Annotated in this window: 115 protein-coding genes, 3 tRNA genes and 1 pseudogene (2 of these 119 only partly in view); 55 read left to right on the top strand and 64 right to left on the bottom strand. The window is 70.1% G+C overall.

Annotation, left to right across the window (positions count from 1 at the left end; all coding sequences use genetic code 11):
* Nucleotides 1-1,549: the 5' portion of a hypothetical protein gene (locus IEX91_RS05375; protein WP_188877573.1), read on the bottom strand. 617 nt of this gene lie to the left of the window's left edge; the window shows 1,549 of its 2,166 coding nt (coding positions 1-1,549); its start codon is at nucleotides 1,547-1,549; the stop codon falls past the left edge of the window.
* Nucleotides 1,550-1,674: 125 nt separating this feature from the next.
* Between IEX91_RS05375 and IEX91_RS05370 the strand changes: the two genes are divergently transcribed.
* The gene (locus tag IEX91_RS05370) at nucleotides 1,675-2,460 is read left to right on the top strand and encodes an SDR family oxidoreductase (RefSeq protein WP_188877572.1); all 786 of its coding nucleotides are present in this window, start codon (nucleotides 1,675-1,677) and stop codon (nucleotides 2,458-2,460) included.
* A 1-nt stretch (nucleotide 2,461) separates the two neighbouring features.
* On the opposite strand, the gene IEX91_RS05365 is transcribed toward IEX91_RS05370, so the two are convergent.
* The gene (locus tag IEX91_RS05365) at nucleotides 2,462-2,728 is read right to left on the bottom strand and encodes a DUF7091 family protein (protein ID WP_188877571.1); all 267 of its coding nucleotides are present in this window, start codon (nucleotides 2,726-2,728) and stop codon (nucleotides 2,462-2,464) included.
* Between the two features lie 166 nt (nucleotides 2,729-2,894).
* Between IEX91_RS05365 and IEX91_RS05360 the strand changes: the two genes are divergently transcribed.
* The 3 genes from IEX91_RS05360 to IEX91_RS05350 are packed head-to-tail and all read left to right on the top strand — an operon-like array spanning nucleotide 2,895 to nucleotide 4,901.
* Nucleotides 2,895-3,824, top strand: a complete 930-nt coding sequence (locus IEX91_RS05360) for a replication factor A (RefSeq protein ID WP_188877570.1) — start codon at nucleotides 2,895-2,897, stop codon at nucleotides 3,822-3,824.
* A 1-nt stretch (nucleotide 3,825) separates the two neighbouring features.
* On the top strand, nucleotides 3,826-4,452 hold the full coding sequence (locus IEX91_RS05355; protein ID WP_188877569.1) for an RPA family protein: 627 nt from the start codon (nucleotides 3,826-3,828) through the stop codon (nucleotides 4,450-4,452).
* Between the two features lie 47 nt (nucleotides 4,453-4,499).
* Nucleotides 4,500-4,901, top strand: a complete 402-nt coding sequence (locus IEX91_RS05350) for a CopG family transcriptional regulator (protein WP_188877568.1) — start codon at nucleotides 4,500-4,502, stop codon at nucleotides 4,899-4,901.
* Here the strand turns inward: IEX91_RS05350 and IEX91_RS05345 are convergent.
* Complete coding sequence (locus tag IEX91_RS05345) at nucleotides 4,898-5,326, bottom strand: GtrA family protein (RefSeq protein WP_188877567.1); 429 nt, start codon at nucleotides 5,324-5,326, stop codon at nucleotides 4,898-4,900. The two genes, IEX91_RS05350 and IEX91_RS05345, sit on opposite strands and share 4 nt — an antisense overlap.
* A 102-nt stretch (nucleotides 5,327-5,428) precedes the next feature.
* Between IEX91_RS05345 and IEX91_RS05340 the strand changes: the two genes are divergently transcribed.
* On the top strand, nucleotides 5,429-7,708 hold the full coding sequence (locus tag IEX91_RS05340) for a DUF2298 domain-containing protein (RefSeq protein ID WP_188877566.1): 2,280 nt from the start codon (nucleotides 5,429-5,431) through the stop codon (nucleotides 7,706-7,708).
* Nucleotides 7,709-7,850: 142 nt separating this feature from the next.
* Here IEX91_RS05340 and IEX91_RS05335 read toward each other — a convergent pair whose 3' ends face one another.
* A complete protein-coding gene (locus IEX91_RS05335) occupies nucleotides 7,851-8,846 on the bottom strand; it encodes a radical SAM protein (RefSeq protein ID WP_188877565.1) in 996 nt (331 codons plus the stop codon).
* Between the two features lie 125 nt (nucleotides 8,847-8,971).
* On the opposite strand from IEX91_RS05335, the gene IEX91_RS05330 reads away from it, so the two are divergent.
* Nucleotides 8,972-10,054 (top strand): DUF373 family protein, encoded by a 1,083-nt coding sequence (locus IEX91_RS05330; protein ID WP_188877564.1) that lies wholly within the window; start codon nucleotides 8,972-8,974, stop codon nucleotides 10,052-10,054.
* A gap of 4 nt (nucleotides 10,055-10,058) precedes the next feature.
* Here IEX91_RS05330 and IEX91_RS05325 read toward each other — a convergent pair whose 3' ends face one another.
* Both IEX91_RS05325 and IEX91_RS05320 read right to left on the bottom strand, forming a co-directional pair.
* Entirely contained in the window at nucleotides 10,059-10,901 is an 843-nt protein-coding gene (locus tag IEX91_RS05325) for a polyprenyl synthetase family protein (protein ID WP_188877563.1), read from the bottom strand.
* A gap of 63 nt (nucleotides 10,902-10,964) precedes the next feature.
* Nucleotides 10,965-11,423 carry a DUF5814 domain-containing protein gene (locus tag IEX91_RS05320; RefSeq protein ID WP_188877562.1) on the bottom strand — a complete coding sequence of 153 codons (459 nt, stop codon included), beginning with the start codon at nucleotides 11,421-11,423 and terminating at the stop codon, nucleotides 10,965-10,967.
* A 98-nt stretch (nucleotides 11,424-11,521) separates the two neighbouring features.
* Between IEX91_RS05320 and IEX91_RS05315 the strand changes: the two genes are divergently transcribed.
* Nucleotides 11,522-11,594, top strand: a tRNA-His gene (locus IEX91_RS05315).
* Nucleotides 11,595-11,710: 116 nt separating this feature from the next.
* Here IEX91_RS05315 and IEX91_RS05310 read toward each other — a convergent pair.
* Nucleotides 11,711-12,889 (bottom strand): CBS domain-containing protein, encoded by a 1,179-nt coding sequence (locus tag IEX91_RS05310; RefSeq protein WP_188877561.1) that lies wholly within the window; start codon nucleotides 12,887-12,889, stop codon nucleotides 11,711-11,713.
* Nucleotides 12,890-13,023: 134 nt separating this feature from the next.
* Here IEX91_RS05310 and IEX91_RS05305 point away from each other — a divergent pair, with 134 nt between their 5' ends.
* Nucleotides 13,024-15,084 (top strand): DEAD/DEAH box helicase, encoded by a 2,061-nt coding sequence (locus IEX91_RS05305; RefSeq protein ID WP_188877560.1) that lies wholly within the window; start codon nucleotides 13,024-13,026, stop codon nucleotides 15,082-15,084.
* A gap of 203 nt (nucleotides 15,085-15,287) precedes the next feature.
* Nucleotides 15,288-15,360: transfer RNA gene (locus tag IEX91_RS05300), tRNA-Pro, on the top strand.
* Nucleotides 15,361-15,422: 62 nt separating this feature from the next.
* On the opposite strand, the gene IEX91_RS05295 is transcribed toward IEX91_RS05300, so the two are convergent.
* Complete coding sequence (locus IEX91_RS05295) at nucleotides 15,423-15,629, bottom strand: hypothetical protein (RefSeq protein ID WP_188877558.1); 207 nt, start codon at nucleotides 15,627-15,629, stop codon at nucleotides 15,423-15,425.
* 85 nt (nucleotides 15,630-15,714) lie between these two features.
* Between IEX91_RS05295 and IEX91_RS05290 the strand changes: the two genes are divergently transcribed.
* The 7 genes from IEX91_RS05290 to IEX91_RS05260 all read left to right on the top strand — a co-directional run bounded on the left by IEX91_RS05290 (nucleotide 15,715) and on the right by IEX91_RS05260 (nucleotide 23,124).
* Complete coding sequence (locus tag IEX91_RS05290; RefSeq protein ID WP_188877557.1) at nucleotides 15,715-16,539, top strand: group I intron-associated PD-(D/E)XK endonuclease; 825 nt, start codon at nucleotides 15,715-15,717, stop codon at nucleotides 16,537-16,539.
* A 248-nt stretch (nucleotides 16,540-16,787) separates the two neighbouring features.
* Entirely contained in the window at nucleotides 16,788-20,468 is a 3,681-nt protein-coding gene (locus IEX91_RS05285) for an LAGLIDADG family homing endonuclease (RefSeq protein WP_188877555.1), read from the top strand.
* On the top strand, nucleotides 20,468-20,743 hold the full coding sequence (locus tag IEX91_RS05280) for a DUF7854 family protein (protein WP_188877554.1): 276 nt from the start codon (nucleotides 20,468-20,470) through the stop codon (nucleotides 20,741-20,743). Before IEX91_RS05285 ends, IEX91_RS05280 begins: the two co-directional genes overlap by 1 nt.
* A 45-nt stretch (nucleotides 20,744-20,788) precedes the next feature.
* Nucleotides 20,789-21,133 carry a DUF7855 family protein gene (locus IEX91_RS05275; RefSeq protein WP_188877553.1) on the top strand — a complete coding sequence of 115 codons (345 nt, stop codon included), beginning with the start codon at nucleotides 20,789-20,791 and terminating at the stop codon, nucleotides 21,131-21,133.
* A gap of 26 nt (nucleotides 21,134-21,159) precedes the next feature.
* Nucleotides 21,160-21,924: a DUF7856 family protein gene (locus IEX91_RS05270; protein ID WP_188877552.1), complete on the top strand. Its 765-nt coding sequence runs from the start codon at nucleotides 21,160-21,162 to the stop codon at nucleotides 21,922-21,924.
* 26 nt (nucleotides 21,925-21,950) lie between these two features.
* Nucleotides 21,951-22,388, top strand: coding sequence for a DUF7857 domain-containing protein (locus IEX91_RS05265; RefSeq protein WP_188877551.1), 438 nt, complete (start codon nucleotides 21,951-21,953; stop codon nucleotides 22,386-22,388).
* Nucleotides 22,389-22,467: 79 nt separating this feature from the next.
* Nucleotides 22,468-23,124: a MinD/ParA family ATP-binding protein gene (locus IEX91_RS05260; RefSeq protein WP_188877549.1), complete on the top strand. Its 657-nt coding sequence runs from the start codon at nucleotides 22,468-22,470 to the stop codon at nucleotides 23,122-23,124.
* A 43-nt stretch (nucleotides 23,125-23,167) separates the two neighbouring features.
* Here IEX91_RS05260 and IEX91_RS05255 read toward each other — a convergent pair whose 3' ends face one another.
* Nucleotides 23,168-24,028, bottom strand: coding sequence for a transcription initiation factor IIB (locus tag IEX91_RS05255; RefSeq protein WP_188877547.1), 861 nt, complete (start codon nucleotides 24,026-24,028; stop codon nucleotides 23,168-23,170).
* 174 nt (nucleotides 24,029-24,202) lie between these two features.
* Between IEX91_RS05255 and IEX91_RS05250 the strand changes: the two genes are divergently transcribed.
* Entirely contained in the window at nucleotides 24,203-24,721 is a 519-nt protein-coding gene (locus IEX91_RS05250; protein WP_188877546.1) for a DUF7858 family protein, read from the top strand.
* Between the two features lies 1 nt (nucleotide 24,722).
* Here IEX91_RS05250 and IEX91_RS05245 read toward each other — a convergent pair whose 3' ends face one another.
* From IEX91_RS05245 to IEX91_RS05230, 4 genes are all read right to left on the bottom strand, one after another.
* The gene (locus tag IEX91_RS05245) at nucleotides 24,723-25,256 is read right to left on the bottom strand and encodes a hypothetical protein (protein WP_188877544.1); all 534 of its coding nucleotides are present in this window, start codon (nucleotides 25,254-25,256) and stop codon (nucleotides 24,723-24,725) included.
* A gap of 41 nt (nucleotides 25,257-25,297) precedes the next feature.
* On the bottom strand, nucleotides 25,298-26,137 hold the full coding sequence (locus tag IEX91_RS05240; protein ID WP_188877542.1) for an aldo/keto reductase: 840 nt from the start codon (nucleotides 26,135-26,137) through the stop codon (nucleotides 25,298-25,300).
* Nucleotides 26,138-26,214: 77 nt separating this feature from the next.
* Nucleotides 26,215-26,634 carry an HIT family protein gene (locus IEX91_RS05235; RefSeq protein WP_188877540.1) on the bottom strand — a complete coding sequence of 140 codons (420 nt, stop codon included), beginning with the start codon at nucleotides 26,632-26,634 and terminating at the stop codon, nucleotides 26,215-26,217.
* A 30-nt stretch (nucleotides 26,635-26,664) separates the two neighbouring features.
* Complete coding sequence (locus IEX91_RS05230; protein ID WP_188877539.1) at nucleotides 26,665-26,892, bottom strand: DUF7860 family protein; 228 nt, start codon at nucleotides 26,890-26,892, stop codon at nucleotides 26,665-26,667.
* Nucleotides 26,893-26,995: 103 nt separating this feature from the next.
* Here IEX91_RS05230 and ileS point away from each other — a divergent pair, with 103 nt between their 5' ends.
* Nucleotides 26,996-30,172, top strand: a complete 3,177-nt coding sequence (gene ileS, locus IEX91_RS05225; protein ID WP_188877538.1) for an isoleucine--tRNA ligase — start codon at nucleotides 26,996-26,998, stop codon at nucleotides 30,170-30,172.
* Here ileS and IEX91_RS05220 read toward each other — a convergent pair.
* The 4 genes from IEX91_RS05220 to IEX91_RS05205 are packed head-to-tail and all read right to left on the bottom strand — an operon-like array spanning nucleotide 30,169 to nucleotide 32,720.
* On the bottom strand, nucleotides 30,169-30,720 hold the full coding sequence (locus IEX91_RS05220; RefSeq protein WP_188877537.1) for a hypothetical protein: 552 nt from the start codon (nucleotides 30,718-30,720) through the stop codon (nucleotides 30,169-30,171). The genes ileS and IEX91_RS05220 overlap by 4 nt on opposite strands.
* A gap of 56 nt (nucleotides 30,721-30,776) precedes the next feature.
* Entirely contained in the window at nucleotides 30,777-30,962 is a 186-nt protein-coding gene (locus IEX91_RS05215) for a hypothetical protein (protein ID WP_188877536.1), read from the bottom strand.
* Between the two features lie 39 nt (nucleotides 30,963-31,001).
* Nucleotides 31,002-31,850, bottom strand: coding sequence for a ribose-phosphate diphosphokinase (locus tag IEX91_RS05210; RefSeq protein WP_188877534.1), 849 nt, complete (start codon nucleotides 31,848-31,850; stop codon nucleotides 31,002-31,004).
* Nucleotides 31,851-31,895: 45 nt separating this feature from the next.
* The gene (locus IEX91_RS05205) at nucleotides 31,896-32,720 is read right to left on the bottom strand and encodes an HVO_0234 family beta-propeller protein (RefSeq protein WP_188877533.1); all 825 of its coding nucleotides are present in this window, start codon (nucleotides 32,718-32,720) and stop codon (nucleotides 31,896-31,898) included.
* A 172-nt stretch (nucleotides 32,721-32,892) separates the two neighbouring features.
* Between IEX91_RS05205 and IEX91_RS05200 the strand changes: the two genes are divergently transcribed.
* Together IEX91_RS05200 and glmM are read left to right on the top strand one after the other, a co-directional pair.
* Nucleotides 32,893-33,294 (top strand): hypothetical protein, encoded by a 402-nt coding sequence (locus tag IEX91_RS05200; RefSeq protein ID WP_188877532.1) that lies wholly within the window; start codon nucleotides 32,893-32,895, stop codon nucleotides 33,292-33,294.
* A 36-nt stretch (nucleotides 33,295-33,330) separates the two neighbouring features.
* Complete coding sequence (gene glmM / locus IEX91_RS05195; protein WP_188877531.1) at nucleotides 33,331-34,704, top strand: phosphoglucosamine mutase; 1,374 nt, start codon at nucleotides 33,331-33,333, stop codon at nucleotides 34,702-34,704.
* 13 nt (nucleotides 34,705-34,717) lie between these two features.
* Here the strand turns inward: glmM and IEX91_RS05190 are convergent, their stop codons facing one another.
* The 3 genes from IEX91_RS05190 to hisA are packed head-to-tail and all read right to left on the bottom strand — an operon-like array spanning nucleotide 34,718 to nucleotide 37,029.
* Complete coding sequence (locus tag IEX91_RS05190) at nucleotides 34,718-35,854, bottom strand: DUF7118 family protein (RefSeq protein ID WP_188877530.1); 1,137 nt, start codon at nucleotides 35,852-35,854, stop codon at nucleotides 34,718-34,720.
* 2 nt (nucleotides 35,855-35,856) lie between these two features.
* The gene (gene hisI, locus IEX91_RS05185) at nucleotides 35,857-36,240 is read right to left on the bottom strand and encodes a phosphoribosyl-AMP cyclohydrolase (RefSeq protein ID WP_188877529.1); all 384 of its coding nucleotides are present in this window, start codon (nucleotides 36,238-36,240) and stop codon (nucleotides 35,857-35,859) included.
* A 60-nt stretch (nucleotides 36,241-36,300) separates the two neighbouring features.
* A complete protein-coding gene (hisA, locus tag IEX91_RS05180) occupies nucleotides 36,301-37,029 on the bottom strand; it encodes a 1-(5-phosphoribosyl)-5-[(5-phosphoribosylamino)methylideneamino]imidazole-4-carboxamide isomerase (protein WP_188877528.1) in 729 nt (242 codons plus the stop codon).
* 147 nt (nucleotides 37,030-37,176) lie between these two features.
* On the opposite strand from hisA, the gene IEX91_RS05175 reads away from it, so the two are divergent.
* From IEX91_RS05175 to hisB, 4 genes are all read left to right on the top strand, one after another.
* Entirely contained in the window at nucleotides 37,177-38,355 is a 1,179-nt protein-coding gene (locus tag IEX91_RS05175) for an inorganic phosphate transporter (protein WP_188877527.1), read from the top strand.
* 80 nt (nucleotides 38,356-38,435) lie between these two features.
* Entirely contained in the window at nucleotides 38,436-38,825 is a 390-nt protein-coding gene (gene fer, locus IEX91_RS05170; RefSeq protein ID WP_188877526.1) for a ferredoxin Fer, read from the top strand.
* A gap of 131 nt (nucleotides 38,826-38,956) precedes the next feature.
* On the top strand, nucleotides 38,957-39,964 hold the full coding sequence (locus IEX91_RS05165; RefSeq protein WP_188877525.1) for an A24 family peptidase: 1,008 nt from the start codon (nucleotides 38,957-38,959) through the stop codon (nucleotides 39,962-39,964).
* A 42-nt stretch (nucleotides 39,965-40,006) separates the two neighbouring features.
* On the top strand, nucleotides 40,007-40,594 hold the full coding sequence (gene hisB / locus IEX91_RS05160) for an imidazoleglycerol-phosphate dehydratase HisB (protein WP_188877524.1): 588 nt from the start codon (nucleotides 40,007-40,009) through the stop codon (nucleotides 40,592-40,594).
* 1 nt (nucleotide 40,595) lies between these two features.
* Here hisB and IEX91_RS16590 read toward each other — a convergent pair whose 3' ends face one another.
* Complete coding sequence (locus IEX91_RS16590; RefSeq protein WP_188877523.1) at nucleotides 40,596-41,231, bottom strand: hypothetical protein; 636 nt, start codon at nucleotides 41,229-41,231, stop codon at nucleotides 40,596-40,598.
* Between the two features lie 105 nt (nucleotides 41,232-41,336).
* Between IEX91_RS16590 and IEX91_RS05150 the strand changes: the two genes are divergently transcribed.
* Both IEX91_RS05150 and IEX91_RS05145 read left to right on the top strand, forming a co-directional pair.
* The gene (locus IEX91_RS05150) at nucleotides 41,337-42,362 is read left to right on the top strand and encodes a zinc-binding dehydrogenase (protein WP_229772797.1); all 1,026 of its coding nucleotides are present in this window, start codon (nucleotides 41,337-41,339) and stop codon (nucleotides 42,360-42,362) included.
* Nucleotides 42,363-42,387: 25 nt separating this feature from the next.
* Entirely contained in the window at nucleotides 42,388-42,960 is a 573-nt protein-coding gene (locus IEX91_RS05145) for a cysteine hydrolase family protein (RefSeq protein WP_188877521.1), read from the top strand.
* Here IEX91_RS05145 and IEX91_RS05140 read toward each other — a convergent pair.
* A complete protein-coding gene (locus IEX91_RS05140) occupies nucleotides 42,957-43,421 on the bottom strand; it encodes a phosphate-starvation-inducible PsiE family protein (protein WP_188877520.1) in 465 nt (154 codons plus the stop codon). The two genes, IEX91_RS05145 and IEX91_RS05140, sit on opposite strands and share 4 nt — an antisense overlap.
* Before the next feature lie 107 nt (nucleotides 43,422-43,528).
* On the opposite strand from IEX91_RS05140, the gene IEX91_RS05135 reads away from it, so the two are divergent.
* Both IEX91_RS05135 and IEX91_RS05130 read left to right on the top strand, forming a co-directional pair.
* On the top strand, nucleotides 43,529-44,863 hold the full coding sequence (locus IEX91_RS05135; protein WP_188877519.1) for a dihydroorotase: 1,335 nt from the start codon (nucleotides 43,529-43,531) through the stop codon (nucleotides 44,861-44,863).
* A 108-nt stretch (nucleotides 44,864-44,971) separates the two neighbouring features.
* Nucleotides 44,972-45,790 carry a YihY/virulence factor BrkB family protein gene (locus IEX91_RS05130; protein WP_188877518.1) on the top strand — a complete coding sequence of 273 codons (819 nt, stop codon included), beginning with the start codon at nucleotides 44,972-44,974 and terminating at the stop codon, nucleotides 45,788-45,790.
* Between the two features lie 3 nt (nucleotides 45,791-45,793).
* Here IEX91_RS05130 and IEX91_RS05125 read toward each other — a convergent pair whose 3' ends face one another.
* On the bottom strand, nucleotides 45,794-46,429 hold the full coding sequence (locus tag IEX91_RS05125; protein WP_188877516.1) for a DUF5806 family protein: 636 nt from the start codon (nucleotides 46,427-46,429) through the stop codon (nucleotides 45,794-45,796).
* A 100-nt stretch (nucleotides 46,430-46,529) separates the two neighbouring features.
* Between IEX91_RS05125 and IEX91_RS05120 the strand changes: the two genes are divergently transcribed.
* Complete coding sequence (locus IEX91_RS05120; RefSeq protein WP_188877515.1) at nucleotides 46,530-46,940, top strand: 30S ribosomal protein S6e; 411 nt, start codon at nucleotides 46,530-46,532, stop codon at nucleotides 46,938-46,940.
* A 52-nt stretch (nucleotides 46,941-46,992) separates the two neighbouring features.
* Nucleotides 46,993-47,424 (top strand): DUF5807 family protein, encoded by a 432-nt coding sequence (locus tag IEX91_RS05115; RefSeq protein WP_188877514.1) that lies wholly within the window; start codon nucleotides 46,993-46,995, stop codon nucleotides 47,422-47,424.
* A 59-nt stretch (nucleotides 47,425-47,483) separates the two neighbouring features.
* Here the strand turns inward: IEX91_RS05115 and IEX91_RS05110 are convergent, their stop codons facing one another.
* Both IEX91_RS05110 and IEX91_RS05105 read right to left on the bottom strand, forming a co-directional pair.
* Complete coding sequence (locus IEX91_RS05110) at nucleotides 47,484-48,584, bottom strand: DHH family phosphoesterase (protein WP_188877513.1); 1,101 nt, start codon at nucleotides 48,582-48,584, stop codon at nucleotides 47,484-47,486.
* Nucleotides 48,585-48,621: 37 nt separating this feature from the next.
* On the bottom strand, nucleotides 48,622-49,068 hold the full coding sequence (locus tag IEX91_RS05105) for a universal stress protein (protein ID WP_188877511.1): 447 nt from the start codon (nucleotides 49,066-49,068) through the stop codon (nucleotides 48,622-48,624).
* A gap of 76 nt (nucleotides 49,069-49,144) precedes the next feature.
* On the opposite strand from IEX91_RS05105, the gene IEX91_RS05100 reads away from it, so the two are divergent.
* Nucleotides 49,145-49,597 carry a universal stress protein gene (locus IEX91_RS05100; protein WP_188877510.1) on the top strand — a complete coding sequence of 151 codons (453 nt, stop codon included), beginning with the start codon at nucleotides 49,145-49,147 and terminating at the stop codon, nucleotides 49,595-49,597.
* Here IEX91_RS05100 and IEX91_RS05095 read toward each other — a convergent pair.
* A complete protein-coding gene (locus IEX91_RS05095; protein WP_188877509.1) occupies nucleotides 49,576-50,133 on the bottom strand; it encodes a GNAT family N-acetyltransferase in 558 nt (185 codons plus the stop codon). The two genes, IEX91_RS05100 and IEX91_RS05095, sit on opposite strands and share 22 nt — an antisense overlap.
* Entirely contained in the window at nucleotides 50,130-50,498 is a 369-nt protein-coding gene (locus IEX91_RS05090) for a universal stress protein (RefSeq protein WP_188877507.1), read from the bottom strand. Before IEX91_RS05090 ends, IEX91_RS05095 begins: the two co-directional genes overlap by 4 nt.
* Before the next feature lie 91 nt (nucleotides 50,499-50,589).
* On the opposite strand from IEX91_RS05090, the gene IEX91_RS05085 reads away from it, so the two are divergent.
* Both IEX91_RS05085 and IEX91_RS05080 read left to right on the top strand, forming a co-directional pair.
* Nucleotides 50,590-51,474: an NAD(P)-dependent oxidoreductase gene (locus IEX91_RS05085; RefSeq protein ID WP_188877505.1), complete on the top strand. Its 885-nt coding sequence runs from the start codon at nucleotides 50,590-50,592 to the stop codon at nucleotides 51,472-51,474.
* Nucleotides 51,475-51,680: 206 nt separating this feature from the next.
* On the top strand, nucleotides 51,681-51,959 hold the full coding sequence (locus IEX91_RS05080; RefSeq protein ID WP_229772796.1) for a hypothetical protein: 279 nt from the start codon (nucleotides 51,681-51,683) through the stop codon (nucleotides 51,957-51,959).
* Between the two features lie 27 nt (nucleotides 51,960-51,986).
* Here IEX91_RS05080 and IEX91_RS05075 read toward each other — a convergent pair whose 3' ends face one another.
* The 4 genes from IEX91_RS05075 to IEX91_RS05060 all read right to left on the bottom strand — a co-directional run bounded on the left by IEX91_RS05075 (nucleotide 51,987) and on the right by IEX91_RS05060 (nucleotide 58,390).
* Nucleotides 51,987-52,562, bottom strand: coding sequence for an acetate uptake transporter (locus IEX91_RS05075; protein ID WP_188877504.1), 576 nt, complete (start codon nucleotides 52,560-52,562; stop codon nucleotides 51,987-51,989).
* A gap of 2 nt (nucleotides 52,563-52,564) precedes the next feature.
* Nucleotides 52,565-54,556, bottom strand: a complete 1,992-nt coding sequence (gene acs / locus IEX91_RS05070; protein ID WP_188877503.1) for an acetate--CoA ligase — start codon at nucleotides 54,554-54,556, stop codon at nucleotides 52,565-52,567.
* Nucleotides 54,557-54,627: 71 nt separating this feature from the next.
* Nucleotides 54,628-56,340 (bottom strand): bacterio-opsin activator domain-containing protein, encoded by a 1,713-nt coding sequence (locus tag IEX91_RS05065; protein WP_188877502.1) that lies wholly within the window; start codon nucleotides 56,338-56,340, stop codon nucleotides 54,628-54,630.
* A gap of 115 nt (nucleotides 56,341-56,455) precedes the next feature.
* Nucleotides 56,456-58,390: an acetate--CoA ligase gene (locus IEX91_RS05060; RefSeq protein WP_188877501.1), complete on the bottom strand. Its 1,935-nt coding sequence runs from the start codon at nucleotides 58,388-58,390 to the stop codon at nucleotides 56,456-56,458.
* A gap of 125 nt (nucleotides 58,391-58,515) precedes the next feature.
* Here IEX91_RS05060 and IEX91_RS05055 point away from each other — a divergent pair, with 125 nt between their 5' ends.
* The 5 genes from IEX91_RS05055 (at nucleotide 58,516) to IEX91_RS05035 (ending at nucleotide 61,613) form a co-directional block, all read left to right on the top strand.
* Nucleotides 58,516-59,787 (top strand): MBL fold metallo-hydrolase, encoded by a 1,272-nt coding sequence (locus IEX91_RS05055; RefSeq protein WP_188877500.1) that lies wholly within the window; start codon nucleotides 58,516-58,518, stop codon nucleotides 59,785-59,787.
* 401 nt (nucleotides 59,788-60,188) lie between these two features.
* On the top strand, nucleotides 60,189-60,848 hold the full coding sequence (locus tag IEX91_RS05050) for a DUF7119 family protein (RefSeq protein WP_188877499.1): 660 nt from the start codon (nucleotides 60,189-60,191) through the stop codon (nucleotides 60,846-60,848).
* 45 nt (nucleotides 60,849-60,893) lie between these two features.
* Nucleotides 60,894-60,967 (top strand) — tRNA-Lys (locus IEX91_RS05045).
* A 185-nt stretch (nucleotides 60,968-61,152) separates the two neighbouring features.
* The gene (locus IEX91_RS05040) at nucleotides 61,153-61,365 is read left to right on the top strand and encodes a hypothetical protein (RefSeq protein ID WP_188877498.1); all 213 of its coding nucleotides are present in this window, start codon (nucleotides 61,153-61,155) and stop codon (nucleotides 61,363-61,365) included.
* A complete protein-coding gene (locus IEX91_RS05035; protein ID WP_188877497.1) occupies nucleotides 61,362-61,613 on the top strand; it encodes a glutaredoxin family protein in 252 nt (83 codons plus the stop codon). The genes IEX91_RS05040 and IEX91_RS05035 overlap by 4 nt, the downstream gene beginning before the upstream one ends.
* Here IEX91_RS05035 and IEX91_RS05030 read toward each other — a convergent pair whose 3' ends face one another.
* Genes IEX91_RS05030 through IEX91_RS05015 form a run of 4 tightly spaced genes read right to left on the bottom strand, consistent with a single transcriptional unit; the run spans nucleotide 61,614 to nucleotide 64,479 of the window.
* A complete protein-coding gene (locus IEX91_RS05030; RefSeq protein ID WP_188877496.1) occupies nucleotides 61,614-61,805 on the bottom strand; it encodes a hypothetical protein in 192 nt (63 codons plus the stop codon). It abuts the gene before it with no gap.
* Between the two features lie 17 nt (nucleotides 61,806-61,822).
* Nucleotides 61,823-63,220: a cytochrome b gene (locus IEX91_RS05025; protein ID WP_188877495.1), complete on the bottom strand. Its 1,398-nt coding sequence runs from the start codon at nucleotides 63,218-63,220 to the stop codon at nucleotides 61,823-61,825.
* Nucleotides 63,221-63,223: 3 nt separating this feature from the next.
* On the bottom strand, nucleotides 63,224-63,895 hold the full coding sequence (locus tag IEX91_RS05020; RefSeq protein WP_188877494.1) for a QcrA and Rieske domain-containing protein: 672 nt from the start codon (nucleotides 63,893-63,895) through the stop codon (nucleotides 63,224-63,226).
* A gap of 2 nt (nucleotides 63,896-63,897) precedes the next feature.
* A complete protein-coding gene (locus tag IEX91_RS05015) occupies nucleotides 63,898-64,479 on the bottom strand; it encodes a hypothetical protein (protein ID WP_188877492.1) in 582 nt (193 codons plus the stop codon).
* Nucleotides 64,480-64,650: 171 nt separating this feature from the next.
* Between IEX91_RS05015 and IEX91_RS05010 the strand changes: the two genes are divergently transcribed.
* A complete protein-coding gene (locus IEX91_RS05010; RefSeq protein ID WP_188877490.1) occupies nucleotides 64,651-65,340 on the top strand; it encodes a plastocyanin/azurin family copper-binding protein in 690 nt (229 codons plus the stop codon).
* Nucleotide 65,341: 1 nt separating this feature from the next.
* Here the strand turns inward: IEX91_RS05010 and IEX91_RS05005 are convergent, their stop codons facing one another.
* The 4 genes from IEX91_RS05005 to IEX91_RS04990 all read right to left on the bottom strand — a co-directional run bounded on the left by IEX91_RS05005 (nucleotide 65,342) and on the right by IEX91_RS04990 (nucleotide 71,184).
* Nucleotides 65,342-66,925 (bottom strand): tryptophan--tRNA ligase, encoded by a 1,584-nt coding sequence (locus tag IEX91_RS05005; protein WP_188877488.1) that lies wholly within the window; start codon nucleotides 66,923-66,925, stop codon nucleotides 65,342-65,344.
* Between the two features lie 3 nt (nucleotides 66,926-66,928).
* On the bottom strand, nucleotides 66,929-67,960 hold the full coding sequence (gene endA, locus IEX91_RS05000; RefSeq protein ID WP_188877486.1) for a tRNA-intron lyase: 1,032 nt from the start codon (nucleotides 67,958-67,960) through the stop codon (nucleotides 66,929-66,931).
* Nucleotides 67,961-68,062: 102 nt separating this feature from the next.
* Nucleotides 68,063-68,791 (bottom strand): endonuclease NucS domain-containing protein, encoded by a 729-nt coding sequence (locus IEX91_RS04995; RefSeq protein ID WP_188877484.1) that lies wholly within the window; start codon nucleotides 68,789-68,791, stop codon nucleotides 68,063-68,065.
* A gap of 35 nt (nucleotides 68,792-68,826) precedes the next feature.
* The gene (locus IEX91_RS04990) at nucleotides 68,827-71,184 is read right to left on the bottom strand and encodes a DEAD/DEAH box helicase (protein ID WP_188877483.1); all 2,358 of its coding nucleotides are present in this window, start codon (nucleotides 71,182-71,184) and stop codon (nucleotides 68,827-68,829) included.
* Nucleotides 71,185-71,287: 103 nt separating this feature from the next.
* On the opposite strand from IEX91_RS04990, the gene pheA reads away from it, so the two are divergent.
* Both pheA and IEX91_RS04980 read left to right on the top strand, forming a co-directional pair.
* The gene (gene pheA, locus IEX91_RS04985) at nucleotides 71,288-72,097 is read left to right on the top strand and encodes a prephenate dehydratase (RefSeq protein WP_188877481.1); all 810 of its coding nucleotides are present in this window, start codon (nucleotides 71,288-71,290) and stop codon (nucleotides 72,095-72,097) included.
* Between the two features lie 280 nt (nucleotides 72,098-72,377).
* Nucleotides 72,378-72,827 carry a peroxiredoxin gene (locus IEX91_RS04980; protein WP_188877480.1) on the top strand — a complete coding sequence of 150 codons (450 nt, stop codon included), beginning with the start codon at nucleotides 72,378-72,380 and terminating at the stop codon, nucleotides 72,825-72,827.
* On the opposite strand, the gene IEX91_RS04975 is transcribed toward IEX91_RS04980, so the two are convergent.
* The gene (locus tag IEX91_RS04975) at nucleotides 72,810-73,286 is read right to left on the bottom strand and encodes a hypothetical protein (protein ID WP_188877478.1); all 477 of its coding nucleotides are present in this window, start codon (nucleotides 73,284-73,286) and stop codon (nucleotides 72,810-72,812) included. The genes IEX91_RS04980 and IEX91_RS04975 overlap by 18 nt on opposite strands.
* 82 nt (nucleotides 73,287-73,368) lie before the next feature.
* Here IEX91_RS04975 and leuS point away from each other — a divergent pair, with 82 nt between their 5' ends.
* Together leuS and IEX91_RS04965 are read left to right on the top strand one after the other, a co-directional pair.
* On the top strand, nucleotides 73,369-76,215 hold the full coding sequence (gene leuS / locus IEX91_RS04970; RefSeq protein WP_188877477.1) for a leucine--tRNA ligase: 2,847 nt from the start codon (nucleotides 73,369-73,371) through the stop codon (nucleotides 76,213-76,215).
* Between the two features lie 60 nt (nucleotides 76,216-76,275).
* Nucleotides 76,276-76,506 (top strand): DUF7535 family protein, encoded by a 231-nt coding sequence (locus IEX91_RS04965; protein WP_188877476.1) that lies wholly within the window; start codon nucleotides 76,276-76,278, stop codon nucleotides 76,504-76,506.
* Here IEX91_RS04965 and IEX91_RS04960 read toward each other — a convergent pair whose 3' ends face one another.
* Complete coding sequence (locus IEX91_RS04960) at nucleotides 76,507-77,493, bottom strand: ornithine cyclodeaminase family protein (RefSeq protein WP_188877475.1); 987 nt, start codon at nucleotides 77,491-77,493, stop codon at nucleotides 76,507-76,509.
* A 94-nt stretch (nucleotides 77,494-77,587) separates the two neighbouring features.
* On the opposite strand from IEX91_RS04960, the gene IEX91_RS04955 reads away from it, so the two are divergent.
* Nucleotides 77,588-77,788 (top strand): hypothetical protein, encoded by a 201-nt coding sequence (locus tag IEX91_RS04955; RefSeq protein WP_188877474.1) that lies wholly within the window; start codon nucleotides 77,588-77,590, stop codon nucleotides 77,786-77,788.
* A 1-nt stretch (nucleotide 77,789) separates the two neighbouring features.
* On the opposite strand, the gene IEX91_RS04950 is transcribed toward IEX91_RS04955, so the two are convergent.
* From IEX91_RS04950 to IEX91_RS04900, 11 genes and pseudogenes are all read right to left on the bottom strand, one after another.
* Nucleotides 77,790-77,984 (bottom strand): hypothetical protein, encoded by a 195-nt coding sequence (locus IEX91_RS04950; RefSeq protein WP_188877473.1) that lies wholly within the window; start codon nucleotides 77,982-77,984, stop codon nucleotides 77,790-77,792.
* 341 nt (nucleotides 77,985-78,325) lie between these two features.
* Nucleotides 78,326-78,439 (bottom strand): annotated as a pseudogene (locus IEX91_RS16710) (hypothetical protein); the annotation flags it as partial.
* A gap of 304 nt (nucleotides 78,440-78,743) precedes the next feature.
* Nucleotides 78,744-80,426 (bottom strand): thermosome subunit alpha, encoded by a 1,683-nt coding sequence (gene thsA, locus IEX91_RS04940; RefSeq protein ID WP_188877469.1) that lies wholly within the window; start codon nucleotides 80,424-80,426, stop codon nucleotides 78,744-78,746.
* A gap of 221 nt (nucleotides 80,427-80,647) precedes the next feature.
* Nucleotides 80,648-81,202 carry a KH domain-containing protein gene (locus IEX91_RS04935; RefSeq protein WP_188877468.1) on the bottom strand — a complete coding sequence of 185 codons (555 nt, stop codon included), beginning with the start codon at nucleotides 81,200-81,202 and terminating at the stop codon, nucleotides 80,648-80,650.
* A 711-nt stretch (nucleotides 81,203-81,913) separates the two neighbouring features.
* On the bottom strand, nucleotides 81,914-82,780 hold the full coding sequence (gene rio1 / locus IEX91_RS04930; protein ID WP_188877466.1) for a serine/threonine-protein kinase Rio1: 867 nt from the start codon (nucleotides 82,778-82,780) through the stop codon (nucleotides 81,914-81,916).
* Between the two features lies 1 nt (nucleotide 82,781).
* The gene (eif1A, locus tag IEX91_RS04925) at nucleotides 82,782-83,063 is read right to left on the bottom strand and encodes a translation initiation factor eIF-1A (RefSeq protein ID WP_188877465.1); all 282 of its coding nucleotides are present in this window, start codon (nucleotides 83,061-83,063) and stop codon (nucleotides 82,782-82,784) included.
* A gap of 91 nt (nucleotides 83,064-83,154) precedes the next feature.
* Nucleotides 83,155-84,135: a tyrosine--tRNA ligase gene (locus tag IEX91_RS04920; protein ID WP_188877463.1), complete on the bottom strand. Its 981-nt coding sequence runs from the start codon at nucleotides 84,133-84,135 to the stop codon at nucleotides 83,155-83,157.
* Nucleotides 84,136-84,184: 49 nt separating this feature from the next.
* Nucleotides 84,185-84,922, bottom strand: coding sequence for a hypothetical protein (locus IEX91_RS04915; protein WP_188877462.1), 738 nt, complete (start codon nucleotides 84,920-84,922; stop codon nucleotides 84,185-84,187).
* Nucleotides 84,923-85,170: 248 nt separating this feature from the next.
* Entirely contained in the window at nucleotides 85,171-87,135 is a 1,965-nt protein-coding gene (locus IEX91_RS04910) for a DUF460 domain-containing protein (RefSeq protein WP_188877461.1), read from the bottom strand.
* Between the two features lie 28 nt (nucleotides 87,136-87,163).
* Nucleotides 87,164-88,597, bottom strand: coding sequence for an MmgE/PrpD family protein (locus IEX91_RS04905; RefSeq protein ID WP_188877460.1), 1,434 nt, complete (start codon nucleotides 88,595-88,597; stop codon nucleotides 87,164-87,166).
* 60 nt (nucleotides 88,598-88,657) lie between these two features.
* Nucleotides 88,658-89,671, bottom strand: a complete 1,014-nt coding sequence (locus IEX91_RS04900; protein WP_188877459.1) for a hypothetical protein — start codon at nucleotides 89,669-89,671, stop codon at nucleotides 88,658-88,660.
* Between IEX91_RS04900 and IEX91_RS04895 the strand changes: the two genes are divergently transcribed.
* Nucleotides 89,663-90,115 (top strand): hypothetical protein, encoded by a 453-nt coding sequence (locus IEX91_RS04895; protein ID WP_188877458.1) that lies wholly within the window; start codon nucleotides 89,663-89,665, stop codon nucleotides 90,113-90,115. The two genes, IEX91_RS04900 and IEX91_RS04895, sit on opposite strands and share 9 nt — an antisense overlap.
* A complete protein-coding gene (locus IEX91_RS04890; RefSeq protein WP_188877456.1) occupies nucleotides 90,112-90,270 on the top strand; it encodes a hypothetical protein in 159 nt (52 codons plus the stop codon). Before IEX91_RS04895 ends, IEX91_RS04890 begins: the two co-directional genes overlap by 4 nt.
* A 60-nt stretch (nucleotides 90,271-90,330) precedes the next feature.
* Here IEX91_RS04890 and rnz read toward each other — a convergent pair whose 3' ends face one another.
* A complete protein-coding gene (rnz, locus tag IEX91_RS04885) occupies nucleotides 90,331-91,251 on the bottom strand; it encodes a ribonuclease Z (RefSeq protein ID WP_188877455.1) in 921 nt (306 codons plus the stop codon).
* 112 nt (nucleotides 91,252-91,363) lie between these two features.
* On the opposite strand from rnz, the gene IEX91_RS04880 reads away from it, so the two are divergent.
* The 3 genes from IEX91_RS04880 (at nucleotide 91,364) to IEX91_RS04870 (ending at nucleotide 93,793) form a co-directional block, all read left to right on the top strand.
* A complete protein-coding gene (locus tag IEX91_RS04880) occupies nucleotides 91,364-92,212 on the top strand; it encodes a DUF4382 domain-containing protein (RefSeq protein WP_188877454.1) in 849 nt (282 codons plus the stop codon).
* A 50-nt stretch (nucleotides 92,213-92,262) separates the two neighbouring features.
* Nucleotides 92,263-93,273, top strand: coding sequence for an AAA family ATPase (locus tag IEX91_RS04875; RefSeq protein WP_188877452.1), 1,011 nt, complete (start codon nucleotides 92,263-92,265; stop codon nucleotides 93,271-93,273).
* Nucleotides 93,274-93,334: 61 nt separating this feature from the next.
* The gene (locus IEX91_RS04870) at nucleotides 93,335-93,793 is read left to right on the top strand and encodes a hypothetical protein (protein WP_188877451.1); all 459 of its coding nucleotides are present in this window, start codon (nucleotides 93,335-93,337) and stop codon (nucleotides 93,791-93,793) included.
* Here IEX91_RS04870 and IEX91_RS04865 read toward each other — a convergent pair.
* Nucleotides 93,790-94,758: a THUMP domain-containing protein gene (locus IEX91_RS04865; protein WP_211086585.1), complete on the bottom strand. Its 969-nt coding sequence runs from the start codon at nucleotides 94,756-94,758 to the stop codon at nucleotides 93,790-93,792. The genes IEX91_RS04870 and IEX91_RS04865 overlap by 4 nt on opposite strands.
* A 114-nt stretch (nucleotides 94,759-94,872) precedes the next feature.
* Here IEX91_RS04865 and IEX91_RS04860 point away from each other — a divergent pair, with 114 nt between their 5' ends.
* Nucleotides 94,873-95,433, top strand: a complete 561-nt coding sequence (locus IEX91_RS04860) for a TATA-box-binding protein (protein ID WP_021779984.1) — start codon at nucleotides 94,873-94,875, stop codon at nucleotides 95,431-95,433.
* Nucleotides 95,434-95,787: 354 nt separating this feature from the next.
* On the opposite strand, the gene IEX91_RS04855 is transcribed toward IEX91_RS04860, so the two are convergent.
* Both IEX91_RS04855 and hisG read right to left on the bottom strand, forming a co-directional pair.
* Nucleotides 95,788-96,219: a hypothetical protein gene (locus tag IEX91_RS04855; RefSeq protein WP_188877448.1), complete on the bottom strand. Its 432-nt coding sequence runs from the start codon at nucleotides 96,217-96,219 to the stop codon at nucleotides 95,788-95,790.
* A 428-nt stretch (nucleotides 96,220-96,647) separates the two neighbouring features.
* Complete coding sequence (hisG, locus tag IEX91_RS04850) at nucleotides 96,648-97,496, bottom strand: ATP phosphoribosyltransferase (protein ID WP_188877447.1); 849 nt, start codon at nucleotides 97,494-97,496, stop codon at nucleotides 96,648-96,650.
* A 114-nt stretch (nucleotides 97,497-97,610) separates the two neighbouring features.
* Between hisG and IEX91_RS04845 the strand changes: the two genes are divergently transcribed.
* Together IEX91_RS04845 and IEX91_RS04840 are read left to right on the top strand one after the other, a co-directional pair.
* Entirely contained in the window at nucleotides 97,611-98,900 is a 1,290-nt protein-coding gene (locus IEX91_RS04845; RefSeq protein ID WP_188877446.1) for an amidohydrolase, read from the top strand.
* 111 nt (nucleotides 98,901-99,011) lie between these two features.
* On the top strand, nucleotides 99,012-100,295 hold the full coding sequence (locus IEX91_RS04840) for an adenosylhomocysteinase (RefSeq protein ID WP_188877445.1): 1,284 nt from the start codon (nucleotides 99,012-99,014) through the stop codon (nucleotides 100,293-100,295).
* A 127-nt stretch (nucleotides 100,296-100,422) separates the two neighbouring features.
* Here IEX91_RS04840 and IEX91_RS04835 read toward each other — a convergent pair whose 3' ends face one another.
* Together IEX91_RS04835 and IEX91_RS04830 are read right to left on the bottom strand one after the other, a co-directional pair.
* Nucleotides 100,423-100,929: a universal stress protein gene (locus IEX91_RS04835; RefSeq protein ID WP_188877443.1), complete on the bottom strand. Its 507-nt coding sequence runs from the start codon at nucleotides 100,927-100,929 to the stop codon at nucleotides 100,423-100,425.
* Nucleotides 100,930-100,997: 68 nt separating this feature from the next.
* Complete coding sequence (locus tag IEX91_RS04830) at nucleotides 100,998-101,828, bottom strand: formate/nitrite transporter family protein (RefSeq protein ID WP_229772795.1); 831 nt, start codon at nucleotides 101,826-101,828, stop codon at nucleotides 100,998-101,000.
* Nucleotides 101,829-101,916: 88 nt separating this feature from the next.
* Between IEX91_RS04830 and hjc the strand changes: the two genes are divergently transcribed.
* Entirely contained in the window at nucleotides 101,917-102,402 is a 486-nt protein-coding gene (hjc, locus tag IEX91_RS04825) for a Holliday junction resolvase Hjc (RefSeq protein WP_229772794.1), read from the top strand.
* A gap of 32 nt (nucleotides 102,403-102,434) precedes the next feature.
* Here the strand turns inward: hjc and IEX91_RS04820 are convergent, their stop codons facing one another.
* Nucleotides 102,435-103,067: an SWIM zinc finger family protein gene (locus tag IEX91_RS04820; protein WP_188877442.1), complete on the bottom strand. Its 633-nt coding sequence runs from the start codon at nucleotides 103,065-103,067 to the stop codon at nucleotides 102,435-102,437.
* 119 nt (nucleotides 103,068-103,186) lie between these two features.
* Here IEX91_RS04820 and IEX91_RS04815 point away from each other — a divergent pair, with 119 nt between their 5' ends.
* Entirely contained in the window at nucleotides 103,187-103,390 is a 204-nt protein-coding gene (locus IEX91_RS04815; RefSeq protein WP_188877441.1) for a DUF7472 family protein, read from the top strand.
* Between the two features lie 31 nt (nucleotides 103,391-103,421).
* Here IEX91_RS04815 and priL read toward each other — a convergent pair whose 3' ends face one another.
* Complete coding sequence (priL, locus tag IEX91_RS04810) at nucleotides 103,422-104,474, bottom strand: DNA primase regulatory subunit PriL (RefSeq protein WP_188877440.1); 1,053 nt, start codon at nucleotides 104,472-104,474, stop codon at nucleotides 103,422-103,424.
* An 88-nt stretch (nucleotides 104,475-104,562) separates the two neighbouring features.
* Between priL and IEX91_RS04805 the strand changes: the two genes are divergently transcribed.
* A complete protein-coding gene (locus tag IEX91_RS04805) occupies nucleotides 104,563-105,144 on the top strand; it encodes a protein sorting system archaetidylserine decarboxylase (protein ID WP_188877439.1) in 582 nt (193 codons plus the stop codon).
* A 10-nt stretch (nucleotides 105,145-105,154) separates the two neighbouring features.
* Here IEX91_RS04805 and IEX91_RS04800 read toward each other — a convergent pair whose 3' ends face one another.
* The 4 genes from IEX91_RS04800 to IEX91_RS04785 form a co-directional block, all read right to left on the bottom strand.
* On the bottom strand, nucleotides 105,155-105,784 hold the full coding sequence (locus IEX91_RS04800; RefSeq protein ID WP_188877438.1) for a uracil-DNA glycosylase: 630 nt from the start codon (nucleotides 105,782-105,784) through the stop codon (nucleotides 105,155-105,157).
* A gap of 41 nt (nucleotides 105,785-105,825) precedes the next feature.
* Nucleotides 105,826-106,074 carry a hypothetical protein gene (locus tag IEX91_RS04795; RefSeq protein ID WP_188877437.1) on the bottom strand — a complete coding sequence of 83 codons (249 nt, stop codon included), beginning with the start codon at nucleotides 106,072-106,074 and terminating at the stop codon, nucleotides 105,826-105,828.
* Between the two features lie 73 nt (nucleotides 106,075-106,147).
* Nucleotides 106,148-106,891 carry a DNA polymerase sliding clamp gene (locus IEX91_RS04790; protein ID WP_188877436.1) on the bottom strand — a complete coding sequence of 248 codons (744 nt, stop codon included), beginning with the start codon at nucleotides 106,889-106,891 and terminating at the stop codon, nucleotides 106,148-106,150.
* Nucleotides 106,892-107,005: 114 nt separating this feature from the next.
* Nucleotides 107,006-107,850, bottom strand: the 3' portion of a protein-coding gene (locus tag IEX91_RS04785; protein ID WP_188877435.1) for an NAD(P)/FAD-dependent oxidoreductase. Its footprint extends 196 nt past the window's final position; 845 of the gene's 1,041 nt are visible here — the last part of the coding sequence; its start codon lies off the right edge, out of view; its stop codon occupies nucleotides 107,006-107,008.

The following is a 107,850-nucleotide window of genomic DNA, read 5'->3' as shown; positions in this document are numbered from 1 at the left end:
TGAAGTGGAGGAAGTCGGTGTCCGTTTCGAGGGCCACCCGCGTCTCGGCGACGGAGAGGTCGAAGCACGTCTCGATGTCGAAGTCGATCATGTCCCGGAAGCCGTAGAGGTCGGCGGCTTCCTCGCGCATCTCGGGATCGTTGCAGACGACGGTGACGTCGATGACGGTGTCCTCCTCGACTCGCCGGTCGAGCTGGCGACGGTACGACTCGATCGTGGGTTTCGAGGCGCCGCGGGGGTAGTCGTCGCCGACCCACGCGTGCCCGACGGTCTCGGCGTCGACGGGCGAAACGACGCGACCGCCCGCGTCCGCCGGTCGATCGGCCGTCTCGTCGCCCCCCACGTCATCGGCGCGCGTCGAACGGACGAACGCGTCGGTGTCGGCGGAGCGGAAGAACTCGGAGACGGCCGTCGGGTCGGGCGTGTCGGCCGCGGCGGCGTCGGGGACTGGCGAGCGGACGAACGGGAGGTCGTTGACGAGGTAGGAGAGAAGCGGGGCGCGCTCGACCGACGGTTCGACGTCGACCGTGAGGTGCCACGCGAAGACGTCCTCGGTGACGTCGAGGGGGACGTCGAGGTACGCGGCGGTCCGGTCCGCGAGCGGGCGGTCGTATAGCGTGGCGGGATCGAGGTCGACCCGATCGAGGACGGTCGCGCGCTCCGCGAGGTCGATGGGGTAAATCCCCTCGGTCCGGACGACGCAGTCGAGCACGAAGCAGTGGCGCAGGACGGCGTTCGCGGAGCGCGAGAGGTCGTCGTACGGGAAGTCGAACGCCCGATCGCCCGCGACGAGTCGCGGCGTCGAGCCCGGGACGACCGTCGCGCCGAGATAGTAGGCGAGCGACGAGACGGCGTAGACGGCGTCGTAGCGCGCCGGGACTTCGATCCGGACGTCGGTCTCGGGCGGTTCGAGGTGGTCGGGGGCCTCGAAGCGCTCGCCGCGTTCGATCGTGGGTGGGTGACCCCGCATCGTCGGGAAGGACCGCTCGGGGCTCGTCGTCTTCAGCGCGGAGCCGAACGTCGAGACGGCGCGCATCAGAGAGCGGGGCGTGTCGTCGATCGTCACCGTCCCCGCGGGGTGCTCGTGGAGCGAGCGGACGCCGATGCGGACGGGCGTCGGCGCGCCGAAGTCGACGACCGTCTCGTCGCCGCGGGCGTCGACGGTGACCGGGGAGTCCACGACGCGGACGTACAGTTTGAGGCGGACGGCGGAGACGTCGAGCTCGTACGTCCCGGCGTCCGCCTCGGCGCGCCCGCCGGGCGTCACGTCGAACGCGACCTCGTCGCCGCGATACGCGAAGACCTCGGGGAGGGTCGGGAAGACGAGCTCGCTCGTCGTGACGTCGACGGCGCGGGTCAACGGGACGCGGAACGGCTCCGTCTCCGCGGGCTCGATCGAGTCGGCGTCGAGACCGATCTCGTACGTCACGGACTCGATGCGATCGTCGATCCGGAGTCCGCGGTCGGTCGCCTCGAAGCCGACGGTCACGCTCGCCCCCGCGTTCGCCGGTCGGGGCGAGTCGGGGCGGTCGCTCCCGAGCGCGCCCACGAATAGCCCCCTGACGTAACGCTCACGGGATCGGTGACGGCCCACACGGAGTCAAACGTTTCGGAGAAACGGGCCGTCGAGACTCGTGAGAACCGTTTTTGTGTCGGGACGCCGATCGGACGGACATGGGATTCGATCACGACGGCGAGACGGCGCTCGTGACCGCGAGCACGAGCGGCCTCGGCAAGGCGTCCGCGACCGCGCTGGCGGCGGACGGTGCGAACGTCGTACTCTGCGGGCGCGACGAGGATCGACTCGAATCGGCAATCGCGGACGTCCGCGAGGAGGCGGTCGGCGACGTCGAGGGCGTCAGCGCCGACATCACGGACCCCGACGACATCGAGGCGCTCGTCGACGCGACCGTCGGGTCCTTCGACGGCCTCGATCACCTCGTCTGTTCGGCCGGTGGACCGCCGTCCAGACCGTTCCTCGACACCGGCGAGAGCGACTGGTACGACGCCTACGACCTGCTCGTGATGAGCGTCGTCCGCGCCGTGAACGCCGCGCATCCGCACCTCGCCGCGAGCGACGCCGGCACCGTGACGGCGATCACGTCCACCACGGTCGAGCGGCCGATCGAGGGACTCGTCCTCTCGAACGCCGTTCGACGCGGCGTCATCGGGCTCGTCGAGACGCTCGCGGTGGAGCTCGCGCCGGACGTGCGCGCGAACGCCGTCCTCCCCGGGACGTTCGAGACGCCGCGGATCGGCTCGCTCGTCGAAGAGGGCGTCGAGCGCGGCGACTACGCGGACTACGAAGAGGGGATCGAAGCGTGGGGGTCGGGGATCCCCCAAGAACGGGTCGGCGACCCCCGCGAGCTCGGCGACGTGATCGCGTTCCTCACGAGCGATCGCGCGAGCTACGTCAACGGCGTCTCGCTGCCGGTCGACGGCGGCGTGCTGTTAGAGTGAGCTACCACGTTTCGATCTGACCGTCGCGGAGGTCTTCGACACATCCCTCACAGGCCGGGTGGTCGGCGTCGAAGCACGCCGGGCGTCCCTCCTCGTCGAGCGTGACGGCGCGCTTCTCCGCGTGGCGCCGACAGACGATGCGGACGCGCCCGGCGTCGTCGCGCGGCGGCTCGCGTCGCCCGTCACGGTAGGCAGCGACGGTCTCCGCGTACCGGCGACCGGCAGTCCGCGCGAGTCGACCGACGAACCCCTCGTCGTCCTCGCTCATGGACCGTCGTAGCGCGTGGAAGAGTATAGGCCTGTGGCCGAGATACAAGGTGAGGAACGCGATCGGAGACGAGCACTTTCACCACGGTACGCGAGGGTTTATACGGCGGTAGGGCGTATCTCGGGGCGTCTCCCACCGAAACACACGCGGAGACGGAAACCCGACTATGAGCGACATACAGCAGACCGCAGAGCAGCTACACGATCAGTTCTCGGAGCACCTCGACGTCGATGTCAAAGAGATCAAGGAGCGCCTCGAACGCTACGTCGACGAGTACAAGATCCCGCTCGACGAGGCACGGCGTTCCGTCGAGAGTCACTACCTCGACGAGGCTGGGATCGAACGCGACGAGCTCGGTCGCGGCGGCAACCCGACCGTACAGGCCGCGGACGTCGACGCGCCCGACGAGTGGGTCGACATCACCGCGAAGGTCGTCGACCTCTGGGACCCCCGGAGCGACAGCGTCGCGCAGGTCGGCCTGCTCGGCGACGAGTCCGGCACGATCAAGTTCACGAAGTGGGCTGCCTCGGATCTCGACGAGCTCGACGAGGGCAAGGTCTACCACCTCGGGAACGTCGTCACGGACGAGTATCAGGGCCGCTACTCGGTGAAGCTCAACCGCACCACGACGATCACCGAAGTGGACGAGGACATCGAGGTCGGCGACGACGAGACGACCGTCGAGGGCGCGCTCGTGGACATCCAGTCCGGGAGCGGCCTCATCAAGCGCTGCCCCGAGGAGGACTGCACGCGCGTCCTCCAGAACGGCCGCTGTTCGGAACACGGCGAGGTCGAGGGCGAGTTCGACCTCCGCATCAAGGGCGTCCTCGACGACGGGACGGAGGTCCACGAGATCATCCTGAACGAGGAGGCGACCACGGAGCTCACCGGCGTCACGCTCGAAGAGGCGAAACAACAGGCGATGGACGCGCTCGACACGACCGTCGTCGCCGACGAGATGCGCGAGACGCTGCTCGGGAAGTACTACCGCGTGAGCGGCCCGACGCTCGGGCGCTACGTCCTCGCCAACGACATCGATGAGCTGAACGACCCGGTCGACGGTGAATCGGTGCTGATCAAAGCGAGGTCGATGTAAGATGTCCGAATCCGCCCCCACGCGCGAAGTCGCCCGCCGCGTCTTCGCCGACGAGTTCAACGACGCCACGTTCACGTTCAAGGAATCCGACGACGAGCGCGCGCCGCTCTACAGCCTCCTCCCCACGGGTGCGAAGGCGAACCGCGTCTTCCTCGTCGGCACGCTCACCGAGACGGAGGACGTCGGCGAGGACTCCGAGTACTGGCGCGGTCGCGTCGTCGATCCCACCGGGACGTTCTTCGTCTACGCCGGCCAGTACCAGCCGGACGCCGCGAACGCTCTGCGCGAACTCGACACGCCCGCGTACGTCGCCATCGTCGGGAAGCCCCGCGCCTACGAGACCGAAGACGGCACGGTCAACGTCTCCGTCCGCCCCGAGTCCATCACCGAAGTCGATACCGCGACGCGCGACCGCTGGGTCGTCGAAACGGCCGCGCGTACCGTAGAGCGCATCGAGGCCTTCGACGAGGAGGGCAACGAGTACGCTCGGCGCGCCGAGGAGGAGTACGACCTCCCGCTCCGGCGCTACACGCAGGCCGCCATCGACGCCCTCGAATCGCTCGACGAGGCCGACGGCGACGACGGGAGCGCGGACGCGCGCGACGAGGGCGTCGCCGAGTCCGTCTGAGGATCGTCTGACGAAGAACTAAGGCCCGTTCGGGGCTACCTAGGGGTATGGGCAACAAGAACAAGACCGTCTCGTTCCGCGTGAACGAGGACACCTTCGACGCGCTCCGCGACATCGCCGAGGAGCGCGATCTCTCGTTGTCCGCGGTGTTCCGGGACTACGTCGACGCGCTCGTCGCCAACGACGGGCGCGTCGAAGTCGTCCCGACGGACGACGTCGGCGAGGACGTCGACGGGGAGTTCCCGCCGACGGTCGAGGTGCCGAAGAGCTTCGTCCGCGAGCACGAGCGCCTCGAGCTCGAGGCCGAGCACCTCCGCGAGCAGTTGGAGGAGCACAAGGCGTACATCAACGCCCTCCGCGACGAACTCGACGACGCGGAGGACGTCGAGGACGTCATCCACCTCGACGACCTGGAGAGCGACGGCGAGGAGTCCTTCCGCCTCAACTAACTGGCGAGGACGCGCCACGTGAGCACGTTCTCGAAGCAGTAGTTCACGACGAAGCCGACGCCGAGGCCGACGACGTTCGCGGCGAGGTACCAGACGCCGGCGCGGGTGAGCGCGAAGAGGACGGCGATGCCGGTGGCGAGGCCGACGGCGCGGACGGCGTTAGACGTGAGGAGTCGCCTCGCGAGCGCGCGGACGCCACGCGCGCCCCACGAGTCGAACGTCCAGCGCTCGTTCACGGCGAACATCAGGATGATGCTGGTTTCCGCGGCGACGAGTTTCGCGGAGAGCAGCGCGAACGCGAGGACGTCGTGGAGGACGACGAGCGCAGCGTTATCGAGGAGCGCGCCGAGCGCGCCGACGGCGAGGAACTGACCGGCGCGCGCGGGCTGGAAGAGGGCGGCGACGACACGTCTGATGGAGGCCATGCGGACGTCTACACCGTGACAGCTACGGGATACTTCACGCTTTGTATTCGGTCCCGATACAGAGCACAACACACATACCGGACAGAACGACACCGATAGGGCGTGAGCGCCCTCCACGCCCTCGGCTGGCTCGCCGCCCTCCTCGTCGTCGCGGCGGCCGGCCTCCCCCTCGCCGCCCGCGTCCTCCCCGACGATCACGCCGCCGGCCTCGCGCCGGCCATCGGACTCGCCGCCGTCACGCTCCCCGCGTACTGGCTCGGCCACCTCGAGTGGGGGCGCGCGACCGCCGCCGTCGCGGCGCTCGTCACGCTCGGCCTCGGCCTCCTCGTCGCGCGCCGCGACGGCCTCCCGCCGATACCCCTCGGACCGGTCCTCGCGTTCGCCCTCGCGTTCTGCGGCCTCCTCGCCTACCGGTCGGTGTTCCCGGGCGTCTATCCCGCGGGCGGCGAGAAGTTCCTCGACTACGGGCTCCTGAAATCGCTGTCGCGAGCGAGCGCCCTCCCGCCACAGGACGTCTGGTTCGCCGGCCGCCCCGTGCGCTACTACTACGGCGGCCTCCTCGCCGTCGCGAGCGTCACGGAGCTATCGGGCGTTCCCGTCCGCTACGCTTACAACCTCGGACTCGCGACGTTCTACGCCACGCTCGCGAGCGCGGCGTACGCCGTCGCCGCCGCCGTCGCGGACGCGAACGGCAACAGCCCCGTGGCGGGCGGCGCGTTCGGCGCGTGCCTCGTCGCCGTCGCCGGCCACCTCGTGACCCCCGTCCGCGTCGTCGTCGGCCTGCTCCCCGAGGACGTCGCGCTCCCCGCGTTCGACGTCGCCTTCGCCGGCGTCCACATGGAGGCGGCGGACGCCTACGCGCACTACCACAGCCTCGGCGAGTGGACGCCGTGGCTCGGTCGCTACGTCGCCCCCGGCACCCTCCACGTCACGCCCGCGTGGGAGTACACGAACGCCGACCTCCACGCGCACATGCTCGCCACGCCCTTCCTCCTCGTCGCCGCCGCGCTCGCGTTCGCGCTCTCGCGGACCGACGAAACGCGGCGCGCGCTCGCGCTCCTCTGCGGGCTGGGCTGCGTCGCCGGCCTCCTCGCGCTCGTCTCCACGTGGAGCTACCCGAGCGCCGTCGGCCTCACCGGCCTCGCGCTCGCGTTCGCCGACCGGCATCCGGGGAGACTGCTCGGGCGCCACGGCGCGCGCCTGCGCTCCGACGACGCGCTCCGCGACGAGGTCAGCCGTCTCGTCGTCGCCGTCGCGGGCGCGCTCGCCGTCGCGCTCGGCGGCGCCGCGCTCGCGAGCCCGTTCCTCCTCTTCCACACGCCCGTCAACGGCGGCGTCGGCGTCCTCCCGCCGCGCACGCCCGTCGTCCCCTTCCTGCTCGCGTCCGGCGTCCCGCTCGCCGCGTTCGGCCTCCGCGTCGCGCGCGACGCGACCGTCGCACGGCGGACGCTCGCCCTCGCCGCCGGCCTCCTCGTCGCCGGCATCGCGCTCGCCACGCTCGCGTCGCTCGGCACCGCCGCCCTCCTCCTCGCGTGTATCGCCGCCGGCTGGTACCTCCGCCGGCGCCGCGACGCCGGCTTCGACCTCCTGCTCCTCGTCGCCGGCGCCGGCCTCCTCCTCGCCGTCGAGTTCGCCTACGCGAAGGTCTGGCCGCACGACCCGAACGCGCCGCGCTGGAACACCGTCTACAAGGTCTCGATGCAGGCGTGGGTGCTCTGGGGCGTCGGCACCGGCGCCGCGCTCGCGGGCGTGCTCCCCGACGTCCGCCCGCGCCTCCGCGCGCTCGCTCGCCCCCGTGAAATCGACGTCTCACCCGGACGCGTCGCACGCGTCGCCGCGGTCGCGCTCGTCCTCGGCGCCGGCCTCGCCTTCCCCGCGCTCGCCGTCAGCGACCGCGTCGGCCACGTCGCCGCCCACGGCGCCGACCCGACGCTCGACGCCACCGAGTACGTCGAGGAGCGCCATCCCGGAGAAGCCGCCGCCATCGACTGGCTCGACGCGCGCGAGGGCGCCTCGCACCTCGTCGAAGCACCGGGGACGCCGATGTACCAGTTCCGCAGCGAAGCCAGCAGCCTCACCGGCCTCCCGAGCGTCGTCGGCTGGCACCACGAGCAGGGCTATCGCGGCCCCGACGCGTGGGAGACGCGCACGCGCGACGTCGACGCGATATACGCCGCAGACTGGGAGAGCGCCGCCCTCCTCCTCGACGAGTACGACGTGACCTACGTCTACGTCGGCCCGAACGAGCGCGAGCGCTACGACGTCCGATCGTTCGACCGCCCCGGCGTCGAGGTGACCTTCGAGAACGACGCCGTCACGATATACGAGGTCGACCCCGACGCCGCCTGCGAGGCGGTCCGGACGGACTGCCCGCGCGGCTGAACGGCGTGCGCCGCGCGCCGTGATGAAGTGGCGTTCGCTCAGCGACCGACGTGCGTACCGGTCCCCGACGCGGAACACCGGTGGTGCCCGCTCGTCGAAGCGACCTGCACGGAGAAGAGGGGCCGCACGGCGCGAAAAGCGCCTACGCGAGGGGCGTTCGCTCGACGACTTGGCCGTCGTACGTCGGGTACTGCTCGACGATTTCGCCCTCGGTGATGTCGCCCTCCTCGACCATCTCCTCGAGGAGCCACCACGCGACCTCGACGTGCTCGGACTTGACGGTGTAGAACTCCTCGGGGACGCCGAGGGCGTCGAGTTCCTCCGGCGAGGTCCACGTCTTCCCGTAGACGAGCGTGCCGTCCTCAGTCACCTCGTCGAACTCCCGGCGGACGTTCTTCGCCATGCGCTTCAGACGCGAGCGGTGTTGGGCGGCGTCCTTGAAGACGCTCGTACAGAAGTAGACCTGCTCGTGGCTCGCCATCTCCTCGAGGATCGCGTCCTTCGAGCCCTCGACGGCGGACATGTGGCCGTCCTGCAGTTCGTAGCCGGCCTCCTGCATCCGCTCGTAGTTGCCGTCGCTCATCTCGAACTCGTTGACGTTGCAGAAGTCCGCGGCGCCCTCGTCGAGGAAGTCGAGGAACTCCGGTTCGGCGCGGATGCCGGGGATCTCGAACGCGGGGGTAAGTCCCTCCTCGCGGGCGACGTAGAGGATCTCCTCCCACTCGGTCCCGTGGAGATCGCCCCACTGCTCGTAGGGCGGGTGGAAGCGGATCTCGTCGAGGCCCGCCTCGCTGAGGCGACGCATGTTCTCGCGCCCGCCCGTGATGCCCGTGTAGAGGTGGGTGTGGTGGTCCTCGCCGAACTCGTCTTTGAGGAGGCGGAGATAGCGACACGTCCGCTCCAGGGCCTCCTGGGGTTCGCCGCCGGTGATCGAGGTACCGAGGGCGTCCATCTTCTTCGCCTCGGCGATGACGTCCTCGTCGCTCTCGACCGGCCGCTCGTTCGCGTAGACCTGCGTGACGTTCTTCCGGTTCTCGCCCAGCGGGCAGTAGAAACAGTCGCGCTGGTCGCAATACCCGTAGACGAAGAGGACCATCTTGCCCCCTTGCGCGCACTGCTCACAGCCCTTCGAAATCATTGCGTATCACCGACGTACCCCCTGAGGACTCAAAAACCGCACGGGTCGCCCCGCGGGGTGTGCGCTCGGCGCACGGGCGACGTCTCCCGAACCTCCTTAACGGTCGACGGCGTACGGCCGCGTGAATGCTGTTGGTCCTCTGCGTCGACCTGGACGACGATCTCGGTCGGAAGACGGAGACGTCGACGCCGGTCGTCGGCCGCGACGCCGTCGAGGACGCCGCGGTCGCGCTCGCCACCGTCGATCCCGAGGACAGCGACGTGAACGTCCTCTTCGAGGGCGTCCACCTCTACGACGACCTCTCGACCGACGAGCGCGTCGAAGTCGCGGCCGTCACGGGCGTCGAGGGGAGCGACGTGCAGGCGAACCGCGCGGTCGGCACGGAGGTCGACGAGGTGCTCGCCGGCCTCCAGACGAGCGAGGAGGTCCGGACCGTCATCGTCACCGACGGCGCACAGGACGAGTCCGTCCTCCCGGTGATCCGCTCGCGGGCCCGGATCGACGGCGTCCGTCGCGTCGTCGTCCGGCAGGCGCAGGACCTCGAATCGATGTACTACACGATCAAGCAGGTGCTGAACGATCCGGAGACCCGCGGGACGATCCTCGTCCCGCTGGGCGTCCTCCTCCTCATCTATCCGCTGGCGGTGCTCGCCTCGTTCCTCGGGCTCCCGGGAGCCGTGCTCGGGCTGTCGTCCGGCGCGCTCGGGCTCTACGCGCTCTTCCGGGGGCTCGGCCTCGCCGACGCGGTCGACGAGCTCGTCGAGCGCGCCCGCGATAGCCTCTACACGGGTCGCGTCACCCTGATCACGTACGTCGTCGCCGCCGCGCTCCTCGTCATCGGCGGCGTCGAAGGCGTCGATCGGCTCAACGACTATCGGGCCGCGACCGGCGGCCCGCTCCCGGTGACCTCCGTCATCGCCGCGCTCGTCAACGGCGCGGCGACGTGGTTCGCGGCCGCGGGCCTCACGTCGAGCGTCGGCCAGATCACGGACGAATACCTCCACGACGGGTTCAAGTGGCAGTACCTGAACGCGCCGTTCTACGTGCTCGCCATCGCCGCGGTCCTCTACGCGCTCAGCGGGTTCTTCCTCCGGACGGTGTCGCTCCCGACGCTCGCCGCGGTCCTCACCGTCGGGACGCTCATGAGCGTGCTCAGCACGCTCGCGTTCGCCGTCATCGAGGATCGAGGGGTGCGGACGGCGAAGTGAGCGATCAGCGTTCGCGCTCGACGACGAACGTCGCGAGGCGTTCCAAGTAGGCGCGGGCGCTCCCGTCCTCGATCGCCGCGTCGTCGAGCGCCGCGAGGGCCGCCTCCGACTCCGCGTCCGCGAGCGCGTTCACGTCCTCGACGGAGCGCTCGGTCACGCGCAACACCGACGGGCGGTTCAGCTCCTCGTCCGTGCCGGCTGGCTTCCCGAGGTCGCCGGTCTCCGCGGTCACGTCGAGGACGTCGTCGCGGAGTTGGAACGCGACGCCGACGCGCTCCGCGTACTCGCCGAGCGCGTCGATCGTGTCGTCGTCGGCGTCCGCCGCGATCGCGCCGAGCTCCGCGGCGGCGCGGAAGAGCGCCCCCGTCTTCCGGCGTGCGAGCTCCATGTACTCCGCTTCGGTCTCCGGGCGATCCACGAGTTCGGTCGCCTCGCCCTGCCCGAGTTCGACGAGCGAGTCCGCCGCCGTCTCCAGCGCACTGGGGTCGTCGCTGAAGAGGGCGAACGCCTCGCCGAGCAGACCGTCGGACGCGACGATCGCCGGCCCGTGGCCGTACGCCGCCCACGCCGAGGGCTCACCCCGACGGAGCTCCGAGCGGTCGATGATGTCGTCCACGACGAGCGAGGCGTTGTGAACGAGTTCGACGCCGACGGCGTAGTCGAGCGCGTCCGCGGCCTCGCCGCCCGCCGCCTCACAACACAACATGGCGAGCGCCGGCCGGACGCGTTTCCCGCCGGCGAGCGCCACCGCTTCGACCTCCTCGCGGAGCTCCGGTGGCTCGACTGCCTCCAGCACCTCGCGCAGGCGGTCCTCGACCGCGCGACGGTGCGCCTCGACGTCCTCCATTGACACGGCTTCGGGGCCGCAGCGCCAAAAGCATCCGTCTTTCGCCCCGGTGGCAACGCGCCGTCAGCGGCCCTCGATCTCCGCGCGCGCGTTCGCCGCGTGACGTGCCTCCTCGGGCCGGTCGTCGACGTTGGCGAGGTCCTCGGTCGCCTCCAGCGTGCGGACGGCGTCGTCCAAGAAGCCGTAGATGTCGCCGGGGTAGGCGTACACCATGTAGTCGTCCGTCATCACGTCGACCATCGCCTCGGGATCGAGGCCCTGCGCGCGCAGGTCGAGGAGGTACGCGATGAACTTCCGCTCGGGGTGCCCGCAGTAGGGGTTGGCCTGACAGTCGCAATCGAGGAAGTCCTTCGAGAACTCGATGACGCGATCGGCCGTCGCCTCGTTCAGCCCGTCGAGGTTGCCGCCGCCGAAGAGCACGTCGAGTGTCGCACCGCTGAACGCGCCCTTCGGGAAGTTCGCGTCCAGTTGGCTGACGAGCTGGCGGTGGTTCTTGACGTAGATCTTGTCCGTGACGGCCACTGTCCGCACTCAGGGGCGCGGCGACGAAAAGCGTGTCGCGTTCCGTCGGCGGTTTCGTAACGCCTATTAACGGCAGGGCGCTACGGACGGGTGCAGTGTCCGGGTTGGGGTAGTGGACTATCCTTCAGCCTTGTGGAGGCTGAGACGCGGGTTCAATTCTCGCACCTGGACCTCCTTCTTCGCGTGACGAGCCGTCGAGCGCCGCGTGTGCTCGACGTCAGCCCCGATTCGACTCTCGTATCGCGACGTCAATCTCCTGAGCGCTCGCCACCGAGCGCCCGGGCCGCTCAGGGCGTCCGGCCGGGATCGTCGCCGTTCACCGTCGGGGCCGGCGTCTGGGCCCCGCGGCCGGCGCTCTGAATGATGTTGAACGCGGTGACGAGGTCGGTGCGGCTGACGAGGCCGAGCAGGGCGCCGTCGTCGTCGACGACGATCAGCCGGCCGATGCCGCTGTTCTGGATGCGCTCTAAGGCGTCCATCGCTTCGGCGTCGGGGGTGGTCGTCTCGACGTCGCGCGTCATCACGTCGCCGACCGTGAAGGCGTCGCGCTCGACGGGATCGACCTCGCGGGCGTCGCCGAGGGTGACGACGCCGACGACGCGGCCGTCCTGCATGACGGGGTAGCCGGTGTGGCGCTCCTCGAACATCCGCTCGGTGAGTTCGGCCACGGTGTCGTCGGGATGGACGCTCTTGACGTCCGCGGCGTCGGTCATCACGTCGCGGACGGTGACGCCCTCGAACGCGGCGTTCATGACGGTGCGCTGGCTCTCCGATGAGGCGCCGATGTAGATGAAGAAGGCGATGGCGACGAGGAGGAGGTTGCCGAAGAGTCCGAGGATCCCGAGGACGACGGCGACGGCCTTCCCGACTTCGGCGGCGAGCTGCGTGGCGCGGGCGAAGGGGCGTCTACGCGCGAGGAGGGCGCGCAGGACGCGCCCGCCGTCCATCGGGAACCCGGGCAGGAGGTTGAAGACGGCGAGGACGACGTTCGCCAGGGCGAGGTAGCCGACGACGAAGGCGAGCGGCGGCGTCCCGCGGACGGCGACGAGCGCGACGTACGAGACGGCGCCGAGGGCGACGCTAACGACCGGGCCGGCGAGCGCGATGAAGAGCTCCTGCTTCCAGTCCTCGGGCTGCTCTTCGAGGTTGGCGACGCCGCCCAGCAGCCAGAGGGTGATCGACTCGATGGGGTAGCCGTAGTGCATCGAGACGACGCTGTGGCCGAGTTCGTGGATGAGGACGCAGGCGAAGAGGCCGACGGCGGCGGCGACGCCGAGGAGCCACGGGGTCGCGCCCTGCGAGAGCGTACCGACCGGGAGGCCGAGCGCCCACACGGAGTTGAGGGTGCTCACCCACTGCTCGGTCTGCCAGCCGATGAGGGCGGCGAACGCGGGGAGGACGAGGAGGAACGTGACGTCGAGCTTGATCGGAATGCCGAACACGCTGCCGACCGTGTAACTCCGCATGGGTCCGGCTTCGGGCGTGGACGGCATAAACGTCTGTGGCCGTTCCGGGGTACGCAGGGCCGCCCGGTCGGGGTCTGACGGGGACGCGCCACGGGAGCGAACCCCTCAAATAGCCCGCGACCGTACGCTCGGGCGTGTCGAAGCAGGTCCAGCGGGTGGATACGCTCTTCCTCCACGAGGTCGGCGACGACTACGCGGTCGTCGCGCGCCGCGACGGCGAGCGGTTGTTCCACGCGCGCCTCCAAACGAAGGAGACGGACGCCGGCCCGCGGCCCGGGAAGTTCCGAGTGAAGACGGCGAACGGGGAGGATCCCCGATCGCCCGACGAGTTCGTCGAGATCGCTCGGCTGGCCGACCGCATCCGCGTCTCCGAACAGACCTCCCGCGGGGGCCGCCGCGAGGTCCGCGACCTCCTCGATGGCTATCAGCTCGCCGAGAAGGCGAAGGTCGTCCGCACCTGCCGGTACTGTGCGGGCAACGGCCGCTACTCCCCGATCACGGACGAGAGGTCGGTCGAGGCCGACGGCGAGCGTATCTGTCAGGACTGTGCGATCCGCGAGCTCGAACGCGAACTCGCGTTCAAGGGCGACCTGACGGGCGCCGCTGAGGACCGCCTCGAAGAGCTCCTCCTCGACGTCGGCGACCTCGACCGGATCGTCGGTCTACTCGAGGGCCAACTCGACCCGGACCTCACGAAGTTCGACGAGGTCTCGGCGAACACGGACGACGTCGACCCGTATCCGGTCTCGGACCTCGACCTCCACCCGGGCGTGCAGGTCCTCCTCGAAGACCGCTTCGAGACCCTGCTCCCGGTCCAGAGTCTCAGCGTCCAGAACGGGCTCACTGACGGCGAGGACCAGTTGGTGGTGTCCGCGACGGCGACCGGGAAGACTCTCATCGGCGAGATCGCAGGCCTCCATCGCGCGCTCAGCGGCAACGGGAAACTCCTCTTCTTAGTCCCGCTCGTCGCGCTCGCCAACCAGAAACACGAGGACTTCGAGGACGAGTACGGCGACCTCGTCGACGTCTCGATCAGAGTGGGGTCCTCGCGCATCCGCGACGACGGCCAGGCGTTCGACCCGAACGCCGACGTCATCGTCGGGACCTACGAGGGCATCGACCACGCCCTCCGTACCGGCCGCGACCTCGGTGACGTCGGCACCGTCGTCATCGACGAGGTCCACACCCTCCAAGAGGAGGGGCGGGGACACCGCCTCGACGGCCTCATCACCCGGCTCAAGCACTACTGCGAGCAGCGCGCACAGGCACGCGAGTCGTACGCGGGCGCGCAGTGGATCTACCTCTCCGCGACCGTCGGCAACCCCGGCGGACTGGCGAAGAAGCTCCGCGCGAACCTCGTCGAGTTCGAGGAGCGCCCCGTCCCCATCGAGCGCCACGTCACCTTCGCGGACGGCCAGGAGAAACCGCGCATCACGAACAAACTCGTCCGCCGCGAGTACGACAAGGAGTCCTCGAAGGGGTATCGGGGGCAGACGATCGTCTTCACGAACTCGCGGCGGCGGTGCCACGAGGTCGCGCGAAAACTCGACTACCCCGCCGCCGCCTACCACGCCGGCCTCGACTACGGCAAACGCAAGCAGGTCGAGCGCCAGTTCGGCGATCAGGACCTCGCCGCCGTCGTGACGACCGCCGCGCTCGCCGCCGGCGTCGACTTCCCCGCGAGTCAGGTCGTCTTCGACACGCTCGCCATGGGAATCGAGTGGCTAACCGTGCAAGAGTTCGAGCAGATGCTCGGGCGCGCCGGCCGACCCGACTACCACGACCGCGGGAAGGTGTACATGCTCGTCGAACCCGACGCCGTCTATCACAACTCCATGGAAATGAGCGAGGACGAGGTCGCGTTCAAACTCCTCAAGGGCGAGATGGAGGACGTCGTCACCGCGTACGACCAGAACGCGGCGATCGAAGAGGTGCTAGCGAACATCGTCGTCGGGGGGAGCGCCGCCAAGCGCCTCAGCGAACGCATGGTCGGCGACGTCCCCACGAAACACGCGGTCGGGAAGCTCCTCGAATACGGCTTCATCGACGGCCTCGAACCGACGGACCTCGGGCGGACCGTCACGACTCACTTCCTCGACCCCGACGAGGCGTTCAAGATGCTCGACGGCGTCCGCAAGGGGCTCGACCCCTACCGGATCGCCGCCGAGATCGAACTACTAGGCGAGGAGGACTAAGCGTCAGGGGCGGCGGAGCGCACTCACCGCGAGCGCGGGGCGCTCGCGGGAGTTTTTGGCCGAGCTTTTGCGACGGAGCGGTGCGCGGAGCGCACCCGAGGGAGTAAAAGGTCGCGGATGACCGCCGAGATCGAACTACTGGGCGAGGAGGAGTAGGCTCACAACGTAACACTTACCGCCGCCGCTCAGTTACTCTAAGGCGCGGGACCGTGGGGTAGCTTGGTATCCTTCAGCGTTTGGGACGCTGTCACCCGTGTTCAAATCACGGCGGTCCCACTTTTCGACGGCGTGAAAATGGGAGCCAGCGAGACGGCCGTCTCGTGGTGGTCCCACTCTCGTTATTCGTCGTCACAGACCACGTCGCGGAGTTCTTCGAGCAGATCAGGACGGTGTTTGGCGAGGAGCGCGACGTCCTCGGGGAGTTCGTTCTGGATCCGGCGACGGACGCGTGAGACGGCCACGTATCGTTTCTGGTCCTCGACGTCGGCTTCGCCGGTAAGACGCTCACGTTCCGTGTCGGTGATCAGTGCACGGGATTTCGCCATACTCCCCGAAGGGTGATCGCGGTCTTGAACGACCGTGGTTTCGAATATGCGAAAGTGTAATACTGATACCGCGGGACGGTATAATATGGAACCACACCGAAAAGGCGACCTCACCGAAGCCATAGTCATCGCGGAGTTGAAGCGCCGCGAGATATCCGTCTCGACGCCGTTCGGAGACAACGAGCGTTACGACCTGCTCGCCGAAGACGAGAGCGGAGACGTGTGGAAACTCCAGGTGAAGACGGGAGGATTCCGCGACGGGAAGGTTCTCTTCAACGGGAAGTCCCAGCACACGAACGCGAGCGGACATACGTACGAAGTCTACGACGGCGACGTCGACTACTTCGCCGTCCACTGCGACGACGTCGACGGACTCTACCTCGTTCCCGAGTCGGAGGTCGGGTCCCAGATGAGTCTCCGCATCGCGGACGCGAAGCAGGACCACCGGACGATCAACTGGGCGGCCGACTACGACTTCGACGAGCGGTGGCCACCTGAACCGACGCCGAGCGGGTGGCGCGACGCGCTGATCGCGGACCTCCGAGAGCGCGGCGTGGACGTCATGGACGCCCGAGGGACGAACGCACCGTACGACGTCGTCCTCCGCGACGACGCGGACACGCTCTACCGGACGAGTCTGCGGCCGGGAAGCGTCAGCGGCGAGCGCGTATGCTTCGATACGGGGAAGACGCGGGCACCCGGTCCGGAGACGATAGATCTGGTGCTCGTGAGGTGTCGGGACACGGACGAGACGTACATGATCGAGCGGGACGCGTACGACGAGTCGATCAGCCTGCGCGTCGAACCAACCCGGAACGACGACCGACGGACGAATCGCGCCGAGGAGCACGCCTTCGGCCGATGCTGGCCACCGGCACGACTCGATGGTCGCCCAGAGAGAACAGCATAGCCGATATCGCCGGCGGTGGTCGATTGCGCCGTAATTTCTGTACTGGACCGCACGCCGGAGGCGCGCGGGGGTTTTTCACCTCTGCGAGACCGAAGGTCTCGCTGATCCCGCGTTCGCCGCTGGCTCGCGGACCGTGTTTTTGCGACGAGTGGTCAGCTTCGCTGACCCGAGTCGGAAAAAGATGGACGTCCAGTTTCACTGTCCTTTGCGAACCTTCTTACGGCGTCACGCGCTACCTACGTGAGCGAATGGCTCAGGCTACGGATCAGGAACTCGTCGACCGCTTCGAGGCGTTCTTCCGACGGTACTACTCGGACGAGGTCGGCGACCTCGCACGGAACTACCCGCGCGATCGGAAGAGCCTGCGCATCGACTGGGGGGACCTCTATCAGTTCGACGCGGACCTCGCGGACGACTACCTCCGCTACCCCGATCGGTATCAGGAGGCCGCCGAGGAGGCGCTGCGACGCTACGACCTCCCGATCGACGTCTCTCTCGGACAGGCGCACGTCCGCGTGCGCGGGCTCGCCGAGGCGACGGAGATCCGTGCGCTGCGCTCCGAGCACCTCAACACCTTCGTCGCCGTGCAGGGCATCGTCCGGAAGGCGACGGAGGTCCGCCCGAAGATCGAGCAGGCGGTGTTCGTCTGCCAGCGCTGTAACTACGAGACGCAGATCCCCCAATCGGACTCCGGTTTCCAAGAGCCCTACCAGTGCGAGTCCTGCGAGCGCCAGGGCCCGTTCAAACTCGACCCGGAGAAGTCGGAGTTCATCGACGCACAGAAGCTCCGGATCCAGGAGAACCCCGAGGGGCTCGCGGGCGGCGAGACGCCGGAGAACATCGACGTCCACATCGAGGACGACCTCACGGGACAGGTGACGCCGGGCGATCACGTCACCGCGACGGGATCGCTGCGCCTCGATCAGAGCGAGGGGTCGAACGAGAGTCCGGTCTTCGACGTCTACATGGAGGGCAACTACGTCGAGATCGAGGACGAGCAGTTCGAGGACATGGAGATCACGAACGAGGACAAGGAGGCCATCGTCGAGATCTCCCAGCGTCCGGACATCTACGAGGACATGGTCGATTCGGTCGCGCCCTCCATCTACGGCCACCGCCAGGCGAAGCTGGCGATGCTCCTCCAGCTCTTCAGCGGCGTCACCAAACACCTCCCGGACGGCTCGCGGATCCGGGGCGACCTCCACATGCTCCTGATCGGGGACCCGGGTACGGGGAAATGTCTCGACGGCGACACCGGCGTCACGCTCGCCGACGGGACGGAGCGGCCGATACGGGATCTCGTCGAGGAGAACCTCGACGACCCGACCCCGGTCGACGACGGCGTCTGGGACGCCGTGGACATCCCGCTGCCGTCGATGGAGGCCGACGGATCGCTCGTCGAACGGCGGGCGACGAAGGTGTGGAAGCGCGAGGCTCCCGAGGAGATGTGTCGCGTCCGCACGTCGAGCGGGCGCGAGCTCGACGTGACGCCGTCACACCCGCTTTTCGTACAGTCGAACGGGCGCATCGAAGCCAAGCGGGCCGACGACCTCAGGGAGGGCGAGTTCGTCGCGACACCGCGGACGCTCGACACGGATGGAGACGACGCGCTCGACGTCGAGTACCGTATGTCGAGAGCGCCGAACGCGGTCCACCTCGACCTCCCGAACGAGTGGACGCCGTCGCTCGCGCGACTCGTCGCCTACGTCGTCGCCGAGGGGCACGTCGTCCTCCGTGACGATCACACGGCGGACGTCCGTGTGACGAACAACGACGCCGAGATCGTAGACGATGTCACGGGCGCGTTCGACGCGCTCGGCCTCAACTACAGCGTCGACGAACCACGGGAGGGGAAGTCCGCGAGGACAGTGCGCTGTAATTCGGGCGAGTTCGCGAGCTTCCTCAAGAACCTCGAACCCGCTACCCTCGAACGCTCGGCCGGGCAACGCGTCCCCGACGCGATTAAGAGTGCGACGCTAGAGACGAAACGCGCGTTCCTCCGCGCGTACGTCGACGCGGAGGGTCACGTCTCGACGACACAGCGGGAGATCACGGTCGCCTCGATGAGCTGTGACCTCCTCGAAGGCGTCCGAACACTCCTGCTCGCGTTCGACGTCACCGGCAGCGTCGAGGAACGACACGACGGGAGCTATCGGCTGCGGATCGGCGGGGACAGCTTCCGTCGCTACGTCGACGCCATCGGATTCGTCACTGACCGGAAGACAACGGCCTCGCATGCGTTCGATGACCGATCGTCGAACACGAACGTCGACGTCGTCCCCGAAGTGGGCGACGAACTCCGGCGGATCCGGAAGGCGCTCCAACTCTCACAGGCCGAGTGCGGGCTCACGCGCACGACGTACCAGCACTACGAGCGCGGTGACCGGAACCCGAGCAGGGGGAACCTCCAATCGGTCGTCGACGCATTCGAGGCCCGTCTTGCGTGGCTCCGCGAGACGAAGCGGCGACTCGAAGCCGGAGAGTGGAACGACGTCACGGCGATCAGGCGGGAGTTGAACGTCTCGCAGGCTGCGCTCGCTGACAGGATGGGCGTCGAACAGACCGCCGTGAGCTACTACGAGCAAAACGATGTCGTCCCGGACGGCGGGAAAGTGTCTGCGGCGCAGAGCGGGCTCGTCGAACGAGTGGAGGACTCGCTCGGTGTAGCAGACGACGTCGAACGCCTCCGATCGCTCGCCGAGAACGATGTCTCGTGGGACCGGATCGACTACATCGAGCGCGTCGAACCCGCCGAGGAGTGGGTGTACGACCTCGAAGTCGAAGGGACGCACACGTACATCTCGAATGGCGTCGTCTCTCACAACTCCCAGCTCCTGTCATATGTACAGAACATAGCGCCGCGCTCCGTCTACACCTCCGGGAAGGGATCGTCGAGCGCGGGCCTCACCGCGGCCGCCGTGCGCGACGACTTCGGTGACGGTCAGCAGTGGACGCTGGAGGCGGGCGCGCTCGTCCTCGCGGATCGGGGGATCGCGGCGGTCGACGAGCTCGACAAGATGGCTCCCGACGACCGCTCGGCCATGCACGAGGCACTGGAGCAGCAATCGATCAGTATCAGCAAGGCGGGGATAAACGCCACGCTGAAGTCGCGGTGTTCGCTGCTCGGCGCGGCGAACCCGAAATACGGGCGCTTCGACCAGTACGAGCCGATCGGCGAGCAGATCGACTTGGAGCCGGCGCTCATCTCGCGCTTCGACCTGATCTTCACGGTGGCCGACCAGCCGGACCCGGAGGAGGACGCGCGGCTCGCGGAGCACATCCTGCAGACGAACTACGCGGGCGAGCTCCACACGCAGCGCGAACATCTCGCCTCGGCGAACTACACGGAGGACGAGGTCGCGGCACAGACGGACGAGGTCGCCCCGGAGATCGACGCTGAGCTCCTGCGGAAGTACATCGCGTACGCCCGCCGGAACGTCTACCCGGCGATGAGCGACGAAGCGCGCGCGGCGATCGAGCAGTTCTACGTCGATCTGCGCGCGGAGGGCGCGGACGAGGACGCGCCGGTGCCGGTGACGGCTCGCAAGCTCGAAGCGCTCGTGCGCCTCGCGGAGGCCTCGGCGCGCGTTCGGCTCTCGGATACGGTCGAGGAGAAGGACGCGGAGCGGGTCATCGCCATCGTGCGCTCGTGTCTGGAAGCCATCGGGGTCGACCCCGAGACCGGGGAGTTCGACGCGGACGTCGTCGAGACGGGGACGTCGAAGAGCCAGCGCGACCGTATCAAGAACCTGCGGGCGCTCATCGAGGACATCGAGGACGACTTCGAGGAGGGCGCGCCGACCGAGGAGGTCATGGCGCGCGCCGAGGAGGTCGGGATGGAGCGCTCGAAGGCCGAACACGAGATCGAGAAGCTGAAGAAACAGGGAGAGGTCTACGAGCCCTCGACTGGCCACTTGCGGACGACCTGATGGACCGCATCAGCGCGCTCCGGAACGTCGAGGAGACCCTCGGGGACCTGGAGCGCGGCGAGACGGATCTCGCGAGCGCGGAGGAGCGAGTGTGTTCGATCCTGCGGACGTACGCGACGGACTACGACGGCGACCTCGTGGCGTGGCGGGCGTCGGGCGACCCGGGCGCCGAGGGCCTCGTCGTGCTCGCGGCGAGCGAGCGCGAAGCGCGCGAGCGGGTCGCGGCGCTCGTCGACGACACGACCGGGCGGGTCTCCGTGTCGCGGCTCGCGTAGTGTCCGACCGGCGACGTTTTATCCGCCGGTCGCTCTTCTACCGAGGTGTTACTGATCGTCGCGTACTCGCGGGCCGCGAGACAGGCCCTGCGGAACAGTTGTTCGACGCACGCGGAGGCCGTGATCCGTCGCTTCGGTCGGGCGGTCCTCTTGTGCGAGACGGAGTACGGCGCGTTCGTCGCGTGTCGCCTCCGAGAGCGCTTCGGGACGGCGGTGGAAGTGGCGCGGACGGAACCGCTGAACGAGTACCGCGACGTCCCCGAGCACGTCCGCGACGCCGCGGCGGCGTACGAGGCGCGCGAGTCGCCGAGCACGCCGTACGCGAAGTTCGCGGCGGGACGCGGTCTCCCGGAGCCGGACGCGATGCGCGAGACGCCGCTCGCGGACTGATGCGGGCGCGCGTCGACGGGCGAACGATGCGATCCGACGCCCTGGACTTCCGTGACGCCGACGTGTCCGCGGCCGACGTGGTACGCGCGATCCGCGATGCCGACGGATGGCTCGACTGTCCGACGCCGACGGCGGTGCACGACACCGTCGGGTTACTCGACCGACCGCGGACGGTCGGGCCGGCGATGCTGGCCGCAGCGGCGCGCTCGCGCGGACACGACGCTCCGGTGACGGCGAGGCTCCGCACGCTCCGGGGGGCGCTGGCCGACCCGATCGCGGAGGTCCGGGGGCTCCGCGCAGCGCGCGAGCGACTCGCGACGCTCGGCGCGGACGTCGTGGCGCGCCGGGAACGCGTCGAGCGCCTCGGCGGACAGGTCGCGGCGCTCAGAAATGCGGGGATGGTGGACGCCGACGTGATGGACGCACACGGGACGGCTATCGCGGCGCTCACCGACGCGGAGACGGAGGTGATCGCGGCCACCGAGACGTACGAGCGGCTCCGTCGGGAGGCGCGCATCGTCCGCGACGAGCGGGAGCGGCGGCTCCGGCTCGCGGACGAGGAGCGGCGGCTGAAGCGGGAGCGCGATGCGGCGCTGGTGGCGGAGATCCGGTCGTCGTACGAGCGAGCGCGGCGCGCCGTTCCCGGGGGATCGTGGCGCGACGCCCTCGCCCTCGCGCGGGTGTCGCGGGTGCGGGCGCCGCTGGTACTCGCGGGCGGGCCGTTCGAGCGCGCAACGCGGGCGGCGGCGTGTCTCGACGCACCCGTGGTGCTCGTCGCGGCACGCGTTTAAGCCCGAACGCGGGACCACGATGGCACGTGTCCATCGGCATCGACAGCGACGCGAGGGAGCACGGCGGCGTGACGCTCGTCACGGCGGTCGTGCGGAACGACGATGACGCGGACCGACGGGTCCGGGTCACGAACGAACTGGACGGCGTCGTCCGTCCCCCGGCGCGGGACGGCGTCGCCGTTGAGGGGTGGGACGCGGACGGCTTCGAGGGCGTCGTTCCGGGCGGGGGGGGACGCTCGCGCTCGGATACGCGTGCGGGGGCGCTCCCGCTGACCGGCCGTGTCGCGTCGCGTGGACGGATCGTGCCGGGACGGGCGGGAGGAGGGCGGCGACGGTCGCCGACGCGCTACGCGACCTCGGCGATCCCCGCCCGTCCGCAGAGAGCGGACCGCACGGGGCGTCGGAGACGGAGCCGGTCCCACCGGCGGTGGCGGCGTGGCTCGGCGACGTGGCGAGTCGAGTGAGCGAGGGGACGGCGAGCGAGGCGGATCGGCGCGCGCTGGAGGTCGTGGACGACCGCCTGCGATCGCTCGCGAGGGGCCCGTGATACTCGCCGTCGTCGGCGGCAAGGGCGGCGTCGGGACGTCGACGGTCGCGCTCGAACTCGGTCTGCGACTGGACGCGGTCGTGGTCGACGCCGACCTCTCGATGGCGGACCTCCCGACGGCGCGCGGGCCGGATCTCCACGACGTGCTCGCGGGGCGCGCGTCGCCGGTCGAGGCCGTCCGCGAGGGCGGCGCGGTGTCGATCCTCCCGTGCGGACGCACGCTCGCCGGGGCGCGGGCGTGCGACGTGGGCCGACTCGGCGAGGCGCTGGGCGCGGTGGCGCGCCAATACGGCGACGTCGTCGTGGACTGCGCGGCCGGGATGCGCGCAGACGTGGGCGTGCCGCTCGCGGTCGCGGACGCCTGCGTCGTCGTCACCGCACCGGCGCGACCGGCGTTCGCCGACGCGATCCGGGTGCGCGAGCTCGCCCGGTCGTTCGACGCGGGGTTGGCGGCGATCGCGTACAACCGCGCCGACGGCGTGCCGGACGCGGTGGAGCGGACGCTCGGGGCGCCCGGCGTGGCGATCCCGAAAGACGAAACGGTACGGCGGGCGCGCCGAAGCGGCTATCCGGCGGGTGCGCTGTTCCCGGACGCGCCGGCGAGTGCGGGATTCGAGGCGCTCGCGGACGCGGTGCGGGCGTGCGGGCTGTAGGGGAGCGGGCGACGCGGACGCGAGAAGAGCCGAGTTCGGAGGGTCAGTCGAGGGCGTAGTAGGCGTTTCGGAGCGTCGCGGGCGTGACGCCGGCGGCGTCGGCGGCTCGGCGTTGGGTGAGCGGGTGATCCGCCTCGCGGGCGGCGGCGTAGAGGCAGGCGGCGGCGACGCCGCTGGGTTTGCGGCCGCCGGTCGATCCGGTCTCGGCGGCGCCGGCGGCGAGCGTGGTCGCGCGGCGCTCGACGGCGCGGGGCACGTCGAGCTCAGTGGCGAAACGCGGGATGTACTCGCGGGCGTCGATCGGACCGGTCCGGAGGCCGAGGTCGCGGTTCATCGCGGCGTACGCGGCGTGGAGTTCGTTCTCGTCGGCGCGGGCGACCGCGACGGTCTCGTCGACGGTTCGCGCGACGCCGTTCGTCCGGCAGACGGCGTAGACGGCGGCCGCGGCGAACCCTTCGAGTGAGCGTCCGCGGAGGAGCCCCTCGGTCTGTGCGCTGTCGAAGAGCGCGCAGGCCTGATCGCGGACGCTGTACGTGAGCGAGAGCGAGCTCACGAGCCGACGGATCTCGGTGAACGCGTAGATCTGGTTGCGTTCCGCCTTGCTTGCGACGTTCGCGCGGCTGTGTTGACGGCGGAGGCGCGCGAACTGACGGCGCTTACGGCCGGTGAGCCGCGAGGAGTACCCGATCTCGGTGCTGAGGCCGCGGTCGTGGCGCGAGCGGGTGAGGGGCGCGCCGACGCGCTCGCGGTTTCGGTCGTCGTCCGCGAACGAGCGCCACTCGGGACCGCGATCGAGGCGGTCGGTGTCGACGACGAGCCCGCAGTCGGTGCAGACCATCTCATGGCTGTCGCGTTCGAGGCTACCGGCACACTCGGGGCAGGTCGTCGCCGTCGATTGGCTCATACACACGACTTGGTGCCGAACCGGTACTTAAGCGAGGGGCGGATCGTGACCGCGAGAGAGTCGAGCGCGGCGGGAACGTACCGGTCACCGGTACGTTCGGAACCGTGCGGGTTCGCCCGCGGGCGCCGCACCGAACGGCACCTTCATGTAGGTGAGCCGACGGATAGGAGAGTGATGGGGCTCTCGGACATCGCGGCCGGGTTGACGGTCACGACGCCGCAGCGCGAGCGCGGGGTGGCGACCGTCGACGCGACGGAGGCACCGCTCGCGGAACGGTTGACGCCGTACGCGGACGACCTCCCGTGCCGCGTAGCGGTCGCGGCGGCGCTCCTCGACGCCTACGGGGCGGGGACGAGCGTGGGGGCCGCGGCGGCCACCGCGGGGGTCGCGCCGACGACCGGTGCGAAGGTGTTACACGTCCTCGGCGTCGGCGGCGTGAACCCCGTCTCGCCGCTCGCGCGCGAGATCGTCGCGGATTGGCTGGACGGCGAGCTGACGCGGAGCGAAGCGGTGGCGCTCTCCGGGGCGAGCGACGCCGAGTTCGCTCTCGGGGCGTACTGCGCGACGCACCCGCCGCTCGAAGAGGCCGCGGCGGTCGTCGCGGCGGCGCGCGAACCCGACTCGCGGACGCTCGATCGACGGAGCCGGGACGCGCTCGCCGGCGCGTGCGGGACGCCCGACGACCTCCGATAGCTCAGTCGAGCCGACGACGAAGGCCCGCGAGGAAGCCCGGGCGTCCTCGGGGACGAGGTCGTCGAGGGCGAACGCCCGTTCGACGAGCGACGCGACCGCGCGCGTGTAGTCGTCCGAGTCGGCTGGCGTGACGGCGGGGGCGCGCTCTCGGGACCGAGGTCGGCGTCGGCGACGGCGACGTCTGCATCGGCGAGCGCGTCCTCGTCGCTGGAGTTGGCAACGACGGTCGCCTCCGTGTCGACGCCGACGTCCGTGAGGCGATCGCGCTCGCGCGCGGGGGCGTCCCGGGCGCGTCGAGCGGGGAGGCGGCGTCGTCGACGCCGAGTTCGGGGTCGGTGACGAGCGCCGTCACGTCGGGATCGAGGCGGTCGTCGACGTACGTCGAGAGCCCCTGCGTCGCGTAGTTCGCATCGAGCACGAGCGCGTCGCGGCCGGCCGCGGCGAGAAGCGCGGCGGCCTCGACGGAGAGGCGAGTCGCGCCGACGCCGCCGGCCGTCCCGACGACGGCGAGGGTGTTCGATTCGGGATTCGACATACGTCCACGGGCGGGCGGCCCGAACGAAAGTGCGGTGGCGTCTAGCTGTTGATGCCGTAGACGTCACCGGACCAGTCGCGGGCGGGCGTGTCGTACACCGGGTGGTTCCGGTCGCGCGCGTCGAGGCGCGCGCGGTCGGACTCGTCGAGGTCCCAGTCGAAGAGCTCGCGGTTCGCGCGGACGTGCTCGGGCGAGGAGGATTTCGGGAGGACGGCGACGCCGTTCTCCACGGCCCACTTGAGAACGATCTGGGCGGGCGATTTGTCGTACGACGCGGCGAGTTCCCGGACGACTTCGTCCGCGAAGACCTCGGTGCGCGCGAGCGGCGCGGCGGCCTCGACGACGGTGTCCGTCTCGCGGCAGTACTGGAGGAGGTCGTCGCGCTGGAACCACGGGTGGTACTCGATCTGGTTGACGACGATGGGAACGTCGCTGACGTGCTGTGCGCAGGAGAGTTGATAGGCGCTGAAGTTCGAGACGCCGACGTTCTCCACGAGACCGCGCCGTTTCAGGGTGGCCATCGCGTCCATCGTCTCGCGGATGGACACCGCGGGGTTCGGCCAGTGGACGAGGTAGAGATCGAGGGAGTCGACGCCGAGGCGATCGAGGGAGGCCTCGCAGGACTCGATGAGCGCGTCGTAGCTGAGGTGTTTGGGGAGGACCTTCGAGGTGAGCCAGTACTCCTCGCGGTCGTAGTCGGCGAGGACCTCGCCGATGGCGGCCTCGTTGTGATACCCCTCGGCGGTGTCGACGTGCGCGTAGCCGGCGTCGAGGCCCGCGCGGGCGGCGTCTTTCACCGTCTCGCCGCCGATGTCCCACGTTCCGACGCCGACCGCCGGGAGTTCGTCGCCGCTCGCTAGCGTCACCGTTGGTGCGTCCATACGGTGAGGGGCGTCCGGGTCGATGTTAGTCGTTCCGCCGGCGGCGATTCGGACGCGTGCCCGCGACGGGCGACGGCTCAGTCCGCGATCCGCGCGGCGATCTCGTCGAGTTCGTCGTCGTCGAGGTGGGGGCGTTCGCCCGCGACGGCGTGGATGGGGCCGCCGCCGTCGCCCTCGAAGCGCGGGACGACGTGGGCGTGGACGTGCGGGACCTCCTGGCCGGCGGCCTCGCCGTCGTTGATTCCGACGGTCAGCGCGTCGGCGTCGACGGCGGCCTCCACGTCGGGAGCGAGGGCGTGAACGAGGTCGAAGACGGCGCTCGACTCGGCGGCGTCGAGGTCGGCGAGGCGCTGGCGGTGGCTCGCCGGTACGACGAGGGTGTGGCCGGGCGCGAGCGGGTTGGCGTCGAGGAACGCGACGGCGTCGTCGGTCTCGGCGACGATGCGGCCGGGGATGTCGCCCGCGACGATCGAGCAGAAGATGCAGTCGTCACTCACGTGCGTGTGGTGCGCGCGCGGCGGCCTTAGTTATTCGGTGAGCGGGAGGACGACGCCGAAGACGAGCGGGCAGAGGATGATGCCGAGCGCACCCAGCCCTTCGGCGTCGACGGCGACGGTCATCGCCCAGCCGGGGAGCGTCCCGAAGAGCGCCGTCCCGGCGTCGGCGAGGAGGAACCCCCCGACGACGAGGGCGAGAGAGCAGAGCGTCGTGCGTTTCGTCAGCGTCGGGTAGTCGACGTTCCCGTAGCGTCCCATACGCCCCGAAGGCGAGAGCGCGTCGAAAGCGTTTCGCTCGCGTCGGCGCGCCCGCGGGCGCGGGACCGATTCTCCTTTCACCGAGGAGAGTGAGGCATGGGGCATGGACCGATTCGCCGAGCCCCCGGAGCAGTACGACCCCGAGGCGGTTCGGGACCGGGTGTTCGACTACTGGGACGAGGTGGACGCCTACGAGCGGACGAAGGCCCACCGCGAGGACGGTGAGGACTTCTTCTTCGTCGACGGCCCCCCCTACACGAGCGGTGCGGCCCACATGGGGACGACGTGGAACAAGTCCCTGAAGGACGCCTACATCCGCTACTACCGGATGAACGGCTACGACGTGACCGACCGGCCGGGCTACGACATGCACGGCCTCCCCATCGAGACGAAGGTCGAGGAGCGCCTCGACTTCGACTCGAAACAGGACATCGAGGCGTTCGGCGTCGAGGCCTTCATCGAGGAGTGCAAGCAGTTCGCAAACGAACAGCTCGAGGGCCTCCAATCCGACTTCCAATCCTTCGGCGTCTGGATGGACTGGGAGAACCCCTACAAGACGGTCGATCCGACGTACATGGAGGCGGCCTGGTGGGCGTTCAACCGCGCCGCCGATCGCGGCCTCGTCGAGCAGGGCAAACGCTCGATCAGCCAGTGTCCGCGCTGCGAGACCGCGATCGCCAACAACGAGGTGGAGTACGAGGACGTCGAGGACCCGACCGTCCACGTGAAGTTCCCACTCGCGGAGCGCGAGGGGAGTCTCGTCATCTACACGACGACGCCGTGGACGATTCCGGCGAACGAGTTCGTCGCGGTCGGCGAGGACATCACCTACCAGCGGGTGGCGGCGACGAAGGACGGCGAGACGGAGACGCTCTACCTCGCGGAGGCCTGCGTCGAGGAGGTCCTGAAGGAGGGGCGCTACGACGACTACGAGGTCGTCGACTCCTTCCCCGGCGCGCACATGCTCGGCTGGGAGTACGACCACCCGCTCGCCGAGGAGGTACCGGACCGGCCGGACGAACGGGGCGTCGGCGAGGTCTACCACGCGGATTACGTCGAAGCCGAGGACACGGGGCTCGTCCACTCCGCGCCCGGCCACGGTGACGTGGACTTCGAGCGCGGCGAGGAGCTCGGTCTCCCGGTCTTCTGCCCCGTCGGCGGCGACGGCGTCTACACCGACGAAGCGGGCACGTACGCGGGCGAGTTCGTGAAGGACGCCGACGAGGCCATCACGCAGGACCTCGCGCGCAAGGGGTTGCTCCTCGCCTCCGGCACCGTCACCCACTCCTACGGCCACTGTTGGCGCTGTGACACCCCGATCCTCCAGCTTGCCACCGACCAGTGGTTCATCACGATCACCGACGTGAAAGACGAGCTGCTCGAGAACATGGAGGACTCGGAGTGGCACCCGCAGTGGGCGCGGGACAACCGCTTCCGCGACTTCATCGAGAGCGCGCCGGACTGGAACGTCTCGCGCCAGCGCTACTGGGGCATCCCCGTCCCCATCTGGGTCGCTGAGGGGACGAAGGGCGAACGGCCCGACGACCGGATCGTCATCGGGACGCGCGACGAGCTCGTCGAGCGCGCCGATCAAGACCTCGACGCCGGGATGGACATCCACAAGCCCGCCGTCGACGACGTCACGATCACGGAAGAGGGCGTGACGTACGAGCGCGTCCCCGACGTCTTCGACGTGTGGCTCGACAGTTCGGTCGCCTCGTGGGGGACGCTCGACTACCCCGAAGAGGAGGGCGACTTCGAGGAGCTCTGGCCGGCGGACCTCATCATGGAGGCCCACGACCAGACCCGCGGGTGGTTCTGGAGTCAGCTGGGCATGGGCACCGCGGCGATGGGCGACGTCCCCTACGACGAGGTGTTGATGCACGGCTTCGCCAACGACGAGGACGGCCGGAAGATGAGCAAGTCGGTCGGGAACGTCGTCCAGCCCCACGAGGCCATCGAGAAGCACGGCGCGGACGCGATGCGGATGTTCCTCCTCGGGCAGGACCCGCAGGGCGAGGACATGCGCTTCTCGTGGGACGAGATGCAGAACATGCAACGGGACCTGAACGTCCTCTGGAACGTCTTTCGCTTCCCGCTGCCCTACATGCGCGCGGACGGCTTCGACCCGACGGCGCAGACGGTCGACGAGCTCGACCTCGCCGTCGAGGACGACTGGCTCCTCTCGACGCTCCAGAAGCTCAAACACGACACCGAGGAGTACTGGGAGAACCGCGAGCAGCACCGCGCCCTGCAGGCGCTGCGCGAGTTCGTCGTCGAGGACCTCTCGCGCTACTACATCCAGCTCATCCGCGAACGCGTCTGGACCGAGCAGGCGGGTGAGAACAAGACCGCCGCCTACGCGACGCTCCACAAGGTCCTCCGGGAGGTCGTCGCGCTCCTCGCGCCGTACGCGCCGTTCGTCACCGAGGAGATGTACGGCTACCTCACCGGGGAGTCGGGCCACCCGACCGTCCACATGTGCGACTGGCCCGCGATCGAGGAGCGCTTCCGACAGCCCGCCCTGGAGGACGCGATCGACACCGCGCGCTCCATCGAGGAGGCCGGCAATCACGCGCGCCAACAGGCCGGCCGGAAGCTCCGCTGGCCGGTCGCGCGCGTCGTCGTCTCCCCCGACAGCGAGCGCGTCGCCGGGCAGGTCGATGACTACCGCGGCCTCCTCGCGGATCGCCTGAACGCCCGCCGCATCGAGGTGCTCGACCCCGACGAGACGTTCGGCGACGTCGAGTACTCCGCGGAGGCGGACATGAGCGTCCTCGGACCCGCGTTCGGCGGGGACGCCGGCGAGGTCATGGAGGCGCTGAACGCCGCGCGCGTCGCCGACGACGACCTCGACCTGCTGGAGGACGCCGTCCGCGACGCCCTCGACCGAGAGGTGCAACTCACCCCCGAGATGGTCGAGTTCCGCGAGGAGACGCCGGACGACGTCGCCGCCGCGGGCTTCGAGGGCGGCACGGTCTACGTCGACACCGAACTCGACGACGACTTGGAGGCCGAGGGGTACGCCCGCGAGGTCGTGCGCCGCGCCCAAGAGCTCCGCAAGGACCTCGACCTCGACATGGAGGCGGAGGTCCGCCTCGATGTCCTCGTCTTCGACGACCGCGTCGCGCCGCTCGTCAGCGAGCGCGAGGATCTCATCGCCGAGGAGGTCCGCGCCCGCGAGTTCGCGGAGGTCGACCCCGACGACGCGAACACGGCCGTCGAGGAGTACGACGACGTCGAAGGAGTCCGGATGCGCCTCGGCGTGCAGAAGGTCTAACTGGCGCCCCAATCCGACGCGTTCGCCCCGTCGGCGCGCACCGCGCCGTCGATACGGTGGAGCGTCGGCATAGTGCCCTCGTTCTCGACGGTCGTGACGACGCGACCGTCCACCTCGACGTCGACGGAACTGTAGTTCGTCGGGAGCGTGCCCGCACCGGTGAGCGTCGTTCCGACCGCACAATCCCTGTCCGTGACCGGCTGTTTTCGCTCCGAGCCGGTCGTCTCAACGGCGACGGTGTAGTCACCGGCAGCCCCACCGGTCACGTTCGCGGCGACCGATGCGCCCTGCTTGTGGCGGACCGTCACGTTGAACGCGTAATTGTAGTGGTCGCCGTCCGCGACGCTGTAGAGCCAGCCGTCGTGTGAACCGTTGGCCAAGCAGTGCGCGCCGCTCGAACCGAGCACGAGCCCCGTCGGCGGCGACGGCTCGGCGGCGTCATCGGGCGCGGCGTTCGGAGCGGATAGCGATGGGAGAGTAAGGCCGATGCCGACGCCAACGACGAGCGCGACGACGGCGACAGTGGCGAGCGTTCGCGAGTCGGACATGAGGGCGTCGTCAGCTATCGATCCGGTACGGATAACGGTTCGGACGCGGCACCCCCTCAGTCCCCGCGAACGCGCGCGGACTGGTCGGTGAGGCCGCCGAGGAGCATGAGGAGGCCGGCGACGAGGCCGAAGTAGGCGAGCGGCACGAGCGTCGGCGCGGTACCGAGGAGTACCGCGCCCGTCACCATGAGGGCGGTGCCGGCGACGAGGAGTTTGAACTCGAAGGCGGTCGCGTCGTCCATGCCGACGTGTCCGCACGCCGAGTCGAAAAGCCTGTGGCGCTACTCCCGGCCGAGCGCCGTCGCGACTGCGGGCGCGGCCGAGGCCTCGCTGACGGCGCGCTCGATGGTGTCGGTGGCGACGACGGCGTCGACGCCGGCCTTCGAGAGTTTCGTGCGCGCGTTCGCGGCGAGCAGCGGGTGAACGCACGCGACGAACACGCGACGCGGATCGTCGAGCAGGCCGATCGCCTCGCTCATCGTGGAGCCGGTGGCGACGATGTCGTCGACGACGACGACGTCGCGGCCGGACACGTCGGTCTCGCTCGGCGTGATCTCGACGTCCGTCCCCGAGTGGCGCACCTTCTCGAAGAAGTCGGCGTCCCCCGGCCCGTAGGCGTCCCGGACCGATTCGGCGAGCGGCAACGCGGAGGCGTCGGGCGCGAGGAAGACCGGATCGTGGAGGTCCTCGGGGAGCGGGTCGGCCAGGTGCGGGGTGGCGTCGACGTTCGTCGTCGGCACGTCGAAGAACTCTCCGACGGCGGGTTCATGGACGTTCACGGTGTAGACGGCGTCGGTGCCCGTTGAGATCGCGCGCGCCATCGCGCGGGCGGAGACCGGTTCGCCGGGTTCGAACGCCTCGTCCTGTCTCGCGTAGCCCATGTAGGGGACGACGGTGACGACGCGGTCGGCGCCGGCCTCGCGGACGGCGTCCTGCAACTGGAGGAGTTCGACGAACGAGCCGTCGTCGACGGTGGAGGCGACGACGACGGCGCGGCCCTCGACGGGCGGAACGCGGACGATCCGCTCGCCGTCCGGGAACGACTCGTACTCGACGCGCGCGAGCTCTTCGCCGAGCTCGGCGGCCAGCGCGGCGGCGAGGCCCTGCGAGGCGGAGCCACTGACGATCATGGCTGTACGGTGTAGTAGCGCGGGGTTAGGCGTTTCCGTCCGGGGTCAGCGCTCGTCCGCGACGGCGGCGACGGCGGCCACGCCGGGGAGTCCGATCGTCCGGGTGCGCCAGCCGTGGCCGGCGTCGACGGCGACCGTCCCCGTGGAGTCGGCCGCGTAGAGCGCGCCCGCGCCGTAGTCGACGTCCGCGAGATCGGTGAGGGGACACGCGCGTTCGCGCCAGCCGTCGCCGTCGTGCTCGTACAGGGTGTCGTCGACGATCGCGGCGGCGTGATCGGCGCGGGCGGCGACGGCCGTCGCGCGGCCGTCGCGCTCGGCGAGCCAGCCGTTACCGAGCCGATAGGCGCCGTCGTCGGTGGCGGCCCACGGACCGGCGCCGGAGACGTCGTTCACGTCGTCCAACCCGGCGTGTACCACGTCGTCGTCGGTGACTCGATAGACGCCGTCGACGGTGGCGAGGAGCGAGCCGTCGGCGCGCCGGGCCTCGGGGGCGATCCCGCGGTCGTCCCACACGTCGCCGTCGCGGGCGGCGACGCGGCCCTCGGGCCCGGTAGCGAGGAGCGTGTCGTCGTCGTAGCCCACGGCGACGGCGTCGCCGAAGCCGGTCTCGGTGAACGTGGGATCGCCGCCGACGGCGTTCCGGCCGGCGTCGGTGGTCCGGACGTCTTCGCGGTCGGCGACGGCCGCTGTCCCGTCCGAGACGGCGACGTCGCGCACTTCAGTGGTGGTGAGGAGGGCGAACTCGCCGATCTGGTCGCCGGAGATCGCGACGGCGGCGAGGCCGCGATCGGTACCGACGAGCAGGGTCTCGGTGCCGGTCTGCTCGGCGTAGACGCGTTTCTCGTCGATGCTGATGTCGTGGTCGCTCATGCGTGAAGAAGTGAGTGCGGGGGCGGAAAGGGTTGCGCACGGAGCGCGGTTCCGAGCGACGCGAGGAGCCGCGGGACCGCGAACGCGAGCGGGGAGGAACGACCCGTGAGACGCGCGCCGTCGTCCTGTGCGGACCGCACGGTACTTCACGTCGCCGCTCCGAGTGGCGAGTATGCGACGACGTCGGTACCTCGCGGCGGCGGCGACCGGTCTCGCGGGCGCGCTCGCTGGCTGTAACGGCCTCGGTCTCGGGGTTCTCGGGCCGTCCGGCGAGTGGAAGCTCCGCGCGATGCCGGCGGATCCGGAGGCGAGCGACTACACGTGCACCTTGGAGGAGTCGTTCGTCACCGCGCACCCGAACTTGGAGACGGCGCTCTCGCGGGCGGCGGACGGCGAGCGCGGGTCGTGGTCCGATCCGGTGTATCTCGACGCGGAGACCGGCAACGAACTCGGCGCGGACATGGCCGACTACTGTAAGGGGGGCTTCCGGGGCGTCTACTTCTACGACGGCGACGCGTTCTTTGTGAGCCTGATCGACCGCAAGCCGGGCAACGGGAAGGGCCACGACCACTAGGGAAACGGCTTTGGGACGGCCGCCGTCAGGTGAGGTATGCAGGTGTTCGGGTCGAGCGGGACGCGCGGCGTCGCCAACGAGGAGCTGACGCCGGCGTTCGCGCTCCGGGTCGCGAGGGCGGTTGGGACCGTCCGCGAGGAGTCGCGCTTCGCCGTCGGGCGCGACACCCGGTTGACGGGACGGATGTTGGAGAACGCGGTGGCGTCGGGGCTCGCGGCCGTCGGCGCGGACGTCGATCGCCTCGGCGTCGTCCCGACGCCCGGGGTGCAAGCGTACGCGGCCGACGAGGGCGTCCCGGCGGTAATGGTGACGGCGTCGCACAACCCGGCCGCGTACAACGGGCTGAAGCTCGTCGGTCCGGACGGCGTCGAACTCCCCGTGGAGGCCCTCGAACGGATCGAAGAGGCGCTCCTCGGCGAGGCGTTCGAGGCCGTCGCGTGGGACCGCACCGGTACGGACCGGGCGGTCGACGGCGCGAATCGGCGGTACGTCGAGCTGGTACTCGAATCCGTCGAGCGCGAGCGGATCGCGGACGCGGAGCTGACGGTCGCGCTCGATCCCGGCCACGGCGCGGGCGCGCTGACGAGCCCCGACGTCTACCGCGAGCTCGGCTGTCGCGTCGTCACGGTGAACGCCCAGCCGGACGGCCACTTCCCGGGGCGCGATCCCGAGCCCGTCCCGGAGAACCTCGACGCGCTCGGACGGCTCGTGCGCGCGAGCGACGCGGACGTCGGCATCGCCCACGACGGGGACGGCGATCGTGCGGTCTTCTACGACGAGCGCGGCGAGCCGATCGACGGGAGCGCGTCGTTCGCGGCGCTCGCCGCCGCCGAGGTGGAAGCGGGCGACACCGTCGTCTCCGCGGTGAACGTCAGCCAGCGTCTCGTCGACGTCTGTGAGGCCGCGAACGCGGAGCTCGACCTGACGCCGATCGGCTCGACGCGCATCATGACGCGGATCGGCCAGCTCGAAGCCGAGGGCGAGCGCGTACCGATCGCGGGCGAGGGGAACGGCGGCGTGATCTTCCCGGGGTACCGGATCAGCCGCGACGGGGCGTACATCGGCGCGCGCTTCCTCGAACTGCTCGCGGACGGGGCAGCGGCGAGCGACGTCGTCGCGCCCTACGACGACTACGCGAACGTCCGCGTGAACGCCGAGTACGACGGCGAGGCGGAACGGGAGGCGCTGCTCGCGGCCGCGGAGGCGTACGCCGACGCGGCGACCGCCGACGACGGCGCCGGACTCACGACCATCGACGGACACCGCCTCGACTACGGCGACGCGTGGGTGCTCGCGCGCCCGTCGGGGACGGAGCCGGTCGTGCGCGTCTACGCGGAGGCGCGTACGGAGGCGCGCGCCGGCGAGCTCGCCGACGACCTCGCGGCGGCGCTCCGGGCGGCGATCGAGTAGCGAGCCGCGACAATTAAGCGTCTTCGAGCGCCGAGGCGAGGCGCTCGCGGGCGTCGCGGGCGTCTTCGAGCGCCGCGGCGACCGTTCCGTTGGCGACGCGCTCGCGTTCGGCGTCGTCGAGTTCCGCGCGGGCGAGCGCGGCCTCGCGGAGCCGCTCGTAGCGCTCGGTGCGGGCGAGCGCGGTCACGGTCCGGAGACGGTCGATCGCCGTATCGGCGTCGAGACGCGCGAGCGCGGAGACGAGCTCGTTCGCTCGGTAGCGCAGGACGTCCGCGGGGTCGGGCGGCCAGCCGAGCGTCAGGAAGCCGCCGTCGAGACGCTGGAGGAAGGACCGGTTCGCGCCGACGACGCGCTTGAGCGCCGCGGGGTCGTCGACGTAGTGTTCGAGCTTCGAGAGCGACTCGTCGCCGTGGTCGAGGAGCGTCGGGACGGGTTCGTCGCCGGCGTCGTGCTCGCGGACGTACGTGAGGAGGGCGGGCGGGACGGTCGGCGCGTCGACGAGCGGGAACGCCGTGAGCGCGTCGAGCCACCCGAGGACGTCGCGCGCGGACCGCTGAGCGAGGGCGTCCTCGACGACGGTCCGCGCCGCCGTGTCGTAGGCCTCGACGGGGTCGCGGAGGTCGGCGACCGGGGCGTCGAGGTCGGCGTCGGCGAGCCGGGCGACGCGTTCGAGGCGGGCGATCTCGTCGTCGAGCGCGTCGAGTCGGTCCTCGGCGTCGTAGCGGACGGCGCGATAGGCGTCGCGCGCGGCCTCGCGTTCGTCGAGGCGATCGGTGAGGTCGGTGACGGGGTCGAGGGCGTCGCGGGCGCGCTCGAAGTCCGACTCGGTGACGCGGCGCTTGTCGAGCGCGTCGTCGTAGTCGTCGAAGGCGTCGGCGCGCGGGAGGTCGTCGTCGACGCGCTCGACGAGTTCGGCGACCTTCCCCTCGAACTCGATGTACGACTGGAAGTCGCCGGAGCCGGTCGCCGAGTCCTCGTACCGCCGGAGGAGGGCGAGCGCGTCCGCGCGGTGCTCGCGGAGGCGTTCGAGGGTGTCGGTGCCGTACTCGTCGACGGCGGCTTCGGCGTCGGTGCGGCGCTCGCGGGCGTCGCGGAGGCGCGCGAGCAGTCCCGAGACGTCGGCGGGGTCGTCGCTCGTGGCGCCGGCCATCGTCACTCGTAGACGTCGTCGGGGTCGAAGACGCGTTCGCCGACGGTCTCGCCCTCGACGGTGCGGTAGAAGCAGGAACGATGACCGGTGTGGCACGCCCCGCCGGTCTGCTCGACGACGTAGAGGAGCGCGTCGCCGTCGCAGTCGACGCGGACCTCCTCGATCGATTGGGTGTGCCCGCTCGTCGCGCCCTTCTCCCAGAGTTCCTCGCGCGAGCGCGAATAGTAGTGCGCGACCCCCGTCTCGACGGTGCGTTCGAGGGCGTCGCGGTTCGCGTACGCCAGCATCAGAACGTCGCCGGTCTCGGCGTCCTGCGCGACGGCTGGTACGAGGCCGTCGTCCCCGAAGTCGAGGTCCACGCCGAAGCCGCTCTCGCTCTCGCTCATACCGGAGCATACCGGCGGGCGTGGATAGGTCTTCTGTCGCGCCCGTCGGGGAGTCGGGGGCTACGCGACGCGTTCGCGAGCCTCTGCGAGCGTGAAGTTCCCCTCGTAGAGCGCGGTGCCGACGACGACGGCGGCCGCGCCCGCCTCTCGAAGCGCCGTGATGTCGTCGAGGGCGGCGACGCCGCCGGAGGCGACGACCGGGATGTCGACGGCGTCGACGACGCGGGAGACGACGTCGGTGCGGACGCCGGTCTGCTGGCCCTCGACGTCGACGTCCGTGAAGAGGACGCCCGAGGCGCCGACGGTTTCGAACTCGGCGGCGGCCGCCGCGGGGTCGAGGCCGGTCCCCTCAGTCCAGCCGGAGACGACGACTTCGCCGTCCTTGGCGTCGAGGCTGACGAGCGTGCTGTCGTCGTAGGCGTCCGCGATCTCGCCGACCAGCTCGGGGTTCTCGACGGCGGCCGTCCCGAGGATGACGCGATCGACGCCGATTTCGAGGAGGTCGCGCGCGTCGGCGAACGACCGGATGCCGCCGCCGACTTGGACGTCCGCGTCGTCGCCCACGGCCTCGACGACGGCGCCGATCGCGTCCTCGTTCTCGCGTGCGCCCTCGAAGGCGCCGTCGAGGTCGACGAGGTGGATCGTCTCCGCGCCGGCCGCAAGCCAGTCCTCGGCGGCCGCGACGGGGTCGCCGTAGCGCTTGCCCGTTCCGCGTTCGCCCTGTACCAACTGGACGACTTCGCCGTCCTGTACGTCGACCGCGGGGACGACCTCGAACGTCTCGAACATACTCCGAGTGCGAGGGCGACGGGCAAAAGCGTCCGCGTTCGGGAGCGAGCGACGGGGCCCGACGGAGGCCGTGCCGGCGGCCGACTCGTCGGCGCCCGCCGCCTGCGATCACCGGGTTCAAACCGGGTGCGGGCGTAGCCCGAGGCGATGGTCTCGGCTCTCCTCGCCGTCGGCGTGCTCGTCGCGGCGTTCGTCGGCTACAACATCGGCGGGTCCTCGACGGGCGTCGCCTTCGGGCCGGCGGTCGGCTCGAAGGTCGTGACGAAACTCGGCGCGGCCGCGCTGATGGCGGTCTTCGCGCTCCTCGGCGGCTGGACGGTCGGCCGGAACGTCATCGACACGATGGGCGGCGAGATCGTCCCGAGTTCCGAGTTCACCCTCCCGGCGTCGGTCGCGGTCCTCTTCTTCGTCGGCGCCGCGCTCCTCGTCTCGAATCGCTACGGCGTCCCGGCGTCGACGTCGATGACCGCGGTCGGCTCGATCGCCGGCCTCGGCGCCGCGACCGGCACCCTCCAGATGGCGACGATGGGACGGATCGTCTCCGCGTGGGTCGTCGCGCCCGTCCTCGCCTTCTGGCTCTGTGCGGTCGTCGGCCGCTACGCGTACCCCTATCTGGACGCCTTCTTCCGGCTCGATGCGCCCGAGGACGGACTGCTCGTCTGGCGCGAGCTCGGCCCCGTCGGCTACCCGGTCGGCAGGAACGAGAGCGCGACCCCGCGGCAGTTCCTCGCGGCGTTCCTCGTCGTCGCGATCGGCTGTTACATGGCGTTCTCGGCGGGCGCGTCGAACGCCGCGAACGCCGTCGCGCCGCTCGTCGGCGGCGGCTACCTCTCCGCGAACGCGGGCGTCCTCCTCGCCGGCGCGGCGATCGCCGTCGGCGCGTTCACGATCGCCCGCCGGACGCTCGACACCGTCGGAAACGACCTCACGGACCTCCCGCTGCTCGCCGCGCTGATCGTCGAGGTCGTCTCCGCGTCGCTCATCACCGCCCTGTCGGTGCTCGGTATACCGGCGAGCCTCGCCGTCTCCGCGACGATGTGCATCGTCGGGCTCGGGTGGGGGCGAGCGACGCGGACCGTCCGTGCGAACGACGCGCTCAGCGGCGAGGGGCGCACGCCGATCGCGGTGGGGTCGCTCACCACCGAGCGGGCGGACGCCCCGCACGACGTGCCCCGGATCGGCGAGGAGGACCCCGACGAGCTCGCCGCCGGGGACCTCTTCGATCCCGCGGCCGTCGGGCGGGTCGTGATCCTCTGGGTGCTCACGCCGACGATCGCCGCGACGGCCTCGTTCGCGCTGTTCAGCGTCGCGGGGGTCGTCGGATGAACGAACGTCCGTGCGCGAAACCGGCGGCGACTGCGTGAAAACAGCAAGGCCTTTCATTACGGGCGAAAAATCTCACCGTGATGCCAACCGTCGAATACCTGAACTACGAAGTCGTCAGCGACCAGGGCTGGGACATGGACGACGACGACCTCTTCGAGAAGGCCGCGGACGCCGGTCTCGACGAGGAGGACTACGGTGAGCTTGACGTACCGGAGGGCAGTTACATCCTCGAATCCGCCGAGGCGCAGGGCTACGACTGGCCGTTCTCCTGCCGCGCCGGTGCGTGTGCGAACTGCGCGTCCATCGTCAAGGAGGGCGAGATCGACATGGACATGCAGCAGATCCTCAGCGACGAGGAGGTCGAGGAGAAGAACGTGCGCCTGACCTGCATCGGGTCGCCGGCCACGGACGAGGTCAAGATCGTCTACAACGCGAAGCACCTCGACTACCTCCAGAACCGCGTCATCTAACGCGGCCAGCTCGAACGACGACGTTTTTCTTTCGGGACGCACCGCCACGTAGCCGTGCGTCGGCATCGACGGTCGGCGATCGATCGCCCGTCGCCGAAACTCCTTTGCCCCTCTCGCGCGCCGATTCGTTCGTGTACGCGTCCGTTCCCGACCTGCTCCGCTTGCTCGCCGTCCCCGCGTTCGCCTACGGTGCGTACCGGGACATCGAGACGCGTCGCGTCCCCGACCTGCTCTGGCCGCCGCTGCTCGTCCTCGGCGTGCTCTGCCTCGCGGTCGAGGGGTGGAACGCCGTCCACGCGCCCGACGCGTTCACCTTCCGGGCGTTCGCGCTCCGGACGGCCGTCAGCGTCCTGCTCGTCGGCGGCCTCGGCGCGTTCTTCTACGTCGTCCCCGTCGGCTTCGGCGGCGCGGACGCGAAGGCGCTCGTCGCCATCAGCGTCCTCCTCCCGACCTACCCGACGTACTACTTCGACGGGTTCGTCCTCCCGCACGTCCCGACGACGGTCCGCGTCTTCGCCCTCACCGTCCTCATGAACGCCCTCGTCCTCGGGATGGCGTACCCGCTCTACCTGCTCGTCTCGAACGCGGCGCGCGGCGACATCGCGCCCGTGATGGCCGTCGGCAAGCGCGTCCCCGTCGAGCGCCTGCCCGTCGAGCACGGCAGCCTCCTTGAGGACCGCGAGGGCACGCGCCTCACCGGCGGCCTCGATCTCGACGCCCTGCGGATGTACTGTCGGTGGCGCGGCGTCACGCTCGCCGACCTCCGCGACGATCCCGGCCTGCGCGATCCCGGGACGCTCCCCGCGGAGCCGAACGACCCGACCGACGGGGTGGTGACGGCGAGCGACGGGCGCGCGCGCACCGACGGCGGCGAGCGCGACGGACGCGGAGCGGGTGACGTCGTCGCGGGCGACGGCGACCCGTGGGGCGCGGCGGCGTTCCTCGACGACATCGAGGGCTCCGCGTACGGGACGTCGCCCGCCTCGCTCCGCGAGGGCCTCGACGTCGTCACCGAGCGCGAGGCCGTCTGGATCACCCCCGGGACGCCCTTCTTCGTCACGCTCTGTCTCGGCCTGATCGTCGCGTTCACCTACGGCGATCTCCTCTTCGCCGCCCTCGGCGCGCTCGGGTTGGTGTAGGCGAACGCAACGGCCTTGAGCGACGCGCGAGAAGGACGGCGTATGAGCACGCGTACGGGCGCGGCGTCCCGCTCGACCGCCGAGACCGACATCGACGTCACCGTCGACCTCGACGGCGACGGCGAGAGCACGGCGGAGACCGGTATCGGCTTCTTCGATCACATGCTCGAATCGTTCGCCAAGCACGGCCTCTTCGACCTCACGGTGCGCTGTGACGGCGACCTCCACATCGACGACCACCACACGGTCGAGGACGTCGCCATCGTCCTCGGGGAGGCGGTGAACGAGGCGCTCGGGGAGAAGCGCGGCATCGTCCGCTACGCCGACCGAAGGGTCCCCCTCGACGAGGCGGTCGGAAGCGTCGTCCTCGACGTCTCCGGGCGCCCCTACTACGAGTTCGAGGGGGAGTTCAGCCAGGAGCGCATCGGCGACTTCTCCAGCGTGATGGCCGCCCACTTCTTCCACTCCTTCGCCGAGCACGCCGGCCTCACGCTCCACTGCGCGATCGACGGGGAGAACGCCCACCACGAGGTCGAGGCGCTCTTCAAGGCGAACGCCCGCGCGCTCGACGACGCGACGCGACTCGACGAGCGCCGCAGCGACACGCCGAGCACGAAGGGCGAGCTCTGAGTCAGGGCGTCCGCACGCCCTCGGGCGTCTCCTCGAGATGCCCGTTCTCGACGGCGGCGTCCACGGCCGCGTCCACCTCGGCGCGCGAGAGGTCGTAGGCGCCGTCGGCGAGGTCCGCGAGGGCCGCGCGCGTCATCGCGCCCGGGCGATTGCGCAGGAGACGGACGAGTTGGGCGTACCCCTCCGGGCGATCCGGGCCGGTATCCGTTTCGCCGTCTACCTCGGTTTCGTCTCCGTCGGCCGCGTCAGCGTCGCTGTTTGCCGCGTCAGCGTCACCGTCGGTCGCGTCGGGATTACTGTCGGTCGCAGCGACGGTGCCGTCGGTCGTGACGTCGCGGCCGGGATTGCCGTCGGCCGCGTCGGCGTCGCCGTCGGCCGCGTCGTCGGCCGTCTCGTCCGCGTCGAGTTCGACGTCGGGGACCGCGGGTTCGACGGTGACGGCCGGAGAGTGGTCGTGCTCGGCGTGGTCGTGGCCGTCGAGGGCGTCGAGCAGCGGGTCGACGACGCCCGCGAGGGTGTCCCGGCAGGCCGTACAGAGGACGAGGCGGCGCGCACCGCTTGGAACGGTATCGGGGACGACCTCGTAGACGCCGTCGGCGGGTTCCTCGCAGAAGTCACAGCGGTCGAGTTCGCGCATACGCGACGCGTCGGGTGCGAGGGACTTAGGTGGTGCGTGCCGCGGATAGCCGCGAACGCGGCCGGCACGCTGACGTTTTTGCGCGCGGCGCTCCGAGGAGCGCGTATGTCCGACATCCCCGAGACGATGGACGCACAGGTGATCCGCGAGCACGGCGACCCGGAGGTCTTCGAGTCGGCCACGCTCGACGTCCCCGAGGTCGACGCGAACGAGGTGCTAGTCGAGGTGGCGGCGACGAGCGTCAACCCCGTGGACACGAAGATCCGCAGCGGGTTCGCGAGCGGCCTCTGTCCGGACTTCCCCGCCGTCCTGCACGGTGACGTCGCCGGCGAGATCGTGGCGGTCGGCGAGGGCGTCGACGAGTTCGCCGTCGGAGACGAGGTGTACGGCTGTCCGGGCGGCCTCGCGGGCACGACGGGTGCGCTCGCCGAGTACGCGGCCGCGGACGCCGCGACGCTCGCGCACAAGCCCGACTCGCTCTCGATGCGCGAAGCCGCCGCGCTCCCGCTCGTGACGATCACCGCGTGGGACGGCCTCGTGACGCGCGCAGACGTCTCGCCCGGCGAGTCCGTCCTCGTCCACGGCGGGACGGGTGGCGTGGGACACGTCGGCGTCCAGATAGCGAGCCTGGAGGGCGGCGTCGTCCACGCGACGGCCTCGACCGACGAGAAGCGCGCGCTCGCGGAGGAGCTCGGCGCGGACCACGCCTTCGACTATCGGCGCGACGTCGCGGACTACACCGACGAGTACACCGACGGCGAGGGGTTCGACGTCGTCTTCGACACGGTCGGCGCGGGCGCGGACAACCTCGGGAACGACTTCGCCGCCGCGGGCGTGAAAGGGCGCGTCGTCACCACCGTCTCGCGCGGCGAGGCCGACCTCGACCCCGTCCACTCGAAGGGGCTCAGCGTCGATACGGTGTTCATGCTCCTCCCGCTCATTCACGACGACCACGCCGGCCGCCTCCGCCACGGCGAGATCCTCGATCGCGTCGCCACGCTCGTCGACGAGGGCGATATCGTCCCCCACCTCGACGACACCGACTACACCCTCGACGAGATCGGCGACGCCCACCGCCGCCTCGAAGCCGGCGAGCACGTCGGCAAGATCACCGTCCGGGTGAAGGACTAAGCGCCTCGCAGACGCCCTCATCGGTATGCCCGAGTTCGATCCCGCGGAGACCGCGCTGATCGTCGTCGACATGCAGAACGGCTTCTGTGACCCGGACGGGAGCCTCTACGCGCCCCCGAGCGGCGACGCCGTCGATCCCTGCGTCTCGCTCGCGACGCGCGCCCGCGAGGCCGGCGCGCGCGTCGTCTACACCCGCGACGTCCACCCCGAGGGGCAGTTCGAGGGGAACCACGCGTACGACGAGTTCGCGCGCTGGGGCGAGCACGTCGTCGAGGGGACGTGGGACGCCGAGCTCGTCGACGACCTCCCCGACCCCGATCACGTCGTGGAGAAGCACACGTACGACGCCTTCCACGAGACGGAACTGGCGGGGTATCTGGACGCGCACGGGGTCGAAGACCTCGTCTTCTGCGGGACGCTCGCCAACGTCTGCGTCCTCCACACGGCCGCGAGCGCCGGCCTCCGCGACTATCGCACCGTCGTCGTCGAGGACGCGCTCGGCTACATCGAAGCGGACCACCGGGAGTACGCGACGGAGCACGCCGCGTGGCTGTTCGGCGAGACGACGACGCGCGACGCCGTGGGCTTCGACGCTTAGACGTCCTGGTCGGGCGGCGTCGTCACGTTCGCGCGCCCGACGACGTAGAGGGCGGCGACGAGCGCGAGCAAGAGCAGGGCGTACCCCGCGGCGGCGATCGTCGACTCGGTCGGCGTGCCGTAGTCACCGGAGTGGAAGCTGATGACCTTCCGCGCGACGGCGATGAGTCCCGCCGCGATGACGATGCGGATGACGCTCTGCTCTTGGGCGTACGCGACGACCGTCTGGAAGATCTCGACGATGATGAACAGGAGGAGGATCTCGTCGATGAGCCCGATGATCGCCGCGGTGTCCGTGATCGCGCCCGTGCGGACGAGCGTGACGATCTGGAGGAGGAAATCGAAGACGCCGATGCCGAAGAGACCGACGAGTACGAAGGCGGCCACGACTTCGAGATAGCGCATCAGCCGCTCGGAGACGTCGACGAACCCATCCACATCCGGTACGGTCGGCGTGTTCATCATCCGAGTCGTGGGGCCGGACGCATAAATCGGCACGCCCGGGCTCGCGGATCGCGCGCGGCGTGGCGTGTCGTCAGCTTTAGGCGCGAGAGCGCCGACGCCCGGGTATGCGCGTGATACGCGACGCGACGCTCGCGGACGGCCGGGTCCGCGACGTCCGCCTCGACGGCGAGACGATCGACGCGGTCGGCGTAGACCTCGACGGGACGGTGCCCATCGACGCCGACGAGCGCCTCCTCCTCCCCGGCGCGATCGACGCCCACGTCCACTTCCGCCAGCCCGGCGCGAGCCACAAGGAGACGTGGGCGACCGGCTCCCGGTCGGCCGCGGCGGGCGGCGTCACGACCGTCGTCGATCAACCGAACACCGATCCGCCCACGACGACGGGGGAGGCCTACGACGGGAAGGCGGCGTTCGCCGACGATTCGCTCGTCGACTACGGTCTCAACGGCGGCGTCACGGAGTCGTGGGATCCCGACTCGCTCTTCGAGCGCCCGCTGTTCGCGCTCGGCGAGGTCTTCCTCGCCGACTCGACGGGCGAGATGGGGATCGACGCCGACCTCTTCGCGGACGCCGTCGAGCGCGCGGCGAGCGCGGGCGTTCCCGTCACCGTCCACGCGGAGGACGCGACGCTCTTCGATGAGAGCGTGCTGCCACGCGGCACGGAGAGCGCGAGCGGGGGGGACGACGACCCGCGAGCGGAGGCGACGGCGCGCGACGACCCGGACGCGTGGAGCGCCTACCGGCGCGCGGAAGCCGAGATCGTCGCCGCCGAACGGACCGTCGACGTCGCCGCCGACGCCGACGCGCAGGTCCACCTCGCGCACACCTCGACGCCGGAAGCCGTCGACATCGCCGCCGACAGCGGCCTGACCTGCGAGGCGACGCCCCACCACCTCCTCCTCTCGCGCGACGACTACGACGACCTCGGGACGTTCGGGCGGATGAACCCGCCGCTGCGGAGCGAGAGCCGGCGCGGCGAGCTGTTCGAGCGCCTCGTCGACGGGACGCTCGACATCGTGGCGACCGACCACGCGCCCCACACTCGCGCGGAGAAGGACGCGGACATCTGGAACGCGCCGTCGGGCGTGCCGGGCGTCGAGACGATGGTGCCGCTCCTCCTCGCCGCGACGCGGCGCACGGACCTCACGGTCGAGCGCGTGCGCGACGTCACCGCGCGGAACCCCGCGGAGCTGTTCGGCGTCGCCGGGAAGGGGCGGATCGCGCCGGGGTACGACGCCGACCTCGCGCTCTACGATACGACCGACGTGACCGAGATCGACGCCGACGCCCTCCACTCGAAGTGCACCTGGACGCCGTTCGCGGGCTTCGAGGGCGTCTTCCCCGTCTGGACGATGCGGCGCGGCGAGCGCGTGTGGGACGCGCCCGAGGAGGCGTTCGGGGAGCCGGGCGGGACGAACGTTCGCCGTCGGTCGCCGTAGCGCGCGACGGGGCGCGTCGGGGGACGCGCGGAGTCGAGCGGCGCGGGCGGGGCCGACGGAACCGACGCAGGCCCGAACGTTCAACCGACGGCCGCCCGACTGATCGGTATGCCCGACTCGACGCTCGACGCCGCCCGTCGGACGGCGCTGGAGACGGTCGCGGTCGTCCGGGATCGGAACCTCACGTTCGTCGCGGGCGCGATCGCGTACGCGGCGTTCGTCTCGCTCGTGCCGCTGCTCGTGCTCGTCTTCGCGCTCGCAGCGGCGCTCCGCGGTCCGGCGACCGCGGACGCCGTCGTCGCCGCCCTGCAGGGGTTCCTCTCACCGAACGCCGCCGACCTCCTCCGCGGCGCGCTGACGAACCGCACCGGCGCGTTCGGCACGTCGGTGCTCGGCGTCGTCCTGCTCGCGTGGAGCGCGCTGAAGGTCTTCCGCGGGCTGAACACGGCGTTCGCGGTCGTCTACGGCGAGGACGACGCCGGGCTCGTCGGCGCGGTTTGGGACGGCCTCGTCGCGCTCGGCTGTCTCGCCGTCGCCGCGGTCGGCCTCGTCGGCGTCGGTGCGGCGCTCGCGCTCGTCGTCGAGCAGGTCGTACTCGACCTGCTCGGGCCGCTCCTCTTGCTCGTCGGACTGACGGTGGCGTTCCTGCCGCTCTACTACGTGCTGCCCGGCGCGACGGTGACGCCCCGCGAGGCCCTCCCCGGGGCGTTCGTCGCCGCGACCGGATGGCTCGCGTTCGGTGCGCTCTTCCGTGCGTACGTGGCCTACGCCGGCGACAGTCAGGCCTACGGCGTCCTCGGCGGCGTCATGCTACTGCTCACGTGGCTCTACGTCGCCGCGCTCGTGGTGCTCGTCGGCGCGGTCGTGAACGCCGTGTCCGGGGGGCGACTGGTCGACGACGGGGAGAGCGCGATCGGCGACGACTGACGCTCAGTCGTCGGCCTCGCTCATCTCGTGACCGCAGTTCGGACAGGTCGCCTCGGAGTGCCGGAGTTCGTCGCTGGCCTCGCGGACGTCGCGCATGACCTCGGAGATGCGGTCCTCGGCGTCGAGTTCCTCCTCGACTGAGAGTTCGACCCCCTCGACTTCGAGGAGGAACTTCGCCACCTCCGTCGACTCGTACATCAGGTCGTCGAGCTCGTCCGCGGTGAAGAAGTCGCTCATCGCGCCGTAGAGGAACGTCGCGCCCGCCTTCGTCACCTTGTCCTCGAACGCCGAGCGGGCCTGATTCACCGCTTGGGGCGTGTAGGTGTCCGTCATGAACGGGACGAGCTCGGGGAGGTTCTCGCCGATCTTCGTCATCTCGACGCCCGTCTCCGTGCGGAAGTCCGCGCACAAGCGCGCGATCGCCCACTCGCGGGCCGTGACGTAGGTCCGCTCGCGGAGGAAGTCGTTGACGCGCTCGTACTGTGCGCCGTCGACCTTCTTGAAGCGATCGTACTTCCGGACGTCGTCCGGGACGCCGGGCGTCGGCTCGTCCGCACCGCCCGCGGTCGCCGCCGCGCCGTCGGTCGCGTCGTCGTCCGCCGTCGCGTCGATCCCGTCGGCGTCGCCCTGCTCGGTCATACCCGGCCTACCCGAGAAGCGGGCAAAAGCGTGTCGCCGGGCCTCGCAGCCGCTCCGGGGTTTCGACGCGCTTTTAGGTCGCGCAGCCGGGAATACGCGTATGGCTACGTTCAACGTCGTGGTCGCCGACCCCGCGGAGGGGACGGCGTACCCGATCGAGGTCGAGGGACAGGACGCGAATCGCTTCATCGGTCGGAATATCGGCGACGAGGTCGACGGTGACGCCGTTGGACTGACCGGCTGCACGCTCGAGATCACCGGCGGCTCCGACGAGGCCGGGCGCCCGATGCGCGGCGACGTCTCCGGGCCCGGCGTGGAGAGCGTCCTCGTCAAGACCGAGAGCGTCGGTTACAACCCCGAGCGCGACGGCGAGCGCCGCCGGATCAGCGTCCGCGGGAGCGAGGTCTCCGACGCGACCGTCCAGATCAACGCGAAGGTCACGGAGACCGGCGACGAGTCCGTCGCCTCCCTCCTCGGCGAGGAGGAGGACGCGGACGAAGCCGACGAGTAACGCATCGAGTCGAACGCACGGCGCTTTTCTTCCGCGAGCGGGTAGGGGAGGTATGACCGACAGGTACACCGAGTTCCTCGCGGGCGAGCGCCACGAGGACGTCGCGCTCTACCTCACAGAGGACGTCGTCGAGAACGTCGGGTCGCTCGCGGACCGCGAGGACGCCGTCGCGTACGACGACGGCGTGGTCCTCGTCGTCGACGGGGAGAGGGGGCGCACCGTCTTCCAGAAGACGACGGGAATGGCGGCGATGGAGTTCGCACAGGAGGCGATGGGCGCGGACGGCCACGTCGATCGCGACCTCGCGGGCGGCGAGTGCCCCGAGGCGGGCGACGGCGAGACCCACGACGTCTCGTTCGTCTTCGCGTTCACCGAGGAGCGAAACGAGGAGGTCGGCGGCCTCTACGCCGAGGGCCCCGTCGTCCACGCCTACGCGCACTGCCAGTGCGGGGCGAGCTACTCGGAGCGCTGGCTCTGCGAGTGACGCGTCGTCGGATCACGGGGGTCTGAGCGGCGGGCCCCGAGAGCGACGCGGGCGCTACGCTACTCCTCCGCGCTCTCGGCGGGCTCGTCGGGGAGCGTTCGGAAGGCGTTGAGGATGACCTGCGTGGCGACGGCCCCGCCGGTCGTCCAGTGGTTCGCGTAGTCGAGCATGTCGTCGTAGATGTCGGGCTTACAGCCGGCGGCCTGCGGGTGGCCGCCGCCGTTGACCTGCCGGGCGACCTCGTGACAGCGCTCGAAGTCCTCGCTCCCGCGGATGGAGGCGGAGCCCGCGGGCTTGACGATGACGGCGGCGTCCGCGCCCTGCTCGCGGAGGTCGTCGGCGACCTCGTTCTGGGAGCACCGACCGTAGGTGACGCCGACGGTCACGTCCTCGCCGGCCACGGAGACGGTGCGGAGTTCGGCGCGGGAGAGGGCCTTGTCGATGAGCTCGCGTTTCTCGACGCGCTCGGCTTCGAGGAAGTCGAGGACCTCGGCGGGGAGGTCGGGGCCGTGTTCGCGGACGGTCTCGACGTACTCCTCGTCGTCGGCGCGATGCGAGTAGTCCGAGAGGTCGTCGCTGCGCGGGTCCTCCTTCAGCCAGAGGTCGTGATCGCGGGTGACGGCGGCGAGCTCGACGAGGTGGCGCGGGAGGTCGGCGTCGAGGGAGCGCACGGCGACGTCGGCGGTGCACTCCTCGTCGGAGTCACCGATCACGAGGTCGACGCCGGCCGCGCGGACGCGTTCGGCCGCGTCCTCGGTCCACTGGTGATGATCGTACCAGTGGACGGCGCCGGCGTGCGCGACGAGGCGTTCGAGTTCGTCGCGGACGTACGCGTACTCGTCTGGACAGAGGTCACAGACGTAGACGGTCGCGCCGGCGGGGGCGTAGTCGGCGACGCGATCGAGTCCGTCCTCGAGGGTGTGCGGGCCGGCGGGGACGAGGGCGGCCGCGCCATAGACCTCGCGGACGAGCGCGGCGCAGGCGAGGCCGTCGGCGTCGGGGTCCGCCACCACGACCACGTCCGCGCCGTCGAGGCGCTCGCGCATCTCGCGTTCCGTCTCGGCCTCGGAGACGTCGTCGGGGACGAAGAAGCCCCGCCCCGGGAGGCGGGACTTCCGTTCGAGCGAGAGGGTATCGTCGTCGATGACCCGGTCTTTCATACGTGGGGAAGCGCGGCGAGGGAGAAGAACCCGGCGGTTACGCGCGTCCGTCGATCTCGTCGGTTTCGAGGCGCCGCACGGTCAACACGGGGATCGGGGAGTCGCGGACGACGCGCTCGGCGACCGAGCCGATGAGGAGGCGGTTCTCGCCGTGGCGTCCGCGCGTGCCCGTGGCGACGACGTCGGCGTCGATCTCCCGGACGTAGGCGAGGATCTCGTCCGCGGGACGTCCCTCGCGGACCGCGGTGGTGACCGGGCCGTCGGCGCGTTCGGCGACGTTCGCGAGGGCGTCCTCGGCGCGCGCCGCGAGCGCGTCCGCCATCTCCGTGCGGAGGTCGTCCGGGGTCGTGTCGAGCGCCCCCGTGTCGACGACGGAGAGCGCGTGGACGTCGGCGTCGAAGCGCTCGGCGAGGTCGAGAGCGGTGTCGATCGCGCGCCCCACGCTCTCCGACCCGTCGGTGGCGACGACAACGGTATCGATCATGTGGGGGACGTCGCCGCGTCCGCACTTAACTCCACTCCTCGGTGGGCTTTTGGTGGCGGCCGCCGGAGACGCCGACATGAGCCTCGAAGTCGGGACGGTCCTCGTCCCCGTCGACGGGAGCGACGCCTCCGGGACCGCCGCCGAGTACGCGGTCGCAGTCGCCGAGCGCTACGACGCCGACGTCCACGCGCTCTTCGTCCTCGGCGACGACGTCGCGCGGAGCATCGCGGACGGCGACGTGGACGAGGACGGGATCGCGGACGCACACGAGTCGTTCCTCGACGACGTCCGCGCGCTCGCCGACGCGAGCGACGTCCCGGTCGGCACCTCCGTCATGCACGGCTTCTCGACGCGACGCAAGACCCACCACCCCGGGAGCGTGATCCTCGACTGCGCGGACGACGTCGACGCGGACTTCCTCGTCATGCCCCGCGAGGCGCGTTCGAGCGTCGATCCGCCCGGGACGGTGCTGGAGAAGGTCGCCGAGTACGTGTTACTCTACGCGAGTCAGCCCGTGTTGTCCGTCTGAACGCGGGCCGTCGAGAGGTCCATCTCCATCTCGATCTCGAAGCTCTCGGCGCTCATCGTCTCGAAGCCCACCTTCTCGTAGAGCGCGATCGCCGCGTGATTCCACCGCTCGACCGTCAGCCAGACGTGACCGACGTCGTTCGCCGCGCCGTAGCCGAGGAGCGTGCGGATGAGACGCGTCCCGATGCCACAGCCCTGCGAGTCCTGGTGGACGAAGATGGCGAGCTCGTACGCGTCGTCGCCGTCCGGGACGAGCGTCGCGTGGCCGACCGCGTCGTCGCCGTGCCACGCGACGACGTTGTAGGCGTCGCCCCCGACGAGCGTGTCGAGCCACGAGCGCACGCGGGCCTCGCCCGTCGGCGGAATGCCCTGCGCGCGCATGCTCGGGTCGAAGTCGTCGTACATCGCCACGAGCGACTCGATCCCGTCGGCGTCCGTCGACGCGAGCGAGCGGACGGTGATCTCGCGCCCGTCGGCGTCCTCGAAGGCGTGGGGCGGCGTCGGGAACGGGCCGGGCGCGTCGGTGTCGTTCGTCATCGGACCAGGGAGACGGTGACGGGCGCGTTCAGCAGGACGAACTCGGCGATGTGGCCGAGTCGGATCTTCCCCATCGGACTGCGCTCGCCGCCGCCGAGGACGACCTGTTCGAACCCCTCGCGGCCGGCGAGTTCGACGAGCTCGCTCCCCGGGTCGCCCGTGAGGTGTCGAACGTCGGCGTCGAGGCCCGCCTCCTCCAGCACCGACGACGCGTGATCGATGACCTCGTCCGCGGACCGGTCGCTCTCCGGGTTGTCGAGGACGGCGACGGTGAGCTCGTCACCCGCCTCGACGGCCCGCTCGACCGTGCGGTCGAGGGCGTCGAGCGAGTCGTCGCTCCCGCCGATGCCCAACAGCACTTTCATGAACGATACGTCACCCCGGCCCAGCAAAAGCCTTTGCGGCGCGTCTCTCTCGCCGCCGACCTATTTGTCCGGCGCGTCCGTATCGACACCCATGACGACAGTCGGGTTCATCGGACTCGGCGCGATGGGCGTACCGATGGCGTGGAACGTCGCTGACGACTTCGACCTCGTGGTCTACAACCGGAGTGAGGCGCCCACGGAACCGTTCGCGGACGCGGGCGTCCCGGTCGCGGGGACGCCGCGCGGCGTCGGCGAGCGCGCGGACGTCACCGTCGTCATGGTGACGGACGGCGAGGCTCTCCGGGACGTCCTCGACGGCACGGACGGTCTGCTCGCCGGACTCTCCGCGGGCGACTACGTCGTGAATTCGAGTACGGTCTCGCCGGACGACACCGGGGCGGCCGCGACGCTCGTCGCCGAGGCGGGCGGGCGCTTCGTCGACTGCCCGGTCTCGGGGACGATCGGGCCCGCCGAAGACGGGACGCTCACGATGCTCGCGGGCGGCGCGGACGCGGACGTCGACGCCGTCGAAGGCGTGCTGGAGGCGATGGGCGACCCCGTCGTGCGCTGTGGCGGCGTCGGCGACGGCACGCACGCGAAGCTCTCCGTGAACCTCCTCTTGGGGAACATGATGCAGTCGTTCGCGGAGTCGCTCGCGCTCGCGGACGCGAACGGCCTCGACGTGGACGCGATGCTCGAAGCCATCGGCTCCGGGGGAGTGGCGGCGCCGCTCTTCGACGCGAAGGGGGAGGCCATCGCCGAGGGCGATTTCGAGGCCGCGTTCCCGCTCGACCTGCAGTTCAAGGACCTGCGTCTCGCGCTCGATAGCGCGAGCGAACGGGAGGTGCCGGTGCCGGCGACGGCAGCGACGAAGGAGGCTGCGAGCCGGGCGCGCGCGCTCGGCCACGGCGAGGAGGACATCGCGGCGTTCGTGCGCGGTATCGAGGACGTCACCGGCGACGAGATCCGTCGGTAGGAGCGGGCTGGCGACCGGAGAAATCGCGGCGGGGCGTCGCGCGACGCGCGCCGACGGGCGCGCTCGACCGGACGCACGGTGGCGCGACCGGCTCGTTGGACCGCCGCGAGCGGGGGGTCAGGGCACGCACCGGGATGGTCCCGGCATCGCACTCGGAGGTACGGGTCGGGGGCACGCTCTTTGGACCGGGGCGTCGAGTGTCGCGTGTGACTCGGTCCGTGGACGCGTTCGCGGACGCGCTCGCGGTCTTCCCCGGGAGCGAGGCCGAGCGCAACGCCGTCGCCCGAATCGCGGCCGATCTCGCGGCGAGCGGCCGCTACGAGCGCGACGCCGGCCACGAACTCGCGCCCGCGGAAGTCGTCGAGCATCTCCGCGACGCGCCGGAGGGGCGCGTGGCGTCGCGGTGGAACTGGTGGATCGGGAGCCTCGATCTCGCCTACGGCGGGTACGGGGAATTCGCCGTGCGCCGCTGGCGGGAGCGATAAACGAGGAGAACGGGAATCGTCGGCCGTTCAGTCGCTGAGCGGCGCGCCGCCGATGGGGACCACGGTGCGGTCCCACGCCCAGTTGACGACCTCCGCGAACGAGGCGTACATGGCGAGCAGGCCGGTGAGGACGCCGACGTAGCCGCCGATCGTCGCCGTCCCGAAGCCGAGGTCGCCGAGACCGAGCAGCAGGAACGTGATGGTCAGCGTGAGGAACACGGACCAGAGCGCCCAGTTGAGCTTGAACGTCGCGACCCACATGTAGGCCGTGAAGAGCCCCCAGAGGAGGAGCGCGGCGCCGACGGCCGTCGCGTTGACGGAGAGCCAACCGTTGCCCGCGAAGAGGACGAGCAGGCCGAACCACCACCAGAACGCCCCGTAGCTACAGAACGCCGTGTACCCGAACGTGTTCCCCTCCCGATACTCGAGGAGGCCGGCGAAGAACTGGCACGTGCCGCCGAAGGCGAGCGCGAGCGGGAGGACGACGGGTTCACCCGCGCTGGGTAGGATCCCGCCGTTGACGAGACTGAGGAGGACGGTCGTCAGGCCGAACGCGACGAGGCCGAGCGGTCCGGGGTTCGCGGTGTCGGTGTTAGCGGGCATGATCACTCACCTCGGACTTCGGCTTCGATATTGCGGACGATGTCGGGATTGCGAAGCGTCGAGGTGTCGCCGAGTTCCTCCCCGTCGGAGATCTCTTCGAGGAGGCGGCGCATGATCTTCCCGGAGCGGGTCTTCGGGAGCTCGGGCGTGAAGACGATCTTCGCCGGCCGCGCGATGGGACCGATCTGATCCTCGACGGCGGCCTCGATGCGCTCGCGCAGTTCGTCCTCATCGGCGTCGTCGTCTTCGAGGATGACGTAGGCGTGGATGACTTCGCCCTTCAGGTCGTCGCTCGCGCCGACAATGGCGGCCTCGGCGACGCCCTCGGCGGAGACGACCGCGGACTCGATCTCCATGGTCCCGAGTCGGTGCCCGGAGACGTTGACGACGTCGTCGACGCGACCGACGACGGTGATGTAGTCCTCGTCGTCGATCTTCGCGCCGTCCTCGGGGAAGTAGACCCAGTCCTCGGGGTCGTCAGAGTCGGTGTCGGAGTACTCGGCCCAATACTCGTCGATGAACCGCTCGTCGTTCTTGTAGAGCGTGCGCAGCATCCCGGGCCACGGCTTCTGGACGGTCAGATAGCCGGCACCGCCCGCGGGTACTTCCTCGCCGTTGCCGTCGACGATACGTGCGTCGACGCCGGGGAGCGCGGGACCGGCGCTCCCGGGCTTCATGTCGTTGACGCCGGGGAGCGTCGTCACCATGTGACCGCCGGTCTCCGTCTGCCACCACGTGTCGACTATCGGGCACTCCTCGCCGCCGATGTGCTTGTAATACCACTTCCACGGCTTCGGATTGATCGGTTCGCCGACCGTCCCGAGCAACCGCAGCGAGGAGAGGTCGTGGCGCTGCGGGTGTTCCGCGCCCCACTTCATGAACGACCGGATGGCCGTCGGCGCCGTGTAGAACTGCGTGACGTCGAGGTCGTCGACGATCTCCCAGAAACGGTCCTCCGCGGGGTAGTCGGGTGCGCCCTCGTACATCGTCGTCGTCGTCCCGAGGGCGAGGGGGCCGTAGACGATGTAGGAGTGACCGGTGATCCACCCGATGTCCGCCGAGCAGAAGTAGGTGTCCTCGGGTTTGACGTCGAGGACGGCCTGCGAGGTCCACGCCGTCCACGCGAGATAGCCCGCCGTCGTGTGTTTCACCCCCTTCGGTTGGCCGGTGGTCCCGGAGGTGTACATGAGGAAGAGCATGTCCTCCGCGTCGCGAGCGACCGGCTCGACCGTCGCGCCGGCGTGGTCGGCCACGAGGTCAGCGTAGTCGTGTTCGTCCTCGTCGAGGTCGTGGCCGAAGTCGTCGCCGTTCGGGCCGAGGCGATCGACCACGACCGTCTCGACGTCGTGCTCGACTTTCTCGACGCCCTCGCGTGACTTCGAGAGGTGGTCGAGGGGGTCGCCGCGCCGGTAGTAGCCGTCCGCGGTGACGAGGTACTCGGAGTCGGCGGCGTTCATCCGCTCGGCGAGCGCCTCGGCCGAGAAGCCGGCGAAGACGACCGAGTGGGGCGCGCCGATACGCGCGCAGGCGAGGAGCGCGATCGGGTGGGCGGGGATCATCGGCATGTGCATCGTGACGACGTCGTCCTCGCCGACCCCGAGGTCGCGTAACGCCGCCGCGAACTCGTTCACCTCCCGGTGGAGCTCCTCGTAGGTGATCGAGCGGTCGGCCTCGTCGGCCGGCTCGCCGACCCACTCGATGGCGACTTCGTCGCCGCGCTCGGACAGATGCCGGTCGACGCACTCGTGGGAGGCGTTCAGCGTCCCGCCGGTGAACCACTCGTAGAACGGCGGGTTCGAGTCGTCGAGCACCTGATCGTAGTCGTCGTACCAGTCGAGGAGATCGGCGGCGCCCTCCCAACACTCGGGCCAGTTCTCCTCGAACTCCTCGTAGATGTTCGGATCGGTGACGTTAGCCTGCTCGACGAACGACTCTGGCGGCTCGAACACGTCCTGTTCGGCCAATCGCGTTTCGAGGTTGTCGTTTTCTACCATACCACACGTAGCAATCGAAGCTATTGTAATAAACATTCATTCTAATTAGTTGGCACACCCGAGCGCCACCATCACGAGGACGAGTCGAACAGCGCGGTGAAGACCTTCTGTTGGGCCTTTCGAAGGTGGTTGTGCAGTGTCGGTGCCGAGACGCCCATGGAGCCCGCGAGCTCTTCCGCGGTGCTGCCGCGCGGCCACTCGAAGTAGCCCGCGAAGTACGCCGCGCGGAGCGTCACTCGCTGTTTATCGGTCAGCTCGTGCTCCACCGTCCGGTGGACGTCGTCCGGCGACTCGCGCCGCACGGCCTCGCGTTTGGCCCGGAACGAGACACCGGGGTGCGCCGCGGTGACGTCCTCGACGAGCGTTCGGACGTCGGTCTGTGTCGGGAAGACGGCGGCGACGCGCGCGACCCCGTCGGCGGCCGTCACCGACTCCACGGCGCCACCGCGTCGCACGATCTCCGCGATCGGCGCGTCCGAGCGGACGACGAACTCAAGCTGTGCGCGCTCGCCCGCGTCGCGGATGAGGCGAACGTCGGCGATCCCGTTCGACGCGGCGGCCCGGTCGAGGAGGGCGTCGACCGAAACCTCACGCGCCGCGACGAAGCAGAGGAGCGACTGATCGGCCATCGGGACGAGCCCGTCGAGCTCCAGTCGACAGTCGAGCGCCCGGGACGCCGACGCGAAGAACGACCCCGCGTCCACCTCGAACACCAGTTCGACGCCCGTATCGGAGAGCAGTCGCTCCTTGCGCTCGGTCGCCGCCACCGCCCACCCGACGCGCCGCCCAGCGTCGACGAGCGCGCGTCGAAGGCCGCTGGTCGACGTGGACGGGCCGACGACGACACAGAGGAGCCCGTGGACGCGGTCGCCGGCGCGGATGGCGCTGGACGCCAGCGTCCGGTCGGCCCGCCACGCCTCGGCGGTGAGGTCGCGCTCGACGAACCGAACGCCGCCCTCGACGTCGAGGAGGGCCGTCTCGTCCAACACGTCCGCGATCGCCGCGCGGGCGTCCGGGTCGTCGACGCCGGTCGACGCCCGGATCTCCCCACGCTCGTCGCAGATCACCGCCGGCCCGCACGTCGCGGCGAGCGCCTCGCACGCCCGCTCCTCGACCGCCGGTCTGGTCGCCACGTCCTCGAGCGCCGCACCGAGGGCCGTCGCCGCCTCCGCGAACCCCGAGCGATCGGGTCGTTCGCGGTCCGGCTCCGTCGGTGAGGCGTCGCTCCCGGCCGCCGCTTCGTCGCTCAGCGCGGCGGCGACCTCCGCGCGGGTCGGCGGATCGGCGTACGGCTCCAAGCTGGCGAGGCTCGACCACCCACCCGCTTCGCGGACGATGCGGGGGTCGACGCCGGCCCCGAGCAGGCGAGCGGCGAAGTGCGCGCGGAGGTCGCGCGTGGAGACGTCGGCGAGGCGGTCGTCGTCACCGTCGGCGGCCCGCTCCGCGACCTCCGCGATCAGCATCTGGAGACGGCGCGGCGTCACGTCGAAGAGCGGTTCGTCGTCGGCGATGTCGGCCGCGCCGGCGTACTTGCGGACGTCGGCCGCGGCGGCCGGCGGAACGTAGGCGTCGCGCGTGTCGTCGTCCCCCGGGACCGCGAGGAAGTCGTGGTCGCTCGACGTCCGGGTGAGGTCGCCGGGGCGGAGGCGTGCGATCTCGCCGGGCCGCAGGCCGACGCGCCCGCAGAGGGCGACGAGGAGTTCCGTGCGGTACGAGTCGGCGGCGTCGACGAGGCGCTCGTATTCGGCCGTCGTGAGCGGCGCTCCGGCCGACGGGTCGTCCATGCCGTTTCGCTCTTGATACTATCGCGAAATAAGCGTTGGGTGGTGAGAGTCACCAACGGTCTGAATGTGAGAAGAGAGGAGCCGCTATCTCGGAGTTCGGTTTCGCGTTTTCGCCTTACTCCGAAACGCCGTCGACGATCGATTCGAGCTCGCCGACGATCTCGGGGTTGCGAAGCGGTTCCGTATCGGAGACTCGCTCACCGCTGGCGATCTGTCGGAGGTGGCGCCGGAGGACCTTCCCGGAGCGGGTCTTCGGGAGGTCGGGCGTGAAGACGACGACATCCGGGGTGGCGAACCGACCAATGGCGGCCGCGACGGCCGCACGCACCCGCTCGCGCAGCGGTCCCGCGGACCCGGCGTCGCGCTGCGGCGTGACGTACGCGTAGAGGGCGGTATCGCTCTGGGGACCGTCGACGCCGACGACCGCCGCCTCGGCGACGCCGTCGACGCCGACGATCGCCGCCTCGAGCTCGCGCGTTCCCAGTCGCTGCCCGGCGACGTTGAGGGCGTTCCCCTCGCGGCCAAGAAGCCGGAGGTAGCCGTCCGCGTCGACGGCCGCCGCGTCGCCCGTCTCATAGCGCCACGCCGTGGGCGCCTCGCCCGTCGAGTCGCCGAGGCCGAGCGCCATGCCGGGCCAGGGGCGGGTGAGGACGAGCGAACCGGATTCACCCGGGTCGACCGGCTCACCGCACGCGTCGACGACGTCGGCGGAGATGCCCGGGAGGGGCGGGCCGGCGGTGCCCGGGCGCATCCCGTCGACGCCGGGCAGCGTAGAGACCACGATCCCGCCGGTCTCGGTCTGCCACCACGTATCGACGAGCGCACAGGCGCCGTTCCCGACGTGGTCGTAGTACCACCGCCACGTCGTCTCGTCGATCGGTTCGCCGACGGTTCCGAGCAACCGCAGCGAGGAGAGATCGTGGCGCTGGGGGTGCTCCGCGCCCCACTTCATGAACGCGCGGATGACCGTCGGCGCCGTGTAGAAGACGTCGACGGCGTTGCGCTCGACGATCTCCCAGAGGTGGTCCCGCTCGGGGTAGTCCGGCGTTCCCTCGTACAACACCGTCGTCGCCCCGAGCGCGAGCGGGCCGTAGACGACGTACGAGTGCCCCGTGATCCACCCGACATCCGCCGAGCAGAGGTGCGTGTCACCGGGTTCGAGGTCGAGGACGGCGTGAGACGTCCACGCGACCTGTGCGAGATAGCCGCCGGTCGCGTGTCGGACAGCCTTCGGACGACCGGTGGTCCCCGAGGTGTAGATGACGAAGAGAGGATCGCTCGACTCTCGGGGGACCGGATCGACCGTCTCCCCGGCGTACTCGTCGAGGAGGGTCGCGTACTCGGCGTAGTTGTCGCCGTAGGATCGGTCGTCGTCGAGCCGGTCGACGATGATGCGATCGACCGACTGCGGGGCGCGGAGACAGGCGTTGTCCGCCTTCCGCTTCAGGTCGTGGGCGGTCCCGCGCCGGTAGTAGCCGTCGCAGGTGAGCAGCCACGCCGACTCGGTGTCGGCGAGTCGCATGGCGAGAGCGTCGGCCGAGTAGCCGGCGAAGACGACCGAGTGGACGGCGCCGAGACGGGCGCATGCGAGCATCGTCACCGGGAGCTCCGGGAGTACCGGCATGTACGTCGTGACGACGTCACCGGCCTCGACGCCCCGCTCGCGGAGGGCGGCGGCGAGCGCGTTCACCTCGCGGTAGAGGTCGTGGTACGTGTACGTCCGCGTCTCGCCGAGGCGACCCTCCCACTTGAGGGCCGCGTGGCTCTTCCGGCCGGCCTCGACGTGCCTGTCGACGCAGTTGTACGACGCGTTCAACGCGCCGCCGGCGAACCAGTCGTATCCGTTCGCGGCGTCCAGCACTCGATCGTACGACGACGACCAGTCGAGGAAGGCCGCGGCCCGATCCCAGCACTCCGGCCAGCGATCCGCGAAGCCCTCCCGGATCGATCGATCGGTGACGTTCGCCCGCTCGACGAACGCGGGCGGCGGATCGATCCGGGATGCGTTCGCGGCGGTCGGCCGGCCCGGAGAGGACGTACCCTCGTTCATATGGCGTGGTACTCGGACGTGAGGCCCCCGACGACTAAAGTCACGAGGGTGAGTCACACGGTTCGACTGGTGTCCGGTCGCGGGACCGACGGGCCCAAACGCCGCGGGCGAGTAGCGTCGGACCGATGGACGTACGGTTCCTCGGCGGGGCGAACGGCATCGGTCGCAGCGCCCTGCTGGTGAACGACTCGCTCCTCATCGACTACGGACTCGAAGGCGGGACGCCGGCGAGAACGCCGCCGGACGTCGAACCGGACGCCGTCGTCGTCTCGCACGCCCACCTCGATCACGTCGGCGCGGTGCCGAGCCTGTTGAAGGGGGGTCGCCGGCCGTCGGTTCACTGGACGCCGCCGACGCGCGAGCTCGCCGACCTCCTCGCCCGGGACACTCTGAAGCTACAGGCCGATCGCTACGACCGGCCGTTCACCCGCGCGGAGATCGGCGCGCTCGGCGAAGTCTCGCAGACGCACGCGTACGGCGTACCGTTCGAGGCCGCGGGCCACACGGTCACGCTCTTCGACGCCGGCCACATCCCGGGGAGCGCACACGTCCTCGTCGACGAATCGGGACGGAGTCCCGACGGAAGCAGAACGCAGTCCGGGGACGACGACACCCGCTTGCTCTACACCGGGGACTTCCACACGGAGGGACAACGCCTGCTTTCGGGCTCGACGGCGCGCCCCGACGCCGACGTCGTCGTCTGCGAGAGCACGTACGCGGACGTGAGTCGGGGGCGGCGGCGCGAGACGGAACGGCGGTTCGCACGCGAGCTCAGGGAGACGGTTCACCGAGGCGGGACCGTCGTCGTACCCGCGTTCGCGGTCGGACGCACGCAGGAAGCGATGCTCGTCTGTGCGGCACACGACATCGACTGCTACGTCGACGGGATGGGGGTCGACGTGGCGAAACGGCTGCGAGGCGTCGACGGGTTCCTCCGCGACCCCGAAGCGTTCCGCGCGGCCATGGGAAACGCCCGCTTCGTCACGGGCGGGCGCGGTCAGAAGAAACGCATCGCCGAGCAGAACGCCGTCGTCATCACGACGTCGGGGATGCTCACCGGTGGCCCGGCGATGACGTACGTCCCCGCGATTCGCGGCGACCCGACGAACCTCGTCGCGTTCGTCGGCCATCAGGTCCCGGGAACGCCGGGCTACGACCTGCTCGAACGCGGTCGAGCGGAGTTCGACGGGCGCACCCTCCCGATCGCGGCGCGCACGGCGTCGTTCGACTTCTCCGCACACGCCGACCGCGACGGTCTCCGCTCGTTCCTCGACGCCTACCGCGACGCGCGCGTCTTCGCGGTGCACGGCGACGCGACCGGTCGGTTCGCCGCCGACCTCCGCGCCGACGGCTACGACGCGACGGCGCCGGACACGGGCGAGACACACACGATCTGATCGACCGCCGCGTCGGAATCGGGACCGGATAAGCAGACTTTGTTGCCGGTACTGGGTCCGATGGCACGACCGCGATCTGTCGCGTCCGCCGACTCCCCGCGTCCTGGGCTTTCGAGGCGACGATGTACCCGTATCTCGACGGGTCGCTCGGCGTCGTCGAAAGGGGCGGGAATCACTACTACCCGGAAGCAAAGGCGGGTAGTGCGCTCTGGGGCGTCCTTATACCGATGGGGGTCGTACGAAGGGGCACATGGCAGAGACACAAACCGAGGCCGGCCGCGACGGGGACGATCATCTCGACGATGTCGAGCCGGGGGCGGGGTGCACCGAGATCTGGGAGCACCTCAGCGAGCGGCGCGCCGAGGAGTAGAGATTTATATCGGAGACGTTCTAGCAAGGATATGAGCGACGGGTCAGAGATTCCGCCGACGGACCGCGAGTCACCGGTGGGGCGACCCGTCATCCGCGGCGACGAGCGCGTCGCCGGGGAGCGCGCACAGGAGGCCGTCGAATTCGATCCGACCGATCCCGAGAGCGTCGCCGACGCCGCCGAGACCGTCGCATCGTTCGCGGGCGGCGAGCTCGGCGACGATCGGTTCTACATGCTCCGCGGGGCGGCGGCCTGCGCGGCGCTCGTCCGCGCCGAGGGGTCTTATAAGGCCGCGGCCGAGCGCGCCGGCGACGGCGTCACCGTCTCGTTCATCCGAAAGTGGGCGCGCGTCCACGACCTCCCGCGTCCCGTCCGTCGACACGTCGCCGCGGGCCATATCGCACCGACCGCGGCGAAGCACATCGCGCGCGTCGGGGGCGAAGCGCGCTATCAGCTCGCGTTCGCCGCCATCGACAACGACCTCACCGTCCGCGAGGTGCGCGCGATCGCCAGCGAGGTGAACGACGGTCGGCCCATCGAGGACGCGCTGCGCGAGCGCGGCGTCACGCCCGGCGAGCTCACCGTCTCGCTCCCGCTCGACACCTATCGGGAGCTCAGACGACGGGCGGCCGTCGAGGACGTGACTCCGGGGGCCGTCGTGACCGACGCCCTCGAAGAGTACCTCGAATGAGCGGATGGTAAACGTTTAACGCCGCCCCCACCACGTACCCGATGAGGGCCGATAGCTCAGTCCGGCAGAGCGTCTGGCTTTTAACCAGACGGTCGCGTGTTCAAATCGCGCTCGGCCCGTACACCGCTCGCGGAGCGACGCGTGAACCGGCCGCGGCGAGATTCGAACGCACGACGACGCGAGGACGACGAGCGGCGGCCAGTGTTCAGATCGCGCTCGGCCCGCTCTCGATCGACGAGCGGTGCGACCGGTCGCGCGGACGCATCCGGTAGCGTTAGGGGCGACGACGCAGAGAGATACGGGTATGGCAGGAACTCTCGCCGGCTACGATCCGTTCGACGCACTCGGAACCGTCCTCGGCGTCTATCTCGCGCTCGTCGCGATCGCGACGCTCGTCGGGAGACCGTGGCAGTACACCGGCGGCGCGGGCGTGATGATCGTCCAGATCGTCGGTTGCGTGCTCACGTTCTTCGTCGGTGCCGCGCTCCTCGCACTCGTCTACCGGGTCGGACGATGAGCGTCGCCATCACCGTCTACAGACGAGAGCAGTGTCGCCTCTGCGACGAAGCCGAGCGAACCATCGAGAACGTCGTCGACGACCTCGACGTCGCGGTGACCGTGACGACGCACGACGTCGACGCCGACCCCGAGCTCGAAGCCGAGTACGGTGAGCGCGTCCCGTACGTCGAGGTCGAGGGCAGTGTCACGTTCGAGCACCGGGTCGACGAGGCGCGCCTGCGGAGCGCGCTCGCGGACGCGGCGTAATCAGTCCTCGGCGTCGGTATCGGGTTCGACGAACACCGTCGCGACACCGAGCGCGAGTCCGAGAAGCCCGCAGGCGATTTTGAGCGGGCCGTGAAGCGTCCCGGGAACGAGCGCGACGGTCAACAGCACGAGCCCGAGGAGCTTCGTTAGGCGATCGAGCGCACGATAGCGCCGCGGCGAAAGCGAAGACATCGAAGAGTGTGTGAGTGTTAGTCGTCGGAGACCGCGGTGTTCGCCACGTCCGAGTCGTCGTCGCTCGGGACGGCGTCGGAGGCACGGCGTTCGACGCCACGCTTGAGCACGAGGTAGGTGATGGCCCCCCAGACGAGCGGAACGATGATGTTGAGGTAGAGCAGGTAGCCCGTCACCTCACCGGTCGGTATGCCCGTGACCTCGGCGACCGTCCCGTTCATCGCGGCGATGGAGAGCATGATGACGAAGACGATCGCTCCGACGCCGACGGCGGTCTGAGCCGGCCGCTCGATCGGATCGGCCGTGAAGTGGACCGCGTCCGACGTGTAGTCGACGAACGGCCAGAGCACGAGGACGCCGGCGATGACCCCCGGGAGGAGCACGCCGCCGACGAACTCCGCGAGCGGCACGAAGTCGGGGATGATCTTCAGGAGGCCGAACACCCACATGAAGTACCAGTCCGGTGCGACCCCGCCCGGCGTACTGAACGGGTCGTTGGGCCCCCAGACGGGGAGGCGCTGGACGGGGAAGAGTCCCGCGAGCAGCGAGAGGACGGCGAACGTCGAGAGGAAGACGATGAGCACCACCGCGACCTGGTTCGGGAGGAGCGGAACACCGGTGACGAGGGACTCATCGGAGACCTCGACATCGGCCTCGGCGTCGCGCCCGGACTGCTGGTCGGTGTGTTTCTGCCGGATGAGCAGGAACATGTGGACGGCGATGAGGCCGCCGATGATCAGCGGGATGAGGAACGTGTGGTAGAAGAACATCCGCGGGAGGATGGTGCCGGCGTTGTCGGGCCACAGCCCCCCGAAGACGATCTTCGTCAGCGTCTCGCCGATGACGGGAATGGAGCTCGCGAGGTTGAACCCGATCCCGGTCGCCGTCGACCCGTACTCGTCGAAGGGGAGCGCGTACCCCATGAACCCCTCGACGAGGCCGAGGAACAACAGCGTCGACCCGACGACCCAGTTGAGTTCGCGCGGGTTCCGGTACGCACCGCTGAAGAAGACGCGGAGCATGTGGAGCCCCATCGCGGCGACGAACAGGTACGCCCCCCAGTGGTGGACCATCCGGATGAACATCCCCATCGGGACGTCGTAGGTGATCCGCAGGACGGACGCGAACGCCATCGGAACCTCCGTCCCGGCGTAGTTCGCCACGATGCCCTGGTAGGTGGTGTCCGCGGCGCCCGGGCGGTAGAGCAGGCCGAGGAACGTCCCGGTGAGGACGAGGAAGACGAAGCTGAACAGCGTGACCTCACCGAGGAGGAACGACGCGTAGCGGTCCTCCGGGAACGCCTTGCCGAGGAACTCGTCGCCGAGTTCGAGGCGGTCGTCGAGCCAGCGGTAGACGCGGCTCCCGTCGTACTGCTGGGCCTCCTCGCTCTCGTCGGAGTCGGTGATCGTGCTCATCGGTTACTCCCCGGCCCCAATGTGGGCCTCGAACGGGCCGGTGGCGATTATCAGCTGGTCTCCGTCCTCGGCGATCCCGACGGGGAGCTGGGGCAGCGGCCGGGGCGCGGGCCCGCTGACGACTTCGGCCCCCTGTTGAGGATTGAACTGGCTCTGGTGGCACGGACAGAGGAAGTCCCGGTTGTTCGGGCCGGTCCGCTGGGAGACCGTACAGCCGGCGTGCGTGCAGACCGCGGAGTACGCCGAGTACCCCTGTGCGGTCCCGTCGAGCATCGTCGGCTCGCTGTAGTCGTCCTCGGAGAACCGGACGAGGAGCGTCGTGGCGACGGGGACCTGGAGCGCGCCGCCGCCCTCCTTTTCGGGGAAGACGGTCATGCTCTCGCCGCTCCCCTCCTCGATCGCGTCCACGGAGAGGGGATTGCCCTCCCCGTCGACGATGCGCGTGCCCTGCGTGTAGAGCGTCTGGTAGTTGTAGTCGGGGCCGCCCGAGAGCGCGGACTCGTCAAGGCCGTAGAGGCCGGTGACGGCGAAGCTCCCGATCGCGGCCGCGCCGCCGAGCGCCGCGAAGAACTTGGCGGCGTTCCGCCGGGTCGACTGGAGGCGGTCCTCCTCGTAGTCGACCTCGGACTGTGCCTGGGCGTCGGTGTCGGCGTCAGTGTCGTCGTTCGTGGACATGGTCAGTGATCGCGTTCCTCCGCGACCTCGATGGTCGGCATGAAGTGCGTGTAGTACATCAGGACGGTCTCAGAGAGGGAGAGCGCGAGGATCGCACCGTAGAACCCGAGGAACTGGTTCCGAGAGAGCCCCATGACCTCGCCGGCGAACAGCACGGCGAAGACGGCGCTCAGGAACGTGAACAGACCCATGAGCCAGACGGCTCTGAGACTGGCGTCCGCGGGATAATACGCGATGATCCGCCTGTGCGCGTTGTGGAGGAAGTCCGGCATGTACGGAAGCGAGTCGCCCTCGTCGGGATACAGTGGCTCCGTCCGTCTCCCCACGTTGTGTGCGTATCGCACCTGCGCGTAGAGAACGCCGACGAGCGCGAAGAGTGCGATCCACGAGACGATGCCGGCCACGTAGACCGAGATCTCCGTGGGCATCGTCACGAACTGTCCCGTCGGCGCGAGTGAGACGTCCGCCCCTGACTGTAGGGGGATCTGCTCGAAGCTATTCCCTCCGCTCGCGATCGCGATGCCCCACATCGGCATGAGCACGATGCCGATGAGCACCAGTATGATGGCCGTTTCGCGTCTCATTGTTTGGTTTCGAAGTCCCGACGCGCCAGCGGCGCTCGGTACTCGTCGCTACTTGGCTGTTACCCGGTTACGTACATCCTTGTTTCGGTTACGCGCTGGCGAGAGCGCGAGTAGACGATCGAAACACACTCAATCCGGGGCTGAGTACACTCCTCCACGGACGGCGTTGTTATGAAACGGAGGCAGTTCATCACCAAGGCAGGTGGCGCGGGGCTCGCCGCGAGCGGTATCGTCGGCTCCGCCGCCGCACAGGAGAGTGAGGGCGACGATCCCCGGACGGGATCGGGGACGGAGAGCGATCCGTACGTCGTCGAGATGCACACGGAGGGATCGGATTACCTCTTCGATCCGGTCGGGCTCTACGTCGAGCCGGGCGACTACGTCCAGTGGGTCAACGCGAGCGGGAGCCACTCGACGACGTCGTACTCCTCGTCGAACCCGCAGGCGAGCAACGACCTCATCCCCGAGGACGCCGAGCCGTGGAACAGCGGCACGCTCCAAGAGCAGGACGCGACGTTCACTTACCAGTTCCAGGCGACCGGGACGTACGACTACTACTGCATCCCGCACAAGACGCTCGGGATGGTCGCGCGAATCGTCTGCGGCGAACCGGGCGGTCCGGCGGCGGGCGAGGAACCGCCGGACGCGGTCGGGAGCGGCGTCCTCCCGGACTCGGAGACGATCGTCGAGGACCTCGCACTCGAATACCCGTACATCCCGGATACCGGCGGCGGTCCCCTGCCCGGGCTCGCCCTCGGCGGCGCCGCGCTGTTCGGCCTCGGGAACGTCTACCTGCTGAGTCAGACGGACCGCTTCTCCGGGCGGTACAGCGAGGACGCGCCCGACGACACCGAGATCTAGATCAACGCCGTCGCGGCGATTCGAGTTCGATGTCCGCCGCGTCGAGTCGCTCCTCGACTTCCGCGCGCTTCTCCTGGTGCTCCGCGAGGAACTCCTCCATGAGCGTCGCCGCCTGTTCCTTGCAGTCGCCACAGAGGCGCTCGCCCTCTCGGCACTCCTCGTAGACGCGTTCGGCGAACTCGTCGTCGTCGGACGCGAGGAGGTAGGCGTAGAGTTCGTACACCGGGCAGTCGTCGGGTTCGCCGCCGAGTTCGCGCTGCTCCTCGGCGCTCGTTCGGCCGCCGGTAGTCGCCGCCTTCACCTTGTCGTACCCCTCTGCGGGATCGTCGAGGAGGCTGATGTGGCTCGCCGGGATCGAGGAGCTCATCTTCCCGCCGGTCAACCCCGTCATGAAGCGGTGGTAGATGGAGGAGGGCGGGACGAAGCCGTAGCCACCGTGATCGACCTCGATTTCGCGGGCGAGATCCGCCGCGGCCCCGCGGTCCATCTCGAAGCTGTCGACGTGACCCTCGAAGACGCGCTTTTCGCCCTCGACGGCCTCGATGAGGGCCTCGAAGGCCTCGTCCGTCGCGTTCCGGTCGAGGAACCGCACGCGCGGACGGAGCGGCTCCTTGCCAGCAGCGCGGAGTTTCTCGACGGCGCCGTCGCGGGCCGCGGCCCGGTCGTCGCCGAGATCGGCGTCGGCGAGCCAGTCGGCCGCGGCGACGCAGCGCACCGGCTCGTCGGCGTCGGGGTCGGCGAGCGCGTCGGGGTCGGCGAGCGCGTCGTAGGCTCGCGCGAGCAGGGCGCGTTCGGCGTCGCCGTCGACCTCGAAGGAGGCGTACGCCTCCGTGACGCCGAAGTACCGCGTTCGGGCGGCGAGGTCGCGCGCGAATCGGACGTGCGGGTCCTGATCCGGCCCGACGGGCACGACGGTCGGCTTCGGCTCGTCTAATTGCGGCGAGAGGATGTCCGCCATCTGCGTGACGACGGACTGCATGTGCGAGACGTCGGTCTCGCCGTCGAAGCCGTAAATGGACTGGAACTCGGAGAAGTTGGCCTCGATCCCGAGTTCGAAGGCGAGGTCTTGGACGTCTCGGTTCGTCGACTGCCGATAGAGCGTCCCCTCGTCGGGGTCGAAGCCGAGCGCGAGAAGCGAGAGGAGGTAATCCCGCGTGTGCTCGTCGATCTCCGCCCACGAGAGGTCGCGCGCCGCGTGCGCTTCGAGGTCGGCGATGAGCGCGGTCGCGTCGCCGCCCTGCTCTTGGTGCCAGATGATCTCGTCGAAGACCATCTTGTGGCCGATGTGGGGGTCGCCCGTCGGCATGAACCCGGAGAGCGCGGCGAACGGTTCGTCGGCGCGCATCGCGTCAAGGACGCGCCGGTAGTCGCGGTGGCCGAAGATGATCGCCCGCCGCATCAGGTAGTGGGGGGTCGGAACGTCGCCGAGGACGTCCTCGAAGGACTCGATGCCGAACTCCTCGAAGAGTTTGCGGTAGTCGGAGACGGTCGAGGATCCCCACGGATCGAGCGCGAGCTCGTCGGCGCCGTCCGTGGTCTCCGTCCCGCCGTCCGTCGCGGCCGTGTCCGTGTGGTCTGCAGTCATAAATTAGGGCGTGAGTCGGCTCGCGGCGAGCCAGGTGATGTCGTCTCTGTGTGCCAGCGCAAAAACCATTCGCTTCCGCACCCCGTGGGCGAGTCTGACGTCGAGCGCGAGGTCGCGCGGGTCGAAGACGTGGGCGGGTTCGAGACAGCGCACGAGCCACTCGGAGTGTCCGAGGTCCTCGACGTCGGAGACGTCGGCGTACGTGCGGAAGTCCGCGCCGAACTTGAACCCGGTCTTGGGGACGAGGCCGCGATCCCGGAGCTCTCGATACGTCCGAAGCCGTCTGTCGAAGCGCCCGCGTTCGACCGCGCGACCGCGTTCGACGAGCGCGTTCACGTCGCCGTCCCGTTCGGGGAGGACGAGATCGCCCTCGGCGGCGAGGTACGCGGCCTCGACGAGCGAGAGCTGGACGGCACCGACGTCCGAGGCGCGACTGGAGAGCTCCTGCCCGTAGAAGGCCGAGCGGTGGAGCGCCGTCGGGGGCTCCCAGACGACGACGCGGTCGTCAAGGAGGACGCCCTCGGCCGGCTCGCCGAGGTCGTACTCGGTGGCGCCCTCGGGGGTGACGCGTTCTGTTTCGAGGTAGGTGAGCTCCGACTCCTCGTCGACGACGGCGAGCACGGTGTCTCCGAGTTCGGACGCGGGGACGTCGGTGCGTTCGCCGACGACGCGGACGCGGTACGCGATCTCGTCGTCGCGCGGCCCCTTCCCGCGCGGATAGACGACGAAGTCCTCGTCGCCCGGCTCGTCGATCCAGTCCTCGCGGGCGGGCGAGAGGTAGAATCCCCGGTCCCGGAGGTCCGTGTAGACGAGAAAGCGGGTGCTGAAGCCGCTGTCGCCGGCCGCGAGGAACTCGCGGAACCCCATTCCCTCGACGGCGTCGAGCTCGCCGCGGAAGAGGAGGTGCGCCGCCTCGACGCGCGAGAGGGCGATCTCGTTCCCGCTTCGCGGCACCCCGTAGCCGCTGGCGTCGTGGAACCGCTGACGGGCGTCGTCGCCGACGACGACCCGATCCCCCCGGAGGTGACCGTTCATACCGACACCGTGCGACGTGGGCGACCAAAGGGCCTACGGTGCGGCGCCCGCGTCTCGCCGGCCGTCGTTCGCGTTCGGGTCACGCACCCCGAAACGCGGGGTCTACGGCGCGCGCGCCGGACACGTCGTGGCGAGACAGCGCTCGCCGCTCGGCGTCTCGAAGCGCGGCCCGCCACAGTCGCACTCGCCGACGACGGTGCCCGATGGGACCGCGTACGCGTTCTCGCACGCCGCACAGCGGGCGCGGAGGGCGTTGCGCCGCTCGATGCGGAGGGCCCCACCGCAGGCGGGGCAGTTCCACGCGCCGTCGAAGCGCTTGCGCACCGCCGCGTCGATCGGCTCGCAGTGGCGATCGAGACAGACCTCGAAGACCGCGCCGCGTTCGACGCGGATCCGCGGTAGTCCGCACCGCGCACACGTCTCATCGAGCACCGTCGCGTCCCGCGGCACGGGGTAGCGCGCTCGACAGCCGACACAGACGACGTCACCGCGCGCACGCACGAGCGGACCGTCGCAGTCCGGGCACGTCCCCACCTCGGGACCGGCGGGCGTCACGGGCGCGAAGGTGTCGAGCGTCGTCTCGTGGCTCCGCACGTCGAGGCGTTCGGTCCCGGAGCCGGCGACGATGCGGGCGCCGTCCGCGTCGCTCGCATAACGGACCACGTCGGCGCGCGTCAGCCACGACGCGGGCTGATACCCGTCGGAGTCGTGGACGAGGACGGTGTTGTCGGGTTTGACGAGCACGATCACCTCGCCGCGTTTCTCGGTGCGTTCTGCGTCCTCGTATGAGACGGTACAGTCGCCGGCCAGCACGCGGGTCGCGTCCTGCATCGGGGCGACGTGGCCCCGTCACCGTAGAAGAACCCTCAGGCGATGTCGACGAGGCGCGCCTCGCGGACGGTGTCGAGGACGCTCTCGGGGAAGACGACCTCGACGGCGTAGACGAGCGCGTCGTCGTCCGCGCCGAAGACGCCGACGGGGAGCGTCGTCGCGCCGTCGAGGTACGTCGTCGTGGACGTCATCTCGACGGTCTCGCCGGCCGCCCCGTCTCGGGTCGCGGTGACGCGACAGACGACGCGCGCGGGCCCGCCGTCGTTTCGCACCGTCACCTCCCGCATGTCGTTCTCGCCGCGCGCGACCGCGTCGGGAAAGTCGCCCCAGTCGATGGAGAGGTCGGGGAGCGCCGCGGCCTGCTCGATCACGGCGTCCGCGACGCCGCCCGACAGCCCCGCCTCCACGAGGCCGTCCCGGCCCGCGGCGCGCACGTCGGCGACGCTCGTGATCCCCTCGTCGACGAGTCGGTGGGCGCGCCCGGCCCCGACGCCGTCGAGGGCGGTGAGTTCGACCGCCTCCGCGGGGACGCCGGTGTCGATCCGGGCTTCGAGGCGGTGGGCGAGGTTCGCGCCGTCCGGTTCGTCGAAGCGTTCGAGGAACTCCGCGAGGGCGGCGAGCAGGCGGAGGGCGTTCTGTCGGATGACCCACGCGTCGGAGCGGAGTTCGGGCGGCGTCGAACCCCGCATCGCACCGTAGAGGACGCCGAGCACCTTCCGCGGGCCCGCTTCGAGGTCGTCGCCGCGGTCCCCGAGGACGGACGCGACGGCCTCGCGCTCGTCGCGGCGGGCGCTCACGCTCTCGAACTCAGAGGCGCGCGAGACGGCGCGGAGGACGGCCGCCTCGTCGACGTCGCCCTCGGCGAGGTCGCGAAAGCCGACCGCGGTGTCCATGTCGAGGTAGTACGTCGAGGTGAGCATGCCCAGCTGGGTGGCGGTCAGGCCGAGGTCGTCGTGCGCGCGGACGAACCCCTCCTCGATCAGATCGTCGAGGACGCCGCGCACCCGCTCCCGGACGTTCGCGAAGTCGTAGGCCTCGGGGGCGGACTGCGCGCGCCGGTAGTAGAAGGTCGTCTCCAGCCACGCCATCACGTCGTCGAGGTCGTCGACCGTCCCCATGGCGATCTCCGCGTTCAGGTGCTCCGGGAGGTCGTCGGCGAGCGCGGACTCGATCTCCTTGCCCTCGCGGAGGAGCGTCCGGTACTTGTCCGCCTCCGCGTTGTCGCAGACCACCCAGCCGTATCCGACATCGTCGTACCCCGGACGGCCCGCGCGCCCGAGCATCTGGAGGACGTCGAGCGGGCTCATGTCGACTTCGCCTTCCAGGGGTTCGTGGTACTTCGTGTCGCGGATGACGACGCAGCGCGCGGGGAGGTTGACGCCCCACGCGAGCGTCGACGTCGAGAAGAGGAGGCCGATCTTCCCCTCACGGAACCACGCCTCCACGCGGTCCTTGTCGTTCTTCGAGAGGCCGGCGTGGTGGAACGCGACGCCGTCGAGCACGCTCTTACGGAGGGTGTCGTTGTCGAGTTCCTCGGCCTCGGTGTGGAAGTCGTAATCGCCGCGCGCGCCCATCGGGACGTCGCGCTCCGCGAGCTCGTCGCGGGCCTTCTCGGCGGCCCGAACGGTGTCCTGTCTGGAGGCGACGAAGACGAGGGCCTGTCCGTCCTCGCGGAGGTGGGGTTCGGCCCGGTCTAAGGCCTTGTAGAGCCGGCGGTACTTGTCCGCGAAGGAGTTGTCGCCGTGGACGTACGTCGTGACGTCGGCGTGGAGATCCACCGGTCGATAGTCGTCGCCGAACTCGAAGGTGCACTCGGGAGGTGCATCGAGCCACGCGGCGACGTCCTCGACGTTCGGCATCGTGGCGGAGAGCGCGACGATCCGGGGGTCACAGAGTCGCCGGAAGCGCGAGACGACGACCTCCAACACCGACCCGCGGTGGTCGCTGTCGAGGAGGTGGACCTCGTCGATGACGACGACATCGACGTCCGTGACGAACGAGTACCGCGGCGAGTCGTGTTTGCGGGTCGCGGAGTCGGCCTTCTCCGGCGTCATCACGAGGACGTCGGCGCGCTCGGCGCGACGCGGGTCGAGGTCGCGTTCGCCCGTGACGACGTAGACGGAGTAGCCGAGGGCCTCGAAGCGCTCCCACTCCTCTTCCTTCTCGTTGGTGAGCGCGCGCAGCGGCGCGACGAAGAGCGCGGTCCCGCCGGCGGCGAGCGCGCGACAGATCGCCAGCTCGGCGAGCGCGGTCTTGCCGGAGCCCGTGGGAGCGGCGACGACGACGTTGCCGTCGCGTTCCGTGAGGGCGGGGACGGCCTCGCGTTGCATCCGATTGAACTCCTCGAAGGGGAAGGCGTCCGCGAACTCCGGGACCGCCTCGGCGACCTGCATTGTCGGGTAGTCGAAGGGCGGGCGGCGGGGAAAGCGTTTCCGTCCCGCGTCGCACGGCGTGGCGCCGACGCCCTTTTCCCGCGTACGCGGCCTATCGTGTGACATGCACACGGTCACGCTCGGCCCCGCGGGGACGTACTCGCACCGCGCCGCGGGCGCGGTCGCCACCGACGACGAGATCGAGTTCCGCGAGTCCATCCGCGACATCGTGAACGCGGTGGCCGACGGCGACGCCGCGCGCGGCGTCGTCCCCATCGAGAACAGCATCGAGGGGAGCGTCACCGAGACGCTGGACGCCCTCGCGGAGCGCGACGTCGCGGTCGTCCGCGAGGTCATCACGCCGATCAAGCACGGCCTCCTCGCGCAGTCCGAGACGTTCGACACCGTGGCGAGTCACCCGCAGGCGCTCGCGCAGTGCCGCGAGTACCTCGACGAGCACTATCCGGACGCGACCATCGAGGCCGTCGCGTCCACCGCCCGCGGCGTCGAGCTCGCCGCGGAGGACCCGAGCGTCGCGGGAATCGGTCACCCGGACAACGCGACGGGCGACCTCCGGGTGATCGCCGCGGACATCCAAGACCGACGCTCGAACGCGACGCGCTTCTTCGTGCTCGCCCCGCCCGAGGAGCGCACCGACGCGGGCGGGAAGTCGAGCTTCGTCGTCTACCCGGGCGCGAACTACCCCGGGCTCCTCCTCGAACTTCTCGAACCGTTCGCGGAGCGGGGCGTCAACCTCACGCGCGTCGAGTCGCGCCCGAGCGGCGAGCACCTCGGTGACTACCTCTTCCACCTCGACGTCGACGGCGGCCTCTTCGAGGAGCGGACGCAGGCGGCGCTCGAAGAGGTCGAGGAGATCGCCGAGAACGGCTGGGTGCGGCGACTCGGGAGCTACGACGTCGAACACGTCGTGTAGCGGGACCGGCGTCTCACCGGGCGGCGCGTCAGCGGAACGCGAGACCGCGGCGTCGATCGTCCCTCTCCCGAAGGACCGCCGTCGGTCCCCCGCGTCCCGGAAAACGACCAACGGTGGTACACCGCCGTCGAGTAGTCGAGAGAGCCGTCGCTGGGAGATCAGTACGCACGGCCGAGAACGGTCGGCGACGCCTCGTCGTATCTACTACTTGTGCCGAGAGATACTTAAATGGATTCGGCGGGGACGCAACGGCGAAGTGGCGGGCCCGCGAAGCCCGAGTATGCTCGAAGAAGGCGACGACGCGCCCCCGATCACGGCGACGAATCAGGACGGTGAGACGCTCGAACTCGACTTCGCGGAACCCACGGTACTCTACTTCTACCCGCGCGACGACACGCCGGGGTGTACGGTGGAAGCGAAGGGGTTCAACGAGGAGTTGGACGCCTACCGCGAGGCGGGCGTCTCGGTGTACGGCGTCTCGACGGACGACGCGGACTCGCACCGGGAGTTCCGCGAGGCGTACGGCCTCGATTTCGACCTGCTCGCGGACCCCGACGGCGACGTCGCCGCGGCGTTCGACGTCGACACCTCGCGCGGGGCGGCCGAGCGCGTGACGTTCGTCCTCGCGGACGGCGAAGTGCGGGCGGCGTACGGCGGCGTGACACCCGAGGGACACGCGGAGGAAGTGCTGGAGGACGTCCGACGCTCCGGGCTACTCCCCGAGGAGTGAGCCGATAGCGGCCGCGGCCTCGTCGACGGCCGTCAGCCACGCACCATCCGGGGTCGCGCCGTGCGTCGGCGGCGCGACGTCGAGAGTGAGGGCGTCGTAGGCGAACCCGTCGAGGTGGTCGCTCGCGAGGGCGCCGACGAACGCCGCGTTCTCGCGCTTCGAGGAGACGCCGCCCGAGTCGAGCGCGTAGTAGTCGCTGAACAGGTGAACGAGGCGAACGTCGCGGTCGAAGTCGCCCTCGTGGGCGTAGCGCGCGAGCTTCACGGGGTTGTTCACGGGATCCGCACGCCGCATCTCGACCTCCACGAGGAGGAGCGACGCGGCCGCGTTGTCCGGGACGCCCGCGACGTCGACCGGCGTTCGGCGCGCGTACCACTCCGTCTCCCACGAGCGCGCGGGGTGGCGCGCGGCGAGGCCGTCGCGCAGGCGGGCGTGGACGCGGTCGGTGAAGTCGGCCACGAGCTGGAGCTGGGCGCGCGCCACCGAAAGGCTTCCCCCCGCGATGGGAGGCCTTTTGGCCCGCGGCGGTGAACGACGGGGCATGACCTACGAGCCGCGCCGACTGGAGCGCAAATGGCAGGAGCGCTGGGAGGACGGCGGCCGGTACGAGGCCGACCCCGGCGACGACGAGGACGCGACGTTCGTCACGGTGCCGTACCCCTACCCCAGCGGGGGGATGCACATCGGCCACGCCCGCACGTACACCGTCCCGGACGTCTACGCGCGCTATCGACGCCTCCAGGGCGACGACGTGCTCTTCCCGATCGCGTGGCACGTCACGGGCACGCCGATCATCGGCGCCGTCAACCGCCTCCAGAAGGGCGAGGAGGAACAGCTCTCCGTCCTGCGCGACACGTACAACGTCCCCGAGGACGAGCTGGAGGAGTTGGAGACGCCGATGGGCTTCGCGCGCTACTTCATCGAGAACCACTACAAGCGCAACATGAAGTCCCTCGGCCTCAGCATCGACTGGCGCCGGGAGTTCACGACGAACGACGAGCGCTACTCGAAGTTCGTCACGTGGCAGTACGAGACCCTCCGCGAGGACGACCGCCTGGAGAAGGGCTTCCACCCCGTGAAGTACTGTACGGAGGAGGAGAACCCCGTCACGACCCACGACCTGCTCGAGGGCGAAGAGGCCGAGCGACAGGAGTACACGCTCGTGAAGTTCGGGCTCGGCGACACCAAAGTCCCGATGGCGACGCTGCGCCCGGAGACGGTGCGCGGCGTGACGAACGCCTACGTGAATCCCGACGGGCGCTACGTCGAGGCCGAGGTCGACGGCGAGACGTGGCTCGTCAGCCACGACGCCGCGCAGAAGCTCACGCTCCAGCAGCGCGACGTCGAGATCGTCGACGAGTTCCGCGGCGAGGCGCTCGTCGGCGAGCGCGTCGAGAACCCCGTGACGGGCGAGGACGTCCTGATCCTGCCCGCCGACTTCGTCGACCCGGACAACGCGACGGGCGTCGTCATGTCCGTCCCGGCGCACTCGCCGGACGACTGGATGGCCCTGCAGGCCGCGAAAGCGGACGACGAGCGGCTGCGCGAGTACGGTATCGACCCCGCCGAGGTCGCGGAGATCGAACCGAAGGCCATCATCGACGTCGAGGCGTACGACGACGTCTTCCCCGCCCGGGCGGCCGTCGAGGAACACGGCATCACGAGCGCGGACGACCCCGAACTGGAGAAGGCCACCCAGGAGGTCTACAACCGCGAGTTCCACAGCGGGACGCTGAAGGACATGTACGGGGAGTACGCGGGGAAGGTCGTCGAGGACGTCCGGGACGAGCTCGCGGCGCGCTACCGCGATTCGGGGCAGTTCGACGCGATGTACGACTTCTCGGAGCCCGTCGTCTGTCGCTGCGGCGGGAAAGTCGAGGTCGCCGAGCAAGAGACGTGGTTCCTCACGTACAACGACGAGGACTGGAAGGCGCTCGCTCACGAGGCGGTGTCGAACATGGACGTCGTCCCGGAGACCTCGCGCGACCAGTTCGATCACACCATCGACTGGCTGGAGGAGTGGCCGTGCATTCGGAACTACGGCCTGGGGACGAAGCTGCCGTGGGACGACGACTTCGTCATCGAACCCCTCTCGGACTCGACGATCTACATGGCGTACTACACGATCGCCCACCGGATCGAGGACGTCCCCCCCGAGGAGCTCACCACGGAGTTCTTCGACGCGCTCTTCGACGGCCCCGAGGCGGTCGAGGGCGAGGCGCCCGAGAAGGCGCTCGAACTCCGCGAGGAGTGGGACTACTGGTACCCCGTCGACTATCGCGTCTCGGGGAACGACCTCATCTCTAATCACCTGACGTTCTTCCTCTTCCACCACGCGGACCTCTTCGAGCGCGCGAACTGGCCGGAGGGCGTCGCCATCATGGGGATGGGCCTCTTGGAGGGCGAGAAGATGTCCTCGTCGAAGGGCCACGTCGTCCTCCCCGCCGAGGCCATCGAGGAGTACGGCGCGGACACGGTGCGCTTCTTCCTGCTGAACTCCGCCCAGCCGTGGCAGGACTACGACTGGCGCGCCGAGGAGGTCGCCTCGACGCGAAAGGGCCTCGATCGCTTCTACGAGCGCGCGGAGGACGTCGTCTCGCTGGAGGCTCCCGAACGCGAGGACGTCGAGTTGCGGCGCATCGATCGCTGGCTCCTCTCGAAGCTCCAGCGGACGATCGAACGGACGACCGCGGCGATGGACGAGTTCGAGACGCGCAGCGCCTCCCAGGAGGCCTTCTACCGCTTCGAGGAGGACCTGCGCTGGTACCGCAAGCGCACGGACACCGAGCGGCCGGCCGCGAAGTGGGTGCGACAGGAGGTCCTGCGGACGCGCCTTCGCCTGCTCGCGCCCGTCGTGCCGTTCCTCGCCAACGAGCTCCACGAGGCCCTGGACGGCGTGCCGGTCGAGGACGCCGCGTGGCCGAGCGTCGACCGCGACTTGGAGAGCACGCGCGTCGAGGTCGAGGAGGACCTCATCGAGTCGCTCGTCGACGACGTGCGCGACATCGTGGACGTCACGGGGACCGACCCCGACGCCATCACCGTGTACACGCCCGCGGAGTGGAAGGGGACGGTGTTCGAGACGGTCGCGGAGACCGGGCCGGACGTCGGCGCGGTGATGGGGACGGTGATGCAAAAGGAGTCGCTGCGCGAGCGGGGCGACGCCGTCAACGACCTCGTGCAGGATCTCGTTTCCGACGTGCGCGAGTACGACGACGAGGAGCTGGCGGCGCTCGAAGCCGTCGACGAGACCGAACTGTACGCGGACGCCGCGGGGTTCCTCGCCCGGGAGTTCGACGCGAGCGTCGACGTCGTCCCGGAGGCGGACGCGACGGACGAGAAGGCGTCGCAGGCGGTGCCGTTCCGCCCGGCGATCCGCCTGGAGTGACGGGGCGCGAGGCGAGCGGAAGCCGGGGGGCTTAATCCCCCGGCCGCCGAAGCCGCCCGTATGACCACCGAAGCGCCGCGGACGCTACGCGAGAAACTGAAGCGGACGCTCTCGCCGCACATCGAGGAGGGCGGGCTGACGGGGCGGGCCGAGATGGACTTCTTCGGCCTGCTGTACCTCCTCGTCATCGTCGTGCTCGTGATCCCGCTGCTCCCCTTCCTCCTCGTCGCGCACGTCCTCAACTCCATGGTGCGCTCGTTCTACGATCCGTTCCGGCGGCCGCGGAACTGATCAGACCCCGAGCAGGTCGAACGCCGTTCCGTTCCCCCTCTCGCGGGCGTGCTCGTAGACGACGTGTGCGGCCGCGACGTCCTGAATGGCGAGGCCGGTGGAGTCGAAGACGGTCACGCCGTCCGCGTCGGTGCGGCCCGCTTTCGCGCCAACGACGATCTCGCCGAGTTCGGCGTAGAGGTCGTCGTCGTCGAGAACGCCGGCGCTCCACGGGACGTTGATCTCGCCGGAGTGGGTCGTCTGCGCGTAGTCGTCGATGACGAGCGTCGCGGCGAGCAGGATCTCGTCGGCGAGCTCGTGCTTGCCGGCGGCGTCCGCGCCCATCGCGTTGACGTGCGTGTGCTCGCCGAGGTCGTCGGCGTCGATGATCGGTTCCGAGACGGGCGTGACGGTCGAGACCACGTCGCAGTGACCGGCCTCGCTGATCGAGCCCGCGCGGACGTCGAACTCGTCACCGAAGCGGGCGATGAAACGCTCGATGCGCTCCTCGCGGAGGTCGCTCACGACGACCTCCGTGATGTCGCGTACCTGGCTGATCGCCTCCAGTTGGGTGTAGGATTGGACGCCGGCGCCGACGATGCCGAGGGACGAGGCGTCCGGAACGGCGAGCGCGTCGGTGGCGACGGCGGCCGCCGCGCCCGTGCGTTTCATCGTGAGCACCGTGCCGTCCATGATGGCGAGCGGGTAGGCGTTGTGCGGGTCGGAGTAGACCATCGTCCCCATCACGGTCGGGAGGTCGAACGAATCGGGGTTGTCCGGGTGGGCGTTCACCCACTTGATCCCCGCGGCGTCCCACTCGCCCGCGTCGAGGTACGCGGGCATCGAGCGGAAGTCGCCGTTGTACTGCGGGAGGTCGATGTAGGACTTCGCGGGCATCTGCGCGTCGCCGCGCTCGTAGGCGGCGAAGGCCTCGCGGACCGCCGGGACGAGTTCGGCCATCGTGGCGTTGGCGTCCACGTCGTCCGTGTCGAGGAGCAGCGTCTCCATACCGGGGGGTCGGCCGGCGGACACTTAGAACGCGCGACGCGCGGACGGCCGGGCCACCGCATCGATTATGGTGTTCGCGGCCGAAACGGACCGCATGAGAGCTCACAGCGTCCTGTCGTCGGTAGCGACGGTGTCACTCGTCCTCGCGCTCGGCACCATCGGGGGGTGGCTCCCGATCCCGAAAGTCTCCGTGTTCTTCCTCCTGGGGATCACCGTCTGCCTCGCCGTCGTCCTCTTCTTCCTCACCGCCTACCGGATGACGCAGGGCGTCTTCGCGGCCGAGAACCCGGTCTAACTCACGAGTCGAGGCGCGCGGCGAGTGCCTCGGCGTTCGAGACGTGGCGGAGCGTCCGACTGGTGCCGTCCGCACACTCGACGTGGACGGTGTCGGCGCCGGGGACGAGACGAGTTCGGGAGACCGTCGCGTCGGTGATCGTCGCGCGGGGAGCGACCCACTGCGCGGCGTCCGTGAGCCCGTTGTGCGCACCCACTCGACGAGGCGGAGCGCCTGCCCGATCGTGAACGCGACCGCCGCGACCGCGAGCGCGTCGACCGAGAGCGAGAGCGGCGGCGCCGGACCGACGACGCCACTCGCGCCGAGGCCGGCGAGCGGCCAGAGGGTGCAGAACGCGAGCAGCGTCGGGAGGACGTGGGGGACGTTTCGGGGGTAGAGCGGCGGGAGGCCGGGGAGTTCGATGCCGCCACGGACGGCCGCCAGCGCGGGGAGCGGGAACGGCGCTCTGGTGTCCGTCGGACGATACGCGCCGGCGGGCGGCCGTGCGGCGAACAGCGATTGGATGGCGTCCCGGGCGACGACGAACGCGGCCTCCAACCAGTAGCACAGGAGGAGGACGCGGACATCCCAGCCGAGGACGAACACGCTCGCGGCCAACAGGAGGGACGAGGCCACGACCGCGAGGCGACCGCGGCGGGAGTCGTCGGGCATCGGTCGGGCGAACGGCGTGCTCCTCGAAAACGTGGTGGGTAACCGTCGGCGGACGACCGGCGTCGAGTCGCGACACCGGGCGCGAGACGGCACCGAGAGCCGTCGCTACGCGGGTAACGTCGAAAGAAACGGAACGTCGGGAGTCGAGCGTTCGGTGCGAGGCGTGGGTGGTCTGGGTGGCGTGGCGGGGCTGTCTCACAGGACTCCGGCCCGTTCGACGTCCCGAGGTTCGTTCAGACCCTCGTTTACATCGGCGGGCGAAGCGAAGCTTCGCTGCCTACGTGAAATCAGGCGAAGCCTGACTTCACATAGCGCCGCCCATACCGCCCATGCCGCCCATGCCGCCGGGCGCGCCGCCGGGACCGCCCGCGCCGCCGTCGTCGCCGCCGTCGTCGGCGTCGACCTGCCCGCCGGCGAGGTCGCCCGCGGCGATGACGTCGTCGATGCGGAGGATCATGACGGCCGCTTCGGTCGCGCTCTCGATGGCCTGCGTCTTCACGCGGAGGGGCTCGACGACGCCTTCCTCCTCCATGTCGATGACCTCGCCCGTGTAGGCGTCGAGGCCGGCGCTCGTGTCGCCGTCCGCGTGCTGCGCGCGGAGGTCGACGAGGGAGTCGATCGGGTCGAGGCCGGCGTTCTCGGCGAGGGTGCGCGGGCCGACTTCGAGGGCGTTGGCGAACGCCTCGACGGCGAGCTGCTCGCGCCCGCCGACGGAGTCGGCGTAGTCGCGGAGTTCGAGGGCGAGTTCGGTCTCTGGGGCGCCGCCGCCGGGGAGCACCTGCCCGTCTTCGAGGGTGACGCGAACGACGCCGAGCGAGTCCTCGATGGCGCGCTCGACCTCGTCGACGACGTGTTCGGTGCCGCCGCGGAGGATGAGCGTGACGGACTTGGCGTCCGCGACGTCCTCGACGAAGATGCGCTCGTCGCCGCCGATGTCCTTCTGGGCGACGGAGCCGGCTTCACCGAGGTCCTCGGCCTCGATCTCCTTCGCAGAGGAGACCGGGGTCGCGCCCGTCGAGCGGGCGAGACGGCTGAGGTCGGAGTCCTTCACGCGACGGACGGCGAGGATGCCTTCCTGCGCGAGGTAGTGCTGAGCCATGTCGTCGATGCCGCCGTCGACGAAGACGACGTTCGCACCGGACGCGGCGATGGCGTCGACCATCTCGCGGAGCTGCTCTTCTTCCTGGTCGAGGAACTCCTGGAGCTGGTCGGGGTCGGTGACGTTGACCTCGGTGTCGATCTCGGTCTCCTGGACTTCGAGCGCGCCGTCGACGAGGGCGATCTTCGCGTCCTCGACGGCGTAGGGCATGTTCTCGTTGACGCGCTCCTTGTCGACGATGACGCCCTCGACGAGCTCGGAGTTGTCGATGGAGCCGCCGGTGACCTTCTCGACCTTGATGTTGTCGGTGTCGACGATGCCGTCGTCGGCGACGGCCTGCGCGGCGCGGACGACGAGGCCGGAGAGGGCGTCCTTCGCGTTCTCGGCGCCCTTGCCGGTCATCGCCGTGGCGGCGATCTGTTCGAGGTAGTCGGTGTCGTCGGCGTCGATGTCGATGGCGATCTCGGAGAGGATCTCCTTTGCCTCCTCGGCGGCCTCCCGGTACCCCTGCGCGAGCGTCGTGGCGTGGATGTCCTGATCGAGGAGCTCCTCGGCCTCGTCGAGGAGTTCGCCGGCGACGATGACGGCGGATGTGGTGCCGTCACCGACCTCGTTCTCCTGCGTCTCGGCGACCTCGACGATCATGTTGGCCGCCGGGTGCTCGATGTCCATCTCCTTGAGGATGGTGACGCCGTCGTTCGTGACGACGACGGACCCGGTGGAGTCGACGAGCATCTTGTCCATCCCCTTCGGGCCGAGCGTCGTCCGAACGGACTCGGCAACGGCCTTCCCGGCGGAGATGTTCATCGACTGCGCGTCCTCTCCCGACGTTCGCTGCGAGTCGTCGGAGAGTACGATCAACGGCTGATTGCCCATCTGTTGCGCCATAATCACTCGCTGATTGTTTGCCGTTCTATATAAAACTTTGGGAAGCGTGTCTGAACGGGTCGCAGACGGCTCGAAGATACCGTGCGAGACAATGACAACGTGAGTATTTAACAACCGTCCGCCGCGGCCGTCTGATAACCGAGGGACGCGACAACGAACGAAAGAAGAAGGCGGAGTCGTCCGCGCCGATCCCGTCGTGCCGAGCGGTGGAAAGTGCGCGTTCAGCCCGAGAACTCGTGGTACTCCATCCCCTGGTGCTTGAGCTCCTCGACGTGTTTGCGTTCGAGGAAGGAGTAGACCGAGCCGTGGGGGGCGCCGTCGAGGAGCATCTCTGCCGCCGAGCGAGCGACGTCCACCTCGTTCGGGCCGCCGATCACCCCGAACGTCGACCCGTAGATGACGACGTCCGCACCGGTGAGCTCTTCGATGAGTTCACGCGTGCGGCCGTTCTCGCCGATGAGCCGGCCTTTCTTTCGTCGGAGGTCGTTGTCGTTACGCGCCGCGCGCTCGATGTCGATCGTCTCGAAGAGGCGCATGTCGTCGTCGAGGAGCGTGAGCGCCGCGTCGGGATCGAAACCGCGACCGATCGCCCGCACGATGTCGGGTGCTTTCATGCCGCGGATCGGATCGCCGGTCTTCTCGACCGCGACCGCGCCGTCGTCGGAGTTCACGTCGAGGCTGACCTCCGCCGACCGCTCGATACGGCGCAGGGTCTCGCCGCCCTCCCCGATGAGGACCCCGATGCGGTCCTGCGGAATTTTGACGTGTTGGGTCATATGCAGTCGGCTACGGGACGAAGCGGTTTAAGACTTACACGCCGTGCGCCGCGTCGCCGGGCGGTGATCAGGGCCTGATTAAATCGTATAACGTGATATCAAAATGATCTCGTTCCCGGTGCGACACGGTTACCGGACGCGACGACCTCCGCGTGTAGCAGCGCGTGGCCGATCGACACGGGATCGGGTTCCACACCGCACCGGATGCGCCGCGCGAGCGTGCGACACCGCGGATCGTCCAGTTCGGAATCGGGACCGGGCCCGTTGGCGCCGAGAAGTACGGCGCGAGGGAACGCGTATCCGGATCGCGTTCGATCGCTCGATCGGTCGGCCGAGTGGCGCGTCGATCGCGTGGCCGAGCGACGCCGGCGGCACCACGGCGTTCGGCCCAGCAGCACCGTATCGGGACGGCACGCCGAGGCGGCCGCGGTCACGCCGCCGGCCACGTGCCGAACGAGGGTGGCACTAGTTCCACCGGGGAACGACCCGTAACGGCTCGGGGACGCGGCCGACGGATCCGGCGGACGACCCCAGAGAGACAACAGGCGACGATCCACCCGTCGGAGGCGCGGACGGGCACACCGAGTGAGCGACCCGTTTCCGCCGTCTTCGTATCGCGGTATAAGATTTATATCGTGATCGGTGACATCGCCTACGGGAGGCTGAAACGGCGCGTATCGGCCTGTCGGCAGGAATAACGAGGGAAAAGGATTAGTCGCCGGCGTCGCCGCTCGGATCGGCGTCGACGGACGTGACGTGGTCGTAGAGGGCGTCGGGGTCGGCGTCGACGCCTTGGCGCGAGAAGAACGCGGCGACGTTCTCGCAATCGCGCCGGAGGAACTCCTCGGCGTTCCCGTGGTGGACGGTGACGGCCTGTCCGACGTCGATGATCGTGAGTTCGCCGTCGTGGACGACGATGTTGTACTCGGAGAGGTCACCGTGGACGAGCCCGGCGCCGAAGAGGCGCTGCATGTACTCGCGGACGACGTCGTACGCGGTCTCGGGGTTCTCGAGGGTGACGTCGTGGAGCGTCGGTGCGGGATCTGTGGCCTCACCGATGAGCTCCATCACGAGGACGTTGCGCTGGACCACGATGGGATTCGGGACGCGGACGCCGGCGTCGTGGGCGCGAGCGAGGTTCGCGAACTCCTTACGCGTCCACGCGAGCACGATCGCCTTCTTGTCACCCCGGATGCCCTCGAAGCGCGGATCGCCTTCGAGGTAGTCGCGCATGTGCTGGAAGTTCGAGGCGTTGATCCGGTAGACCTTGACGGCGACGTCGTCGCCGTCCGCCGCGGCCGCTTCGTACACGTTCGCCTCCTTCCCGGTGGAGATCGGGCCACCGAAGGCCGCGAGATAGCCGTCCTGTACGAGCTTGTAGAGCGCGGCGAACGTCGCGTCGTCGAACGCGCCCTCCTGGACCTTGAACTGATCGGCGTCCTTCAGGCGCTTCAGGAACGACTCGAACTCGCGGTCCTGGCGTCGCGTGATCCGATCGACCTCGTCGTCGGAGACGTCGAGGTCCTGCCACTCGTCGCCCGCCGGACCCTCCGTCTCCTCGATGAACTCGCCGGCCACGCTAGACGTGCCCCTCCTCTCGGAGTTGGTCGGCCGCCTGCTTGTCGTAGCGCCACTCGACGTCGGCCTTCTCGTCCTGCCAGTCCCAAGGATCGACGAGGACGATGTCGCCCTCGCGGATCCAGACGCGCTTTTGCATCCGACCGGGGATGCGGGCCGTCCGCTCGGTGCCGTCGGCGCACCGGACCGCGATCCGGTTCGCGCCGAGCATCTCCGTCACCTCGGCGAACACCTCGTTCCCCTCGGGCATCCGGAGGTCGAGCCGCTCGGATTCCTCGTTCATTGGGCCCGTGTAGCCCCGGCAGACGGTTAAACCCAACTCACGCGACCGAGAGTCTGGGGGAGCGGTCGCCGGCGGACCGTCGGGGGAGCGTTCAGCCGCGCAGTTCGCGCAGGCGCTCGCGCCCCGGCGCGATGAGTTCGTCGAGGGAGGCGGCGAGCGCCGACTTCGCGTCCGCCGGGTGGAGTTCGCCCGATTCGAGGTCGGCTTCGAGGGCGTCGTAGCTCCCGTAGACGAGATCCCCGCCGTACTCGTCGGGGCGCTCGACGACGACCTCGTCGAAGCGCGGGAAGACGTGGTACCGGAAGATCTCGAGGACCGGGTTCACGAGGTCGCCCTCGGGGTCGGCCGTCGGCGGGCAGAAGGCCGCGTTGACCTTCTCTTCGAGTTCCGCGGTGGAGTCCTCCATCGAGATGGTGGTGCCGGTGCTGGAGGACATCTTGCCCTCGCCCGTCTCTAGGTCGCCGACGATGGGCGTGTGGAGGCAGGTCGGCGCGTCGTAGCCGAGTTCGGGGAGCTCCTCGCGGGCGAGCATGTGGACCTTGCGCTGGTCCATCCCGCCGACCGCGAGGTCGACGTCGAGGTACTCGATGTCGAGCGCTTGCATCAGCGGGTAGACGACATGGCTCACCTTCGCGGTGTCGTCGCCCTGCAGTTCCGCCATCGCGCGCTGGGCGCGCTTCAGCGTCGTCCCCACCTGCAGCGAGTGGAGGTCGAGCTCGTAATCCTCGTCGAGCTGGTAGGACGACCCGAGGACGAACTCGGTGTTCGCCTCCTCGAGGCCGTACGCGAGGAACTGCTCTTTCATCTGTTCTGCGGTGTCGCGGATCTCCTCGAAGGTGCCCTTGTCGTTGAGGGAGGCGTGGACGTCGGCGAGGAGGACGACGACCTCGAAGCCGCACTGCTGGAGGTCGATGAGCTTGTTCGCCGTGAGGAGGTGCCCGATGTGGAGCACGCCGGAGGGCTCGTAGCCGACGTACGCCCGCTTCCCGTCGGGATCGTCGGCCAGGGTCTCTACCTCCTCCTCGGTCACGACTTCCGCCGCGTTCCGAGTGATGCGCTCGTAGGCGTCCATACAGGTCGAAATCGGAGGAGTGGGTTAAGCCATGCGGATGTGCGGGCGTTCAGGCGAGGAGGACGAGGCCGATCGCGATCGCCAATCCGCCCGCGAGGACGCCGGCGAGCGACGTGCGCGCCATCCGGACCACGGTCGCGCCCCGGGGCCGGTCGGCCATGACGAGCGGGTCGACGCTGCCGTCGTCCGTCACGCGCCCCACGACCGTCACGTTGTCACCGGGTTCCACGCGGTCCTCGACGTACCGCCGGGCGCCCAGCGAGAGCGCGTCGAAGACGGGACGAAGAACGCCGGGCGGGCGCCGCCAGACGTCGAGGCCCGGCAGGTCGACTTCGCGCTCGAAGCGCGCCACCCGCGACGGCGGCGACGCCGTCCGTCCCATCTGCGCCACGACGTCGCGCCCGACCACGACAGAGCGCGGCGGCGCGGTCACCGCAACTGCAGTCACGGGCGTCCGCACGTGAAACGCGTCCGCGCCCGCCCGCTCGTGGACCGTCACGAACCACGGCAGGAGCCACGGACTGAGCCGTCGTTCCTCGACGGCGTACCGCAGCGCGACGCACGGCCGCCCGCTGAACGGCGCGACGAGTGACTCGGCCGTGCCCGCCGCCATGCCCGAGACGCGGACAAGCGATCCGGCCGGGACACCGTCGAGAGCGTCCGCGTCCATCGCTCGGTACACCGCCAGCGCCCGCCACACGTACCGCGCGCTGAACGCGGCCACGACGCCACCGAGGACCACGAAGAACCCGCCGACCACCCACGACGTGTCGAACCCGGCGGCCATACGCGTCTTGCGCGAGCCAGCGCGAAGTATCTACCGACGGGTCGGTCGGCGACCCCGTGTCGCGCCGCTCGATGGGCTCGGCGACGCGTCGCTCGCGGCTAGCGCCGCTCGCGTTTCCCGCGATTCCTCCGGAATCGCGTTGCTCACGGGTCGCTCCTCACGGTTCCACCGTTCGGTTCGCGGTCTCAGTGGGACCGCGTACTCCCCGTTCGCCTGTTCGCGGCCCCTCGCTGGCGCTCGGCGCCGCGTTACTCCCGATCCGCCCGGTGCTCGCTGATGATCGAGTCGACCATGCTCTCCGTCTCCGCCTGGGCGCGCCGCTCGGCGCGGTCGGCGTAGTCGGCCTCGACGGCCGCGACGGCGTCCTCGCGGGCGATGGCGAGTTCGTCGATCTCGCGGATCGAGACGTCGCTCGCGTCGCCGAAGGCGACGTCCGCCTCGTAGAGCACCTCCTCGGCGACGTCGCTCGTCTCCCCGTCGAGGAGGACGACGCGGGGCTCGCGTTCGACGAGCGCCTCGGCGGTTCGCCGGCCCGCGCCGCTGGCGTCGCGGAAGTAGACGACGTCGCCGCGCGCGATGCCGTACGCCTCGTCCGCCGCCTCGATCTCGTCGAGGGTGAACTGCGCGACCGGCTTCACGGCGGTCAGCGATCCCGAGCCGTTGACGTCCGCGAAGTTCGAGTGGTCGAGCTTCCAGAGCTCCTTGAGGCGTTCGAGCTTCTTCGCCAGCTCGTCGGCGCGCTCGCGCTCCTCGTCGAGTTCGTCTTCGAGTCGGTCGTTCTCCCACTCCAGCCGGGTGACCTCGCGGCGCTCGCGGGCCTCCTTGCGCTCCTCGCGGCGGGCCTCCTCAAGTTCGGTCTCCAGCTCCGCGATGCGCTCGTCCTTCGCGTCGAGGTCGGCTTCAAGGTCCGTGACGTGGTCGTCGAGGCGGGCAACGCGCTCGCGGAGGCGCTTGATCGTGCGCTCCTCCTCGGTGAGTTCGCGCGCCTCGTGCTCGTGGTCGTCGCCGTCGTCGCCGTCGTCCGCCGTGAGGTCGTCGACAGCGGCCTCGACCGTGGACTCGTCCGCGAGCACGCGCTTTACGACCTCGCCGCGATCGACGCGCGGCGGGATCTTGCGCGTGATGCGCCGGATCTGATCGGCGTGGTCGTCGTGGGCGTAGAGCGCGGCGGCCATCGCGTCGCGCTCGTGGTCGTTGTCGTACCCCTCCTCGCGGGTCCGGTGTTGTTTCTCGTCGACGGGGATGTCGCTCTCGGGGTGCCAGCCGGCGGCGTCGAAGCTCCGGCGGATCTGATCGACGGTCGCGGGCATCGGGTCGACGTCCGCGGCGACGAGCACGGGCCGGCCGCGCTCGATGATCCACTCGATGACGTCCGCGGTGTCCGCGGTCCGGGTGGAGAGGACGTCGAGCAGGTGCCCGTCCAGGTCGACGAGCGCGACGGCGGTCGTGGTGCCGGGATCGACGCCGACGAAGACCCGGTCGCGTCGCTTCGCCAGCGGGCGGAACTCGATGCCGTCGCGGCGGACGCGCTCGACTTCGATGCGGACGTCGCCCGAGCGCATGCTCGACACGGGAATGTCCTGCGGGCGGCCCTCGACGGTGAAGACGGCGTTCGAGAAACCGCCGTACTTCTCCGTGACCTCGCGCTCGTAGTCGAGGCCGGCGTCGTCGAGCTTCGAGGCCACGTTCCGCGCCTCGCGTTTGACGTTCCCGTGGATCCGGCGGGTGTATCGGTCCTGGCTCCAGCCCCCCTTCCCGGTCGATCGTCCCCGGGAGATCTTGACGGTCGTCTCGTCCGTGAACGCGGAGACCTCGGATCCGACGTTGCGGGCGGCGAGGCGAGCGACGGCCTCGGCCTCCTCGATGGCGGGCTTCCCGTACGGAACGCCGTGGCGTTTCGCCACCCGCGAGAGGGGCTCGGGGCGTTCGTCGCCCGTCACCTGTACGAGTTTCGTCGCGTCGGGGAGCCCGCCGAGGAACCGGACGAGCGCGTCCTTGTCCGCGGCGAGTTCGTACATGTTGTCCGTCGCGACGATGTCCGGCTCCTCCGCGTCGACGAGGCGGAGGAGTTTACGGCGCGTCACGACGTCGCGCTCTATCGACTCGCCGTCGTAGGTGACGAGGGCGTACGAGGGCGCGTCACCGCGGACGTCGCCGCTCTGGACGTCCACGCCGTAGACGAGCGTGTCGAGGGCGCGCGTGCGAGTGCTCATTCGACGGGGGCGGATAGGCGCTCGCGGCCTATAAGTCCCGCTCCGCACTCGCTTCGAGGGCGGCGAGGACGTCCGCGACGCGCGTCGCCTCGTCGGCGTGTTGGCAGGCGGCGCGGAGCGCCTCGACCCGCTCGGGGGGGAGGAGTCGGCCGGCCTTCGCTTCGAGGGTCGCCCAGTCCATCGGCTGCGTGGGGTGACCTGGGTAGGCGCCGACCTCGGCGTGGTAGACGCTTCCGTCGTCGCGTTCGACATCGACGACGGCGGGGAGCAGGCCGGCCTCGAACTGCGCGGTGAGCCCGGGGGCCTCCTCGACGGCGACGGTCGCGGCGAGGCGGCGCACGGCCTCGTCGCCGAGGATGTCGGCGAGGTCGGTCGGCCCGCTGACGAGCGCCGCGGCGACGGAGTACGGGAGCGAGCGCGCGGCGTCCGTGACCGTGTCGGGCGTCGGATCGTTCGCGGGCGCGGGGAGCGTGAGCGAGTCGAACGTCCGGACGGTGACGCGCTCGACGGCGTCGGGATCGAGCGCGACGCGCGCGCCGAGGTCGGCGGCGGCCGCGACCGCGGCCTGCACGGCGAACGGCCCGCGCACGCGTCTGGCGGCGACGTCGTGGACGCGCTCGCACGCCGGATCGAGCGCGAAGCCGTCCTCCTCGGCGTGCGCCTCGATGGAGTCCGTGTCCTCGCCGAACTCGCAGGCCGCGCCTTCGCGTGCCTCGTCGACCCCGTCGTCGGCAGCTGCGCCGTCCGCGTCGCCCGCGCCGTCGGCGAGGACCCCGAGGACCGGGTGGTCGACGAAAGGATCGGCTGGGCCGGCGACGCCCGCGGCGGCGAGCGACGCGGCGGTGACGCCGGCGCGAGCGGCGAGCGGTCCCGCGAGGTCGTGGTCGGTGTCGTCGGGACCGGCGCCGAAGGACGCCCCGTTGGCGACGGCGATCGAGACGGCGTCCCGGGTCGCCGCCGCGTCGAGCGAGCGGGCGCGCGCCGCCCCGGCGGCCGCGGCGACGAGCGTGTGGATCGCGGGCCCCCACCCGTGTTCGCGGACCGGGGCGTGCCACGCAAGTTCGCCGTGGACCTCGTACGTCGCGGCGAGCGCGGCGACGAGCGTCTCGCCGTCCGCGTCGGCGGCCTCGGCGGCGGCGACGACGGCGGGCACGGCCTCGCTCGGGTGGCTCGGGCCGTCGGGCGCGAGGAAGGCGTCCGCGGCCGCGGAGCCGCGAACGCGGGCGGCGTTGTGGAGCGCCGCGGCCGCCGGGCCGGCGCGCGTCGAGGCGGCCCAGCAGGCGCAGGCGTCGCCGCCCTCTCCCGCGGCGACGTCGGCGGCCGCGCCGGCGGCGTCGGAAGCGACGTGCGCGACCGCGAGCGCGTCGAAGAGGCGGCGCTCGGTCGCGTCGGCGACGGCCGCGGAGAGGTCGTCGTACGTCACGTCGGCGACGAAGGCGGCGATGTCGGCGGCGGTCGTCATACGCGGGTGTGGGGCCGGGGACGGGAAAACCGGTCCGGATCGCGTCGTCCGGGACGCGGCTCAGTACGCGAAGACGTCCCACGTCCACTCGCCGAGCGAGCGCGCCCCGAGGGCGTCGGGCCGGCGGGCGTCGACGGCGGGGCCGCTCGCGGCGTCGTACGTGAGGTTCCGGACGAGGTCGTGCTCGCCGATCGTCGCGTTCAGCCGCGCGGAGCCGCCGAGGACGACGCCGCGCTCGGTGTCGAGGCGCATCCGCACGCGTCCCGAGCGCACGGTCGCGTCGTCGGCGTCGGCGTCCTGTAGCGCGTCGAACACCGCGCGGCCGTCGGTGAGGGCGACCGTCCGGGTGTCGGCGGTCTCGTCGACGGTCGTCCACGCGCCCGTGCGCGGATCCGGGAGACCGTACGGGAAGCCGTCGGTGATCACGCGCTCGTCGCGGAGGGACCAGTAGCCCGGGAGTGCGTACGCGCCCCGGGAGTCGTGGACGTCGCGCTCACCGAGGGCGAACAGGCCGGGGGAGAACCCGGCAACGCCGTAGACGACGCCGCTGTCCGCGTAGCCGACGGCGGGACGGCGTGCGCCCTGATCGACCGTGAGGCGGATCCGGCGATCGGTGCGATCGACGGTCGTGGTCGAGACGAGAGCGCCCCCCTCGCGTGCGTGTCGGACGGTGACGCGGTGGTCGCGCGCGGCCGTCCGGTCGAGCGCGGCGGCGTACGCGTCGGTCGCCTCGGCGGGGAGCGACGCGGGCCCCACGTCGGGCGTCGGGCGCGTCTCCGTCACGCGGATCGCGCTCGCCCCGGCGACGAGAGCGGTGAGGAGGAGCGCGACGAGAGCGACGCGCCTCGCGGGCACGGGCGTCGGGGAGCGCGATCCGCCGCGGCCGCGGCGGGCGAGCGCGACGTGCACCGGATAGGCGAGCGTGCCGAGGAGCACGAGCGCGCCGATCGCCGAGACGAACGCGACGCCGAGCGAGACCAGCGCCGCGGTCCGCGTCGGGTAGGTATCGCGGGCGAGGGCGACGCAGACGCCGAAGAGACCGAGAGCGACGAGCGCGCAGGCGAGGTGGAGCACGAGGACGACTGCGATCCGCCGGCGGTCGCGGAAGCGAAGCGGCGCGCGGGCGACGCTGCGGAAGTCGGAAAGGTCGTCGCCGCTCGCGGCGCGCGCGACGGCGGGCGCGAGGAGGCCCCACGCGACGAACGCGCCGGCGGCGACGCCGAGGAGCGGCGTGAGGTGGACGGCGACCGTCGGGACGGTGCCGCCGGTCGCGTAGATCGCCCAGCGGACCGGGGTGTCGAGCAGGAGGAAGACGGCCGCGCCGCAGGCGAGCGCGACGAGGTGGCCGGCGACGGCGAGTACGAAAAGCGCCGGGCCGCGTTCGCGGAGTCGCGCGCGGAGAGCGAACGCGGACGTCGCGTCCGGGACGGCGACGCCGACGTTGACGGCGGGCGCGGCCGCGCCGAGGAGCGGGAGGGCGAGACGACCGGCGGGCAGAGGACGCCGAGCAGGGGGTGAACGGTGGCGAGCGCGAGGCGGAGGAGGACCTCACAGAGGAGCGCGCCGGCGGCGAAGCCGAAGACGCGCGGGCGATTCAGCGCGACGCGGGGGCCGTCGCGGAGGGCGTCACGGGGTGCGGGCATCGCTCGCACGTCCACGCGGTGCGCCCTTGACGGTTTGGCCGGGATCGACGTGTCTCGGCGGGCCCGCCGGGACCGACGTCGCGGGCCGGGCTAGCGGTAGGGGACGTCGATCGTCAGGCCGTCGTGGGCGAGGATCGTCTCGCCGTCGTGTTCGTCCGCGGCGTCGGCTTTCAGCGCGCCGACCGCGCCGCCGTAGCGCGAGGAGATGTGAGTGAGCGCGAGGCGTTTCGCGCCGGCCTCGCGGGCGATCCGGCCGGCTTCGCCGCCCGTCGAGTGGGCGGTCTGACGGGCGCGCTCGGCGTCCGCGTCGGTGAACGTCGCGTCGTGGACGAGGAGGTCTGCGTCCTCGGCGGCGGCGACGGTCGCGTCGGTCGGTCGGGTGTCGCCGGTGTAGACGAGCGTCCGGCCGGGGCGCGGATCGCCGACGACCTGCTCGGGCCGGACGACCGTGCCATCGTCGAGTTCGACCGCGTTACCGGCGTGGAGTTCGGAGAACTTCGGGCCGATGGGGACGCCGAGCTCCTCCGCGCGCTCGCGGTCGAAGCGGCCCTTCCGATCGTCCTCGACGAGCGCGTACCCCACCGAGTTCGTCCGGTGGTCGGTCCGGAACGTCTCGATGCCGTACGCGTCGCGTTCGAGGACCGTCTCGCCCGCCGAGACCTCGTGGACGTCGAGTCGAAACGAGGGGGTCGCGCCGATGGCGGTGACGAGGTCGCGCAGTTCGGCGCCCGTTCCGCGGGGCGTGTAGACGTCGAGCGGGCGGTCGCGGTCGTTGAAGTCGAGCGTCTGGACGAGCCCGGGGAGCCCGAAGACGTGGTCGCCGTGGACGTGCGAGACGAAGACGGCGTCGACGTCGAAGCCGGTGCCGTAGCGCATCATCTGACGCTGGGTGCCCTCGCCGACATCGAAGAGGAAGGCCTCGCCCTCCCGTCGGACGTGGAGCGCGCTCGTGTTGCGCTCGACGGTCGGGACGGCCCCGCTGGTGCCGAGGAAGGTGGCGGAGAGAGTCATGGTGGGAGTCGGGTCGGAGGGCGTAAACCGCCTTCGGAACGCCGGGGGGCACTCTCGGCGTGCGAAAACGGACACTCCGTTTATCCGGGGGGCGCTCCCAGTGGCGGGATGGATGAACCGACAGGGACTGCTCGCGGTCTGTCTGGTCGCGCTCGTCGTGCTCGCCGGGTGTGCCGGCGGACCGGGCGGCGGGACGACGAGTACGACGAGCGACGACGGCGGGGCGACGAGTACGACGAGCGACGGCGGGACGAGCGGTTCCGGGACCGTCGTCACGTACCTGAGCGACCGGCCGGCGGCGATCGATGACTTCGCGCACCTGAACGCGACGGTGACGCGAGTCGGCCTCCATCGTGTGAGCGCGGCCGGAAACGAGAGCGACGGGGCGAACGCGACCGCGGGCGGCTGGCAGACCGTCGACGTGAACGAGACGGTCGATCTCACCGAGCTCCGCGGCGAGAACGCGACGCACATCGTGAACCAGAGCGTGCCGAGCGGAACGTACGACAACGTCTTCGTCTACGTCAGCGACGTGAACGGCACGCTGACCGACGGGTCGAGCGCGGCGGTGAAACTGCCGTCCGGAAAGCTCCATCTCGCCACGACGTTCACCGTCGAGGCGAACAGGACGGTGGACTTCGTCTACGACCTCGCCGTCCACGGGACGGGCAACGGTCGCTACATCGTCCGCCCGAACGCGGGTGAGTCCGGTGCGGACCAGCCGCTGCGAGTCGTCGGCGACGGCGGGACGAGCGCGAACGCCTCGGCCTCGGCGGACGTCGACCTCGCCGTCACGCAGAACGACGGCGCGAACGCGAGCGAGAGCGTCAACCTCACGGTGGCGGAGAACGTGAGCGCTGAGGGCGAGAGCGTGACGAGCGGGAACGAGACGACGACCGCCGGCGCGGGCGCGAACGCCACCGTCGAGGCGACCGCGGCGGCGACCGCCGGGGACGCCTGAGCGGTACGCAACCGCCCCTTTCTTTGCCGGGCGAGCGGTAGGACGGGGTGATGGACGCGCCGCTCTGGACGGACACGCACGCGCCCGCGATCGCCGATCTCCCCCAATCGTCGGTCCGGGATCGGCTCCGCAACGCCCTCGACGAGCCGCAGAACCTCGTCGTCCACGGGCCGGCCGGCGCGGGGAAGACAGCGGCGGTGCGCGCGCTCGCCCGGGAGGCGCACGCGGACGCCGAGAACGACCTCGTGGAGGTGAACGTCGCGGACTTCTTCGGGATGACGAAAAAGGAGGTGAGCGAGGATCCGCGCTTCGCGCGGTTCATCTCCGCGAAGCGCCGACGGAACTCGTCGAAGGCCGACCTCATCAATCACGTCCTGAAGGAGTCGGCGAGCTACGCGCCCGTCACGGGCGACTACAACACCGTCCTGCTGGACAACGCGGAGGCGATCCGCGAGGACTTCCAGCAGGCCCTGCGACGCGTGATGGAGCAGTACCACGAGGCGACGCAGTTCGTGATCACGACGCGCCAGCCCACGAAGCTCATCCCGCCGATCCGTTCGCGCTGTTTCCCCGTCTCCGTGCGCGCGCCGACGGACGCGGAGACGGTCGCGGTGTTGGAGTCGATCCTCGCTGCGGAGGGCGTCGACCACGACGCGGACGGCCTGGAGTTCGTCGCGGGCTACGCGGACGGCAACCTCCGCAAGGCGATCCTCGCCGCGCAGACGACCGCCGAAGAAGCGGACGAGGTGACGATGGACGCAGCCTACGAAGCGCTCCAGGACGTCGGCCTCGACGACACCCTCCGGGAGATGCTCGACGACGCGGCGAACGGCGAGTTCACCGACGCGCGCTCGACGCTCGACGACCTCCTCGTCGACGAGGGGTACGAGGGGGCGGAGCTCCTCCGCGAGCTGTTGCGCGTCGGGCGCTCGAAGTACAGCGGCGACGAGCTCGCGGAGCTCCACGCGCTCGCCGGCGAGATCGAGTTCGAGCTGAACGAGGGGACGAACGACCGCGTCCACCTCTCGCGGCTGCTCGCGGAACTGGGGCGCGAGGCGTGAGGCGAGCCGACGACGCGGGCGGACGGCGCGACCGCGGTGCGCGCGGAGGAGACGGGGGACGATGACCGGCGAAGCGGGAGACGGCGGAGACGCGCGCGGGGACGCGACCGCGGAGGACGCCGGAGCCGCGAGCGGGGAGGCGAGGGGCGGCGTGCGCGGGTCGCTCCGCCGGACGGGCGCGCGCCTCGAAAGGGCCACCGCGGGCTGTATCGCCGCGCTCCCGTTCGCCGTCGCGCTCCTCCCGATCGTCCCCGGCTGGGCCGCCGTCGCGCTCGTGCTCGGCACCGGGGCCGCGGCCGTCGCGCTCGTCGAGACCGATCGGCTCCCCGTCACCTACGGGGCGTTCTTCCGGTGGGCGCTCGCCACGGGCGTGCTCGGCTACGCCGGCTGGCAGCTCGCCGCGCTCGACGTGCCGCCGGCCGACGCGGGCGTCGCGTTCGCGTACGCGGTCGCGGGCGCGCTCGTCGCCGTCCCCGTCGCCACCTACCGGCGCATCTGGGGCGTGCTCGTCCTCGACTAGGCGAGCACGAGGACCGTCCGCGTGAGCGAGCGGTGCACGCGGCGCTCGAAGCGCGCCTCGACCGACCAGCCGGCGTCGCGGGCCTCCGCGCGCCAGTCCCGATCGGCGACGAGGACGCAGCGGTCCGCGGCGACGCGGCGCACCTCGGCGAGCGCGCCGGCGACGAGATCGGCGAGGTCGTGCGTCTCGATCTTCGACTGGCGGCCGTACGGCGCGTCGAAGACCGCGCAGTCGAGCGCGTCGTCGCGGAGCGCGAGGCGGGTCGCGTCCCCCCGCAGAACGTCGTAGTCGTCGAGGTAGTGCGCGAGGTTCTCGTCGGTGCCCCGGACCATCTTCTTCTGGGCGTCGTTGCCGACGACGGCCGCGCCGACGAGGCCGGCCTCGATGAGCACGCCCCCCGTCCCGCACATCGGGTCGAGCAGGCGGGCGTCCGCGTCGGCACCCGCGAGGTTCACGCAGGCCCGCGCGAGGAGCGGGTCCATGCTCCCTGGTTGGAAGAACGGTCGGTCGGTCGGTCGGCGCGACCCGTAGTCGCGCACGGAGGCGACGGCGTGCCAGCCGAGACAGCAGACGCCGTCGCTGAAACACGCGCGGAGTTCGTGGTCGGGATCGTCGAGGTCGACCGAGAAGCCGCGATCGACGAGCGCGCTCCCGAGGGCGCGCTCGGCGCGCTGAGTGTCGACGCCCGTCGTGTTGCGGACGTCGCGGGCGCGGACGGCGACGCTCCCGACGCGATCGGTGTCGGCCGCCGTCAGGGCGGCGACGGCGGCGTCGATCGTCGCGTCGGTCCGCGCGAGGAGCGCGTCGGCGTGCCGGGTGTAGGCGAGCGTCCGCACGCCCGCCGGGTCGACGTCGGCCGCGACAGCGAGACCGGGCGCGACCCGTTCGACGTCCGCGGCGGCCCCGGCGGCCGCCTCCGCGGCGGCGAAGGCGTCGTCCTCGCCCGCGAGTTCGAGGCAGTACACGCGCTCACTGCGTCGCCCACGACCCTCGTTCTGTCGAACGGAGCGGCGATATAAGGCAGTCGGTGTCGGTATCGCCAACATTTATAAAGGTTAAATACGACTTAAAGACGAAGGATGACCGACCCGAAGGAAACCATCAACATTGAAAACGTGGTCGCGTCGACGGGTATCGGACAGGAGCTCGACCTCCAGTCCGTGGCGATGGACCTCGAAGGGGCGGACTACGATCCCGAGCAGTTCCCCGGTCTCGTCTATCGCACGCAGAACCCCAAGAGCGCCGCGCTCATCTTCCGTTCCGGCAAGATCGTCTGTACCGGCGCGAAGAGCACCGAAGACGTCCACGAGTCCCTCCGCATCGTCTTCGACAAGCTCCGCGAGCTCGACATCAAAGTCGAGGACGAACCCGAGATCGTCGTCCAGAACATCGTCACCTCCGCGGATCTGGGCCACCAGCTCAACCTCAACGCCATCGCCATCGGCCTCGGACTCGAGAACATCGAGTACGAGCCCGAGCAGTTCCCCGGCCTCGTCTACCGGCTCGACGGCCCCGAGGTCGTCGCGCTCCTCTTCGGCTCCGGCAAACTCGTCATCACCGGCGGGAAGGAGCCCGAGGACGCCGAGAAGGCCGTCGACAAGATCGTCTCCCGGCTCGAAGAGCTCGGCCTGCTCGAATAGTACCTTTTGCCAGCGAGGCGCGCGGAGCGCGCCTCGCTGGCAAAAGGTACGCTAAAAGCCGTCGTCACCCCCTACGGGGGTTCCTCGGCCTCGCCCAACGGGCGAGTGAAACGGCGACCTACCGGGCTCTGACGAGCCGCTCGGTCACCGGACGCTAGCCCATACAGCTTTCGTCGTCCGGTCTCTTCGTGGAACGGTTGTTAAGGAGATCGACAGACTGTATGGTGAACAGAATATCCCCAAAATGACATTATGTAAAGACCTAATCGAATTTTAACCAGACCCTCAGATCGATCTCTGGAAGTCGTAGTGGTATGTGAATATATATGCGGTGGATTATATTCTGAGATAGAATTACTCTGCCCCTGTATATTCTATAACTTCGACACTACCATCACCCGCCCGTATTGTTGCTCCCTCAAATGAATAATTAACTGATATCTTTTGCGAGGTTCTTCCATATGATGAATTGGCTGTTATCAGGCAAGACATATCTGTTGGGTTTTGGGGGATAGCGTTAGATAGATAAACTGTATTTTCAGAATCGACGGATATAGTGCGTTTGATTATACGTTCGCCTTGGTCATCGATCTGGATATCAAACTCGAGTTTCTCCTTAGTCCAATTGGCTACTCCAAGGTCATATGGAGATGTCCGGTCGTTCGAAAGAGTGACAGCTGTTGTAGAACTGCTTGTATCATCGCCAGTATCACTTACCATTGAGCATCCAGTAAGCCCGACGATGGCCCCTGTTCCTACAAATCTAATTACGTCTCTACGGTTCATAGTGATTCTGTGTGTCCTACATCAGGTATAATATTTCTGAGGTTGAAAGGAAGGCGATAGTTTTGTGGAGTAGTGGCAAATTGGGGCACTTCTCATCCTTGCGTCTGCTCTCGTTGGCGCTGTAGTCGAGAGAATAGGTCGGTCGGAGTCTGACATTCTTGGACTGGTGGATTTCTTTGTGGGCGCGCTATTTGCCATCCTCTTACTCTGCCATCTAATATTCATCTGATGAGTAGATCGGCTGTACCGAACGTTCCACAGGACTAGCGTCCGGCGAACGAGTGGTCCGATAGGACCCGGAAGGTCGCCAGTTCGCCGCGAGCCGGCGGCTCGCGGGCCGACGAGCGACTGTAAGGAGCGAGAAGGTTTTGGTCGAGCTTTTGCAAGCGACGGCGGGCGACGCGCGCCGAGCGCTGCAAAAGGTCGTTCTATTCGACGAGGCGTTCGATTTCTGTGACGAGGATGTCGCGCGCGCCGACCGCCTTCAGTTCGGCGACGGTGGCGAAGACGTCGCGTTCGTCGACGACGGCGTGGACGGCGACGCTGTCGTCCCCTTCGACGTCCATGACGGTCGGGCCGCCCATCCCCGGCAGGACGTCCTCGACGGCGTCGAGTCGATCCTGCGGGACGTTCAACATCACGTAGCGCTTGCCGGCGGCGTCGAGGACGGAACGGAGGGCGGTGACGACGCGATCGACGTCCGCGTCGTCGGCGACGTCGTCGCGGGCGAAGAGGCGCACGGAGGAGTCGAGCACCTCGTCGACGACCGCGAGGTGGTTCACGCGGAGGGTCGTCCCCGTCGAGGTGATGTCGACGATGGCGTCGGCCATCTCGACGTGCGGGGTGAGCTCGGTCGCGCCCGTCACCTCGACGACGTCGACGTCGATGTCCTTCCCGTCGAAGTAGTCCGCGGTGACGTTCGGGAACTCGGTGGCGACGGTCAGGCCGTCGAGGTCCGCCGGGGCGTCGATACCGCCGTCCTCGGGCGCGGCGAGGACGAGTCGACAGGAGCCGTATTCGAGGTCGAGGAGATCGCTGACGTCGTCGACCCGGGACTCGCGGTGCTGATCGTAGCCGGTGATGCCGAGGTCGGCCGCGCCGTCCGCGACGTACTCGGGGATGTCGGCGGCGCGCGCGAACAGCACGCTCACGTCGGGGTCGACGGTGTCCGCGTAGAGTTGGCGATCGGCGCCGGCCTCGACGGCGAGGCCCGCGCGCTCGAGCAAGTCGAGCGTCGGATCGTGGAGGCGACCCTTGTTCGGGACGGCGATCTTCATGCGGGTACGTGGCAGGGGGAGACCTAAGCGTTAGCGGTGAGCGTCGGGGGCGCGTCGGTGATCGGTGACCCGCGAAACCGACGGATTGAGGCGAGACCATCCGAACTATCGGACATGACCACGCTCCGTATCGCGGACGGTCGCGTCCTCCACCCGGACCTCTCGGTGCGCGAGGGCGACGTGCTGGTGGACGACGAGTCGGGCGAGATCGTCGCCGTGGGCGACGTCGAGGCGGGCGACGAGACGCTGGACGCGGCGGGCTGTCTGGTGATGCCCGGGCTCGTGAACGCGCACTGCCACGCGGCGATGACCCTGCTACGGGGGTACGCGGACGACAAGCCCCTCGACGCGTGGCTCCGCGAGGACGTCTGGCCGGTCGAGGCGGAGCTGACGGACGCGGACGTCCGCGCGGGGACGGAGCTCGCGCTCGTCGAGCTCGTGAAGGCGGGGACGACGGCGTTCGCGGACATGTACTTCTCGATGGACGAGGTGGCCGAGGCGGTGGCCGACGCGGGACTGCGCGCCCGACTCGGACACGGCGTCGTCGGCGTCGGGAAGGGCGAGGACGCGGCGCGCGCCGACCACGAGGAGAGCCTCGCGTTCGCCCGCGAGTACGACGGCTACGCGGACGGCCGGATCCGGACGATGTACAGTCCGCACAGCCTCACGACGGTCGACGAGGCCCTGCTCCGGGAGTACGTTCCCGAGGCCCGCGAGATCGGGGTGCCGTTGCACTTCCACGCGAACGAGACGCGCGACGAGGTCGACCCGATCGTCGCGGAGCGCGGCGAGCGCCCGCTCGAATACGCGGACGACGCGGGGATGCTCGGTGGCGCCGACTTCATCGCGCACGGCGTGCACAGCGACGCGACGGAGATCGAACTGCTCGCCGAGCGCGGAACGGCCGTGGTACACTGCCCGGCGTCGAACATGAAGCTCGCGTCAGGCGCGGCGCCGATTCCGGCCTACCGCGAGGCGGGCGTGACGGTCGCGCTCGGGACGGACGGCGCGGCGTCGAACAACGACCTCGACCTCTTCGACGAGATGCGCGACGCGGCGATGCTCGGGAAGCACGCCGCCGGGGACGCGAGCGCGGTGCCCGCGGAGGCGGTCGTGGAGATGGCGACCGCGGGCGGCGCGGACGCGCTCGGTTTCGACGCGGGACGGATCGCGGTCGGACGGAAGGCCGATCTCGCGGTGGTGGACTTCGAGGCGGCGCACCTGACGCCGACGCACGACGCGGTGTCGAACCTCGCGTACGCGACGCGCGGGAGCGACGTCCGACACACAGTGTGCGACGGCGAGGTGCTCGTGCGCGACGGCGAGGTGCAGACGCTGGACGAGGACGCGGTGCGCGAGCGCGCCGCCGAGCACGCGCGGGACCTCGTCGCCCGGGCTGAGTAGACGGTGCTCGCGGGGGCGGCGAGCGCCCGCGGACCGACGGACGACGCCGGCGTGACGCGCGCCCACGCGCGGTATCGAAGCGCTTTCCCCCCGGCCCGTCGTTGCCGGGGTATGGACACGGCCGCACCTATCAGCGACCGCCTCGACGACGTGGACGCGCACGTCGAGGAGGGGCGACGGAAGATGGACTGGGCGCTCGAACACATGCCCATCCTCACCGCGCTGCGCGAGCGGTTCGCGGCGGGCGAACCCCTCGCCGACCACCGGATCGGGATGGCGCTCCACGTCGAGGCGAAGACCGCGGTCCTCGTCGAGACGCTCGCCGAGGCGGGTGCCGACGTGGCCGTCACGGGCTGTAACCCCCTCTCGACGCACGACGACGTGAGCGCGGCACTCGACGCCCACGAGAACATCACGTCGTACGCGAAGCGCGGCGTGGACGACGAGGCGTACTACGAGGCGATGGACGCCGTCATCGGCCACGAGCCAACGATCACGGTCGACGACGGCGGCGACCTCGTCTTCCGCATCCACGAGGAGTACCCCGAACTCATTGAGGACATCGTCGGCGGCACGGAGGAGACGACGACGGGCGTGCATCGCCTCCGCGCGATGGATCAGGAGGGCGCGCTGGAGTATCCGATGTTCAACGTGAACGACACCCCGATGAAGCACCTCTTCGACAACGTGCACGGCACCGGGGAGTCCGCGCTCGCGAACATCGCGATGACGACGAACCTCTCGTGGGCGGGCAAGACCGTCGTCGTCTCCGGTTACGGCTACTGCGGGCGCGGCGTGGCGAAGAAGGCCGCCGGGCAGAACGCGAACGTCGTCGTCACGGAGGTCGACTCGCGGCGCGCCTTGGAGGCCCACATGGAGGGCTACGAGGTCATGCCGATGGACGAGGCCGCGAAGGTGGGCGACGTCTTCGTCACGACGACGGGCAACCGCGACGTCATCACGGAGAAGCACTTCGCGAGCATGCAGGACGGCGTCGTCCTCGCGAACGCCGGACACTTCGACGTCGAGATAAATCTGGAGGAGCTCTCCGAGCTCGCCGTGAGCGAGCGCGAAGCCCGCGAGGGCGTCCGCGAGTACGAACTCGAGGACGGGTCGCGCGTGAACGTCCTCGCGGAGGGGCGTCTCGTCAACCTCGCGTCGCCGGTGGCGCTCGGTCACCCCGTCGAGGTCATGGACCAGTCCTTCGGCGTGCAGGCGGTCTGCGTCCGCGAGCTCGCCGAGAACGGGGGGGAGTACGACGCCGGCCTCCACGGCGTCCCCGACGAGCTCGATCGGGAGGTCGCGGAGACGAAACTGGACGCGGAGAACATCGAGCACGACGTGCTCTCGACCGAACAGGAGGAGTACATGGGGTCGTGGCGTCACGGGACGTAGGCGACAACCGAGCGGAGTGAGGGCGTCGCCGATACGCGAACGGCGCCAGCCGTGAGCGCCGTCTGCGACGACGAGCGACAGCGAGGGCGCCGCTAATACGCGAATGCCGATAGAGAGCGGCGCCCGACTACGGGAGGTAGAAGTCCGACTTCTCGTGGTGCGCGGGGGACTTGTCGGTGAGCATCGAGATGTCAGAGGGGTCCCCGTTCTGGACGATGTGGATGTCGTAGGCGTCCTCGGCGGCGACGGAGGCGCCGACGCTCCCGAGCGTGGACGAGATGCCGCCCGCGTTCTCGCTTCCGATGAACACGATCGAGGCGTCCTCGTCGCGGGCGAGGTCGCGCAGTTCGCCGGCGATCGTGCCGGAGGGAGCGAAGCGATCGACGATGACGTGCTCGAAGTCGGCCGCGGGGGCGATCGATGCGACCTGTTGGTGGAGTCTGGCGACGATACGCGAGCGGTCGAACGACTCGTCCGGGTGTAGCCATCCCCGCTCTCGGGCGTAGTCGCGGTTTCCCGCCGGGATGACCGCCGCCGCGACGACGCGCTCCTCGAAGGCGTCGGCGAACTCGACGGCCCGGACGAGCGCGGTCCGCGAGAGCACCGACCCGTCGAACGGAACGAAGAACGTCACGGGCGGGACATCGACCGGCGGCGGCAAATATGTTCTCGCTGTGTCGCTAGGTGCCGGCTTCCCGGACGTCACTCCCCGCCGCGGACGACGTGGCCGTACTTGAGGAGGGCGACGAAGACGGTGCCGCCGAGGACGTTCCCCGCGGTGGCGACGACGAGGAACCGGAGGAAGGCGGTGAGGGGGTACGCGTCGGAGACGAGGACGCCGCCGAGCACTTCCGCGGTCCCGGCGATGGAGTGCGGGAGGTGGGCGAGCCCGATCGCGGCGGTGACGAGCCAGACGACGGCGAAGCGCGAGAGGGTGCTGTCCGCGCCCGCGACGAGCCACGAGAGCAGGCCCATCAGCCAGCCGGCGAGGATGGCGCCCACGAACACCTCCGGCGGGCCGTGCGCGAGGAGCGGGGCGGCGAGTTCGACGAGCGCGGAGCGCTCGACGATGCCGTAGGCGGGCGCGAGCCACACCATCGCGACGGCGAACACGCTCGCGCCGACGACGTTCCCGACGTAGACGAGACTCCAGAGCCGCGCGAGCGCACCGAGCGACGCGCGCCGGTCGAGGACGGGGAGGACGGCGAGCGTCGTGTGCTCGGTGAAGAGTTCGGAGCGCCCGAGGATGACGAAGACGAACCCGATCGCGTAGGCGTTGGCGGTCAGGAACGTCCGCACGGCGTGATCGTAGAGGCCGGCGGTCAAGGTGAGGACGACGCCCATGAACAGCGGGCCGAAGCCGATGTCGAGGCCCGCCGAGAGCCCGGAGAGCAAGAGCCCGTCAGCCGGCCGCTCCAGTTCGTTCAGCCCGGAGCGGATCTGTCGGGCGAGGATGTCCGTGCTGGACGCGCCGGCGGACGCTGCGTCCTCGCTCGTCGGGACCGTCGACTCGCCGTCGTGACCGTCGCTCACTGGTCGGACGTTCGGCCGCCGATCGATTAAGCGTCGGGCTTCCCGGCCGCATCGCCCGGTTTATCTCCGCGGGGCGGGGAGTGGCGGTATGGTGCGAAACGAGAAGGGCGATCGCCGCGAGCGCGAGCTCGTCAACCGCCTCGACGAGGCCGGGTTCGCGGTGATGCGCGCCCCCGCTTCGGGGGCCGCGACGACGCGCGAACTCCCCGACGTCCTCGCGGGCGACGGCGACGTCTTCTACGCCGTCGAGGCGAAGTCCTCCGCGGGCGATCCAATCTACCTCACCGGGGAGGAAGTCGAGGCCCTCGTCTACTTCTCGCAGAGCTTCGGCGCGCGGCCGAAGATCGGCGTTCGCTTCGACCGGGAGGACTGGTACTTCTTCCACCCGAGCGACCTCCACGTCACGGACGGCGGGAACTACCGCGTGAAAAAGGAGACGGCCCTCGACGAGGGCGACACGATCCCCGACCTGCGGGCCGCGGGCGAGGGCGACGAGGACGCGGACATCGAGGGCGTCCTCCAAGCCGTCGCGCGGGGCGTGCTGAGCGTCGAGGAGGCGACCGAGATGCTCTGAGATGAGATGCGCTCGCTCTCGGAGTACGTGGCCTATCGCGGGAGGCGCGCGAGACGCCCGCGCGGGAAGGCGTACGAGCGGACGCCGCGCTCGCGGAGGCGCTGGGGCGTCGGATCGCGGAGCGGATAGCAGGCCTCGACGACGACGTCGTCGGGGTCATAGCCGTCGTTCGTCGGATGGGTGGCGACGGTGTGGTCGCCGACGGCGACGTCGCGTGCCCGCGCCGACATCGTCTCGACGACGGCGAGGACGTCGCCGCGCTCGCGATCGCGGACGAGGTCGCCCGGGTCGAGCGTGCAGTCCTCGCAGTAGACCGGATCGGGAGCGGCGGCGGCGACGAAGCACGGCGCGCCGCAGTCGGCACAGGCGGCGTCGCGCTCGCCGGGCGCGGGGACGCGGCCCGCGGTGACGTCGATGGCGACGCGGCGGAGGTGCTTGCAGCGTCGGCCGCGATACGTGTGATCGGGGCAGTCGCACGTCCCGACGTCGAGGTCGACCGTGTAGGCCGTGCCGCCGCGGACGACGACGTCGTAGCGGGCGCCGCCGAGCGCGACGACCGCCATCGGTTCGCTGCGCGCGCGGGCCGCTCGGCTGTCCGTCGGACCGCCCGGCGAGAGGGGCGCGAGCCGCGAGTGTGTGGTGCTGGTGGGTTTCGTGGACACCATACGAGAACGTAGGCGATCGAGCGCTAAAAGGCCATCACCGGCCCGTGTGCCGACCGAGAACGGCGGTTCGGTCCGGCCCGGACCGCCACGCTTTTGCGCGCACTCCGGGAACAGGGGGTATGTACATGGAATGCGAAACCGCCGTCGAGGCGGGGGTCACGCTCGTCGCCGTCGCGGTCTTCGTCGCCGTCGTCATCCTCGGCGGCGAGGTGAGCACCGCGGGTCTCACCGAGAGCGGGGCGTACGCCGTCGTCGGCGCCATCGTCGCCTTCATCCTCGTGATGGCCGGCGCGGGCTACTACCTCTCGACGAAGCAGGACTGAGAATCCGCACGAGTCGAGTCGAGCCCCCGCGTCACTCGGCCTCGCGTTCGTCGCGCCAATCCTCCAACTCCTCCTCGTCGGCGTCGTCGATCTTCGCCTCGTAGTAGCCGAGCGGGTGACTGATGTGCTCGCAGAGCGCGTCCGGATTCACGCAGTCGCCGTAGGCCTGCATCGTCGCGCACGACGGCGCGGTGTACTCCGTCGGGCTCGACTCGCCCTTGATGTGGTCGGTCTGATAGCGCGTCATCTCCTCGCCGAACCCGGGGTTTACCTCGTAGAGCTCCACGATCTCGTCCGTCGAGAGCCCGATGTTCCCGAGGAAGGCCGTCAGCGCGAACCGGGAGTGGTGCGCGAGGTGGTCGCCGCGCTGGACGGCGTCGAGGAGGTGTTGCATGCAGGGCGGGAAGAGGTCGGGAACGACGGTGTCGATCTCCGTGGTGAGATCGAGGTCCGCGAGCGTCTCAGTGACCGACGCGACCGCCCCGTCGAGCGCGTCGCCGATGGCGTCCGGGACGTTCAGGGGGAGGCCCTCCTTCACGCGCTCCTCGACGGCCTCCCGGAGGAGGTCGTCGAGTTCGGGTTCGCTCACGGGGACGTCGCCCCGATCGAGCGCGCGGTTGACGAGGCGCCACTCGTCGCCGCGCAGCGACGACGCGTAGCGGAGGTAGGCGGCGACGCCGATCAGGAAGCCGCCGTCGCGTCGCGGGGTGACGGCGTCCCCGACATCGAACTCTCGGAGGAGCGCGGTCCGCGTGATCGCGGCGCGCCCGTCCTCGCGCCCGAAGTCCTCGCGGAAGCGCTCGGCGGCCCGCGAGGCCTCGGCCTCCGCGTAGTAGCGCGTGCAGACGTTCTGATCGACGAGCGAGACGATGACGCGCGCGACCGGGTAAGAGAGGAGTTCGACGCGGTCGGACGCGACCGACTCGCCGACGTCCCGGTCGGTGATCGCCGCAGTGACGCGCTCGGTCGCGCGCTCGACGACGGCGTCCTCCTCGCGGACGACCTCGACGAGGTCCACGCCCGCCTCCTGGACGGCGCGACGGGCGTCACCGAGGAAGGGGTATCGGGCGTGGCGGCGTTCCATACGAAACGTGGGTGGGTGCGGACGCCGATAAAGCGCCCGATCCGGCGGGACCGCAAGAGGGTTGGCGCGGCGGGCCACACCACCCGACATGCGTCTCGCGCCCGGCGCGCGGCGGTACGCGGTCCCGCCGCTCGCCCTCGCCGTCCCCCTGTTGTTCGTCTTCGCGCCCGCCGGCCTCGCCTGCGCCGCCCTCGGTTGCTTCGTGCTCTGGTTCCACCGCGATCCGGACCGGGACGTCCCCGAGTCGGGCGTCGTCGCACCCGCCGATGGTCGCGTCAGCGTCCTTCGGGTCGAGGACGGCCGCGTCCGCGTCGGCGTCTTCATGAACGTCACCGACGTCCACGTGAACCGCGCGCCGCTCGACGGCGTCGTGGCGTCCGTCGACCACCGGCCCGGCGCACACCGCCCCGCGTTCTCGAAGGAGTCCGAGCGCAACGAGCGCGTCCGGATCACCACCGACGGCTACGAACTCGACCTCATCGCGGGCGCGTTCGCCCGCCGCGTCCACCCCGCCGTCGAACCCGGCGACACCGTCGCGCGGGGCGAGCGGGTCGGCCACATCTCCTTCGGCTCGCGCGTCGACGTCCTCCTCCCGCCCGAGTACGACGCGACGGATGTCGCCGTCGCCGTCGGCGATCGCGTGACGGCGGGCGAGACGGTCATCGCGTAGCGGGAGTCGATCAACAGTGGTCGTCGAGGAGCGATCCGAGTTCCGCCGCGTACTCGTCGTAGTCGTAGCCGAGGCGCGAGAGCCACATGTGCTGGTAGGCGGGGTGGAGCACCGGGAGCACCGTCGCGCCGAGCGACGGACAGGCGACGGGATCGAGGACGGTGTCGAGGAACGAGTCGAGGTCGCGCCCCGCGGCGTCGAACATGACCCGCGTCGCGTGTTTCCCCGTGGTGACGACGACCGACGGATCGACGGCCTCCAACTCGGCTTCGAGGTGCGTGAAGCAGTTCGACAGCTCCGCCTCTCGCGGTTCCCTGTTCGACCCCTCGCCGTCGGGGGGGAAGCACTTCACCGCGTTCGTGTAGAAGACGTCGGTGTGTCCCGAATCCGCGAACAGCTCGCGGACGATCCTGCCGGAGTGACGCGCCGTGTACGCCATCCCGGTCCAGTTGCCGCCCCGCCACCGGTCCTCGTCCGGGGTACCCGCGCCCGGCGCTTCACCGACCGCGACGACGTCCGCGTCGGGGGGGCCGTTGCCCCACGCGATACACTCGCGGGCCTCGACGAGGGCGGGACAGCGCGCACAGCCCGGCTCGATCGGATAGGCGTCGTCGGGGTCAGGGAAGGCGGGATCGCTCATAGGCGAGTGGACGCGCCGGCGGCGAAAGAGCCGTGCGGTCCTCAGCGCTCGTCCGGGAGGGCGCCGGCGAAGAGCGACGCGAGCGCGAAGACGAGCGCGAGGACGCCACAGGCGCTCAGCGCGAGGCGGGCGAGATAGCGGAGATCGGGCGCGAACGCCGCCGCGTCGCCGGCCAACGCGGTGTGTCCGAGGACGTTCGCCTCCGGAATCGCCGCGGCGTAGAGCGGATTGGCGAGGCAGGCCGCGGCGACGACGAACAGCGCGCCGGCGAGCGCGTGCGCACGGTGCATACGTGTGCGTGGCGACGCGAGCACGTGGGTCTTACGCGAGCGTCCGACGTCTCGTCAAAAATCGCTGGAGCGTCTAGTCCGACTGAATTCTGGGCGCCAACATGAACGTGACAGATCCCAACCCTTCGGCGAAGTCGAAGTGGAGCTTGACGGGGAACTCCTCGCCGAGTTCGAGGGTGACTTCGGCGTCCTTGGGGAGCGCCTTGTTCATGTCCTTGAGGTAGTCGAGGCTGAAGAGCGAGCGCGCGTCGCCGGCCTCCAAGTCGATGAGGTCCTCGCGTTCGAGTTCGAGGTGGACGTCGTCGGTGTCGCCCTCGGCGTCGACGTAGAAGAGTTCCTTCTCGGCGTCGACGCCGAGCGCGATGTGGTCGGAGACCATGTCGGCGGCCCGGACGGCGCGGTCGATGTCCGCGCCCTCGACGACGACCTGCGCGGGGAGGTCGAGGTCGGGGAGGTCGGGCTCCTGACGGATACTGTCGGGGTCGATGAGCGCGAGAGTGTATTCGAGGCCCTCGATCTGGATGTGGAGCTTGCGGGTCTCCTCGTCCAGTTCGAGCTGGACGAGCTGGCCGGCGTCGGCCATCCCGGCGATGTCCTCCAGCCGCGAGAGGTCGACGCCGATGAGTCCGCCGTCGGCCTCGTAGGACTCGAAGGCGTCCGCGGAGAGGGTCAGGTCCACCATCCCGACGTTCGCGGGATCGACGGCGCGGATCTCGAGGCCGTCGTCGTTGAGGTGGATCTTGCACTCGTCCACCAGCACGCTCACGGAGTCGAGCGTGTCCCGGAGCGTGTCGGCGCTCACGATCGCCTTGAACATCTTGGACGTCGGTAGGACTGGCCCGTACAATAAACCCCCGGATGCGCGCGCACGCGTGAGAGTGCGGACCGCGGGACGCGACGGGGCCCGGCACGTGCGGGGAGCGAAGCGGACTCAGTACCGCGCGGCGAGCCGATCGCCGGCGTCGAGCCCGCAGCGGAGCGCGGCGTGGAGTCGCGGCGCGCCGGCCACCCAGTCGCCGACGACGTGGAGGTCGTGCTCGCGCGCGGCGGCGACGGGGGCGTCGGCGACGCCGTCGCGCGGGAGGGCGTAACGCCACCCCTGCGTGTCCGTCCAATCGGGGTCGGCGAGTCGGTCGTCGTCGAGGATGTCGGCGGCGATCCGGGCGAGCGCGGCGGCGTTCTCGTCGGGCGAGTCCTCGAAGTGCGCCGCGCTCCAGTCGGCGTTCGCCTGGACGACGAGGACACTCTCGCCGTCGGGGACGTGGCCGGGCTTGCACGCCTCGCGGGCGATCCAGCCGACCGCGTGGTCCTTCTCGGGGTTCACGAGGGCGTAGTACGGCGCCTCGATCTCGAAGGGGTAGTGGAGGACGGCGGTGTAGATGGAGTCGAAGGGGACGGCAGCCGCGGCGGCGTGCAGCGTCTCGCGGGCCTCGGCGTCCCACGCCGCGTCGCGGAGGAGCGCGGCGGTCTGGGGTGCGGGTGGGTCGCAGACGAGCGCGTCGAAGGGACCCCAGCGTTCGCCGTCGGTGTCGACGACCGACCACGTCTCGGTCTCGGCGTTCCGGTCGAGCGTCTCGGCGCGCGTGTGGCGGTGGACGGTCGCGTCCGTCCCCGCGAAGAGCCGCTTTGCGATCTGCGTCAGCCCCGCGGCGTAACTCCACTTACGCCGATCGTCGTCGCGGCCGGGCGAGACGTCGCCGTCGGCGTCGAAGGTGTAGACCGGGTCGGTGACGTCCGCGAGGCCGTCGGTCCCGAGCACGTCGGCGACGAGGTCGT

Source organism: Halarchaeum nitratireducens, from assembly GCF_014647155.1.
Classification (GTDB): Archaea; Halobacteriota; Halobacteria; order Halobacteriales; family Halobacteriaceae; genus Halarchaeum; species Halarchaeum nitratireducens.
This window is presented reverse-complemented; position numbering and strand designations above follow the sequence as displayed.

Excerpts from the sequence above, each read along its gene's own strand:
- IEX91_RS05065 (WP_188877502.1), bottom strand. The coding sequence starts at position 56,340 with ATGGACGACCCGTCGGCCGGAGCGCCGCTCACGACGGCCGAATACGAG.
- hisB (WP_188877524.1), top strand. The coding sequence starts at position 40,007 with ATGAGCACGCGTACGGGCGCGGCGTCCCGCTCGACCGCCGAGACCGAC.
- IEX91_RS05005 (WP_188877488.1), bottom strand. The coding sequence starts at position 66,925 with ATGACTGCAGACCACACGGACACGGCCGCGACGGACGGCGGGACGGAG.
- IEX91_RS05205 (WP_188877533.1), bottom strand. The coding sequence starts at position 32,720 with ATGAGCGACCACGACATCAGCATCGACGAGAAACGCGTCTACGCCGAG.
- IEX91_RS04875 (WP_188877452.1), top strand. The coding sequence starts at position 92,263 with ATGGACGCGCCGCTCTGGACGGACACGCACGCGCCCGCGATCGCCGAT.
- IEX91_RS04920 (WP_188877463.1), bottom strand. The coding sequence starts at position 84,135 with ATGGACGCCTACGAGCGCATCACTCGGAACGCGGCGGAAGTCGTGACC.
- thsA (WP_188877469.1), bottom strand. The coding sequence starts at position 80,426 with ATGGCGCAACAGATGGGCAATCAGCCGTTGATCGTACTCTCCGACGAC.
- IEX91_RS04840 (WP_188877445.1), top strand. The coding sequence starts at position 99,012 with ATGGACACGGCCGCACCTATCAGCGACCGCCTCGACGACGTGGACGCG.
- IEX91_RS05355 (WP_188877569.1), top strand. The coding sequence starts at position 3,826 with ATGTCCGAATCCGCCCCCACGCGCGAAGTCGCCCGCCGCGTCTTCGCC.
- IEX91_RS05280 (WP_188877554.1), top strand. The coding sequence starts at position 20,468 with ATGGACCGCATCAGCGCGCTCCGGAACGTCGAGGAGACCCTCGGGGAC.
- priL (WP_188877440.1), bottom strand. The coding sequence starts at position 104,474 with ATGGAACGCCGCCACGCCCGATACCCCTTCCTCGGTGACGCCCGTCGC.
- eif1A (WP_188877465.1), bottom strand. The coding sequence starts at position 83,063 with ATGAACGAGGAATCCGAGCGGCTCGACCTCCGGATGCCCGAGGGGAAC.
- IEX91_RS05215 (WP_188877536.1), bottom strand. The coding sequence starts at position 30,962 with ATGGACGACGCGACCGCCTTCGAGTTCAAACTCCTCGTCGCCGGCACC.
- IEX91_RS05190 (WP_188877530.1), bottom strand. The coding sequence starts at position 35,854 with ATGGCCGGCGCCACGAGCGACGACCCCGCCGACGTCTCGGGACTGCTC.
- IEX91_RS04955 (WP_188877474.1), top strand. The coding sequence starts at position 77,588 with ATGAGAGCTCACAGCGTCCTGTCGTCGGTAGCGACGGTGTCACTCGTC.
- rnz (WP_188877455.1), bottom strand. The coding sequence starts at position 91,251 with ATGACTCTCTCCGCCACCTTCCTCGGCACCAGCGGGGCCGTCCCGACC.
- IEX91_RS05130 (WP_188877518.1), top strand. The coding sequence starts at position 44,972 with ATGCCCGACTCGACGCTCGACGCCGCCCGTCGGACGGCGCTGGAGACG.
- IEX91_RS04980 (WP_188877480.1), top strand. The coding sequence starts at position 72,378 with ATGCTCGAAGAAGGCGACGACGCGCCCCCGATCACGGCGACGAATCAG.
- IEX91_RS04800 (WP_188877438.1), bottom strand. The coding sequence starts at position 105,784 with ATGAGCGATCCCGCCTTCCCTGACCCCGACGACGCCTATCCGATCGAG.
- IEX91_RS05370 (WP_188877572.1), top strand. The coding sequence starts at position 1,675 with ATGGGATTCGATCACGACGGCGAGACGGCGCTCGTGACCGCGAGCACG.
- IEX91_RS05125 (WP_188877516.1), bottom strand. The coding sequence starts at position 46,429 with ATGACCGAGCAGGGCGACGCCGACGGGATCGACGCGACGGCGGACGAC.
- IEX91_RS04995 (WP_188877484.1), bottom strand. The coding sequence starts at position 68,791 with ATGCAGGACGCGACCCGCGTGCTGGCCGGCGACTGTACCGTCTCATAC.
- IEX91_RS05100 (WP_188877510.1), top strand. The coding sequence starts at position 49,145 with ATGAGCCTCGAAGTCGGGACGGTCCTCGTCCCCGTCGACGGGAGCGAC.
- IEX91_RS05310 (WP_188877561.1), bottom strand. The coding sequence starts at position 12,889 with ATGCGGAGTTACACGGTCGGCAGCGTGTTCGGCATTCCGATCAAGCTC.
- IEX91_RS05060 (WP_188877501.1), bottom strand. The coding sequence starts at position 58,390 with ATGAACGAGGGTACGTCCTCTCCGGGCCGGCCGACCGCCGCGAACGCA.
- IEX91_RS04905 (WP_188877460.1), bottom strand. The coding sequence starts at position 88,597 with ATGACGACCGCCGCCGACATCGCCGCCTTCGTCGCCGACGTGACGTAC.
- IEX91_RS05055 (WP_188877500.1), top strand. The coding sequence starts at position 58,516 with ATGGACGTACGGTTCCTCGGCGGGGCGAACGGCATCGGTCGCAGCGCC.
- IEX91_RS05135 (WP_188877519.1), top strand. The coding sequence starts at position 43,529 with ATGCGCGTGATACGCGACGCGACGCTCGCGGACGGCCGGGTCCGCGAC.
- IEX91_RS04845 (WP_188877446.1), top strand. The coding sequence starts at position 97,611 with ATGACCACGCTCCGTATCGCGGACGGTCGCGTCCTCCACCCGGACCTC.
- IEX91_RS05085 (WP_188877505.1), top strand. The coding sequence starts at position 50,590 with ATGACGACAGTCGGGTTCATCGGACTCGGCGCGATGGGCGTACCGATG.
- IEX91_RS05330 (WP_188877564.1), top strand. The coding sequence starts at position 8,972 with ATGCTGTTGGTCCTCTGCGTCGACCTGGACGACGATCTCGGTCGGAAG.
- IEX91_RS04790 (WP_188877436.1), bottom strand. The coding sequence starts at position 106,891 with ATGTTCAAGGCGATCGTGAGCGCCGACACGCTCCGGGACACGCTCGAC.
- IEX91_RS05240 (WP_188877542.1), bottom strand. The coding sequence starts at position 26,137 with ATGGACGCACCAACGGTGACGCTAGCGAGCGGCGACGAACTCCCGGCG.
- IEX91_RS05030 (WP_188877496.1), bottom strand. The coding sequence starts at position 61,805 with ATGTCTTCGCTTTCGCCGCGGCGCTATCGTGCGCTCGATCGCCTAACG.
- IEX91_RS05175 (WP_188877527.1), top strand. The coding sequence starts at position 37,177 with ATGGTCTCGGCTCTCCTCGCCGTCGGCGTGCTCGTCGCGGCGTTCGTC.
- IEX91_RS05345 (WP_188877567.1), bottom strand. The coding sequence starts at position 5,326 with ATGGCCTCCATCAGACGTGTCGTCGCCGCCCTCTTCCAGCCCGCGCGC.
- fer (WP_188877526.1), top strand. The coding sequence starts at position 38,436 with ATGCCAACCGTCGAATACCTGAACTACGAAGTCGTCAGCGACCAGGGC.
- IEX91_RS05230 (WP_188877539.1), bottom strand. The coding sequence starts at position 26,892 with ATGGGACGCTACGGGAACGTCGACTACCCGACGCTGACGAAACGCACG.
- IEX91_RS04855 (WP_188877448.1), bottom strand. The coding sequence starts at position 96,219 with ATGAACCGTAGAGACGTAATTAGATTTGTAGGAACAGGGGCCATCGTC.
- IEX91_RS05020 (WP_188877494.1), bottom strand. The coding sequence starts at position 63,895 with ATGTCCACGAACGACGACACTGACGCCGACACCGACGCCCAGGCACAG.
- IEX91_RS05250 (WP_188877546.1), top strand. The coding sequence starts at position 24,203 with ATGGGGCTCTCGGACATCGCGGCCGGGTTGACGGTCACGACGCCGCAG.
- IEX91_RS04915 (WP_188877462.1), bottom strand. The coding sequence starts at position 84,922 with ATGGCCGCCGGGTTCGACACGTCGTGGGTGGTCGGCGGGTTCTTCGTG.
- IEX91_RS04870 (WP_188877451.1), top strand. The coding sequence starts at position 93,335 with ATGACCGGCGAAGCGGGAGACGGCGGAGACGCGCGCGGGGACGCGACC.
- IEX91_RS04880 (WP_188877454.1), top strand. The coding sequence starts at position 91,364 with ATGAACCGACAGGGACTGCTCGCGGTCTGTCTGGTCGCGCTCGTCGTG.
- IEX91_RS04965 (WP_188877476.1), top strand. The coding sequence starts at position 76,276 with ATGACCACCGAAGCGCCGCGGACGCTACGCGAGAAACTGAAGCGGACG.
- IEX91_RS05120 (WP_188877515.1), top strand. The coding sequence starts at position 46,530 with ATGGCTACGTTCAACGTCGTGGTCGCCGACCCCGCGGAGGGGACGGCG.
- IEX91_RS05090 (WP_188877507.1), bottom strand. The coding sequence starts at position 50,498 with ATGAAAGTGCTGTTGGGCATCGGCGGGAGCGACGACTCGCTCGACGCC.
- IEX91_RS05360 (WP_188877570.1), top strand. The coding sequence starts at position 2,895 with ATGAGCGACATACAGCAGACCGCAGAGCAGCTACACGATCAGTTCTCG.
- IEX91_RS04860 (WP_021779984.1), top strand. The coding sequence starts at position 94,873 with ATGACCGACCCGAAGGAAACCATCAACATTGAAAACGTGGTCGCGTCG.
- IEX91_RS05335 (WP_188877565.1), bottom strand. The coding sequence starts at position 8,846 with ATGATTTCGAAGGGCTGTGAGCAGTGCGCGCAAGGGGGCAAGATGGTC.
- IEX91_RS05270 (WP_188877552.1), top strand. The coding sequence starts at position 21,160 with ATGCGATCCGACGCCCTGGACTTCCGTGACGCCGACGTGTCCGCGGCC.
- IEX91_RS05075 (WP_188877504.1), bottom strand. The coding sequence starts at position 52,562 with ATGCCCGCTAACACCGACACCGCGAACCCCGGACCGCTCGGCCTCGTC.
- hjc (WP_229772794.1), top strand. The coding sequence starts at position 101,917 with ATGGTGCGAAACGAGAAGGGCGATCGCCGCGAGCGCGAGCTCGTCAAC.
- IEX91_RS04805 (WP_188877439.1), top strand. The coding sequence starts at position 104,563 with ATGCGTCTCGCGCCCGGCGCGCGGCGGTACGCGGTCCCGCCGCTCGCC.
- glmM (WP_188877531.1), top strand. The coding sequence starts at position 33,331 with ATGCAGGTGTTCGGGTCGAGCGGGACGCGCGGCGTCGCCAACGAGGAG.
- IEX91_RS05325 (WP_188877563.1), bottom strand. The coding sequence starts at position 10,901 with ATGGAGGACGTCGAGGCGCACCGTCGCGCGGTCGAGGACCGCCTGCGC.
- hisG (WP_188877447.1), bottom strand. The coding sequence starts at position 97,496 with ATGAAGATCGCCGTCCCGAACAAGGGTCGCCTCCACGATCCGACGCTC.
- IEX91_RS04820 (WP_188877442.1), bottom strand. The coding sequence starts at position 103,067 with ATGGTGTCCACGAAACCCACCAGCACCACACACTCGCGGCTCGCGCCC.
- IEX91_RS05115 (WP_188877514.1), top strand. The coding sequence starts at position 46,993 with ATGACCGACAGGTACACCGAGTTCCTCGCGGGCGAGCGCCACGAGGAC.
- IEX91_RS05015 (WP_188877492.1), bottom strand. The coding sequence starts at position 64,479 with ATGAGACGCGAAACGGCCATCATACTGGTGCTCATCGGCATCGTGCTC.
- IEX91_RS04960 (WP_188877475.1), bottom strand. The coding sequence starts at position 77,493 with ATGGAGACGCTGCTCCTCGACACGGACGACGTGGACGCCAACGCCACG.
- acs (WP_188877503.1), bottom strand. The coding sequence starts at position 54,556 with ATGGTAGAAAACGACAACCTCGAAACGCGATTGGCCGAACAGGACGTG.
- IEX91_RS05350 (WP_188877568.1), top strand. The coding sequence starts at position 4,500 with ATGGGCAACAAGAACAAGACCGTCTCGTTCCGCGTGAACGAGGACACC.
- IEX91_RS05035 (WP_188877497.1), top strand. The coding sequence starts at position 61,362 with ATGAGCGTCGCCATCACCGTCTACAGACGAGAGCAGTGTCGCCTCTGC.
- IEX91_RS04935 (WP_188877468.1), bottom strand. The coding sequence starts at position 81,202 with ATGACCCAACACGTCAAAATTCCGCAGGACCGCATCGGGGTCCTCATC.
- IEX91_RS04990 (WP_188877483.1), bottom strand. The coding sequence starts at position 71,184 with ATGCAGGTCGCCGAGGCGGTCCCGGAGTTCGCGGACGCCTTCCCCTTC.
- leuS (WP_188877477.1), top strand. The coding sequence starts at position 73,369 with ATGACCTACGAGCCGCGCCGACTGGAGCGCAAATGGCAGGAGCGCTGG.
- IEX91_RS05365 (WP_188877571.1), bottom strand. The coding sequence starts at position 2,728 with ATGAGCGAGGACGACGAGGGGTTCGTCGGTCGACTCGCGCGGACTGCC.
- IEX91_RS04795 (WP_188877437.1), bottom strand. The coding sequence starts at position 106,074 with ATGCACCGTGCGCACGCGCTCGCCGGCGCGCTGTTCGTCGTCGCCGCG.
- IEX91_RS05145 (WP_188877521.1), top strand. The coding sequence starts at position 42,388 with ATGCCCGAGTTCGATCCCGCGGAGACCGCGCTGATCGTCGTCGACATG.
- IEX91_RS05040 (WP_188877498.1), top strand. The coding sequence starts at position 61,153 with ATGGCAGGAACTCTCGCCGGCTACGATCCGTTCGACGCACTCGGAACC.
- IEX91_RS05210 (WP_188877534.1), bottom strand. The coding sequence starts at position 31,850 with ATGATCGTCAGTGGCTCCGCCTCGCAGGGCCTCGCCGCCGCGCTGGCC.
- IEX91_RS04910 (WP_188877461.1), bottom strand. The coding sequence starts at position 87,135 with ATGAGCACTCGCACGCGCGCCCTCGACACGCTCGTCTACGGCGTGGAC.
- endA (WP_188877486.1), bottom strand. The coding sequence starts at position 67,960 with ATGAACGGTCACCTCCGGGGGGATCGGGTCGTCGTCGGCGACGACGCC.
- IEX91_RS05290 (WP_188877557.1), top strand. The coding sequence starts at position 15,715 with ATGGAACCACACCGAAAAGGCGACCTCACCGAAGCCATAGTCATCGCG.
- IEX91_RS05255 (WP_188877547.1), bottom strand. The coding sequence starts at position 24,028 with ATGAGCCAATCGACGGCGACGACCTGCCCCGAGTGTGCCGGTAGCCTC.
- ileS (WP_188877538.1), top strand. The coding sequence starts at position 26,996 with ATGGACCGATTCGCCGAGCCCCCGGAGCAGTACGACCCCGAGGCGGTT.
- IEX91_RS05200 (WP_188877532.1), top strand. The coding sequence starts at position 32,893 with ATGCGACGACGTCGGTACCTCGCGGCGGCGGCGACCGGTCTCGCGGGC.
- IEX91_RS05285 (WP_188877555.1), top strand. The coding sequence starts at position 16,788 with ATGGCTCAGGCTACGGATCAGGAACTCGTCGACCGCTTCGAGGCGTTC.
- hisA (WP_188877528.1), bottom strand. The coding sequence starts at position 37,029 with ATGTTCGAGACGTTCGAGGTCGTCCCCGCGGTCGACGTACAGGACGGC.
- IEX91_RS04815 (WP_188877441.1), top strand. The coding sequence starts at position 103,187 with ATGTACATGGAATGCGAAACCGCCGTCGAGGCGGGGGTCACGCTCGTC.
- pheA (WP_188877481.1), top strand. The coding sequence starts at position 71,288 with ATGCACACGGTCACGCTCGGCCCCGCGGGGACGTACTCGCACCGCGCC.
- IEX91_RS05105 (WP_188877511.1), bottom strand. The coding sequence starts at position 49,068 with ATGATCGATACCGTTGTCGTCGCCACCGACGGGTCGGAGAGCGTGGGG.
- IEX91_RS05110 (WP_188877513.1), bottom strand. The coding sequence starts at position 48,584 with ATGAAAGACCGGGTCATCGACGACGATACCCTCTCGCTCGAACGGAAG.
- IEX91_RS05010 (WP_188877490.1), top strand. The coding sequence starts at position 64,651 with ATGAAACGGAGGCAGTTCATCACCAAGGCAGGTGGCGCGGGGCTCGCC.
- IEX91_RS05150 (WP_229772797.1), top strand. The coding sequence starts at position 41,337 with ATGTCCGACATCCCCGAGACGATGGACGCACAGGTGATCCGCGAGCAC.
- IEX91_RS05220 (WP_188877537.1), bottom strand. The coding sequence starts at position 30,720 with ATGTCCGACTCGCGAACGCTCGCCACTGTCGCCGTCGTCGCGCTCGTC.
- IEX91_RS05095 (WP_188877509.1), bottom strand. The coding sequence starts at position 50,133 with ATGACGAACGACACCGACGCGCCCGGCCCGTTCCCGACGCCGCCCCAC.
- IEX91_RS05295 (WP_188877558.1), bottom strand. The coding sequence starts at position 15,629 with ATGGCGAAATCCCGTGCACTGATCACCGACACGGAACGTGAGCGTCTT.
- IEX91_RS05245 (WP_188877544.1), bottom strand. The coding sequence starts at position 25,256 with ATGTCGAATCCCGAATCGAACACCCTCGCCGTCGTCGGGACGGCCGGC.
- IEX91_RS05140 (WP_188877520.1), bottom strand. The coding sequence starts at position 43,421 with ATGAACACGCCGACCGTACCGGATGTGGATGGGTTCGTCGACGTCTCC.
- IEX91_RS16590 (WP_188877523.1), bottom strand. The coding sequence starts at position 41,231 with ATGCGCGAACTCGACCGCTGTGACTTCTGCGAGGAACCCGCCGACGGC.
- IEX91_RS05050 (WP_188877499.1), top strand. The coding sequence starts at position 60,189 with ATGAGCGACGGGTCAGAGATTCCGCCGACGGACCGCGAGTCACCGGTG.
- IEX91_RS05025 (WP_188877495.1), bottom strand. The coding sequence starts at position 63,220 with ATGAGCACGATCACCGACTCCGACGAGAGCGAGGAGGCCCAGCAGTAC.
- hisI (WP_188877529.1), bottom strand. The coding sequence starts at position 36,240 with ATGAGCGAGAGCGAGAGCGGCTTCGGCGTGGACCTCGACTTCGGGGAC.